The sequence below is a fragment of the Pseudomonas sp. B21-056 genome, from assembly GCF_026016325.1.
GTDB lineage: Bacteria > Pseudomonadota > Gammaproteobacteria > Pseudomonadales > Pseudomonadaceae > Aquipseudomonas.
The window spans coordinates 5775438-5889793 of sequence record NZ_CP087203.1 but is presented as its reverse complement, the minus strand read 5'-3'; the positions used below and the strand labels follow the sequence as shown (position 1 = coordinate 5889793).

Sequence of the window (114356 nt, the reverse complement as noted above, 5' to 3'; positions counted from 1 at the left end):
CGCTCGCGGTCTAAAAAAACCACCCACACAGGAAGCCCAATTGCATGAAATCCATTCTCGCCCTGCTTTCCCTGGTGGCCCTTCCCGTGCTGGCCGCCGAACCGACCCTTTATGGGCGCTACGAATACATCGCGCTGCCGGAGATCGGCGGTGAGGTGCTCAAGGCCAAGATGGACACCGGGGCCCTGACCGCCTCGCTGTCGGCCAAGGACATTGAAACCTTTACCCGTGACGGTGAAGACTGGGTGCGGTTCCGCCTGGCGACCAAGGACGCGAGCAACAAGGTCTATGAACACAAGATCGCCCGTATCAGCAAGATCAAGACCCGTTCCGAAGAAGATGAGGAAGACGACGAAAAGATCGCCCCCACCAAGCGCCCGGTTGTGGATCTGGAGCTGTGCCTGGGTAACGTCAAGCGTACCGTCGAGGTCAACCTGACCGACCGCAGCAGCTTCAATTACCCACTGTTGATCGGCGCCAAGGCCCTGCGCGAATTTGGTGCGGCGGTGAATCCGGCCCGACGTTTCACGGCGGACAAGCCCGACTGCTGATTTCCCCGATTGACGTGCCCCGAGGCTTGGGGCACCGTTCCGGCAACTTTACTGTCGGGCTCGCAAGACATGCCTCATATTCTGATTGTCGAAGACGAAGCCGCCATCGCCGATACGCTGGTGTTTGCCCTGCAAGGGGAGGGCTTCGAGACCACTTGGGTGAGCCTTGGGGTCGCCGCGCTCGAGCACCAGAAAAACACTCCCGCGGACCTGATCATCCTCGATGTGGGCCTGCCGGATATCACTGGTTTCGAGACTTGCAAGAATCTCAGACGTTTCAGCGACGTTCCGGTCATTTTTCTGACAGCCCGGGATGGTGAGATCGACAGGGTCGTGGGCCTGGAGATCGGTGCCGACGATTACGTGGTCAAACCCTTCAGCCCCCGAGAGGTGGCGGCCAGGGTCCGGGCCATCCTCAAACGGGTAGCGCCAGCGCCACGACCGGCGGCGGAGCTGGGGACGGCGTTGTTCCAGGTGGACAGCGACCGGGTGCAGATCAACTATCGCGGTAAACCGCTGAACCTTACCCGCCACGAATTTCGTCTGCTGAACTGCCTGCTGGAGCAACCCGAACGGGTATTCAGCCGCGAACAACTGCTCGACGCCCTGGGCGTGGCCAGTGATGCCGGCTATGAGCGCAGCATCGACAGCCACATCAAGAGTGTGCGCGCCAAGCTGCGCCTGGTCAGGGCCGAGGCCGAACCGATCCAGACCCACCGTGGCCTCGGCTACAGCTACAGCCCGGGGCACAGCTGATGCCGTTGGGGATCCGCATCTTCCTGGTCTACCTGCTGTTCATCGGCTTGACCGGGTATTTCGTGCTCGGCACGGTGATTGAGCAGATCCGCCCCGGCGTGCGCCAGTCCACCGAGGAAACCCTGGTGGACACGGCCAACCTGATGGCCGAGATCCTGCGGGATGATTTCAAGGCCGGAACCCTTAACCAGAATCGCTGGCCACAGTTGCTCAAGGCCTATGGCGAGCGGCAACCGGCGGCGACGATCTGGGGCTTGCCGAAGAATCAGGTCAGCCATCGCATCTACGTCACCGATGCCAAGGGTATCGTGGTGCTTGATTCCAGTGGTGTGGCGGTGGGTCGGGACTACTCGCGCTGGAACGATGTCTACCTGACCTTGCGCGGCCAGTACGGCGCCCGCTCGAGCCGCAGCGTCGCGGATGATCCGAGCTCTTCGGTGATGCACGTCGGCGCGCCGATCCGCGACAACGGCCGGATCATCGGCGTGGTCACCGTGGCCAAGCCCAACAGCTCGCTGCAGCCTTATATCGACCGCACCGAACGACGGCTGCTGCTCTATGGCATCGGGTTGATCGGCCTGGGCCTGGTGCTGGGGGCGTTGCTGTCGTGGTGGCTCAGCTCGGCGCTACGCCGTTTGACCACTTATGCACAGGCCGTCAGCCAGGGGCAGCGGGTGGAAGTGCCACATTATCGCGGAGGGGAATTCGAGCAACTGGCGCACGCCCTGGAGCACATGCGCACGCAGCTCGAAGGCAAGGCTTACGTCGAACGTTACGTGCACACCCTGACGCACGAACTCAAGAGCCCGCTGGCGGCGATTCGCGGCGCCGCCGAGCTGCTGCAAAGCGACATGCCCGCTGCCCAGCACCAGCGCTTTGTCAGCAACATCGACAGTGAAAGCGTGCGTATGCAGCAACTGATCGAGCGTTTGCTCAACCTGGCCCAGGTCGAACAGCGCCAGGGGCTGGAAGAACAGGTCGCGGTGCCGCTGGCGGCGTTGCTGGATGAACTGCTGGAGGCCCGCAGCGGCTGGATCGAACGTCGGCAGTTGCGGATCGAGCGGCACATCGCCGCCGACCTGGCCCTGACCGGCGAGGCGTTTCTGTTGCGCCAAGCCTTGGGCAATCTGCTGGACAATGCCCTGGATTTCACTCCCGCCAACGGGGTGTTGCGCATCAGTGCCGGGCGCAGTGGCAATCGTGTCGAGATCCGCCTGTTCAACCAGGCCGAGCCGATTCCCGACTACGCCCTACCGCGCCTGAGCGAACGCTTCTACTCCCTGCCGCGCCCGGACAGCGGCCGCAAGAGCACCGGCCTGGGGCTCAATTTCGTGGAGGAAGTGGTGCAGTTGCATGAAGGGGAGTTTGGGATCGGCAATGTCGAGGGCGGGGTCGAGGTGGTGCTGCGGTTGCCTTGACGATGAGTTCTTCTTGAAGAACACCGTTGTGGCGAGGGGATTTATCCCCGTTCGACTGCGCAGCAGTCGCTTTCCAGGGAGCGCTTCGCACTCCAGCGGGAGCAAGCTCCCTCGCCACGGGTTTCCAGCCTGTGACAGATCAAGTCTCCACACAATCTCCACATTGCCCACATAAACAGCCCACACAGCGTCGCCAGACTCTCCCCATTCGAACAGGGAGAGCCCCACATGAACCGCAGCCTCGCCATAAAACTGGGCATGATCGCCCTATTGATTCTCTTGCTGATGATTCCGCTGTTGATGATCAACGGCCTCATCGACGAGCGCCAGGGCCTGCGCGATGGCGTGTTGGAGGAGATCGCCAGCAGCTCCAGCCACAGCCAGCAGCTCATCGGGCCGATGATTGTGGTGCCGTTTCGCAAGAACGTGCGGGTGTGGAATACCAACGAGAAGACCGGTGTCCGTTTCCTCGAAACCGTCGAGCAGAGCGGTGAGTTGTATTTCCTGCCGGAACAGTTCGAGCTCGACGGTCAGGTCCGGACCGAAACCCGTGCCCGGGGGATCTACGAGGCGCGGTTGTTCCATGCCGACAACCGGATCGATGGTCACTTCAAGGTGCCTGAGCGCTATGGCCTGGCGGCCAAGGATATAGCCGATTACCGCTTCGACGAACCGTACCTGAGCGTGGGCATCAGCGACATCCGTGGTATCGAGAATGCACTGACCCTGAAGCTCAACCAGCAGACGGTCGACTTCCTGCCCGGCTCGCGGGTCGGTTGGCTGGGGCAGGGGGTGCATGTGCCGTTGCCGATGGTCAACGCCCAGAACAGCGCCGACCTGATCTTCGGTTTCGACCTGAGCCTGCAAGGCACTGGCGAGTTGCAGATTCTGCCGGTGGGTAAAACCAGCAAAGTGCACTTGACCGCCGACTGGCCGCACCCGAGTTTCATCGGCAACTACTTGCCCATCAACCGCGACATCAATGAGAAGGGCTTCAGCGCCGACTGGCAGACCTCGTTCTTCTCGACCAACCTTGAAGAAGCGTTGCAGGACTGCGTATCGAGTGAGGGCTGTGAAACGTTCCGCAGTCGTGCCTTCGGCGTGAGCTTCATCGACCCGGTGGACCAGTACCTCAAGAGTGACCGGGCGATCAAATATGCATTGCTGTTCATCGCCCTGACCTTCGCCGGCTTCTTTCTGTTCGAAGTGCTCAAGAGCCTGGCGGTGCACCCGGTCCAATACGCCCTGGTGGGCGTGGCGCTGGCATTCTTCTACCTGTTGCTGCTGTCGCTGTCCGAGCATATCGGCTTTGCCCAGGCGTACCTGCTATCGGCCAGCGCCTGTGTGCTGTTGATCGGGTTCTATGTCTGCCATGTGCTGCGCAGCGTGAACCATGGCCTGGGCTTCTCGGCGGGGCTGGCGGCGCTGTATGCGTTGCTCTACGGCCTGTTGAGCGCTGAAGACTACGCACTGCTGATGGGTTCGCTGTTGCTGTTCGGCCTGCTGGGTGTGTTCATGGTGCTGACCCGCAAACTGGACTGGTACGGGGTCGGATCGAAGCCGGCGCCTGCCATGACCTTCGACCTGGGAGAGGTGAAATGAGCCGCTCGCTGGGGCTGCGGGAGGATCGGCGGGAGGGGGCGAGGCTGGTGGCGCTGATTGTCGGGTTGTTTCCTTTGGAACCGTGTCGGCCCTTTCGCGAGCAGGCTCCCACAGGGGCCGCGCGATCAAATGTGGGAGCGAGCCTGCTCGCAAATAGGCCGGTACCGCTGGCGAAGATCTAGATCCTGGGCACGGTAGCGACCATCGAAGGCCGCAAGCTCACCTCGGCAAACCACGCCGCCAGTTGCGGATGGGCCTTGCGCCATTCCAGGTCAGGATGGCGCAGGTCCAGGTAACCCAGGGCACAGGCGACGCTGATGGATGCCACGTCAAAATGGCAGGCCAGTTCGGCAATCGCCTCGGCCTCGAGCATGTCCAGGGCGCGGCGGATCTTGTCCCGTTGGGCATCGAGCCATTCGTCCCAGTGCTTCTCCACCGGGCGCAGGGCCGTTTCATAGCGGATCATCACCGCCGCATCCATGACCCCGTCGGCCAGGGAGGCCAGGGTCAGGCGTCGCCAGCGGGCTGCGCCGTCACGGGGGATCAGTGGGTTGCCGACGTGCTGGTGGTCGAGGTAGTCGAGGATGACACGGCTGTCGTGGATCACGCTGCCGTTGGCCAGGCGCAAGGCGGGGATCTTGCTCAGGGGATTATCGTCGATGAGGACCTGGTCCGGCTTGACGGGCGTGAGCTGGCTGAGTTGCAACCCCACGCGGTCCTGCTGGCCGGTTTCGTGCAGCAGCACCATGACTTTGCGAACGAAGGGCGAGGCGGGGTTGTGGAACAGCGTCATGCTGGGAACGGACATGGCAACGTCTCGATCAGGGGAGGATGTCGCGCAGCATAGCGCGTTCATCCAGGCGCAAGGCAGGGGCGACCGGGCCGCAACAGCCCGGTCTGTAGCTTGAATCAAGCGGCCGGTTGGAAGGCCTGCGGCTCCAGCGGTGCTGGCGTTGCCGGTTGTTGCTTGAGTTCCCGGGCGACGGTCCAGACGATGAATGCGGCAATCACGTCAAAAATCGCCAGCATCACGAACAGCGGGCTATAGCCGATTTTTGTCACCATCACGCCAAACAGCAGGGTGAAAGCCGCAGCGCCCAGGTAACCGAACATGCCACCCATGCCGGTGGCGGTAGCGACTTCATTCTTGCCGAACGAGTCGGAGGTGATGGCATACAACGCCCCGGACAGGGTCTGGTGGGCGAAGCCGCCGACGCACAGCAGGGCGATTGCCGTGTACGGACTGTCCACCAGGCCGATGCAGGCCGGGCCAACCATGCAGGATGCGCCGAACAGCAAGACCATCTTGCGCGAGGTGAACAACGACACCTTGCAGTATTTGTGGAAGAACGGGCTCAGGTAGCCGCCCAGCACACAGCCAAGGTCGGCGGCCAGGAACGGCAGCCAGGCGAACATCGCGATCTCCTTGATGTTCATGTGCCGCTCGGTCATCAGGTACAGCGGGATCCAGGCGTTGAAGGTCTGCCAGGCCGGCTCGGAGAGGATCCGGGCGCTGGCGATGGCGTAGAAGTTGCGGCTGGCGATGATCTTTTTCCAGCTGCCTTTTTTCGGGTTCGGTTCCTGGAAATGGGCTTCCTGGCCGCTGATGATGTAATCGCGTTCGGTGTCGCTCAGGCGCTTCTGGTCACGCGGGTGCTTGTAGAGGACCAGCCAGAGAAACGTCCAGGCGATGCCCAGGCCACCGACGATCAGGAACGCCAGTTCCCAGCCACTGTTCAGGATTGCCCAGACCACCAGCGGCGGTGCCAGCACGGCACCGATCGACGAGCCGATGTTGAACCAGCCGATGGCGACCGAACGTTCCTTGGCGGGAAACCATTCGGTCGAAGCCTTGACGGCGGCGGGCAGCCCGGCCGCTTCCGTCAGGCCCAGCAGGCCGCGGAAAAACGCCAGGCCTTGCCAGCCCGAGGCCATGGCTGCGGCGGCGCAGGCGATGGACCAGGCGAAGGCGAAAATGGCAAAACCCATCTTGGTGCCGATGGCATCGATGATGTAGCCGGCCACCGGCTGCATCAGCGCATAGCAGATCTGCCAGGCGACGACGATGTGGGAGTACTGCTCGGTGGAGATGCTCATTTCGCTCATCAGGGTCGGAGCGGCCACCGAGAGGGTATTGCGAGCCAGGTAGTTGACCATCAGGCCGGCCGTGACCAGGCCGACCATCCACCAGCGGATGCCTTTGATTTTCATCACTTCACCATCGATTATTTTTGGAGTTGGTGTCGCTGTTGTAGGTTGTCGTACAACATTCGCCTTTATATGAGTGCAAGGAATAATTTGTCAACAAATATGTCAAAGGTTGGGCGCTTTCTGGCACCCGAGGTGAGGTGGTCATCGTATGACTGGCAGTCGGAGGCCTGGACACTCGAGCGAATCAGCGGCGCGTAATCAATCCCCGCAGCGCCACGATGGAGGGGATGCCCAATCCCAGCCAGCTCACGGCGTCCCACAGGCCATCGCCGAGCAACGCGCTGAACAGCCCTGCGGCGCAAAGAGCGCCGATGGCCACGGGCATTGCGAAGACTTTCCAGAAACTCGACTGTCGAGGCTTCACGAGACGGCCTCCACGTCGACAGCCCCACGCCGGGTCGCTCTGCGCCGCACGATCCAAAGGTAAACGCCGCTGCCGAGGACGATGAGGGTCAGCACGTCCAGGGTCGCCCAGAAGATCTGCATCGGCCTGCCGCCGTAGTCGCCGAAGTGCAGCGGCAGGGACAGGCTCATCAGGTCCATGTACCACGGCCGTTCGGCCACGGCGGTGACTTCCAGAGTGCTGGCGTCGATGAGTACCGGTGTCAGCAGATGGGAGGTCAGGTGGGTACTGCCCTTCATGAACACGCCATAGTGGTGTGCGCTGGAAAACAAGGTGCCAGGGAAGGCAATGAAACTCGGCTCCATGCCGGGCGCGACGTCCCTGGCGATGTCCAGCAGGCGGGTGGCCGGTGCCAGTTGTGCCAGTGGCGCCGCGTGGCGGTAGGGTTCGACCATGGCACTGAGGCTGTCGTTGCGCCATGTGGCGATGATCAGGTCGGCGCAGGCGGCAATCACGCCGGTGACTCCCACCGTCAGCGCCCAGACCAGCGTGACCACGCCGATCAGGTTATGCAGGTCGAGCCAGCGCAGGCGTGGGGATTTGTCCTGGCGCACCGTGGCGAATTTCAATCGCCGCATGAACGGCAGGTACAGGACCACGCCGGACACGATGGCAATCACGAACAGCAACCCCATGAATGCCAGGAGCAATTTGCCTGGCAGCCCGGCGAACAGGTCCACATGCAGGCGCCGCATGACCATCATGAAGCCGCCATTGGCCGCAGGCGTCTCCAGGGCCTCGCCGGTACGGGCGTCGAGCATGAAGGTGTGGGAGGCATTGGGTTCGGTGCCCGGTGTCGGCGCCATGATGGTGAGGACACCGTTGGGCTCGTCCTCGTCCCAGCCAAAATACTGCACCACGTCACCCGGGCGATGGGCCTTGGCCTTTGCCACCAGTTGCTGAAGATCCAGCTGCGGCGTATCGGCGGGCATGTCCCGAAATTCCGGCGCATCGCCCAGCAGGTGCTCGATCTCGTGATGGAAAATCAGCGGCAACCCGGTGACTGCCAGCATCAGCAGGAACACGGTGCAGATCAGGCTGGACCACGTGTGGACGAAGGACCAGCGGCGGATGGTTTTGCTTTTCATGATGGGTCCGGATGCGGAAGGTTCATGCTGATGTAGCTAGGCCCAAGTTCAAGAATTATTGTGGCGAGGGGATAAATCCCCTCGCCACAAGTGCCCCTCAAAGATCTGCAAAGGCAAACCTGTTACCACTTGTAATTCACACTCGCGACCACGTTGCGTTGGTCGCCGTAGTAGCAATAGAAACCGTCGCAGGTGGAGAGGTAGTCCTTGTTGAAAATGTTCTTCGCGTCCACCGCCACCGATACCCCTTTGAGGGAACTGCTCACGCGCCCCAGGTCGTAATGGGCCGAGGCGTCGTAGACGGTGTAGGAGCCGACATGGCCCCAATCGGTGTTGGTGGTATTGCCGTAGGTGTCGCCGACATAGCGCACACCCGCGCCGACCCCGAAGCCATCGAGCGGGCCGTTGTGCCAGGTGTAGTCGGCCCACGCGGTGGCCTGGTTACGCGGCACCTGGGCCATGCGCTGGCCTTTCTCGGCTGCGGTGCCCTGGGTGATTTCGCTGTCGTTGTAGGTGTAGGAGCCGATCAGTTTCAGGTTGTCGGTGACGTCGCCGGAGGCTTCCAGTTCCAGGCCGCGTACCCGCACCTCACCGACCTGGCGAGTGATGCTGTTTTCAGTGACGGAGTTGTTTTTCTGGGTCAGGTCGAACACCGCCGCCGTCAGCAGGGTTTTGGTGCCGGGTGGCTGGTACTTGATACCCACTTCGTACTGTTCGCCTTCGGTCGGCTTGAACGCATCGGTGCTGTTGACGTTGGTACCGGCCGCCGCCTGGAAGGATTGGGCGAAGGAAATGTACGGTGTTACGCCGTTGTCGAAGACGTAACTCAATGCCGCGTTGCCGCTGAATTTCTTGTCGCGCTGGGTATTGGTGGCATCGTTCTGGTTGTGGAAGACAGTGCCGGTGTGAATCCAGTCCTCACGACCGCCGAGGGTCAGGCGCCAGTTGTCCAGAGCTATCTGGTCCTGGACGTAGAGGCCGGTCTGCTGGGTCTTCTGGTTGTAGTCATACATGGTGAAGTACTGGACGTTGGAAAAATCCTGCCCATAGATTGGGTTGTTGATGTTGGTGGTCGGGACGCCCGTGGAACCCCATTTCCAGCGCGAATTGCTGTTGGAGCGCTGATGGTCCAGGCCAAGCAACAGCGTGTGGTCCAGGGCGCCGGTCTGGAAGTCCGCCTGGAAATTGTTGTCCACGGCGAACTGGCTGATGTCTTCGTCAACGATACCGGCGCTGCGCTTGACGGTGCCGTCGGCGCTCACGGCTTCGTCGGGCCCCGCCGGGAAGAACGATCCGCCCGCAGTGAGACCCTGGAATTCCAGGTCGCTCTTGGTGTAGCGCAGGTTCTGGCGGAACTGCCAGGTGTCGTTGAAGCGATGTTCAAAGGCATAGCCGAGGGCGTAGTAGGTGCGGTCGTAGAATTCCCAGTCCGGATCGCCGAGGTTCTTGTGGTGGGAAATCCTGCCGGCCGGCGACGCCAGTTTGGTGCCCTGCAATGGCAGGAATTGCCCGGTGATGCCGGTGTCGTCGCGGGTGTACTGGGACAGCAAGGTCAGGCGGGTGTCGTCATTGATGTTCCAGGTCAGGCTCGGGGCGATGTTGTAGCGCTTGTCCGGGATGTGATCGACCTGGGCATTGCTGTCGCGCACGGTGCCGCTGAGCCGATAGAGGAACTGACCTTCGTCATCGATGTTGCCGGTGCTGTCGAAGTTGATCTGTTTGTGTTCGTAGCTGCCGGCCTGCAACTCGACTTCGTGGCTGCTCTCGGCTTGCGGGCGCCGGCTGACCATGTCGAGCATGCCGCCGGGTGGCGTCTGGCCGTAGACCGACGATGCCGGGCCGCGCAGCACGGCGATGCGCTCCAGGTTCCAGGGCTCGATTTTCGGCGTGATGTAGTTGCCCTTGGGCAGCGGCAGGCCATCGAGGAACTGGGTCGGCACGAAACCGCGCACCAGCAGCCAGTCGTTACGCGAGTCCGAGCCGTAGCCGCTGCTCTGCACCCCGGCGGTGTAGCGCAGGGCGTCGTTGAGGTTGAGGACCGAGCGATCCTCCATTTGCTGGCGCGTCACCACCGAGACCGAGCGCGGCAGTTCGACGATCGGCGTATCGGTCTTGGTGCCCGCGGCGGTGCGGGTGGCCGCATAGCTCTCGCTCGGACCCCAGGCGCTTTCGCTCAGGCCGGCGCCGATCACGCTGGTTTCCGGCAGGGCCATGACACCTTCGGGTATCGCCACCAGGCTGTAGGTGCCAGTGCCGCTCTGTTGCAGTTGCAAACCGGTGCCGCGCAGGGCTTCACGCAATGCGCCCGTGGCATCGAACTGGCCCTGGACCGGGGCCGAGGTTTTGCCTGCGGCCAGCGCTGGATTCAGGCTCAGGGCGAGGCCGGCCTGGCTGGCGATCTGGTTCAGGGTGCTGGCCAGTGACGCGACGGGCAGGTTGTAAGTGCGCACGCTGGACGCCTGCTCGGCCGCCAGCAGCGGGCCGCTGACCAACGGGACGGTAAGGACGATGGCGATGGCCAACAGGCTGGGGCGCAACAAGGTGTCTAGCGGGCGGGACATACGCGGCTCCTGAATGAAAATATTTCTCAATTGCCTGGATGCCGGATGAAAATTGAAAAGTGATAGGGGGGGATGAAAATAATCTGGATTCAGGATTCAGGATTCAGGATTCAGGATTCAGGATTCAGGATTCAGGATTCAGGATTCAGGATTCAGATCGGAAGACCAGCTCCATTTTTTGCGGGGCTGATGGCCCCTTCGCGAGCAGGCTCGCTCCCACAATGGATCTGCGCACACCCATCAATGTGGGAGCGAGCCTGCTCGCGAAGGCGATCTCACGGGTATCCATCTATCGGGCCTTGGTTTCGGTCCGGGGTTGCACCACCACCCACCACCGCGTGCGATGCTCGATCTGCACCGGCAAGGTCGGCAGCAACGCGCTCAGGGCCAGGTCGGTGTCGTGCAGCGGGAAGCTGCCGGTGATGCGCAAGTCCGCCACGTTTGGCTCGACGCCCAGGTAGCCGCGCCGATAGCGCCCCAGCTCATGCACCAGATCTTCAAGGCGCGCGTTGTCTACCACCAGCATGCCCCGGGTCCAGGCATCGGCGCCGGGGCTCAGGGCCAGGGTGGGGCCGAGGCCGTCACGGCGCATCAGCACTTGCTGGCCTTCGCGCAAGATCTGTTCTTGTTCCGTCGCCTGCGGATGGGCGGCTACGGCGGATTTCAACACGCTCAGGCGAGTGCCGTCGTCCTCGCGCTTGACCAGGAACCGTGTGCCCAAGGCACGCAGGCTGCCTTCGCGGGTTTCAACGATGAACGGACGCGGGTCGTTGTGGCCGGTCTCCACCAGGATCTCGCCTTCCTGGAGCACAACGCGGCGTTGTTTTTCGTCGAAACGCACGTCGAGGGCACTGTGGGTGTTGAGGTTGATCAGCGTGCCGTCGGCCAGGCGCAGGGTGCGCTGCTCGCCGGTGGCGGTGCGTTGATCGGCCAGCCAGTAGTCCAGCGGCAGGTAACGTTCACCGGCAAACAATGCCAGGCCGATGACCGCGACAATACTGGCCAGGCCGCTGCCCACCTTGCGTAGCCGGCGTCGGATACTCACCCGCGATTGCAACAGCGCGGCCCGCGCCGGTCCGTTGGCGACGCTGAAGCGCTGGTCGAGCATGCCCAACTGTCGCCAGGCCCGGGCATGTTCTTCGTCGGCGGCGTGCCAGCGGGCGAACGCTTCGCGCTCCTGGGTGCTGGCGCTGCCGGCGTCCAGCGACAACTGCCAGGCAATGGCGGCATCCAGTACGCCGGCCGAGACCGGTCTGGAAGGGGCCGGGCTCATGTCGGCTCCCCATAGAGTGCGATGTAGCACTGTCGGATGCCCTGGGCCAGATACTGGCGCACCCGCGGCACCGAAACCCCCAGGCGCCTGGCGATTTCGGCGTGGCCGAGGCCGTCGAGCCGGTTGTACAGGAACGCGGCGCGGGCCTTGCTCGACAGCTTGCCGAGCAGGCGATCGATCTGCCTGAGGTCTTCGAGGATCAATTGCTGTTCTTCCAGCGACGGCTGTTCGCCTTCGGGAATCAGCATCAGTTCGGTGAGGTAAGCCTGCTCCAGGGCTGCCCGACGGAAATAGTCGAACAACAGGCCTTTGGCGATGGCCACCAGGAATGCCCGGGGCTCGCGGGGTGTCGTCAGTTCATCACGGCCGAGCAGGCGCACGAACGTGTCCTGGCTCAAATCCTCGGCCCGTTGTGGGCAGGCCACATTGCGCCGCAACCAGGCCAATAGCCAACCGCGATGGTCACGGTACAACGCACCAACCAGATCGTTGTGGGGGCTAGGAACTGACGACACGGAGCATCACCGATGTTTTAAGTAACGAGAATTGTTCGCGATTGTGGCAGAGGCGGGGGCGGGAATGCAATTGGTCTGGTCGGGATGATCGAGTTTGGAAACTGTGGGAGCGAGCCTGCTCGCGATAGCAGTCTGTCATTCAACCTTGATGTCGACTGATATACCGCTGTCGCGAGCAGGCTCCCACAGGGTAGGGTGTTCATCGCCAGGGGAATTCAGATCGAAGGCGCCTGCTGCCGCCGCTTCCACTGCCCCAGGCACTGTTGCAGGTTGAGTGGGCTGTGGATCTGTTGCTGGCGGGCGCGACTGAACAGGATCAATGCCAGCTCGGCCGTGGCCAGGGCGTCGGCGTTGGCGTTGTGACGATCGACGACTTGCAGCTTGAACGCGTCGATCCAGTCGTCCAGGCCCGCCTTGCGTAACCCTGCCTGGGGGCAGAGCATCGGCGCCAGGTCGGCGACGTCGAGGAACGGGTGCTGCAAGCGATAGCCCAGGTAGTCTTTCAGTGCGCGTCCGAGCATGTGGGCATCGAAGGGCGCATGGAAGGCCAGCAGCGGGCTGTCGCCGACGAATTCCATGAACCCCAACAGTGCTTCGGCCGGGTCGCTGCCGGCGGCGATTGCGCTCGGTGCCAGGCCATGAATCAACACACTCGGTCCGAGCTTCTGCTTTTCGCATTGCAAGGTGCGCTCGAACTGTTGGCTGAAATCGATAGCGCCGTCTTCGATCACCACCGCGCCGATGGACAGCACCTGATCCTTGTTCAGATTCAGGCCGGTGGTTTCCAGGTCCACCACGACCCAGCGCTGCTCCCGCAAACTGCGCTCATCCAGGGGCGAGGGCGGTGACAGCTTGTCCAGGCGTCGCTGCAACGCGTCCGGCAACGTCGGCTGAGCCGGGCGCAACCAGGAAAACAGGTTCATAGCTGATACCTCAACGTCAGGCTGCTTTGCAGGCGTTGGGCCTGGCGCAGGGATTCACGCAGGATCCGTCGATCCAGGTGATTGAGGCTGTCGGGGTCGACGCGGTTGGAATAGGGCAGGTTCTCCCGGGTCTGCAATTGGTGTTGCTGCATACGGGTCTGCTGGATGAAGTGGTAGGCCTCTTCATAGGCTGCGCCATCCAGGGGTTCGATCACTTCCCTGGCGACCAGTTGCCGTAGGCGTTCGAGGGTGTTGTTGGCCTCGATGCCGTTGGCCAGCGCCAGCAGGCGGGCGCCGTCGACAAAAGGCGTCAGGCCCTGCACTTTCAAATCCAGGGTGGCCTTCTCGCCGTTCTTGCGGCTCAGCACGAAATCCCGGAAACGCCCGACCGGCGGACGATGACGCAGTGCATTCTCGGCCATCATGCGCTGGAACAGACGGTTGTCGCCCACCTGATCGAGGATCTGCCGGCGCAACTGCTCGCAGCCTTGCTCATCGCCCCAGACCACCCGCAGGTCGAAGTAGATGCTCGAGCCCAGCAGGTTTTCCGGCGTCGCTTCGCGAATGAACGCGGCAAAGCGCCGGGACCATTCGGCGCGGGACAGGCACAGCTCCGGGTTGCCGGCCATGATGTTGCCCTTGCACAACGTGAAGCCGCACAGCGCCAGGCTCTGGTTGATCTGTTGGGCGATGGGTAGCAGCAGGCCGCGGATCTGCGCCGCATGGGCCGCATCCCGGGCCTCGAACAGGATGCCGTTGTCCTGGTCGGTGTGCAGCGTCTGCTCGCGCCGGCCTTCACTGCCGAAGCACAGCCAACTGAACGGCACCCCCGGATCGCCTTTCTCCGCCAGGGTCAACTCGATGACCCGGCTCACGGTGTGGTCGTTGAGCAGGGTGATGATGTGGGTGATCTGGGTCGACGACGCGCCATGGGCCAGCATGCGTTCCACCAGTTGGCCGATTTCGCCCCGCAGGACCACCAGATTTTCCACCCGGGGGGCGCTGCGAATGGTCCGGGCCAGGTGCACCAGGTCGACTCGCTGCAGGGAAAACAGATCGCGTTCCGACACCACGCCACACAGACGCTGTTCCTTGACCAGGCAGACATGGGCAATGTGGCGCTCGGTCATGGCGATGGCCGCGTCGAAGGCGCTGTGGTCCGGCGAAAGAAAAAACGGTGCCTGGGTCATGTGCGCCGCGATGGCCTGGGAAAAATCCCCGGAACCGTCGGCCACCACATGCCGGAGGTCGCGCAGGGTAAAAATCCCCAGGGGCGCCTTGTGGTCGTCCACCACCACGATGCTGCCGACCTGCTGTTCGTGCATCAGCTTCACGGCTTCGCGCAGGGGTGTGTCAGGGCCGCAACTCACCGGATGCCGCATCGCCAACTCACCCAGCCGCGTGTTCAGGGAATATTGAGTACCGAGGGTCTGCGCGGATTTTTGCTGGACCTGCTGGTTGACCTGGTCGAGCAGGCTGCTGACCCCGCGCAGGGCGAAATCGCGAAACGGGCCGGACAAAGCGAACAACTTGATGAAGGCCTGCTTGTTCAATTGCAGGCAGAACGTGTCCTCGCCGGCCCGGTGCTCGGTGCGCGTGGCCCTTTCCCCCAGCAAGGCGGCGAGGGGAAAGCATTCGCCGGTGGTGATTTCGAAAGTGGTCTCGGTGCCACCCTTGGCCGAATGCGGGCGTTCACCCACCACCCGGCCCTGCTTGACGACGTAGAAGTGTTCCACCGGACCGTCGGCCGGTTTGATGATGGTTTCGCCCGGAGCGTAGAAGCGCAGCAGGCATTGTTCGACCAGATAGGCCAGGTGAGCATTTTCCATCTGGTTGAACGGGGGAAAGCGCTGAAGAAACTGCAGCGTCCCCTGGATGTTCTGCAACACTGCGGTTTTCCCTGCCTGGATGAAGGCGTCCGCTTTTTTCATAACCATTGCGCAATCTTTTTTGAATTGTTGTGGTCGGATCTGTTCCCCATGGTCGACCTCTGAAGGGGGAGTGCCCATTGGACGTAAGTCTAGGTTCCTGCAAAGGGGCTGGACCTGCGGAAAAGTCCGGCGCGAGGCCTTGAAAAAATCTTCACTGAATTTTCTTGGAAAAAAATCCGACGAAGTGCACATTGAAGCGCTGCCGAACGATGTCTGACCACTGTGCCAGGGGATCGATTTAAGAACATAGAGAGCACCATGTCCGACCACGATATTTTGAGTGACGCCGAGCGCGAAGCGTTGAGTGCCGTCATGCTGGAGCCTGATCTGCCGCCGCAGCGGGTCTTGATCGTCGATGACGACAAGGACGCCCGCGAGCTGCTGTCGGAAATCCTGGCGTTGGACGGTATCCACTGCATGACCGCCGCCAGTGGCGAAACTGCGCTCAAGATGCTGGAAACCAAGCCGTCGATCGGCCTGCTGATCACTGACCTGCGCATGGGCAATGTCGATGGCCTGGAGCTGATCCGCCTGATCCGCGAGTCGGAGCGGGCCGCGCTGCCGATCATCATCGTGTCCGGCGACGCCGACGTGAAGGACGCCATCGAGGCGATGCACCTGAGCGTGGTGGACTTTTTGCTCAAACCCATCGATACGGAGAAGTTGCTGGGGCTGGTCAAGCGCGAGTTGGGGATGGATCTCTAGCCTGTAGCGATCGTTCCCACGCTCCGCGTGGGAATGCAGCCTGGGACGCTCCGCGTCCCGAAGAGCCGAACGCGGAGCGTCCGTTGCGGCATCCCCACGCGGAGCGTGGGGACGATCGGTCTGCACGGCAAACAAAAAAGGCCCTGATCGCAAGATCAGGGCCTTCCTCATTTATCGCTACCGCTCAATCACAACCCATTGGCTGCCTTGAACTCGCGACGACGACGGTGCAGCACCGGCTCGGTGTAGCCGTTGGGCTGCCGGGTGCCTTCGATCACCAGCTCGACCGCTGCCTGGAAGGCGATATTGCGGTCGAAGTCCGGTGCCAGCGGACGGTACAGCGGGTCGCTGGCGTTCTGGCGATCCACCACTGGCGCCATGCGCTTGAGGCTTTCCATCACCTGATCCTGCGTGACGATGCCGTGGCGCAGCCAGTTGGCGATATGCTGGCTGGAGATGCGCAGCGTCGCACGGTCTTCCATCAGGCCGATGTCGTTGATGTCCGGCACCTTGGAGCAACCGACGCCCTGGTCGATCCAGCGCACCACGTAGCCGAGGATGCCCTGGGCATTGTTGTCCAACTCGTTCTTGATCTGCTCCGGCGTCCAGCCCGGGTTGACCGCCAGCGGGATGGTCAGGATGTCATCCACCGAGGCGCGGGTCCGCTTGGCCAGTTCGGCCTGGCGGGCGAACACATCGACCTTGTGGTAATGCAGCGCATGCAACGCGGCAGCGGTCGGCGATGGAACCCATGCGGTGTTGGCGCCGGCCATCGGATGGGCGATTTTCTGCTCGAGCATCGCCGCCATCAGGTCCGGCATGGCCCACATACCCTTGCCGATCTGCGCACGGCCTTGCAGGCCGGTGCTCAGGCCGATGTCGACGTTCCAGTTTTCGTAGGCGGCGATCCACTTCTCGGCTTTCATGTCGGCCTTGCGCACCATCGGCCCGGCTTCCATCGAGGTGTGGATTTCGTCGCCGGTGCGGTCCAGGAATCCGGTGTTGATGAACACCACGCGCTCGCTGGCGGCCTTGATGCAGGCCTTGAGGTTGACCGTGGTCCGGCGCTCCTCGTCCATGATCCCGACCTTGAGGGTGTTGCGCGGCAGGTTCAGCACGTCTTCGACGCGACCGAACAGTTCGTTGGTGAACGCGGCTTCTTCCGGGCCGTGCATCTTCGGCTTGACGATGTACACCGAGCCGGTACGGCTGTTGCGGCGCGAGGTGTTGCCGTTGAGGCTATGGATCGCCGCCAGGCTGGTGACCAGGCCATCGAGGATGCCTTCCGGCACTTCGTTGCCGTCTTTGTCGAGGATCGCGTCGATGGTCATCAGGTGACCGACGTTGCGCACGAACAACAGCGAGCGACCGTGCAGCGTCAGGCTCGAACCGTCGACGGCGGTGTACGCGCGGTCGGGGTTCATGGTGCGGGTAAACGTCTGACCGCCCTTGGCGACCTGTTCCGACAGATCGCCTTTCATCAGGCCGAGCCAGTTGCGGTAGATCACCACCTTGTCATCGGCATCGACGGCGGCGACCGAGTCTTCGCAGTCCATGATGGTGGTCAGTGCGGCTTCCATCAGGATGTCTTTGACGCCGGCGGCGTCGGTCTGGCCGACCGGAGTGCTGGCATCGACCTGGATTTCGAAATGCAGGCCGTTGTGCTTCAGCAGAACCGCGGTGGGGGCCGAGGCGTCGCCCTGGAAGCCGATCAGTTGGGCATCGTCACGCAGGCCGCTGTTGCTGCCGCCCTTGAGTGCGACCACCAGTTTGCCGTCGACGATCTTGTAGGCGGTGGAATCGACGTGGGAACCGGCTGCCAGGGGCGCCGCTTCGTCGAGGAAGGCGCGGGCGAAGGCAATGACCTTGTCGCCACGAACCTTGTTGTAGCCTTTGCCCTTCTCCGCGCCATCGGCTTCGCTGATGGCGTCGGTGCCGTACAGTGCGTCGTACAACGAACCCCAGCGGGCGTTCGAGGCGTTGAGAGCGAAACGGGCATTCATCACCGGCACTACCAACTGCGGGCCGGCCATGCGGGCGATTTCGTCATCGACGTTTTGGGTCGTAGCCTGGAAATCCGCCGCTTCTGGCAGCAGGTATCCAATGTCTTGCAGGAAGGCTTTGTAAGCCACGGCATCAAAGGCCTGGCCGGCCTTCGACTGGTGCCAGGCATCGATCCGAGCCTGGAAATCATCGCGTTTGGCGAGTAGGGCTTTGTTCTTCGGCGCCAGGTCGTGGATGACCTTGTCGGCACCGGCCCAGAACTGGTCGGCGGTCAGACCGGTACCGGGAATGGCTTCGTTGTTCACGAAGTCGAACAGGACTTTGGCGACCCGAAGGCCACCGACTTGAACGTGTTCAGTCATTGCTTGCCTCACTCTGCTCAGCTATTTCGCTTTTCAGCTCTTCGATTTTGACAATGAAGCCTTTGGACATTTAAACCACAAACCCCGGTACCAGTACATGCCATCGCTGGCGGCTGGGTGGGACCTATCATGGGCGTTAAGCCTTGCTGACGGGGCTTTCAGGGATGCGACTGCGCCTTAAGCAGACATCGGTCCAACATTATGTAGTGCGCGCTGCGGCATACTACATGAACGGTTGCGGTTGTGAAAATTAGACTAATTGCGTCGTTCCGCGACCGACTAAAGCAGTACAGTCACGACGAGAGACAGGATGTTCTCAAAAAATATAGGGATTGTTCCAGATAAATATAATGACTTGTACACGATTGTTGGCTTGGGGATCGAGAAATGAACAGAAGCGACCGCCGGGCGTAGGAGCTGTCGAGTGCAACGAGGCTGCGATCTTTCCACTACCAATTGAGTCAAGAGCGGAAATCAAAATCAAAATATCGCAGCCTCGTTGCACTCGACAGCTCCTGCACAGCTCCTACACAGCACCTACACACAGCGCCTGCCACAGGATTTTTGTGCACTGCCTATACTCTTTCTTCCATCACAAGAGGGCTGCGCCATGGACCATCTCGTCATCACCGTTTTCGCCCCGGACAAACCCGGGCAGGTCGAGCGCATCGCCCAATGCATTGCCGAGCACGGCGGTAACTGGCTGGAAAGCCGCATGTCGCATCTGGCCGGGCAATTTGCCGGGATACTGCGCCTCGGTGTCCCGGCCGAATCCCATGAAGAGCTGATCGAAGCCTTGCAGGGGCTGTCGAGCCACGGCATTCGCGTGCTCATCGCGGAGAGCACGATCGAGGAGTCTTGCAGTTGGAAACCGATCGCCATGGAGCTTGTGGGTAACGACCGTCCCGGCATCGTGCGGGACATCACCCGGTTGTTGAGTGAGCAGGGGGTCAATGTCGAGCGTCTGGTGACCCATGTCGGGCCGGCGCCGATGAGCAGCGAATTGCTGTTTCACGCCGAAGCCATCCTGGGCGTGCCGCTGACCTTGTCGCTGGACACCTTGCAGGAACGCCTGGAAACCCTGGCCGACGAATTGATGGTAGAACTTAAGCTCAGCGATGAGGCGTGACGCGGTTATCCAAGGAAAAACTGCCCCTGCCTGTGGATAACCTGTAGAGACCCGACGCCAGCCCAGGCCCGGCGTGCCTTTGCCGGCGATGATCAAAAATCGCCAGTTTTCAAGGGCTTGTGCACAAACGGCGGGGATGACGCTGTGGATAACCTTGGGGCGGATCAACACAGGCCACGTCAGGCGTGGCCTGTAGAGGGTTGTACGATTTTTGATCAGTTACGCCAGCGCATACTGATCACAGCATCGACGCTGTACACCGCAAGCCCGGCCCAGATGAACAGGAACGCCACCAAGGTGCTGGACGACAGATGCTCGCCAAACAGCAGCACCGCCAGCAGCAGTACCAATGTTGGTGCGATGTACTGGAGAAATCCCAGTGTGGTGTAAGGCAAATGCCGGGCGGCGGCGTTGAAGCACACCAGCGGGACCAGCGTCACCGGGCCGGCCGCTATCAGCCACCAGGCTTCGGAGGTGGTCCAGAAGGCTGCCTGGGCACTGGTGGCCGTCGGGTTGAACAGCAACCAGGCTATGGCAATCGGCACCAGCATCCAGGTTTCCACCACCAGCCCCGGCAAGGCTTTGACCGGAGCCTGTTTGCGAATCAAGCCATAGAAGCCGAAGGTCAACGCCAACGCCAGCGACACCCACGGCAGGCTGCCGACCTGCCAGACCTGCTGCGCCACGCCAACCGCCGCCAACCCCACCGCCAGCCACTGCATGCGCCGCAGCCGTTCGCCCAGGATCAGCATTCCCAGCAGCACATTCACCAGCGGGTTGATGTAGTAACCCAGGCTGGCTTCGAGCATGCGGCCGTTGTTCACCGCCCAGACGTAGATCAGCCAATTGGCCGCGATCAATGTGCCGCTCAGGGCCAGGATCGCGAAACGACGCGGATTGTCCCGCAGCTCGCGCCACCAGCCCGGGTGTTTCCAGACCATCAGCAACGCCGCGCCGAACAGCGCCGACCACAGTGCCCGATGGATGATGATCTCCACGGCCGGCACGCTGGCGATGGCTTTGAAATAGATGGGGAACAAGCCCCAGATGATGTAGGCACTCAGGCCCAGGATGTACCCGCGACGCGGGTTGGCGGCTTGCATGCAGAATCCTTGCTTAGGCAGCTAACAAAGGGGTGATTGTAAGTAGATTTGTCAGGTTGGGGGTGAACCATGTAAGCGATAACGCAAATCCCCTTGTGGGAGCGAGCCTGCTCGCGATGGCGGTGTGTCAGTTGGCAGCTATTTGGACTGATGCTCCGTCATCGCGAGCAGGCTCGCTCCCACAGGGACTTGTGGTGATAGTTGGACTGCGGTCTTCAGAACAACTTCAACGGTTCTTCATCGAGCGCCGCCAGTTGCTCGCGCAACGCCAATACCTGATCACCCCAATAACGTTCGCTGCCGAACCACGGGAAGCTGCGGGGGAACGCCGGATCGTCCCAGCGCCGGGCCAGCCAGGCGCTGTAGTGCATCAGGCGCAGGGCGCGCAGGGGCTCGATCAGTGCCAATTCCCGTGGGTCGAAGTCATGAAACTCCTGGTAGCCGTCCATCAATTCCGATAACTGCCCCAGGCATGCCTGGCGATCGCCGGCGAGCATCATCCACAAATCCTGCACCGCCGGGCCCATGCGGCAGTCGTCGAGGTCGACGATGTGGAACACCTCGTCGCGGCACATCATGTTGCCCGGGTGGCAGTCACCGTGCATGCGGATGTTCTGGTGAGGCGTGGCAGCGTAGGCGTCTTCGACACGCTTGAGCAGATCCCTTGCCACCGACTCGTAGGCCGGCAGCAGGCTGCGGGGTACGAAACCGCTTTCCAGCACGGTGGCCAGCGAGTCATGGCCAAAGTTCTTCACGGCCAGGGCTTCGCGATGTTCGAACGGACGGCTGGCGCCTACCGCATGCAGGCGCCCGAGCAATTGTCCGAGGCGATAGAGCTGGTCGAGGTTGCCCGGCTCTGGTGCCCGACCACCGCGACGGGGAAACAGGGTGAAACGAAACCCGGCGTGCTCGTGCAGGCTGGCGCCATTGTGGATCAGCGGCGCCACCACCGGCACTTCGCAATCAGCCAGTTCGAAGGTGAAGCGGTGCTCTTCGAGGATCGCTTCGTTGGTCCAGCGCTGGGGGCGATAGAACTTGGCGATCAGCGGCTCGGCGTCTTCGATGCCGACCTGATAGACGCGGTTTTCGTAGCTGTTGAGGGCCAGCACCCGGGCGTCGCTGAGGAAACCGATGCTCTCTACGGCATCGAGCACCAGGTCGGGGGTGAGGGTTTCGAACGGATGAGACATGCTGACTCCTGCGCAGCGGCAGGGCTGCCGCGTCCGGCCCAGCATGGTAGCGCAGACGGAGGCAGATAGGTGGTGGCTGTGCTGAAGCCATCGCGAGCAGGCTCGCTCCCACAGTGGATCTTCAAGGTTGCTGATCCTTGTGGGAGCGAGCCTGCTGGCGATGGGGCCTTATCAGGCGCCGATGATGCCGCCATCCTCACGGGTAATCACCATCACCGAAGAGCGCGGCTTGCCGTTGGGCAGGTGCTCGGGGAAGGTCGAACCGCCGTTTTCACCCGGATGCTGGATCCCGACGAACAGGGCCTTCTGGTCCGGCGCGAAGCTGATGCCGGTCACTTCGCAACCCACCGGCCCGACCATGAATCGACGGATTTCGCCGCTGTTGGGGTCCGCACAGAGCATCTGGTTGTTGCCCATGCCGGCGAAGTCCCCGGTGTTGCTGACGTCACCATCGGTGAGGATCCACAGCCGGCCGGCCTTGTCGAAACCCAGGCCATCGGGGCTGTTGAACATGTTCTGCGGGTTGATGTTGGACGAACCGGCTTTCGGCGTGCCGGCATGTACCGTCGGGTTGCCGGCCACGACGAACAGGTCCCAGGCGAAGGTCATGGACGCGTGATCGTCGCGGTCGGTGCGCCAGCGCAGGATCTGCCCATAGACGTTCTTGGCCCGAGGGTTGGGACCGCCCACCGGTTGGCCGTCTTCGCCGCGCTTGGCGTTGTTGGTCAGGGTGCAATAGACCTGGCCGTCTTTCGGGCTGACCACGATCCACTCCGGACGATCCATCCGCGTGGCGCCCACGACACTGGCGGCCAGGCGCGCATGGATCAGCACCTCGGCCTGGTCGGCGAAGCCGCTGCTGGCGTCGAGGCCGTTCTTGCCATGGCTCAGTTCGATCCACTGGCCCGTGCCTTTCGGATGGTCCGGATTACCGTCGCCGGCATCGAAGCGTGCGACGTACAGCGTGCCATGGTCCAGCAGGTTGCGGTTGGCCTTGGCGTTCTTGTGATTGATGCGCTCGCGGCTGACGAATTTGTAGATGAATTCGCCACGCTCGTCGTCGCCCATGTAGACCACGGCATGACCATCCCTGGTTTGTGCCAGGGCGGCGTTTTCGTGTTTGAAACGGCCCAGGGCGGTACGTTTCACCGGTGTGGACTCTGGATCGAACGGATCGATTTCCACCACCCAACCATGGCGATTGAGTTCGTTGGGATTCTTCGCCAGGTCGAAGCGTGGATCGTACAGATGCCAGTTGATCTCGCGACTGGTGACGGTAGCGCCGTAGCGCTTTTGCGCTTCATCGAACTGCAGGTCGGCCTTGCTGCTGCCGAAGCAGTCGGTGAAGTTCTCTTCGCAGGTCAGGTAAGTGCCCCACGGCGTCATGCCGTTGGCGCAGTTCTGGAAGGTGCCGAGGACTTTCTTGCCGCTCTTGTCGGCGCTGGTTTTCAGCAACGCATGTCCGGCCGCTGGTCCGCTCAGTTCAATCGGTGTGTTGCCATGGATCCTGCGGTTGTAGCGCGAGGCCTGGACGAACTGCCATTGGCCGCCCTGGCGCTTCACTTCGATCACCGACACGCCTTCGCTGGCCTGGGCCTTGTGCACGTCTTCGGCCGATTGGGGCTGGCCGCCGTGGGCGAAGAGGTAGCGGTAGTTGGTGTATTCGTTGTTGATCGCCATCAGTGCCCGGTTCTCGTCGCCGGGGAACGGGAACAGGCTCATGCCGTCGTTGTTGTCGCCGAACTGCATTTCCTGGTCGCGCGCGGTGCCCTTGCCACTCGGGTCGAATGCCGGTGCGTTCTTCTGCAACGGCTGGCCCCAACTGATCAGCACCGAGGATTTGTAGCCTGATGGCAGGGTGAGGGTGTCGGTCGTGGCGGCAGCGATGCTGTCGAAGCCCAGCAACCGGCTGGTGCCTTCGCTCACGGCGGCGGCCAGGGCGCTGCGGCTCAGCAGGTTGCCGCCCAGGAACATCGCCGCGCCACACAGGGCGCCGGCGCCGATGAAACTACGGCGGCTCAGGCCGACGATTTTTTCCAGGTCGGTGGATTGGTTTTCTTCTAATAGGCTCATCTCAGGCTCCCTGCTGGTTTTGGCAGTCACCTTAAAGCGGGTCGATGAAACTTTTGTTTCAGTGCGTTTATAGCGGCGTGCCGAGCAACACATTCGTCGCCGAAAACACCACTTGCACCGGTGAGCCGGTGTCCAGCTTGCGCGCTTGCAGTTGGAGCGGATCGGCCAGGGCACACAGGGTCTGGCCGTTGGGCAAGCCGATACGCACTTCGCTGGGACCGTCGGAGGCCGTGGCGATGTGCTCGATGACGCCTTGTAGAACATTCATTCCCGATATTTCCAAGGGCCCGCTGGGGAACAATTCCAGCCAGCCGGCCTTGATCAGCGCAACCACCTCGGTGCCGATCGCCAGCTCCAGGCGCACCGTGCTGTCGTGGGTGATCTGCGTGTCGATGACCAGGCCCCGGGCCAATTCCAGGCGCACCCGGTCGTTATGACCCTGGGCCTCGATGCCGAGGACTTTGCCGTGCAATTGATTGCGGGCGCTGGTGCGCAGCATCAGGCGACTCAGCAGGCCGAGATCGCCTGCGTCTTCGCTCGCTTCCAGCAATTGCGCCTGCAAGGTTTGCAGGCGCAGATACAGGCGCAGCACACGCTGCCCTTCTTCCGACAGCCTGGCACCGCCGCCGCCCTTGCCGCCGACGCTGCGTTCCACCAACGGTTGGTTCGCCAGGTTGTTCAACTCATCGATGGCGTCCCACGCCGCCTTGTAGCTCAGGCCCGCGCTCTTGGCGGCGCGGGTGATGGAGCCTTGTTCGGCAATGTGCTGCAACAGGGCGATGCGTTGCGGACGCCGGACAAGGTGCTGGGTCAGAAGCGTAGGTAATGACATGACGGAAACTGCGCGCAAGGGTGAATGAGCGGACGTTGGCGCCTCGGCCCTCGCACGTCAAGCTGACTCACCGGGTTTCGGCGTGCGCGCCAGGCAATACACATCGACCCGGGCGGCTCCGCCGTCGAGCAGCAATTGGGCCAGTGTCTGGGCAGTGGCCCCGGTGGTGAGCACATCGTCCACCAAAGCCAGGTGGCGGTTGCGCAGCGGGGCATCGGGCGCGAGGGCGAAGGCCTGGCGCAGATTCCGACGCCGGGCCCTGGCGTCGAGAGCCTGCTGTGCCGGGGTGTCGTGGATGCGCAGCAGCAGATGTTCTTCGCAAGGAAGCTGCAACGCAGCGCTGAGCCAGCGCGCCAGCAGGGCCGCCTGATTGAACCCGCGCTGGCGCAAGCGTCGACCGGCCAGCGGAACCGGAACCAGCGCGTCGGGCCGTTCCAGGCCTTCGTCGAAATGATGCTGCAGCGACTGCGCCAACAGTTCGCCCATGAGGCGGCCGAGGGGCCATTTCGCCTGGTGCTTGAAACGGGTGATCAGGCTGTCCACCGGAAAATCATAAGCCCAGGGTGCCAGGACCCGCTCGAAGGCCGGTGGTTGCGCGGCGCATTGCCCACAACGCAGCCCGGCCATGGATAGCGGCAGGGCGCAGATGGCGCATTGATCGCCGAGCCAGGGCAGTTCGCTTTCGCACGGTGTGCAGAGCGGTTGCTGGGTATCGGTGGTGTCGCCGCACAGGAGACAGAGTTGTTTGTTTTTTAACCAGATGTAAACCGGTCCTTCGTATCGTGGTTGACAGCGCATGACTCTTCCTTAAATATGCCGAACATCCGTGTCGCGCCTGTGGGTATTGCGTGCCCCCAGTCGCCAGCCAAGCATAATCAAGGAAATATCCATGAGCGCCAGCACCACTGCCAATCTGCGTCATGACTGGTCTTTGGCCGAAGTCAAAGCACTCTTTGTCCAGCCATTCAATGACCTGTTGTTCCAGGCGCAGACGGTGCACCGCGCGCATTTCGACGCCAACCGCGTCCAGGTTTCCACGCTGCTGTCGATCAAGACCGGCGCCTGCCCGGAAGATTGCAAATATTGTCCGCAGTCCGGCCACTACAACACCGGGCTGGATAAGGAAAAACTGCTGGAAGTGCAGAAGGTCCTCGAAGAGGCCGCGCGCGCCAAGGCCATCGGTTCGACCCGTTTCTGCATGGGCGCGGCGTGGAAGCATCCGTCGGCCAAGGACATGCCTTATGTGCTGGAGATGGTCAAAGGCGTGAAGGCCATGGGCCTGGAAACCTGCATGACCCTGGGGCGCCTCGACCAGGAGCAGACCGAAGCCCTGGCCCAGGCCGGCCTGGATTACTACAACCACAACCTCGATACCTCGCCGGAGTTCTACGGCAGCATCATCACCACCCGTACCTACGGCGAACGCCTGCAAACCCTGGCCTACGTGCGTGACTCCGGGATGAAGATCTGCTCCGGCGGCATCCTCGGCATGGGCGAGTCCCTGGACGACCGCGCCAACCTGCTGATCCAACTGGCGAACCTGCCGGAGCACCCGGAGTCGGTGCCGATCAACATGCTGGTCAAGGTCGCCGGCACGCCGCTGGAAAATGCCGAGGACGTCGACCCGTTCGATTTCATCCGCATGCTCGCCGTGGCACGGATCCTGATGCCCAAGTCCCATGTGCGCCTGTCGGCCGGTCGTGAAGCGATGAATGAGCAGATGCAGGCCCTGGCATTTATGGCCGGTGCAAACTCGATTTTCTACGGCGACAAGCTGCTGACCACCGCCAACCCGCAGGCCGACAAGGACATGCAATTGTTCGCACGCCTGGGCATCCAGCCAGAAGCCCGCGAAGAACATGCCGACGAAGTACACCAGGCCGCGATTGAGCAGGCGCTGGTGGAGCACAAGAGCAGCGAGCAGTTCTATAACGCGGCTGTCTGATCAATCCCCGATTCTTCGGTTTGGAATGTGGGACCTGTGGGAGTGAGCCTGCTCGCGATGACGATGCGACATTCAGCATCTATGTCGACTGACACATCGCTATCGCGAGCAGGCTCGCTCCCACAAGGGATTTCATCCAGCTTCTAAATAGTGATTAGCCCGAGGCCAGCATGCCCTTCGATCTCGCCGCACGCCTGGCTGCCCGTCGTGCCGAAAACCTCTATCGCCAGCGTCCGCTGCTCGAAAGCCCTCAGGGGCCGGAGGTGGTGGTGGACGGGCAACCGTTGCTGGCGTTCTGCAACAACGACTACCTGGGCCTGGCCAATCACCCGCAGGTGATCGAAGCCTGGCGCGCCGGGGCGGCTCGTTGGGGTGTGGGTGGCGGTGCGTCCCATCTGGTGATCGGCCATAGCGGTCCGCATCACGCCCTGGAGGAAGCGCTTGCCGATCTCACCGGTCGTCCGCGGGCGCTGTTGTTCACCACCGGCTACATGGCCAACCTCGGCGCCGTGACCGCGCTGGTCGGGCAGGGCGATACGGTGCTGGAGGACCGGCTCAATCATGCTTCGTTGCTCGACGCCGGGTTGTTGTCCGGTGCGCGTTTCAGCCGTTACCTGCACAACGATGCCCAAAGCCTGGCCAGCCGTCTGGAGAAAGCCACCGGTAATACCCTGGTGGTCACCGACGGCGTGTTCAGCATGGATGGCGACGTTGCCGACCTGCCGGCCCTGGCCCGTGAAGCCAAGGCCAAGGGCGCCTGGCTGATGGTCGACGATGCTCACGGTTTCGGCCCGTTGGGCGTGAGCGGAGGCGGTATCGTCGAGCACTTCGGTCTCAGCCAGGACGACGTGCCGGTGCTGGTCGGTACTCTGGGCAAGGCTTTCGGCACCGCCGGGGCTTTTGTGGCCGGCAGTGAAGAACTGATCGAGAGCCTGATCCAGTTTGCCCGGCCCTACATCTACACCACCAGCCAACCGCCGGCCCTGGCCTGCGCCACGCTGAAAAGTCTTGAGTTGCTGCGCAGCGAGCATTGGCGGCGCGAGCATTTGCAGGTGTTGATTCGTCAATTTCGCCACGGCGCGGAGCAGATCGGCCTGCAACTGATGGACAGCTTCACGCCGATCCAGCCGATTCTGATCGGTGATGCCGGTCGGGCGATGCGCCTGTCGCAGATGCTGCGCGAACGGGGGCTGATGGTCACCGCGATCCGACCACCTACCGTGCCGGCCGGCAGCGCCCGTTTGCGCGTGACCCTGACGGCCGCCCACAGCGAAGCCCAGGTGCAACTATTGTTGAATGCACTGGCCGAGTGTTTTGCCCAACTGGGACCGGAGGCGAGCCATGCGTGATCGACTGATATTGCTGCCCGGTTGGGGCTTGGGCGTTTCCCCGCTGGAGCCGTTGGCTGCTGCACTGCATGGGCTCGACGAACATCTGCGGGTGGAAATCGAACCGCTGCCGGCCCTGACGACGAGTGATCCAGAGGAATGGCTCGACGAGTTGGATGCCTGCGTGCCTGAGGACGCCTGGCTGGGGGGCTGGTCCCTGGGCGGTATGTTGGCGTCGGCATTGGCTGCGCGTCGGGGCGAACGTTGCTGCGGGTTGTTGACCCTGGCGAGCAATGCTTCGTTTGTGGTCCATGAGCAATGGCCGAGCGCGATGGCCGGTGAAACCTTCGACGGCTTTCTCGCCGGGTGTGCCGCCGATCCACGGCAGACCCTCAAGCGCTTCAGCTTATTGTGTGCCCAGGGCTGCAGCGATCCGCGCGGGTTGTCGCGGCTGCTGCTGGCCGGTGCACCGAGCACCGCGCCGCAGGTGTTGATGGCCGGCCTGCAAGTGCTGGCGCAACTGGATACCCGCGCCGCGTTGCAGCACTTCCGTGGCCCGCAACTGCATCTGTTTGCCGGGCTCGACGCCCTGGTACCGGCCGAAGCAGCGGGTGAATTGCTGGCCTTGCTGCCGGATGTCGAAATCGGCCTGATCGAACAGGCCGGTCATGGATTTCTTCTGGAAGACCCGCACGGTGTAGCGGGGGCGATCCAGGCCTTTTTGCATGAGTCCGGTGATGACTGATCTATCCCATCCCCAATTGCCCGGCGCCTTGCCTGACAAGCGCCAGGTGGCGGCTTCTTTTTCCCGGGCGGCGGCCAGCTATGACAGCGTGGCCGAATTGCAGCGTGACGTGGGTCAGCAGTTGCTGGAGCAGTTACCTGCCTCGTTCGTGCCGGGACGCTGGATGGACGTGGGCTGCGGCACCGGTCACTTCACCCGGGCCCTGGGCGCGCGCTTCGGCGTGGCGGGCGGCGTTGCGCTGGATATCGCCGAAGGGATGCTCAATCATGCCCGGCCCCAGGGCGGTGCCGCACATTTCGTGGCCGGTGACGCAGAGCGCCTGCCCTTGCAGGCGTCGAGCTGCGACCTGGTGTTTTCCAGCCTTGCGGTGCAGTGGTGTGCGGATTTTGCCTCGGTGCTGAGTGAGGTGCATCGAGTGTTGAAGCCGGGCGGGGTGTTTGCCTTCAGCAGCCTTTGCGTCGGTACCCTGTACGAGTTGCGCGACAGTTGGCGTCAGGTGGACGGCCTGGTGCACGTCAACCGTTTCCGCGGGTTTGAAACGTATCAACAATTGTGTGCGGAAAGCGGGCTGAAGCTCGTCAGTCTCGAGAACCGCCCCCATGTGTTGCATTACCCGGACGTACGCAGCCTGACCCATGAATTGAAATCCCTTGGTGCCCATAATCTGAATCCCGGCCGTCCGGGTGGGTTGACCGGCAGGGCGAGGATCCTGGGGATGATTGAAGCCTACGAGCAATTTCGTCGGGAAGAAGGGTTACCCGCAACCTATCAGGTGGTCTACGCCGTGTTGGAGAAACCCCTATGAGCCAGGCTTACTTCATCACCGGCACCGACACCGACGTGGGCAAGACCACGGTTGCGGCCGGCCTGCTGCACGCCGCACGACAGGCCGGCAGAAGCACCGCCGCCGGCAAGCCTGTGGCCTCCGGTTGCGAGGTCACGCCCAAAGGCCTGCGCAATGCCGATGCCCTGGCCCTGCTCGCCGAATGCTCGGTGCCCCTGGCGTATGCCCAGGTCAACCCGGTGGCGTTCGAACCGGCCATCGCGCCCCATCTGGCGGCCCGGGAAGCCGGCGTGGCGTTGACGGTGCAGTCGTTGTTGGGGCCGATGCGTGATGTGCTGGCGCTGCAAGCCGATTTCACCTTGATTGAAGGCGCCGGCGGTTGGCGGGTTCCGTTGGCCGATCAGGATAATCTCTCGGACCTGGCAATGGCCCTGGGCCTGCCGGTGATCCTGGTGGTAGGGGTGCGGCTGGGCTGCATCAGCCACGCGCTGCTCACCGCTGAGGCTATTGCCAGGGATGGTCTGCAATTGGCCGGTTGGGTGGCGAACATCATCGACCCCAAGACGTCGCGCCTGGAGGAAAACCTGGCCACGCTCGCCGAACGCCTTCCGGCACCGTGCCTGGGTCGGGTGCCGCGGATCAAGGGCGTGACGGCGGAAGCGGTGGCCGGGTATCTGCATCTGGACCTGCTGGATTAGGGTTTTCCTATAGCAAGGCACTGTGCCATTAGTGTTTTTGTCGGGCCTTTTCCCACTGCTTCTGATTCAATGGCCCCATCGACCCTTCAAGAAACGAGCCTTGCCATGGAAATCTCAGGAAGTACCGCATTCTATGCCGGTCTGAGCACTATTCAGACAGGGCAGAACCGCGTCGATCAGGCCTCCTCCCAGATCGCCAACAACACCATCGAGCGGGCGGTTACCAGCCAGTCGTCCGAAGTCCAGGTCGATCGTCTGCGGTCGGTGGATCGCAGCCAGCAATCGGACCTGGCCAGCAATATGGTGGAAATGGCTCAGGGCAAGTTCCAGGTCCAAGCGGGCGTGAATGTGGCCAAGGCATCCGACGAAATGCTCGGTACGTTGATCGATACCTTCGCCTGACCTTGAACTCCCGATTGACGAAAGCGCCGCGATTATTCGCGGCGTTTTTGTCTCTGACTCTTTCACGCTCAACTAATCTTTTTCTTCGCACGCTGTGGATGTATAGCGCGCTGGACGCCCGCGCCTGGAATTTTTTGATGTCGCGATGACGAATGGCAAAAGATCGACGCTTGACAAGATTTAGGCGTAAACGTATGTTTCAAACAACTGTTTGACCATCACAACAAATCCACGCGGTCGTTCATTCCCGGTTACATCAGCAGAGGTTATCGCTATGCCTGACTACAAGGCCCCCTTGCGTGATATTCGCTTCGTTCGTGACGAACTGCTTGGCTATGAAGCGCATTATCAGAGCCTTCCGGCTTGCCAGGACGCCACTCCGGACATGGTTGACGCCATTCTCGAAGAAGGCGCCAAGTTTTGTGAGCAGGTGCTGGCTCCGCTGAACCGCGTGGGTGACACCGAAGGCTGCACCTGGAGCGAGTCCGGCGTGAAAACCCCGACCGGTTTCAAGGAAGCCTACAAGCAATTCGTCGAAGGCGGCTGGCCAAGCCTGGCCCACGACGTCGAGCACGGTGGTCAAGGCCTGCCGGAGTCCCTGGGCCTGGCGGTCAGCGAAATGGTCGGCGAAGCCAACTGGTCGTGGGGCATGTACCCGGGCCTGTCCCATGGCGCGATGAACACCATTTCCGAGCACGGTACGCCTGAGCAGCAAGAAGCCTACCTGACCAAGCTGGTGTCCGGTGAATGGACCGGCACCATGTGCCTGACCGAGCCGCACTGCGGTACCGACCTGGGCATGCTGCGCACCAAGGCCGAACCTCAGGCCGACGGTTCCTACAAAGTTTCCGGCACCAAGATCTTCATCTCGGCCGGCGAACACGACATGGCCGACAACATCGTCCACATTGTTCTGGCTCGCCTGCCGGATGCTCCGGCCGGCACCAAGGGTATTTCGCTGTTCATCGTGCCCAAGTTCCTGCCTAACGCCGACGGCACCGTCGGCCAGCGCAACGCAGTGAGCTGTGGTTCCCTGGAACACAAAATGGGCATCCACGGCAACGCCACCTGCGTGATGAACTTCGACGCGGCCACCGGTTACCTGATCGGCCCGGCGAACAAAGGTCTGAACTGCATGTTCACCTTCATGAACACCGCACGCCTGGGCACCGCATTGCAAGGCCTGGCCCACGCCGAGATCGGTTTCCAGGGCGGCTTGAAATATGCCCGTGACCGCCTGCAGATGCGCTCCCTGACTGGCCCGAAAGCGCCGGACAAGGCCGCCGACCCGATCATCGTGCACCCTGACGTGCGTCGCATGCTGTTGACCATGAAAGCCTTCGCCGAGGGTAACCGGGCGATGGTCTACTTCACTGCCAAGCAGGTCGACATCGTCAAGTACGGCGTCGATGAAGAAGAGAAGAAGAAAGCCGATGCGCTGTTGGCGTTCATGACGCCGATCGCCAAGGCATTCATGACCGAAGTCGGCTTCGAATCGGCCAACCACGGTGTGCAGATCTACGGCGGCCACGGCTTCATCGCCGAGTGGGGCATGGAGCAGAACGTTCGCGACAGCCGTATCTCGATGCTGTACGAAGGCACCACCGGCATCCAGGCCCTCGACCTGCTGGGCCGCAAAGTCTTGATGACCCAGGGCGAGGCGCTCAAGGGCTTCACCAAGATCGTCCACAAGTTCTGCCAGGGCAACGAAGGCAACGAAGCGGTCAAGGAGTTCGTCGGGCCGTTGGCCGCGCTGAACAAGGAATGGGGCGAGCTGACCATGAAAGTCGGCATGGCCGCCATGAAAGATCGCGAAGAAGTCGGCGCCGCCTCGGTGGACTACCTGATGTACTCCGGTTACGCCTGCCTGGCCTACTTCTGGGCTGACATGGCGCGCCTGGCGGCGGAAAAACTGGCTGCCGGCACCACCGAAGAAGCCTTCTACACCGCCAAGCTGCAGACCGCGCGCTTCTACTTCCAGCGCATCCTGCCGCGCACCCGCACTCACGTGGCAACCATGCTGTCGGGCGCCAACAACCTGATGGACATGAAAGAAGAAGACTTCGCACTGGGCTACTAAGCCTCAGGTGGTTCTTCCTGAAAGCCGCTGCCTCCTTCGGGACGCAGCGGCTTTTTCATGTCCGTCACACAAATTTGTGGGAGCGAGCCTGCTCGCGATGCGGTGTGTCAGTCGACAAAATATTATCGGATACACCGCTTTGCGAGCAGGCTCGCTCCCACAGGGTTACGCGGTGATTCTGAAACAATATTCATCCAGCCCAGCCCTAAGAAAATATTCCCTCCTGCCGTTACAGCGATGGCAGTGTGATATCTGTCACATCTCTCGTGCCTTACTGCACCAAAAGCAGGCACAATGCCACCTTTGATCAGCCGGGTCGGAGCTTTACCCTTGCCGCGTTCTTCCGCTGTACGCTTCAGTCATTTCCTACCTTCGCTGTTGCTGTTGCTGGCGGGGCTTGCGGCTGCCTACGTCAAGGATCTCAACGTCTTCTTCACCTCGCTGTTCAACGTTCTTCCTACGCTGGTGTTGCTGCTTGGCGGTGCGTACTGCGCTGTTTACCGACGTCAACGTGAGCTGTTTCTGATGGTCACGGTGTACATCGCCTACTTCCTGCTGGACACCCAGACCGATTTCTACCGTGACAACGGCAAGGTGCGCGAAGACGCCGCCGTGGTGTTCCACCTTGTCTGCCTGTTGCTGCCGCTATTGTTTGGCCTGTTCGCGGCGTGGCAGGAGCGTACTCACCTGTTCCAGGACATGGTGGCGCGTTTTGCGGTCTTGCTGGCCTTCGGCAGTGTGGCATTGGCCTTGGAGCAGAGCTTCCCCCAGGCCTTGTTGCTGTGGCTTTCAGAGATCCGCTGGCCGGCGTTGCATGGTGCCTGGATGAGCCTGATCCAGTTGTCCTACCCGGTGTTCATCGGCGTATTCCTGCTGCTGGCCTGGCAATACTGGCGCAATCCCCGACCTTTACATGCCGCACAACTGGTGGGCGTGCTGGGGCTGTTCTGGATGTTGCCGAAAACCTTCATCCTGCCCTTCACCCTGAACATCATGTGCAGCCAGGTGATGCTGATGATCGCCGCGGCGGTTGCCCATGAGGCCTATCAGATGGCGTTTCGTGATGAACTGACCGGCTTGCCGGGACGGCGGGCGCTGAATGAGCGGATGCAGCGCCTGGGCCGCAATTATGTATTGGCCATGAGCGACGTCGACCACTTCAAGAAATTCAACGACACCCACGGCCACGACGTGGGTGACCAGGTACTGCGCCTGGTGGCCAGCAAACTGTCGAAAATCGGTGGCGGCGGTCGGGCTTATCGCTATGGTGGCGAGGAGTTTGCGTTGGTGTTCGCAGGTAAAACCATCGATGAATGCATGCCTCATCTTGAAGTCATCCGCCAGTCCATCGAAACGTATGCCATTCAACTCCGCAATCCGGACAGCCGCCCCCAGGACGATCAGCAAGGCCGTCAGCGGCGCTCAGGGGCGGGTGCATCCAGCGTATCGGTAACGGTCAGCATCGGCGTGGCTGAGCGCCTCGAGCAACGCACCCCCGAGGACGTCCTCAAGTCCGCCGACCAGGCCCTCTATAACGCCAAGGGCGCCGGACGCAACTGTGTGGTCGCCTTTGGTCAGAACCGCCGTGGCGCGGTACGCATGGAAGCCGCCGCGGGTTGAGTGATGACGGCGCATTCAGCGTCTGGACTGTGATTGTGAGCCCCGGTGGCCGCCAGTAGGTTTGAACGATCTGCTACCGGAGAAAACCACCATGCCCGAGTACAAAGCTCCCCTGCGTGACATGCGCTTTTTGATCGACCACGTTTTCGATTTCCATGGCCGTTATGCCGAGCTGGGGGCCAGCGATGCCAGCCCGGACATGGTCAATGCGATCCTCGAGGAAGGCGCGCGATTCTGTGAGAACGTGCTGGCGCCGCTCAATCGCTCCGGCGACGAAGAGGGCTGCCATTTCGACAACGGTGTGGTGACCACGCCTACCGGTTTCAAAGAGGCTTTCGCACAGTACGTGGAGGGCGGCTGGCACGGGTTGGCCGCTGATCCGACATACGGTGGCCAGGGCCTGCCCGGTTCCCTGGGCCTGGTCATCAGCGAAATGATCGCGTCCAGCAACACGTCCTGGGGCATGTACCCGGGCCTGACCCACGGCGCCATGTCGGCCATTCACGCCCACGGCACCGAAGAGCAGAAACAGACCTACCTGAGCAAGCTCACCGCCGGTCAATGGACCGGCACCATGTGCCTGACCGAAGCCCATTGCGGTACGGACCTGGGCATCATCAAGACCCGCGCGGTGCCTCAGGCCGACGGCAGCTACGCGGTCACCGGCAGCAAGATCTTCATTTCCGCCGGCGAACACGACATGAGTGAAAACATCATTCATCTGGTGCTGGCCAAACTGCCGGATGCCCCCGCCGGCACCAAGGGCATCTCGCTGTTCATCGTGCCCAAGTTCCTGCCCGACGCTACGGGCGAAGCGGGGGGGCGCAACGGCGTTACCTGCGGTTCGATCGAACACAAGATGGGTATCAAGGCTTCTGCCACCTGTGTGTTGAATTTCGACGGTGCCAAGGGGTTCCTGATCGGTGAGCCGAACAAGGGCCTGAACTGCATGTTCACCATGATGAACCATGCCCGGCTCGGCACCGGCATGCAGGGCCTGTGCCTGGGAGAGACGAGCTTCCAGGGCGCGATCAAGTACGCCAACGACCGCTTGCAGATGCGCTCGCTGACCGGTCCCAAGGCGCCGGAAAAGGTCGCCGATCCGATCATTGTCCATCCCGATGTGCGCCGTATGTTGCTGACCATGAAAGCCTTCAACGAGGGCAATCGGGCATTGACGTACTTCACCGCGCAACTGCTGGATACCGCGCACCTGGGCGCCGACGAAAGCGCCCGTCAGGAAGCTGAGGACCTGCTGGCGTTCCTTACCCCGATCTGCAAGGCCTTCATGACCGAGACCGGACTGGAGGTGACGAACCATGGCATGCAGGTGTTTGGCGGCCATGGTTTCATCCGCGAGTGGGGGATGGAACAGTTGGTGCGGGACTGCCGCATCGCGCCGATCTATGAGGGCACCAACGGAATCCAGGCCCTGGATCTGTTGGGGCGCAAGGTGCTGGGTAGCCAGGGCAAGTTGCTACGCGGGTTCACCAAAATCGTTCACACATTCTGCGCCGCGAATGCTGGGCACCCGCAGCTCAAGGACTACGTCGCACAACTCGACGGACTCAACCGGCAGTGGGGCGAACTGACCACCCGGGTCGGCATGGCCGCCATGAAGAACCCGGACGAGGTGGGCGCCGCCTCTGTGGATTATCTGATGTACAGCGGCTACATCATCCTGGCCTACCTGTGGTTGCGCATGGCACTGGTGGCGCAGGCGCAACTCGACAGTGGTCGCGGCGATGCCGATTTCTGCCGGGGCAAACTGGCGACCTGCGAGTTCTACTTCAAGCGTCTGTTGCCGCGCACGGCTGCCCACCGGGAAGCCATCGAGGCGGGGAGTGATTGTCTGATGAAGCTGCCGGCCGAGCTGTTTGCCCTTTAAGGGTTGAAGCACAAGGGTGGCAAAAGGTGCTTGCTTGCGCTTGAGTGTGGGGTGTCCAAAGAAAAAGGGCTGCTGCGCAGCCCAGCGGAAGCAAGCTCCCTCGCCACGGGATTTATGAATACCCTTGGATGTGACTAAAAATAACAAAACAGTCATGGGTTGACCCTATGTGTCGCAAAAGTTGTTGAGGTACACTCCGACCACTGCGAAAACCGTTTCCTACGGACCCCACTGTTTAGATCCTGCGAGGTTTGCCATGGCTGACTACAAAGCGCCCCTGCGCGATATGCGCTTCGTCCTCAATGAAGTGTTCGAGGTCGCGAAACTCTGGGCCGAGCTGCCGGCGCTGGCCGAGACCGTTGACGCTGAAACCGTCGAGGCGATTCTCGAAGAGGCCGGTAAAGTCACCAGCAAGAGCATTGCGCCCCTCAGCCGTGCCGCTGACGAAGAAGGTTGCCATTGGGCGGACGGTGCCGTTACCACGCCGGCAGGTTTCCCACAGGCCTACCGGACTTACGCTGAAGGCGGTTGGGTCGGTGTCGGCGGCGATCCTGCCTACGGTGGCATGGGCATGCCCAAGGCTGTTTCGGCCCAGGTCGAAGAAATGGTCAACTCCGCCAGCCTGTCCTTCGGTCTGTATCCGATGCTGACCGCCGGGGCTTGCCTGTCGATCAACGCCCACGCCAGCGAAGAATTGAAAGCGGCGTACCTGCCGAACATGTACGCCGGCCTCTGGGCCGGCTCCATGTGCCTGACCGAGCCCCATGCGGGTACAGACCTGGGGATCATTCGCACCAAGGCCGAACCCCAGGCCGACGGTTCCTACAAGGTCAGCGGCACCAAGATCTTCATCACCGGCGGCGAGCACGACCTCACCGAGAACATCATCCACCTGGTGCTGGCAAAACTGCCGGATGCGCCGGCCGGCCCGAAAGGCATTTCGTTGTTCCTGGTGCCCAAGTTCATGGTCAATGCCGACGGCAGCCTGGGCGCACGCAATGCGGCCAACTGCGGCTCGATCGAACACAAGATGGGCATCCAGGCGTCCGCCACCTGCGTGATGAACTTCGATGAAGCCGTGGGTTATCTGGTCGGCGAGCCGAACAAAGGCCTGGCGGCGATGTTTACCATGATGAACTACGAACGCCTGGGCGTGGGTATCCAGGGCCTGGCGTCCGGTGAGCGTTCCTACCAGAACGCCGTCGAATACGCCCGTGATCGCTTGCAGAGCCGTTCGCCCACCGGCGCGCAGAACAAGGACAAGGTCGCCGACCCGATCATCGTCCACCCCGATGTGCGTCGGATGTTGCTGACCATGAAAGCCTCGAACGAAGGCGGACGGGCATTTTCCACCTATGTGGCGATGCAACTGGACACCGCCAAGTTCAGCGAAGACCCGGCCACCCGCAAGCGCGCCGAGGACCTGGTGGCGTTGCTGACGCCGGTAGCGAAGGCGTTCCTGACGGACCTGGGCCTGGAAACCACCGTGCATGGCCAGCAGGTTTTCGGCGGCCACGGTTATATTCGCGAGTGGGGCCAGGAGCAATTGGTGCGTGATGTTCGCATCACCCAGATCTACGAAGGCACCAACGGTATCCAGGCGTTGGACCTGGTAGGACGCAAGATCGTCGGCAGCGGCGGCGCGTTCTACAAACTGTTCGCCGATGAAATCCGCCACTTCACCGCCACCGCGAGCAGTGACCTGGCCGAGTTCACCAAGCCGTTGAACGATGCCGTCGGTACCCTGGATGAGCTGACCGACTGGCTGCTGGACCGGACGAAAAGCAACCCGAACGAAATCGGCGCGGCTTCGGTGGAGTATCTGCAAGCATTCGGTTACACCGCTTATGCCTATATGTGGGCGCTGATGGCCAAGGCGGCGCTGGGCAAAGAAAACCAGGATGACTTCTACGCGAGCAAGCTGGGTACCGCACGGTTCTACTTTGCCCGCCTGCTGCCACGGATTCACTCCTTGAGCGCTTCGGTGAAGGCGGGCAGTGAGTCGCTGTTCCTGCTGGAAGCGGAGCAATTCTGAACGTAGCGTTATGTAAGTAAATGCTTACATGACGTGACGCCGATTTCCCTCTATCGGCCGATTGGATCCAGGGCTAATCTACTTCACATGGACGTCGCGCAGGATGCGCAGAGAAACAACACGGACACGTAGGATTCCGCCAGGAAGGTGGAGTGAAAGGGATATCAGGGAAACAGTCTGCAAAGCCCCGCTTCGGCGGGGTTTTCTTTGCCTGCGTTTTTTGTTCTGGCCCAGCTGCGTCCTACTCATTGATGGTTTGAACCCAGACGAGCGGTCGTGGGTCAATGAGCTATATGGCAATGTAGCCATCGTCCATCAGGAGCCCACCATGGATTTCATTCGCATCATCATCGCCATTCTGTTGCCGCCGTTGGGCGTGTTCCTGCAAGTCGGCTTCGGCGGGGCTTTCTGGCTGAATATCCTGCTGACGCTGTTGGGTTACATCCCCGGGATCGTGCACGCGGTGTACATCATCGCCAAGCGCTGAGGGTTATATCTAATCCCTTGTGGGAGCGAGCCTGCTCGCGATAGCAGTCTGTCATTCAACATGGATGTCGATTGACCGCTATCGCGAGCAGGCTCGCTCCCACAGGTTCTTCATCTCCTTACATCTGCATCACCTTCCGATAGAACAACCACTCATGCTCCAGCGCATGGGCCTGGTTCGCCGCCTTGCGAAAGCCGTGACGTTCATCCGGGTAGTAGTGTGCTTCGACCATAACGCCGTTGTCCTCCAGCGCCTTGACCATATCGCGGGTCTGCTGCGGCACGATCACGGCGTCCAGTTCGCCCTGAAAGAAAATCATCGGTGCGCGGATCCGGTCGGCATGCAGCAGCGGGGTGCGGGCGCGGTAGCGTTCGATGTCCCGTTGCGGGTCGCCGATCAGCCAATCCAGGTAATCACTTTCGAATTTGTGTGTGGCCCGACCCAGGGCGACCGGGTCGCTGACACCATAGAGGCTGGCGCCGGCACGAAATACGTCGTGAAACGCCAGGGCGCAGAGCGTCGTGTAGCCTCCGGCGCTGCCGCCGCGAATGAACGCGCAACGGCCATCGACCAGGCCTTGTTCGTCCAGATGGCCGACCACTGCGCAGGCATCCTCGACGTCCACCACGCCCCAGTTCAAATGCAGCACTTGCCGGTAGGCCCGGCCATAGCCGCTGCTGCCCCGGTAATTGAGGTCGGCAACGGCAAAGCCGCGCTGGGTCCAGTACTGGATGCGCGGATCGAACAGGGGATAACAGGCCGAGGTGGGGCCGCCATGGATGAACACCACCAATGGTGGCTTGGTTCCGGCCCCGATGGCGGGGTAAAAGAACCCATGGGCCATGCCCGAGGTCGAGGGATAGTGCAGCGTCTGCGGACGGCTGATCTGTTCGACGGGAAGAGGTGCGACGCCGCCGGCCAGTACCCGTGTGGCATGGCTATGGCGCTCAATCGCGATGACAGCTGATGGACTGACGGGCGAAGCGACGATGGCGTAGATGTACCGCTCGTCCAGCGCCAGGCTGCGAAAACGGGTGTAGGCACCGGTAAAGTCTTCCAGCCCAGTGTCGTTGCGACACAGGCCAAGCCGGCCGAAACCCGCGTCGGTCCAGCTCGCCAGGTACGTCTTGTTGTCCACTGGCAGCCAGGTACAGCCGCCTGATTGCCAAGGCGCGGGAGCATGATCGGCTTCAGCGCAAGGCAGCGGTTGCAGGCCGTCGATCGATTCAACCCACGGCTGCCAGTAACCGCTGCGATCACTCAGGCAGTACAAGCGGCTGGTTTCATCGAAACGCGGCTGCTGGATGGATTCCTCTTCCGCGTTGCCGGCGACGCAACGCGGCTCCCCCCAACCGGAAGCGCTACGTTCGGCCAGCATCAGTCGCGTGGCCGTCCACGGCTGATGCGGACGACTCCACTCGATCCAGGCCAGTCGCTGACCGTTCGGGCTCAAGGTTGGCGCGGCATAGAAGTCAGCGCCTTCGGCCAGCAGATGCCGTTGCTGATCTTTGATGCCAATCGATACCAGGCGATGCCGATTGGCCTGTTCCTCCACCGCCAAGACCTGGCCGGCGGCGAAACTGAGACCCCCGTATCGACAGTCGCCGGACGTCAGCGCCATAGGCATCTCGCCGCCCAGCGATTGACGGTACAGCTGTTGGTCCGCGTCGTTGACGAACAGCACGCCATCGTCGCCCAGGCAGAACGATCCACCGCCGTATTCATAGACCCGGCTGCGTGCGCTGAAACCGTCCGGGGTCAGGCAGCGGGCCTGGGTGTCCTGCCATTGCCAGATCCGGCAAGCCCCGTCTTGCGGGCGATATTCATTCCAGAACAGGCCCAGTGGGCCGAGCTGCAGTTCAGCGAAGTCGATTCCCGCTGCAACGGCCTGGGCGGCGCTGAACGGGTCAGCTTTTGGCGATGAGGTGCGAGTTTCGTTCATTGCGAAAGGCCAGTTGTTCGATGGTCTGGGTGGCATGCTCGGCTTCTTCCCGAGCCTTGAGAATCACCCTGTGATGTTCGGACTTGCTGCACACCGGATCGGCATTGCTGGCGTCGCCGGTGAGCATGAAGGCCTGGCAACGGCAGCCGCCGAAGTCCTTTTCCTTTTCATCGCAGGAGCGGCACGGCTCGGGCATCCAGTCATAACCGCGGAATCGGTTGAAACCGAAGGAGTCGTACCAGATGTGCTGCATGCTGTGGTCGCGCACGTTGGGAAATTGCACCGGTAGCTGTCGGGCACCGTGACAAGGCAACGCGGTACCGTCCGGCGTCACCGTCAGAAAAAGGCTGCCCCAGCCGTTCATACAAGCCTTGGGGCGTTCTTCATAGTAGTCCGGCGTGACGAAGATCAACTTGCACGGATGCCCTTCGGCTTCCAGCCTGGCGCGGTATTCGTTGGTGATGCGCTCGGCGCGGACCAGTTGCTCCCGGGTGGGCAGCAGACCCACCCGGTTGAGCTGCGCCCAGCCGTAGAACTGGCAGGTGGCGAGTTCGACGAAGTCGGCTTCAAGGGCGATGCACAGCTCAATGATGCGGTCGATCTTGTCGATGTTGTGCCGATGGGTGACGAAGTTCAGCACCATCGGATAGCCGTGGGCCTTCACGGCCCGGGCCATTTCCAGTTTCTGCGCGAAGGCTTTCTTCGAGCCGGCCAGCAGGTTGTTCACCTGTTCGTCGCTGGCCTGGAAGCTGATCTGGATATGATCCAGGCCGGCCTTCTTGAAATCGCTGATCTTCTGTTCGGTCAAACCGATGCCGGAGGTGATCAGGTTGGTGTAGAAACCCAATTTGCGTGCCTCACCGATCAGCTCAGCCAAGTCCTGACGCACCAGCGGCTCGCCACCGGAAAAGCCCAACTGTGCGGCGCCCATTTCCCGGGCTTCGCGAAAGACCTTGAACCACTGCTCGGTGCCCAACTCCTTGCCCTGCTCGGCGAAGTCCAGCGGGTTGGAGCAATACGGGCATTGCAGCGGGCAACGATAGGTCAGCTCCGCCAGCAACCACAGCGGCAGGCCGATCGCCGGCTGGTCAGGCAAGTTCGATCCAGTGCTCTGCACGGGCGACCTCCATGAACTGCTCGATGTCATCACCGAGTTCGGGCACGTCGGGAAACTGCTTGGCCAGCTCGCCGATGATGGCCGTGACATCTCGTTCACCGTCGATCAGGCCGCCGATCAGCGCAGCGCTGTCGTTGAGCTTGATCATGCCTTCAGGGTAGAGCAGCACGTGACCTTTCTGGGCCGGTTCGTACTGGAAGCGATAGCCGGGGCGCCAGCGAGGGGTTTTGCTGCGGTCGAAACTCATAAAGGGATTCCTTTGTGCCACACCCGTTGCCCGGTCACGCTGTGATAGGGCGGGCGGTTCAATTCGTAGGCCATGCTCATGGCGTCGAGCATGCTCCAGAGGATGTCCAGTTTGAACTGGAGAATCTCCAGCATGCGCTCCTGGCCCGCGCGGGTGGTGTAATGCTGCAGGGTAATCGCCAGGCCATGCTCCACGTCACGGCGGGCCTGGCCCAGGCGGGTGCGGAAGTATTCATAACCGGTCGGGTCGATCCACGGGTAATGCTGCGGCCAACTGTCCAGGCGCGATTGGTGGATCTGCGGGGCGAACAGCTCGGTCAGCGAGCTGCTGGCGGCTTCCTGCCAACTGGCCCGGCGGGCGAAGTTGACGTAGGCATCCACGGCGAATCGCACCCCCGGCAGCACCAGCTCCTGGGAGCGCAGTTGATCGGGATCCAGCCCGACAGCCTGGCCCAGCCGCAGCCAGGCTTCAATGCCGCCGTCTTCGCCGGGCGCGCCGTCATGGTCGAGCAGGCGCTGGATCCACTCGCGGCGGATTTCCCGGTCCGGGCAGTTGGCCAGGATCGCGGCATCCTTGAGCGGGATGTTCACCTGATAGTAGAAGCGATTCGCGACCCAGCCCTGGATTTGCTCGCGAGTGGCGCGGCCTTCATACATCGCCACGTGATAGGGGTGATGGATGTGGTAATACGCGCCTTTTGCACGCAGGGCCGCTTCGAACTCGGCGGGGGACAGGGGGGTGTCAGTCATTGCGGTTCTCCGGGGGAGGCCTTCGGGTTCGGTGGCGTCAGGGCTGGCCTCATCGCGAGCAGGCTCGCTCCCACATGGGTTCTGTGGTGTATGAGACATCCGGTACTACCCGGACTCCTGTGGGAGCGAGCCTGCTCGCGATGGGGCCAGCCCAGCCAGCATCAAACCAACTGACACGCTGCAAGCCCACAATCGCCCAGCCCTTCCTACAACTCAATACTCATTCCGTCGTAGGCCACTTCAACCTTTCGGCGTACAAGTTCAGCCCGTTCCGGTGAGTCTTCATCAAGGATCGGGTTGGTATTGTTGATATGAATCAGAATTTTGCGTTGCTGGGGCAGTTGCTCCAGCACTTCCAGCATGCCGCCAGGGCCGTTCTGTGCCAGGTGGCCCATCTCCCGACCGGTGCGGGTGCCGACGCCGCGGCGCTGCATTTCATCGTCGTCCCACATCGTGCCGTCTACCAGCAGACAATCGCTGCCGGCCATGATCTCCAGCAGCGGCCCGTCCACTTTGCCCAGGCCCGGCGCATAGAACAGCTTGCCCCCGGTGCGCAGGTCTTCGACGATCAGGCCGATGTTGTCCCCCGGGTGCGGATCGAAGCGGTGCGGTGAGTAGGGCGGTGCGGCGCTACGCAGGGGCAACGGGGTGAAGCGCAGGTTCGGACAGGCCGGAACGGTGAAGCTCTGGTCGAGTTCGATGCGGTTCCAGCTCAACCCGCCGTTCCAGTGGGTCAGCATGTTGAACAGTGGGAACCCGGTGCTCAGGTCTTCATGGACCATGTCGGTGCACCAGACCTGATGAGGGCAGCCTTCGCGCAGGCTGAGCAGGCCGGTGGTGTGGTCGATCTGGCTGTCCATCAGGATGACGGCGCCAATGCCGGTATCCCGCAGGGCCCGGCCGGGTTGCATTGGGGCAAAGCCCTGGAGTTGGGCGCGAATGTCCGGAGAGGCGTTGCACAACACCCAGCTCACACCGTCATCGGAAATCGCGATGGACGACTGGGTGCGCGCCTGGGCCCGCAGGCTGCCGCTGCGAAAACCTGCGCAATTGGCGCAATTGCAGTTCCATTGAGGGAAACCGCCGCCGGCGGCGGAACCTAGAATCTGGACAAACATGGCCGCTCCATCTGCAAACCGAAATAGAAAACGCCCCGGGTGACCGAGGCGTTTGCTGCGCGTTCAATCGACTGCAGCAATCAACGGTTGGCGAAGTACATGGTGACTTCGAAACCGATACGCAGGTCGATATATGCGGGTTTGGACCAGGACATGGACATACTCCTTTGGTTGGGGTGGGACGGTTGAGATCTATACATATAGTCCACCTCCGTTCGGAGATGTTCAGATGCTTAGGCAGCTATGTTACTAAATTAAACAAATTCGTTCGCCGCGATTCTCCGAGAAAGCTCATTGCAGACGCTGTAACGATCATTCTGGCACCTGCCAGTGTTCGCCCGGGCAAGCGCCGTTGCTCAGGCAATAGCGGCCACCTTCGACGTCGTTCAGGCGCCGGGCGGCGTCCAGCAGTTGCTCGCGATTCAACCCCACGATCCCATCGCAAAGCTGCTGAAGGTAATCCGACGGGCGGCCGGCCAGTTTACCCTGCCAGAGCAGTTCGGCTGCTTGGGCGCAGGACAGGGTGTCGCTGTGGAACTGGGAAGCGAGTATCCGTTGCTGGTCGATCAAGGTCGAATCATCGATCTGTCGGATCAGTTCCGGTAACGCTTCCAGGAACTGTTCCATGTGAGTGATCAGCTCAGCCGCCGAAGCGCTGGGGGATTGAACGCCGAACAGCAGCCCGGTTTGCCCATCGATTTGCCTCAATCCGCTGAACACCGCGTAGCCCAGTTGCAACTCGACCCGCAGGCGCTGGTAAAACGGCGTCTGACACAGCTGGGCCAGTAACCGCCAGGCGGCTTCGTCGGACAACGCCTGGGTGGGCGTCGGACAAAACAGCAATACGGCCTCCTCGTCGCCCTGGGTTGGCAAGCTGCGCCAGAGGAGCTGCGCCAAACGCGGCGTCGGTTCGACAGGTTGGCCGGCAATGCCGGGTACCCGAGCCAGAGCGGGGCCCATGGCGCTTTGGGTCGTTTCAGAAAGGCCGATGGCCAAGCCGTCCCACTCGGCGGTGGCCCACAGGCTTTGGTCGCTGTGGGGCTGCGGCACAGTTTCTGATCGAGAGGACAGTCGGCACTGATCCGTCAACGCCCTCAACAAATGTCGAATCGGCATCAACGGCGCTTCGTCTACAGCATTGGGTAGCGGTTCTCCCAACTTTGTCAAAACGTGTTCAAGCACCAGCGGCATCGGTGCCTGCAAACCGACCAGCTTCAGCAGGATCTGGTTGCCGGAGGTTTCCACGGTGGCGTCCACACCGGCGTGCCGGGCCTCCTCTCGCAACGCCTGCAGGTGCCGTTCCAACCTGGATTGAAGAGCGTGTGGCGCTTGAGCCGCCAGCCGCCAGCGCAGGTACACCGCGCCTTCACGGGGGTTATCCGCCAGTGCCTGGCTGAACTGCATGGGCGAGCGTTCGCGCCGTCCCCGGGAGCGGTCCTGGGCGAAGGTCCGCAAACCGCGGTGGGCGCTGGTCTGGCCGCGTATCAGGCCGGCACGGGGTGGCTCGGCGGCTGTTTGCAGGAACGGATTGGGCGCGGGCAGTTGCCATGCTTCGGTGGTGTGAGCCGCCGGTTGCAACTGCCTGAGGATTTCCCTGAGCCTCAAGAGGTCGTTCTCCGACAGAGGGGCGTCCCGCCCTTCACTGTCCGAGCGGGCCAGTTGCAGCGCCGATCCGGTCTCTTGCCGGCAATGGAGCTGGGCGGTCAACTCCTTGCGCAAGGACGCCCAATCATCCTGGGCGGTAAAAAAACCCAACCAGTCATGCAGCAATGGCTGTATTTCATTGCGCCGTTGAGGCTCGTCGAGCTTGAGTTCGATGTGCAGCAACGCCTGCCCGGCAAATTCATACAACGGCGTGGCCTTGAGGCTGTCAGCCAGACCACGTTGGCGCAAGGTAGCAAGCAGGCCGCCCGGTTTGCCGGTGTTCAGCCAGGTGCAGAGAAAATCCAAGGCCTGGGGCGAAGCGCTGGGCAGGTCTTCGAAGGCGAACAGTAGATCGAAGCAACGGTCGTTGACCTGTTGATAACTTGTTTCGGACGACTCCATCAGGCTCGGTGGCGACTGCCGGGCAGCCATGTCGCCGGCGGGCAAGTCGTTGCCGAAGGATTCTGCCAGTGCGTTCAACTCACCGAGGCTTTGCGGGCCAGCCAGGCTCAGGGTCATTTGGCCGCTGTGATAGAACCGCCGATAAAAATCCTGCAGTGCCGTCTGGAACTCAGGCTGCGACACGGCCAGGCTGTCGCGGTTGCCCGCGTGAAAACCCCGTAGCGGATGGAGCGTCGAGAGGTCTTCGAGCAGGGCAACCTGGCGCTGGGCCGCCGCGTCCTGGGACCAGGCGATGAACTCCGCCTGCAACACTTCCCGTTCCCGCAACTGGTCGGCTTCGTCGAGGCTCGGATGGGCAAGCATGTCCTGTAACCGGTCCAGTCCGCCGGCGAAGGCGGCCGGCGGCAGCTCGATGAAAAAGTCCGTGGTGCGTTCGCTGGTACGCGCATTGACCTGGCCGCCATGCCGCTGCACGTAGGCCATCAAATGTTCTCCCGTGGGAAAACGCTCAGTACCGAGGAAGAAAAGGTGCTCGAGAAAGTGCGCCATGCCCGGCCAGGCCAGCGGCGCATCATGGCTGCCGGCGGCCACCCGCAGCACTGCCGCGCTGCGCTTGAGACCGGATGCATGACGCAATGTCACCCTCAGCCCGTTGGCCAGGGTTTCAGTAGAGGGGCGAAGGGAATCGGGGACCGGCATGAGCGCTTCCAAGGCAGAGATGCGCTCATGCTAGCGGATTGGAGCACGTTCTCAATCAGTGCTTGTGCAAGTCGTCGTAAAGCTTGGGGCGACGATCATGCAGGTAGTTGTAGGCGGCGCGGGAGTGGTCCATCAATTGACGGTCCAGTTCACCCACGATCAGTGCCTCATCCAGCCCCGCAAGGGCGGGACGGCTGCCATCCGGCGCGGCAATGCTGCTCTGGCCGCAATACTGCAATTCACCTTCATGACCGCAGTAATTGGCGTAGGCCACGAAACACTGGTTCTCGATCGCCCGGGCGCGCACCGTAACGTCGGCGATGAACCCGTAGGGCTGCATGTTGGCGGTCGGCACCAGGATCAGTTCGGCGCCGGCCAAGGCCAGGCGTCGGGCGTTTTCCGGGAACTCCAGGTCATAGCAGATCAGGAAACCGAGCTTCCAGCCGTTGAGGTTCACGATCGGCAGTGAATCATCGCCTGCGCTGAACATCGCATGATCCAGGTCACCGAACAGATGGCTCTTGCGGTAGTTGGCCAGGCGTTCGCCCTGGGCGTCGATCAGTTGTACCGAATTGTAGATCTGCCCGTCCTCGCTGCGCTCAGGGTAGCCATAAAGAATCGCCAGGCCGGACGCCTTGGCAATGCGGCCGATCTGCTGCGCCCATTCGCCGTTGTAGACCTCGGCCAATACATTCACCGCATCGACACCGATGTTGTAGCCGGTCATGAACATCTCCGGCAGGACCAGCACATCGGCGCCCCTGGCCTCCAGCGCCACCTGATGCAGGCGCTGCAGGTTGGCGACCGGATCCAGTGGCAGCGGTGGGCATTGATAAAGGGCTACACGCATCGACAACTCCTTTTATTCGGGCCGTTTCATTCAGGCAGTGCGATCGGACCGATCTCATTGAATACATCACCTGGACCCGGGTTCTCGGCGTGAGTTTCACCGCCGAAGTGCTTCATGATTCCCCACACGGCATTGAGTGAGGTCTGTACCGCGCCTTCAACCCAGGCGGGTGTCCATGAGACGTCGTCGCCGGCGATAAAGATCCCGCGTTGTTCATCCGGCATGTCGTCTTGCATGAAATGCGCGTACATGCGCTGGTTGTAGCGATAGTGACCCGGCAGGGCGCCCTTGAAAGCACCGAGGAAATGCGGATCGGCTTCCCAGGAAACGGTGATCGGATCGCCGATGATCCGAGCGGCGATATCCACTTTGGGGTAGATCTTCTTCAGGGCATCGAGGGCCAGCTTCACGCGCTTTTCCACCGGATGGGGCAGCATTTTCAGCGCATCGCTCATCCAGGAGTACGACAGGCAGATCACGCCCGGTTTGTCGTCGCCGTTGTCGAACAGGTAGGTGCCGCGGGTCAGGCGGTCGGTGAGGGTCATGCTCATCAGGTCGCGGCCGGTTTCCGGGTCCTTGTCCTTCCAGAACGGGCGGTCGACCATGACAAACGTCTTCGATGATTGCATGTAGCGGGTGCGGTCCAGGGCCATCCACATCTTTTGTGAGAACAGCGGCTCTTCACATTCGATCTGGGTGGTCAGCAGCCAGCTCTGGCAGGTGACCAGCACCGCGGCGTATTCACGGGTGTCGCCCCAGACGTCCGTCACGCTGAACCGGCCATCGTCGGCGCGAGCGATGCGTTTCACACCGCTGCGGGGCGCGCCCAGGTGCAGCGAACTCAGGCTGGTGCCCTTCGGCCAATGTGCGCAGCGCTCCGGCACGTGTTTCCAGATGCCGTGGGGCACCTGCTCCACGCCGCCGACCACCAGATGCTGATGATCGTCGCAGTTGGTCATCACCACACGGAAGATTTCCAGCATCGAGTTGGGGAAGTCCGAATCCCAGCCACCGGTACCGAAGCCGACCTGGCCGAAGACTTCACGGTGCTGGAACGAGAGCTTGGCGAATGCCTTGGAGGTGGCGACGAAGTCGTAGAAGGTGCGGTCGTCCCATAGTGGCACCAAAGTGTTCCACAGTTCCTTGAGGCGCGGCACGTCACGGTCGCGAATCGCCTGCTGGATCTCGCCGAAGCGCGAGCCGTCCTCCAGCGCATCGGCCCAGGCGTCGGCCACTTCCTGGAACAACGCAGGAAGATCCGCCAGCTTCTGTGCGTAGTAGGTCTGGCCTTCCAGATCGATGACGGTGCTGCCCGAGGCGGGGGTCAACGGGTTGGGAAACGGCTTGGTTTCCAACCCCAGCTTGTCGACGTAGTGATAGAACGCCGTGGACGATACCGGAAAGCGCATGCCGCCCAGTTCGGCGACCACCCCTTCGGCGCCATTGAACGCTTGCGAGCGCAGCCGCCCGCCCATTTTCGACGCCTCATAGACCACCGGCTTGAGGCCCAGCTTCATCAACTCGTACGCCGCCACCAGACCAGAGATCCCGGCTCCGACGATCGCCACTTCCGCGCCGAGGTTGTCAGCCGGAATACTGCCCAGGCCGGCCGGGTGCTCGATCCAGTCGTCAAAGGCGAAAGGAAAATCCGGCCCGAAAATGGTGATGGGCTTCTTGCCGTCTGCTGGATGGCGATTGTGCTTGTTCATGGCTGACCTTGATGGGCGACCCGACGCTGGCTCGCGTCTGAGTATAGGAAAGATGCCAGCCATTCTAGAGAGCGTGAAACACGTTAATAAGACGCAATGTGTCGTCGTTTTGGTTTGTAAGGGGTCATTATGATGTGTGCGAAAAACATAATGACGAAATGCAACCCTTGTGGGAGCGAGCCTGCTCGCGATAGCGGTTTGTCTGTCGACGAAGTGCTCGACCCGGCCGAAGCTATCGCGAGCAGGCTCGCTCCCACATCAGTTCGGGGTAAACAGCCCTAGACCGGCTGCCCCCGATCAATCTTGCTGCTGAGAATGATCGAGGTGGTGGTCTTCTCCACGCCATCCACGCTGCCGATCTGGTCCAGCAACTGATCAAGCTGTTCCGGCGAATCCGTGCGCAGCCAGGCCACATAATCGAACTCGCCACTGACCGCGCACAATTGCTGGACCTGGGCCATGGCGCTCAGGCGTCGCAGCACGTCCTTGCCAGAGCGCGGCTGGACCTTGATGCCGACGTAGGCCTGCAGGCCGCCATCGACCACCCGCTGTCCAAGGCGCACACCATAGCCGGTAATCACTTTGGTTTTTTCCAGCCGGGCCAGCCGTGAGGTCACGGTTGTCCGGGCAATGCCCAGTTGCCGAGCCAGCATGGCGACGCTTTCCCGGGCATTGATTTGCAGGGCGGCGATCAGTTGACGGTCGATTTCGTCGAGAACGGGAGGGCGGGTGTCAGGCACGGTGGGCTCCGGCGCGGGCATCGGTGGTGGGCATGTTACAGGCTCTTGGGCTCGAAATAGCTGATGGCAGGTAACGCCAATGCTCGCCAGTGGGGCGCCAGATGCGTTTGCGAAGCACTGAGCCAGAAACCGTCCTGGCAGATCAGTTGTTCAGTGGGTAATTGCAGCAGAAGGGCCAGTGGCAATGAGTGTATTGAACCTGGGTCCTCATCGTCCTCCGCTTCCCAATCCCGTTCAAAACAACGGATGTGTACCTGCTGGTCGTCAAAACCTTCAAATAGCGGACGGTTGCCCAGCCATTGCGAATGCACCCGTAGCGTGTGCGCTTGAACGTCGAGTAGCAGCAACTGCCAGCCGCGATAACTCCCACAAAGCTCTGTCACATCGGTAGCCATGCGGGTCAGCGCGAGATAGCGGCCGTCCGGCGACCAGATCATCGAGGGCGCAAGGTCAGTCAACGCACAGCCGGAGGCGGTCAACAAGTAGCCCCCGAGCCGCGGCGTATTCGCACGGACCCAGCTATCGGCATATTCCGTGTCGCTGCCGAACAACCAGGCGGCATCTCGTTGCTCGGGTGAGGGCTGGATGAAGTCGCCCTCGGCAATGGCCGCTTGCGGACAATCCACCCGGCGCCAAGGGGTAACGCTGCATAACTGTGAGTCGCTCACCCGTAGCTCCACGGTGTTGTAGAACAGCCGGGAGTGTTCGTCGGCATGAAAGAATGACGGATCGCTACCGACCTTCGGTGCAGGGACATTGAAGCGTTGCAGCGCGCTGCCGTTCAGGTCTTGATCCAGACGGCCGCCGATCGTCGCCAGACTCAGCAAGCCATTGCGGAAATCGAGCAGGCGGGCCACCCACATCGGAGGGCCCTCCAACAGGCACTTCTCCTGCACATCGACAACCGCTGCGTGGGTTGCGACTGTCATTGCGTCTGCAAATGGCAGCAACGCCAGATAACGTCCGCAGTCGGAGACCCGATGATCCAGTAACCAACGTCCTGGCAGTTGCCACTCACCGATCTGGCAGCGATAAGCGCCCAGCCCTTCGCTGTTGTCGCAAAGCCAGATCAGCTGAGCGCAGACGCCGCCCGACATCGGCTGCGTCTCTATGAACGACTCACCGCGCCGGCCCTGGCTGCCCAACGGCATCGCAATGCTCATCCGGGTCAACTGAAACTCGGCAACCTGCACCCGACCCTGGGCGTCATGGCCTGCCTGGATTTCGGTATCGCTGTGGATGCTGTCGAGGCGATAGCCATACCGGCCGAGAGACGGACGCGGGTAGTCGAGGTACGACCCGATATGTACGTGGTGCTTGTTGAGGCCCACCACGTCATACCAATAAAAAGAGGGTTCGGCATCGCTATTCACCCAAGGCGAAGGCAGTGCGCGCCAGCCCTGGTCAACCTGCCATAACCAGTAGCGGTCGCCGCTTGGATGCCCGGTTTGTTCCTGAGCCCGACACACCAACGCGCGGTGATCGGTACCCCACACCAATGCGGTATCAGCGGCCATCAACAAGCCAGACGGCTGCCCATTGACGCTGATGGCATAGCGTGGTGAACGCAGCGGTTCCAAGGGCTGAGGCAGATCGCGAAAAGTGGGGGGCAATACAACGTTGCCCACCAGGCATTGTTGCCCGTCAGCGGAGCGCCGCTCGAAGGTGTGCGCAATATCATCCGGATACCAGCCCGGTTCCAGCCAAAGATCGGCAACGGGTACCAGATCGGCGGCGCTGGCGGTTTGCAACAGCTCATCGATCCGGGTCGTACGAACGCTGTTGTCGACCAATGGGCTATAACGACCGTTCAAGCTATCAAGGTCCAGCGTGTCCAGTTCCCAGGATTCACTGTTGTCGCAGCGGTAGATCCGGCGCTGCTGACGGTCCAGAACGACCAGCCCCCAGCTCTGCCGGGACGGCACCGGCGCGGCGAAATAACGTCCGTCGCTGGAGAACACCGCCGAAGCGCCAAGGCCTTGCAGGAGTACGCCATCGGGAAACAGGTAGTCGCAATAGGTCGGGCCGCCCATTGCGATTTCGCCATGGTTGAACGTCCGTATCGGCTCACCCTCCGGAGTCAGTTGCGGCTCGGATCCGCCCCAGGCACTTGGCCCTTTGACAGGGTCCGATACCAGGCCAAGACGTCGCTCCCATTTGCTGACACAGGCGAGCCCGCCGATGATGGCGACGATTGCCACCAGGATACCCCACCACTCGGGCAGCGCCCTGCCCAGGCTGAAACCCAGGCCAAACACGGCGCCGATCATCAACCGGGCACAGCCCCGACCCACGGATAGAAAGCCCAGCCGCGCCGCGATGCCCATCAACAGGCCGAAGAACAGCACCGTCAGTAGTGCCAGCGGGGGTGGCATGACCGTGACGAAAAAGGCCGGCACCAGCAGGATGGCGAGTTGCCAGAAAAGCTCAAGGAACAGTCGGGGGAGGGTGGGGGTGGCGATGATGAGCGTCTCGGTGAGGGGGGCTGGGTAACAGGCATGGACAAAGTGAGGCGGCCACCCTCTCAAAAACAGGAAAGCCGTGCAATGCGTGCTTATACGCGCATGTGCTTTCTAATCTTGAAGAAAATTGTTTTGCCTTACTTGAAAAGTTCTGTATACGTTACATCGACATCACATTGTTATGTATACGGAACATGGATTATTCTCTCATCACGGTTCGGCTTGGCGAGCAGCTTAAGCAACGTCGTCTCAATCGTGGGCTGACACAAGCCAGGCTGGCGGGGTTAGCTGGTATTACCCGGCAGAAAGTCATCACAATCGAGAAGGGTGACCTCTCGGTGGGCATGGCTGCTTATGCACGGGTTGTGGCAGCCCTGGACTGCGAACTTTCGGTAATTCCTGCATCCATGCCCACGCTGGATGAAATCCAAGGAGTGTTTGACTGATGGTTGCCTCATTGCAGGTCACGACGCCAGAAGGCGACAGCGGAAAGATCCTCAGCAGTGCTGGGCACTATCTTTTTCGCTACCGTGAGGATGCGGCAGCACAGGCGGCGATCAGCTTGTTGATGCCAGTACGTCTGGATGAGTACCGTCATCGGGACCTGCACCCAATCTTCCAGATGAATTTGCCGGAGGGTTACGTCCTGGAGCAGTTGCGTAATCGCTTGGCTAAAGTGGCAAACGTCGATCCCATGTTGCTGCTGGCCTTGTCTGGCAGCAGCTCGCCTATCGGGCGTGTAGCAATCACCTCTGCGAACGTTGATGCACTCCTGCGACGTCAAGAGTTTCCCGGAGAAAAGCTGGAGGAAATCCTGGCTTGGGATGGTGCGGAGGACATCTTCGTCGATTTGGTCGATCGCTACATCTTGCGTGCTGGGATATCGGGTGTGCAGCCAAAAGTCCTGGTTCCAGAGCGTCAGACTAGCGCCACACAGCGTTTCACCTCGAAGACCTCTGATCTGATCATCAAAAGCGGTCGTGATGAATTTCCCGGATTGGCCATCAACGAATTCCTGTGCATGTCCGTGGCCAGAGAAGCGGGAATTCCTGTTCCAGAGTTTTACCTTTCCGATAATGCCAAACTGTTTGTCATGCGCCGCTTTGACCGGGACGAACAGCTCAATCCCGTGGGTTTTGAGGATATGGCAGTACTGATGGGGCTTCCTGCCGAGCAAAAATATAGCAAGAGCTATTCGGCTATCGCCAAGGCTATACGCCTGTTCTGCCCTTCGAAGCATATAGAGGATTCACTGGCGCAACTATTTGCCATCGTAACCTTGAGCTGTATCGTTGGTAATGGTGACGCCCATCTGAAAAACTTCGGGCTGTTGTACTCCGAGCCAACCCAGCGCGACGCACGCTTGGCTCCGGCCTACGATATCGTTAATACGACGGCGTACATTCCTGCGGACGTTTTGGCACTTGATCTGGTTGGAAACAAGTCCTTATTTGCTTCCCGACAAGGCGTGCTGGACTTCGCTCAGGTATGTGGCATCGCCGAGCCGGAAACGATAATCCGCAATCAATTACAGGCATTGGAGCGTGTGCTGGCTCGCTCGACTGAGCTTTGTGAGCAGGCGCCTGATGTGGTGGCTGCGATCCGCCGTTGTGCTGAGCCTTTTATGAAAACCTTTGGCTGATTTCTGTGTATGGGCTGAATCCGCTGTTTTTGCAGGCATGAAAAAACCGCGCAATGCGCGGCTTTCAAGTTGGTGGGCCCACACGGACTCGAACCATTATGTGGTATATAAAGTTTCCGTTTGTGTACTGTCCGTCCGGTCATGTCCCTGGTCAACTGCCCGTGAATTATAGTGATTGCTTCCGGTTGACGATCATGTAGCTACGGTTGATTAAATACAACCCTGGTGTTGTATTTGGATGGCTCGTCACAATGCGCTCACCTCTCGTGTGCTAGGGAACATCTAAATCACCGTGCAGCGCTCACCTCAGACGAGCTCATTGCGGAAAATCCCTGAAGCCTCATCGGAGCTCGTGGTCGCCGGTCTGCTCAGCGGCAATTTCGGGCGGAAGCGGCGATGAGCGACATGCACCATCGCTTCATTGACGGCTGCAGGACTTTCCGAATTGCACCGTAATTTCACTGAAATTGTCATTATCCAGGCGCACCTTTCTGCTCCTATCCTTTTAATCTCAATGCTAAATGTTACCAATTTGGAGGAGAAAAGCGGTGTACACCGCTCCTGCGTTGCCGACCAGCTACGAAGGGCTGATAGACCAAGAAACGGCGACCCTCCTATGTCCGCGCTTTGTATTATCATTGCGCCAGCACCGAATCGCCGAATGGATAATTTATGAAAATTGACGCAATGATGCGGGATATACGCGTTATCTCCCTGGATCAAATTAAGCTCGACCAGGAGAACGTGCGATTCGGCAACGATGTCGCCCAGAATCAGCGGGAAGCGATCAAGCTGATGCTCTCCAATCCGGAGGAGGCTAAGAAAATTCTTCGCCTAGCCGAACATATTGTTGAGAACGGTCTCGACCCTACAGAGCTGCAGCTTGTAACACCGGACGAAGACGGCAACTTTATAGTCCTTGAAGGGAATCGCCGGCTGACAGCCCTTAAGCTCCTTCAGCGTCCCGACCTTTGTCCCGCAGATCGCGGCTATAAAGGCTTTCTAAAAGCCCATCATAGTTTGACGGATGGGGTGCCTGAAAGCCTGCAATGCAGCGTAGTGCCTACCCGCGCTGACGGGGATGTATGGATTGAGCTGAAGCATACGGGCGAGAATCGGGGGGCAGGACGGGTTGGCTGGGACAGTGACATTCGAGACGAACGCCGGGCACGCCAGACTGGCATTGAATCTATTGGTCGCCAGATCAGAAACCTGATCGTCGACAACCAGCACATCTTCACGAACAAGGCGGCTCTGGACGTCTTCGAGATCGACGTAACGACCCTTACGCGGATCTTCTCGTCTACGCTCGGGCAGAACACCTTCCGGTTAAAAGTCGAAAATAAGACCCTGACACCACAGCTGCCACTCGATCAGATTGCGCCCGCGCTGGAGTTCATGCTCGATATGTTTGTATCCCATGGATACAACGTGAACGACGTGCGTAAGTATGAGAACCAGGTAGTTACCCTTGGGCATATTCCACCTGAAATACTTCCCGACAGTTTGGCTGAAGCCGCAAAGGTAAAGGTCAGACCGGCTCAGCCGGACACGACGAATGGTGGGGGCACAGGGGGCGGTCACAGCGCTGGCGGCAACGGTGACTCTGACGATGAAAAAGGTACTAACGCGCAGCCAGGTGGTGGCAACGGCACTCGACCAGGTGTAGCTAGTGGCCCTCAATCGGGCGGGACTAAGCCGGGCAAGCCGGACGGCACCGAAAATATAAAACCTGAACCTCCAGCTTCTCCGGGAATTCGCGCAAAACCACAAGCACGAGCGAGGAAATATTTGACCCCTTGGTCGCTGAAGATTTCCAACTCGCGTATCAACGCAATATATAACGAGCTGAGAGCAGTCCTGCGAGTTGATGAGTGCCCTAACGCAGTTGCAATAACTTTTCGCGTGTTTATTGAAACAACTTGCGATGAATACGCGAGAATGCAGAAGGACGCAGGTAAAACAGTTTTGCGTTGGGACACTAACAATGAACTTCGCGGTGGAGGAAGCGGTGACAAGTTGGTCATGAAGGTTCAGTCGGTGGTTAAACATCTGGAAGCCGAAAAGAAAATAGCGGCCCCAGCGGCAAAGGCCATTTTCAAGCGTGCCAGCTCCTATGACCAGCCAGGATCGGTTGATCACTTCAACCTGTTCGTGCACGGGACTCATAGCGCCCCCCTACCATCCGAGCTGAAGGACATTGCGGAAGAATACCAGCCTATGCTTGAAGCCATCTGGCGCTAAGCATTGGAAAATGCCCTAGCATGTGTTCTCATGGACAGCTTGACGAGCTGGGATAAGATTCATGGGCGCTTCTAGGGTATTTTCTACACCGCTACGCTACCCTGGTGGCAAGGGAAAATTTGCTCACTTCATAAAGCAAGTGTTTGAAGTGAATGGCTTACATGACGGTCATTATGCAGAACCCTATGCAGGCGGAGCTGGTGTTGCTCTGGAACTCATGTTCCACGAGTATGCCTCAGTTATACATATCAATGATCTAGATCCGGCTATCTACGCGTTCTGGCATTCGGTAGTCCATCATACAGATGATATCAGCAAGGCTATCGTTGACACGCCTGTCACCATGGAAAACTGGCATAGATTTAAGGCCATACTTGATAATCCAGAAGATTGTTCAGTTGTGGATCTTGCCATGGCTACCTTCTTCCTCAATCGCACTAATCGCTCGGGCATCTTGAAAGCCGGCGTTATTGGTGGGAAAGAGCAAGCAGGAAAGTGGAAGTTGGATGTTCGCTTCAATAAGCCTGAACTTATTAAGCGTATAGAATTAATTGGAAAGTATAAGAATCGAATCAAAATCTACAATGAAGATGCTCTTGGCTTCATCAATAATATAACCCCAGCTCTTCCAAAGAAATCCCTCACCTATCTCGATCCTCCCTATTACATCAAGGGCTCTGGTCTCTATCGCAACTTCTACGTGCACGACGATCACGTACAGATCGCTAACGCGCTGGGCAGTATCGACAAGCCTTGGATCGTTTCATACGATAACGTGAGCGAGATAAAAAATATCTACACCAATTATCGCCAGGACGAATATTTCTTGAGCTATACCGCTCAACAAAAAAAGAAAGGTTCTGAAGTTATGATCTATGGGCCAACTATTTTAGCGCCTGAGAGTGGCTTGAACCGGAAGGTATCGTAGACCAAGTCGCCTATACCTTCGAGATGCCTTTTAGCGCTGATGCCACATCAGTTTTCCACGCGGACGACGACCGACCTTTAAATACTTGGGTCATAGGAAAGTCAGCACGGGACATGCGACCCACTACTCTGATCCTTAAGATGCCAGGCACGGTTTCACCTCATCCCCAATCGCCCTCACAAGACCAACTCCTAGCAGCAATCTGAAGTGTGCTGGCAAGAAGCCACTAATCCCGTGACACTACGCAAAAGCTGGGGCACGATTAGCTCGCCCAAGCACCATCATGCTCGCCTACCAGGCGGGGCCTTTGGATGCACGGAGCGCTCAATTCCACATCAGCTGTATCACGCAAATGGAGTTCACATGGCTGTAATACTGAAACGCTCAAACCTTCAAACCGATGTCTATACCTACACTTGGACTCGAGATGAAGGCGACTCGCCTTATGCAGGTATTAAAGATCGTCAGCAGGTAGACAAGGACGAAGGCTACGAAGTCCTTTATTTCTTGGAGCAGCTTATGAACAAGCACGGCAAAGAGAAGCTTGTACATGTCCATGCTGCCGAAAATGCACTTCATAGCGATGATCTGAGCAAGGTTACCGACCGGGCAGAACTCACCGAACAGGTCGAAGAAATTCTGGGCTGGTAAACAGAAGCTGCCTCGCCATCAGCGGGGCATCCTGCCCACGACCGGCAGAAGCACCACCACTAAGGCGTTGGCGCAAAACCGGACTCAAGAGTAACCCTCCATCTCAGGGCTCCGAGCAGTAAACAATGGGCACAAAAAAACCGCCTTTGAGGGGCGGTTTCTTTGAACATTTTACTTTCACAGGAGACGGTATTAGCCGTGTCGCCGAGGTGGAGTCCTGCACTCTTAGCTCGACCATGTGGGTAAATTATATAGAAAAGGTGCCACGCGTGTCAACCAGATTGACAGGACTTCAATTTAACGTTGCTCGACTCAGGCGCGATCCAACTCTCGCTGAACCTCAAGGCCTTCATCATAGTCCAGCTCCCACTCTGATGCCCAACGTTTTGCGAGGTTGCCCGCTGTGGTGACCGCGTCCAGGGCAGCTATGGACGCCTCCAGCTCCCGATTGAGGCGGTCAACATCCTGCTGGAGCTGATCAGCTTTGATCTGCTCCTGAAGGAACTGGTGGTAGGGGACATAGTTGGTAGCACCCACAGCGTGCAGCAGAGCCTCTTTGAAAAGCTTCTCTTCGCTCCGCGCCAGCTTAACCGTGTAGCGCACGTTGCGAATGGGGATGCTCGTTCCGTAGCTCAATGGAGGCAAAAGACGCTGAATAGAAACGGATTCTGTTCTGCCGCACAGGACATAGCTGGACTTGCCACTAAATTTATAGCGCGGCATTTTATCCAGCGTGGCCTGAGATATCTGGAAGATCGATTTGTCATCCGGCGATGGAGTGACGGATGTCACAGGAGCAACCTGAACAAGGTTTGGCGACACAACCTTCACCACTACAGCCAATCGACGCTTGTACATCTCACCAGCAAGAAGCGTGTCGCAGTAACGCTTATTAGTCTTTGTGCTCGCGTCAGTCCGCCCTGTGTGCTGGACAAAGCCATAATCGACCTCAACCAATGTTCCAGGCCATAGCAGTCTCTTCAGCGTCTGGTTTTTGTCCTTCTTGAGCGTCTGGTAAAGGAAAACCTCGCTGGAAACGTCTACCGGCCTGATAAAAATCGTAAAAATAGCCGGTGCTACCCCGTTCGCGGGCGTACTGGTTACCGATACCAATTCCCAACGATGGTGCTGGGAGGTAGAAAAGCACTTAGTGACGAAGATCGGGGGGGCCTTCTTACCTGGGCGCGGGGTGGGTAGGCCGGGGATGAGTGCTTCGCGAATATCTTCGTAGGATTCAGTTCCCAGCAGGTTAGGCACTTCACGGCCTGATGCTGGGTCGATCACAGTTTCAAAATAGCGAACGATGATCGTCTGCATTGAACATCCTGTAGGCACGTCAAAATCGTATTTTGACGTGTTGGATGGGCAAGTGGAAGCCTGACAAAGGTTCCTGGCTCAGTAGTTCGATGGCGACTTACATTGAATCCGCTAGGGGCTTGACCCAGTTGGGGTACGGCTGTCGTGAACCAAACCCCGACTGCGCTGGGTTTTGGCCCTGCGGGCTTCCATCCTCAAGCCTTCGGCCCATCCTAGGGCCTGCGCGCTCCGCTTGCGCTGGAGGTACATTTCAAACGATGAATAAGTCACTCCTTCAGTCTCGTAAAACGTAAGGCGCAACAGTCATCGCACCTTTCGAAGTTAAGACCTTGTACATGTAGCAAGCCGAGCCAGGGCAAAGCCCCCTGAACTGCTCCGTTTGAGAAATCAGAGGTGGCGCTGAGCCTCGTTGATTTACTGCATAGCCCTGTTGTTCAAAAAAGCCTGGTGCAGTTGTTGTCAGCAAATGAAATCGAGCGATTCCCTGCTCGGCAGCTATTGCTTCAATGACTCGAAGCACTTCAGCCCCAACCCCTTTCGATCTGTACGCCGGTTCTACGACCATGGAGCGCAGCAATCCATCTGTCCCATGCGTTTCAAACCCTCCCCATCCAACAGTCTCACCATCCCGTGTGAACTCAAAAAAGGTTCGGCCTGGAAGATCAATATCGTCTGCTGGAAGGTCAGCAAATTTCAGCGCATCGCGAAATCGCTGCGACTGCCCTCCAGCTATTTCCGTTGCCTGGATCATCATATCCCCCTCCATCCTCTCATCTCCGTTATGCCGACACGCATGGAACGTTAGGGCACATGCCGAAACAGCAGACATCATATTCGCTTTACCGAATATTCGCCAAAGCGTATATTCGATTTTCCATATACATCGAGTTCCACCATGAGCCCTGCTATCAAAGTGCTTTTCGTGTGCGTTGCCAACTCAGCCCGCTCCCTGCTTGCAGAGGCTTTGCTGCGGCACACCGACCCGCGCTTCGGCCTTCAGCGCAGGATCTGAACCGTCAGAGGTTGATCCGCGCACGACTCAAGCATTGGAGGCAGTTGGAGTCGATGCTACGGGCCTGCACAGCAAGTCCATCAGCGAGTTTCAAGCTGATCGATTCGATTACGTAATCACTCTTTGTGATAAATCCGCAAGCGAGTGCCTACCAATGCCCAGTGCAGGTGAAGTCATTGCCTGGGATTTTCCTGACCCAGTAGCTAGCGATGATCCTGGCGCATTTCGCCACACGCTCCACGACATCCACGAGCGCATCAAGCTCTTCGTTTTGGTCAAGACCAAACACCTGGAGGATCTATGACAGAACCCATGAACCCCACCACCTTATTCAAGTGCCTAGCGGATGACACCCGAGCAAAAATTTCGCTGCTTGTCGTGAGTGAAGGTGAGCTGTGTGTATGCGAGCTGACGGCAGCACTTGACCTGAGTCAGCCGAAGATTTCTCGTCATTTGGCGCTGCTGCGCTCCGCCGGTTTGCTGTTGGATCGTCGCCAAGGCCAATGGGTGTATTACCGACTGAATCCTGATTTGCCCGAGTGGGTGACGGCAGTTTTGAAGGAAGTGGTAGACGCCAATCAGCAATGGCTGGAAACCGAGGCTAAGCGCCTCTGCGGCATGAACGACCGTCCGATCAACCAAGCCGTGTGTAGCTGATTCACGCCCAACCGGATTAATGAAATGCTGATTGCCGTATTGATCTTTATTGCCACCATCGTCCTTGTCATCTGGCAACCCAAGGGGCTTGGGGTTGGCTGGAGTGCGATATTCGGTGCCATCGTGGCGTTGCTGGCAGGTGTCGTTACGCTCGCAGACATACCGGAGGTATGGCGCATAGTCTGGAACGCTACCGGAACGTTCATCGCGGTCATTATCATTAGTCTGTTGCTTGATGAGGCAGGCCTTTTCAAATGGGCTGCGCTGCATGTGGCCCGATGGGGAGGCGGGAGCACCCGCAAGCTGTTCGCATTTATCGTCCTGCTGGGCGCAGCGGTGTCTGCCCTGTTCGCTAATGACGGAGCAGCATTGATCCTCACACCCATTGTGATCGCGATGTTGCTGGCGCTGCGTTTTTCTCCTGCTGCTACGTTGGCATTCGTTATGGCAGCCGGTTTTATCGCCGATACGGCGAGCTTACCGCTGGTGGTTTCCAACCTGGTCAACATCGTTTCTGCCGACTACTTCGATATCGGCTTCAACGAATATGCTTCGATCATGGTGCCGGTAAACATCGTCAGCGTGGCGGCGACATTAGTCATGTTGCTGTGGTTTTTCCGCAAAGATTTACCAAAGACCTATGACCTCAACCAACTGGACAATCCGGACGAGGCAATCCACGACCGGGCGACTTTTGTAGCCGGTTGGTGGGTGCTGGCACTACTGCTGATCGGCTTCTTTGTCATTGAGCCATTGGGGGTGCCAATCAGCGCCATTGCAGCGGTCTGTGCATTCATTCTTTACGTCATCGCGGCTCGTGGTCACGCCATCAACACAAGCAAGGTGCTCAAAGAGGCGCCATGGCAGGTGGTGATTTTTTCTTTGGGTATGTATCTGGTTGTTTATGGCCTGAAGAACGCCGGCCTGACCGACCACATCGCGCAGATCCTGAACGTGTTCGCCGGTTATGGCGTTTGGGGCGCGTCCCTTGGTACAGGGCTGCTAACAGCGTTGCTGTCTTCGATCATGAACAACATGCCCACCGTTCTGGTAGGCGCCTTATCCATTCATGCCGCCGAAGTCGATGGTGTAGTCCAGCAAGCGATGATTTACGCCAACATCATCGGCTGCGACTTGGGCCCGAAGATCACCCCAATTGGGAGCTTGGCAACTCTGTTGTGGCTGCACGTGCTCGCACGGAAAAACATAACGATCAGCTGGGGTTACTACTTCAAGACCGGGATCGTGCTGACCGTGCCGATCCTCGTCGCCACATTGTCCGCCCTGGCACTGCGCCTCAGTTTCTGAATCAAGGAATCGCCTGATGAAAGTCTTGTTCATGTGCACCCACAACAGCTGCCGCAGCATTCTGTCCGAGGCGCTTTTCAACCACTTGGCGCCCGAGGGTGTAGAAGCGATCAGCTCAGGAAGCTTTCCCAGTGGCCGGGTGAATCAACGGGCATTGCAAACGCTGGAGGCGGCGGGTATCTCCACGGCGGGCTTGAGCAGCAAGGCTTCGGATGCTTTTGAAGGCTCACCTCCAGACATCGTGATCACTGTCTGTGACCGGGCAGCGGGTGAGGCATGCCCTATCTTCTTCGGCCCAGCCTTAAAGGCGCATTGGGGGCTGGCTGATCCGTCCGTCGCGACCGGGTCGGAAGCAGACATTAGCGCAGCGTTCGAAACCACACTGGCCAAAATTCACGAGCGCGTGAGCGCATTTCTTGCGCTGCCACTGAAGACCATCAGCGCTGAACAGTTGAAAGCTGAACTGAATCGCATCGGTTCGCTTTAAAGATCAACCGAGGCGGTGCCCAACCTGGCGCCGCCGTAGGAGTTTTTATGCAAGATACATTGCCGAACGTACACGCCGACCTGATCGACATTCCGTCGTTGGAGCAACTGGAGCCGCGTACACCGTCACTCCATAAGCCTCGAATCTTGCTTCTGTATGGATCGACGCGAGAGCGCTCTTTCAGCCGATTGGTGACTCAGGAAGCAGCACGCTTGTTGGAGGAGTTTGGCGCCGATACCAAAATCTTCGATCCCTCGGGTTTGCCGCTGCCGGACGATGCTCCGGATACACATCCTAAGGTCGCGGAGTTGCGCGAACTCATGCAATGGTCTGAAGGACAGGTGTGGTGTTCGCCTGAAAGGCACGGCTCCATGAGCGCAGTATTCAAGGCCCAGATCGACTGGGTTCCGCTTGCGATTGGTGCTGTTCGACCTACGCAAGGAAAGACCCTTGCAGTAATGCAGGTTTGTGGCGGCTCGCAATCTTTCAACGTGGTCAACCAACTACGGGTATTGGGGCGGTGGATGCGCATGTTCACCACCCCAAATCAATCTTCGGTGGCCAAGGCGTTCACCGAGTTCGACGAGGCAGGCCGTATGAAACCGTCCTCGTACTACGACCGACTGGTGGACGTGATGGAAGAGCTGATGAAGTTCACGCTGCTGTTGCGGGGTCGCCAGGACTACTTGGTTGATCGCTACTCCGAGCGTAAAGAGTCAGCTGAAGAGCTGTCCAAGCGCGTCAACCAGCGCTCCATTTAACTCACCGCGAGGAAACGGTATGAGTCAGATCACGATCTATCACAACCCGCAATGTGGCACCTCTCGCAATACCTTGGAGCTGATCCGCAACAGCGGAGAAGAGCCGACGGTTATCGAGTACCTACAGACCCCACCTGACCGCACCACGCTTGTCAGGCTGATCAAAGATATGGGTATCGAGGTGCGGGCCCTGCTTCGTATTAAAGGCACTCCCTACGAGGAGCTAGGACTCGGCGATACGTCACTTACTGATGACCAGCTCATCGGTGCCATGATGGCTCATCCCATCCTGATCAATCGCCCCATCGTCGTGACGCCCTTGGGTACACGCTTGTGTCGTCCGTTAGAGGCAGTCCTCGACCTTCTGCCGCAAGAGCAGCGCGGCAGCTTCGTCAAAGAAGACGGACAAGTCGTCATTGATGAGAATGGCCGCAGGGTTTAAACCGATGTAAAGCAGATGGGCCTGGAGGGATGCTGGTGAATCAAAACTCGAAATTTGATGTAGTGGTCATTGGCGGTGGCCAATCCGCACTCACCGTAGCCTATTTTTTGAGGCGTACAGGCCTTTCCTACGTATTACTCGACGCCGAGTCTGCACCGGGAGGGGCCTGGCGGCATGGGTGGGATTCTCTGAGACTATTCTCGCCGTCTGCTTGGAGCTCAATTGCCGGCTGGCCCATGCCAGCAGTACCCGAGGGGACTCCTGGGCGGGGCGATGTTGTCGAGTATCTAACTCAGTACGAACGCCGATATGACTTCCCCATCATCCGTTCCACGCGGGTGACCCACGTCGAGAACATCGAAGGCGGGTTACGCGTTTTTTCCGGGGATACTTTCTGGGATGCCAAAGCGGTCATCAGTGCAACAGGCACGTGGAGCAGTCCGATTATTCCAACCTATCCACGACAGGAGCTTTTCGAGGGGCAGCAGATCCATTCCGCTCATTACGTTGGGCCGAGTGAGTTCGAGGGAAAAACAGTGCTGGTCGTCGGCGGTGGTAACTCGGGTGCCCAGATTTACGCCGAAGTTTCGAAAGTAGCTCACGCAACTTGGGTGACTCAGCAAGCGCCAAAGTATCTTCCAGATGAGGTCGATGGCCGCGTCCTGTTCGAGCGGGCAACTGCTAAATTGAAGGCGCAACAAGAAGGGATGGAGCCTCAACAGCCCGTTGGAGGGCTGGGAGACATTGTGATGGTGCCACCGGTAAAGGAAGCTCGCGAACGCGGCGTGTTGAACGCGGTACGGCCATTCACGCATTTCACCTCAACAGGTGTTGTGTGGCCATCGGGAGCCGAGACGAAAATTGATGCTGTCATCTGGTGCACTGGATTTTCTCCAGCGCTCAACCACCTGGGCAACCTGGGTATCGTTGACGATGACGGTAAAGTCGCCGTGAATGAAAACCGGAGTGTTGCTTCACCTAATCTGTGGCTGGTGGGCTACGGCGATTGGACGGGGCTTGCTTCCGCCACATTGATCGGAGTAACCCGTACCGCTCGAGATGTAGTCAACCAAGTCCAAAGCTATCTTACAAGCGAAGCCTGATCGCTCGCGACGCAAATCGAGTGCGCCTACTGTGATGTGACTTCAAGCTCAGGGAAGAGAATTGGCTCCTGTGGAGGTGTTGTCTGGCACAGCCCGAGCCGCCAGTAGCCGACGTCGTGCCATCTCCCAAGTTTGAAGCCTACCTCCGGATATGTGCCGATATGGACGAATCCCAGCGACTCGTGCAGACCCACACTGCCTTCATTGGGCTGAGCAATTCCGGCGTAAGCTGCGCGAAAGCATTGTTTTTCAAGGATCGGAAGCAAAGTCTCATAGAGCTCACGGCCAACGCCCTGTCGGCGAGCCGATTCAGCTATGTAAACCGTCACGTCCACCGCCCAGCGGTAGGCCGGACGTGCGCGATGCTGGCTGGCATAGGCGTAGCCCTTGATCTCCCCACCTTCTTCGGCCACCAGGTAGGGATATATCTGAAGCGTTGTCTCTATTCGCTGAGCGATTTCCTCAGCGCTTGGCGGAGTCTCTTCGAACGAGATCGCTGTTTTAGAAACGATGGGGGCGTAAATGCGCTGGATGGCAACAGCATCTGCCACCACTGCCGTACGGATTTTCAAAGCCATGTATGTCGTCCCTGATTCGAAAGTTGAACATTACCCTTTTTAGTTTAGCTTTGAACATGTTCGAAATATGAAGTCGTGGGCATTCTTGAAATCGTCGCAATCTCCATTTGGATCGGTGCTGATTAAGACCGCCAATGTTTTAGCGACATCGCTGAGCATTCACTTTTCATCCATGTCAGGGCTTCTTGGCTATGACCAGCAGCCCCGCCACGATCAGGCCCGCGCCTGCAATCATGCGCAACGTAATGACCTCTCTAAGCACAAGACCGGCGAGCAGCATGGCAACGACCACGCTACCTTTATCGATCAGTGCAACCGTGGCGACATCCCCTACTTTCAGTGCCTTGTAGTAGAAGATCCATGACAAGGCAGTGGTAACGCCAGACAGTCCCAGCCAATACAGATTTCGGCTTGTGATGTTGGCCACTTCCTGTGTCGGAACAGCCCAGGTCGCGAATACGAGTACAAAGGCACACACGAACAGGGTGCGAACTGTTAGACCAAGCTCAGCTGAAATGCCTGCGAGTCCCATCTTGGCGATCACAGAAGTAAACCCGGCAAAAAACATTGAGATGAAGGCATAAGCCACCCATTTTTCCATGCGTGTATTTCCCTGAACATTGATGTTGCAAGCGACTGAGAGGCCAATCACAGATCACTTTCCCCTCAGCACCTACTCCTGGCTGACGCAGTCAATCTTGCGGATGACTTATTTCGGAATGTACGCCGCTACCGACTTGCGAATCTCTTCCCGCGCTTCATCCGCGCTCCCCCAGCGGCCCATCTTCACCCACTTACCCGGCTCTAATGCCTTGTAGTTTTCGAAGAAGTGCTGGATCTGTGCGAGGAGTAACGCAGGGAGGTCAGAGCATTCCTTTACGTTGCTGTACATAGAGCTGAGTTTTTCATGAGGCACCGCGATCACCTTGGCATCCGCTCCAGCTTCGTCCGTCATGTACATCACACCAACCGGGCGACTACGAATGACAACGCCAGGCGATACCGGGTAAGGGCAAATCACCAAGACGTCCAACGGGTCTCCGTCATCGCTCAACGTATTTGGAATGAACCCGTAGTTGGCCGGATAGAACATGGGCGTGCTGAGGAAGCGGTCTACGAAAATTTGTCCACTCGGCTTGTCCACCTCGTACTTGATCGGCGAGTGGTTTGCAGGAATCTCGATAACGGTGAAGAAGTCATCGGGGATGGCGTTACCAGCAGGGATGTCTGCGTAGCTCATGCTCATATCTCCAAGCGTCTAGGAAAGGCCAATGCCGCTGACGTTTTTGCCAACAGCTACACGTGGTTCGGTTTTGTTACGGTAACCAGTCCAACAGGTTTACCGGCTATAGGATGTCAGCGCACGAATGCATCATCTCCTGCATAAAACGCACGGCTGCCAAGATGCTCTTCTATTCGCAGAAACTGATTGTATTTCTCGACCCGCTCCCCCCGGCATGGAGCTCCTGTCTTGAGATGGCCAGTCCCCATCGCGACAGTCAGATCAGCGATGAAGCTGTCCACCGTCTCCCCGCTGCGATGAGAAACCATCGCCCCCCAATTTGCCCCATAGGCCATTTCGATGGCGGCCTTGGTCTCAGCCAGGGTTCCGATTTGATTGGGTTTGATCAGTACGGCATTGGCGACGTTTTCTGTGATGCCTCGCTGAATCCGTTCGACATTGGTGACAAATAGGTCATCTCCAACCAACTCGATCCGGTCACCCAGAGCAGCATTCAATAGCTTCCAGCCTGACCAATCGTCTTCCGCAAGGCCATCTTCCAGTACCGCAATCGGGTACTTGTCGACCCAGGAGGAATAGAGACTAATCAGCTCTTGAGCATCGACCTTACGACCCTCAGAGCGCAGATGGTAAAGACCGTTTTCATAGAATCCGCTGGATGCCGGATCGATAGCGATCTCGATCTGAGATCCAGGGGTATAACCGGCCCTTTCAATTGCCTTAATAATCAGCTCAATGGCATCTGAGTTTTTCTTGAGAGCCGGTGCGAAACCACCCTCATCTCCGACCGCCGTTGAGTAACCGGCATCCTTAAGCACCGCTTTCAGCTCGTGATAAACCTCAGCGCCCCAGCGCAAGGCTTCCTTGAAACTGCCAGCCCCTGCAGGTGCAATCATGAACTCCTGAAAGTCAGGGCCTTGCCAGTTGGCGTGCACACCGCCATTGAGAATATTGAACATTGGAACGGGCATTCTTGCCGCTTGCTCGCCGCCCAAATATTGGAACAAGGGCACGTTCAACGCAGAAGCCGCCGCTCTGGCAACGGCGAGGCTTACGCCCAAGATAGCGTTTGCTCCAAGCCTGGATTTGTCAGATGTTCCATCCAGCTTAATCATCAGATGATCAATCTGTTCCTGGTCAACCGCATCCTGGCCTCTGAGAGACGCAAATATCTCGGTATTCACATTGCTAACGGCCCTTAGCACACCTTTGCCGGAGTACCGCTTGGAATCATGGTCGCGCAACTCAACTGCTTCGTGAGCGCCTGTAGACGCACCGGATGGAACCGATGCCCGGCCCAGGGCTCCGCCCTCCAAGGTGACGTCGACTTCAACGGTAGGGTTACCGCGCGAATCGAGAATTTCACGTGCATGAATGGCCTGGATTTTCGTTTTCATAGATCTTCTCCAAGTAACGATTCGGGAACGTCATTAACCATGTGAATCCGTTGAGAGGCCTCTATGTCGGATGTCAGCTCTCCATGAGTATCCTGAACAGCTGCACTGCCGACACCGCAATTGCGGGAACCAAGAAGCCTCCAATAATTAGCTCAGGAATCTCTCCCACCAAGGGCATGAACTGCCCTCCCTTGGCCATCTTGAAAAGCTCCAGCATTTGGTTTGACGCAACCATCACAGAGCAGCAGTACGCAGTCTGGGCTTGCAGCCTAGCCCGCCTTTGATCTAGCAGATGAAAAGTCAGCAACGACACTCCAATGCTTACGATGAAAAGCACGGCGAATTCATACACGGATCCTGTAAGAAACCTGCCCATCACAAGCCCGAATACGATGCTCAGCATCACTGCGCTCATGTGGTCTCCCAATTTTCTAAAGTGGTTTTAATGAGCCGGCGTCGCTGAGCCCCATTTCGCAGTCTCATCTTTGGGTTACACATGGACATCGCGCTCATGACGCTCAATTTTGCTGTGCTCTCAGCTCGTAGCCCGGCAGGCAGGTGTGGGTCACGTCGGCCTTGCAGGACTTCTCACTGGGCATGCGCATCGTTACTAAGGCACCTTCGAGCGAGATGACGATGTACCAACCATCGCTCGATACTTTTTGGCTGCCTGCAATGCCCGCCAGGAAAAGCGACCAAAAAACCAGTCCTACGAGAAGCGGCTTGTTGTCACGAGCCCAGTTAGCAGGGGCTGGCTGTGGACGTAGGTTATAAACTCGGTACATGGCGTTTATCCTTTTTATTGGTTGTCCAACAAGGTGCGTTTTTTAGTTTTTCGCCTTGCCCACTCGACCGTATTCGATGGGCAATTTGATATAGCTCAGTGAAAACGACTCCTTGGCCAATGCCTCCAGCAACCTGTCGCACCCAATTTCATCAGTGGATATCGTCACTGTGACCGGATGATCAGCACCGCTGAGGAAATGCGCGGTATGCAAATGTCCCAAATGATCCAGCCCCTCCGTACCGCTCACTAACGTCGCACCCAGCACTCCCTCTCGCTTGGCGAACTCGACCAACCACTCTCCCAGTGTAAGGTGCTGGTAGTTGGTACTCTGCTCAGTGAAAAACGTCAGTTGAAAGCCATTCATGGCAACATCCTCTAATGTGGCGAGAGCGACTGAATTACAGGGCGTCACCGAGCGGTAACTCGCATAAGAGGAGAACTGCTCGCACCTTGCGCAACTCGTCAGCGTGGTCGCGCAGGAAGGTGCGCAGCTTGCCCTCTGTATCCAGTAATTCCAGACACTGGGGATGACGCATATCGCCAAGCTCCGGGTGATGATGGGAGATGCGATGGCCTGGCAAATAACCTGCAGAAATCGTCTTGAGCATGACCTGCTCAATTTTTGCTTTTTGAGCAACTTTAAGGAGGTGCTGGGCTAGTGCAGGTGCGCTTAGGTGGTGCCAGAAGCTGGTAACCCGAGCCCGGCTAGCGCCAGGAAAATAGAGTTGCAAAGCTGTCAGGCGATCTTGGTGATGTTCGGTCATTTCTCTTCCCCCACAAGAGTCACTTTCCGCTCGCTGGCGGATTCACTTTCAGCATGAAATTGCTTGATATCAGAGAGCCGGATTTCCTCCGGAAGAGGACGGTGATGCTTGCTGTGGCCGACGCGCTGGGCGTGATAGATCCCGGTGTGTCCGGATACGAGGTAACTGGCGATACAGGCAATGGCTGCAAGCGGAGCAATTTCGGGCCCGAAGAGCTCCATGGCCATGACGATGGTTGCCAGTGGCGTATTAGCTGCACCGGCAAAGACGGCGACAAAGCCGATACCAGCCAGCATGCCGAAGGGAAGGTGCAAGAGGGGAGCCAGCGAATTCCCCAAGGTGGCACCGATGTAAAACAGCGGTGTCACTTCACCGCCTTTGAATCCAGTGCCCAAGGAGACAACGGTGAACACCATCTTTCCAAGCCAATCCCAAGGGGCCATTGGCATTTGAAAGGATTGGACGATGCTCGGAATACCCAGTCCGATGTACTTATCGACGTCGATGTAATGGTTACTACCGAGCGCCCACACGGCGACTGCGATCAGCAGGCCGCCGGCGAAGGGTCTTAATGGTGAATAGGTGATAAGCCGCTTAACCAAAGCACCGAGCTTGTGGGTCGCTGTCGCGAATAGCAGACCGGTAAGGCCAAAGACAATCCCAGCGGCTACGACAGCCATGACGCTCCAGAGCTGTACTGGAACCACTTCGCCAATGACGTAATGCGTGTGAACCACCCCCCAGGCTTGCCCCACCTGGTCAGCAACGATTGCCGCAACTACGCATGGAAAAAGCGCGTCGTAACGCATACGTCCAATGGCCAACACTTCAAGTCCGAACAAAGCTCCAGCGAGGGGTGTGCCGAAGACGGACGCAAAGCCAGCGCTAATGCCGGCCATGAGAATCACCCGACGGTCTTCGCGGCGCAGACGGAAGACATGCGTCAGTTGATCGGCAAGGGCACCGCCCATTTGCACCGCCGTCCCCTCACGTCCCACAGATGCACCAAAAAGGTGGGAAACCACGGTTCCGATCAGCACCATCGGCACCATGCGCAAAGGCACGATCTTCTTAGGATCATGGATCTCATCGATGATCAGGTTGTTTCCGGCATCAACGGGTTTGCCTATCAAGTGATATGCAAGTCCCACAGCAAAGCCGGCCACTGGCAGGAGCCAGATTACCCAGGGATGGGTTTCTCGCCACTGGGTGGCATGATCCAAAGAAAGGAGGAATAACGCAGAAGCAGAGCCTGCCAAAAGAGCTACAAGACCAGCAAGCGCAAGCCATTTCGCTATATAGGGCAGTAAGTCGAGTTGTTCAGGTCGTCGAAATTTAGACATTTGGCCAGCCACAAAAAAGTAAGTGGGCCTGACCAAAAAGGGAATCTGAGCGCGAACGCCTACAGACCTGATTGATCAGGTTTCTGTAGGCATCATCAGCTGCTACGGGCGCAACGGTTGGTTAATGGAGGAATGCCATCTCCAATCCGTCGATCTTAGCTAGCTCCGCTCAAAATGTAAAATCATGTTACGGAGGCAGTAAGCACAGGAAGATCTCCTGAAGCCTTGCTTGGTAAAAGGATGCCGGACTAGGTGGTTTTTTTGCCGACGAAGCCCATTTCAATTGGAGTCTTTATGTAAAACACCGAGATTTCCTCAAGCTCCAATCGTACGAACAACCGTTCAGATTCGTCCTCGGTGATAGCCATGCGAATCTCGGTAGGCTGATCCGCCAGTTCAAAAAAATGGGAGGAGTGTAGCCGACCGGTATGCCCAAAACCCTCGATACCCGTAGATAGGGTCGCACCACGTAGTCCCATTTCTTTCGCCAAATCTACGATCCAGTCGCCGAGCATCTTTCCCTGATAACGACGGTTCTGTTGGGTAAAGAAAATCACCAGAAAACCTTTCATTTTCATCTCCTCAACGCGTACCGATCATTTGATAGGACAGAAGCCCGGCAGCCGTCATCGCCAGCGAGCCCACGACGTGCAATGAAACCGAACCGAGCGCCCACAGCAGCCTGTCTTCCTGGATCAGGGCAACTGTTTCTGCCGAAAACGTGGAAAAGGTTGTAAGCCCGCCACAGAAACCCGTGATGATCAGCAGACGCCACTCAGGACTCAGGGTGGGAGATGCGGCCAAAAACGCGATGGCTAGGCCAATGATGTAGCCCCCAACCATGTTTGCAACCACTGTGCCTGGGGGAATCGTCGGAAACAGAGCGTTTAGCTTCATGCCCAAGAGCCAGCGCAACCAGGCACCAAGTGACGCGCCAACGGCGATAACTACAAGTGATTTCAGCATGGCGGGCTCACCTCGTCAGACCTAGGCCAAGTAGATACCAGGTAAGCACAACGCGGGAGTGACGACTGGGGTAGTAGGATCATAATCCTGTCCTAGATTGGGGACAGGAAGCGGATACACCTACGCACCCTGTCCAGGGTTCACGTAGGCATCATCAGCACGAAGGCGGTTAAAGGAGGAATGCCATCTCCTGATCTGATCCTATAGCATCTGCGTCAATAGCATCAAGAGCCATACATGCGGGCGATCTTAAGGCGCCTTTGGCGAGGCAAGATGCTTGATCAATTATCAAGGTACGGGCCGACCCTTTGCGCAACTAGGTCAGTTGGCGCGTCTACATCGATTTAACCGATACCACCTCAACATACTTGTATTTCTTCCTAGCCGCCTTCACAGCCTCTTGCTCAGCAAGCAACGAGCTCAACGTATCAGCCTCGTGAATCAACTCGACCATTTTCCCTTCAAACTCGTTACCAACCCGAAGCGTGACCCGCAGCCTAGGCGTAAGTGCTTTTGCCACTTTCTTCTTCGCTGCTGGAGCGACCACCGGTTTGGTGAGCACAACTTCTTCCACAGGCTCCGGCACTAGCGGGGTAGAAACTTGCTCCTCTGGCTGAGGTGTGCCGAAAAGGGCACGACGCATTTCTTCTTCAGTTAAATCAGAGTTCATAGAACATCTCAAAGGGACGCATTTCGCTGGGAAAGCTCTAATAGGATTGTTGCTGACCTGTGTTCGTGGAGCCTGCGGGGACGTCAAATCCCCAATTCGATTTCAATACAAGAGCCTCGCAAGGCTCGCGAAAGCTGTGCCTTTGGCAGCAGTGTAATGAGCCCATCAACTAAGTTGCTAGCGTGACGAGCGTATAGCGTGACTGTGCCTGCATCATGCGTTCGACCTGGCACGATGGCACCTACCCGCTGCTGGGCAATTTTCAGTATGCTCAAGACGTCCTGACTCACCTGATTGATGGACAGGTGCTCTACCAACGGTCTGGGCGGAGGCGCGGCGCGGCTCCACATTTCGATGACCGCTTGGAGGAGTCCGTCTGAGCCAAGATGCTCGAGGGCCATTTCCCATAGCTGACCTTCCTGCGCCATATCCAGGCGAGCCCTAGCCATTGCGGAGTTCTAACATGAGGCTCTTTCTTGATTGCGAGTTTACCCGGCTATCAGCAGAAGCGAAGCTGATATCACTCGCATTGGTGGCTGAGGATGGGCGCGAATTCTACGTGGAATTGCTCGACTCATGGCGAGAAGAAGACTGTAGCGATTTCGTCGTACAAGTCGTCCTTCCGCAGCTGTGGGGAGGGAGCTACTCGCTACCCACAGCTGAAGCCAGGTTGTCTCTGCTCAAGTTTCTGACGTTGTTCAAAAATGAGGTCGAGATCGTCACGGATGCCCCTCAGTACGATTGGGAGCTTTTTTGCGACCTGGCATATGAGGACGGACGATGGCCCAGAATCGTTCGCAATTTTCCTACCGATGCGACGACGCTTTCTCCGACTAGCGAGGGTGAAGAGCTGCCTCACCACGCCTTGCTCGACGCCAGGATTATCGCCGGCATGTTCTCGTGAGTGAGCCGAGGGAGGGGGTATCCTGACCAGCGCAGAGGACATCATTGATCTATTTGTAGTGTCGTCTTTGACCGTCCCGCCGGTGTCTAGAAAGGCGTAGATCCAGTTTGACGACCAATTCCGTTTTAGCTAATTCGGTGGCAGGGTTGGTTGTGAGAGAACGCATCCCTATTGCAGACCTGCAGCAGCCTGTCTTAGATTCACTGCCTTTTAAGCATGGCAGCAGGCTGCCAATTCCAGGATTCTGAGGTTACGACCCTAAATGAGCTCCACAATTGAATGGGAAGTCGAACTTACCAGCGGCATTCCGATGTACTTGCATCAGCTTTCTCGCGAGAACGATAACAACGGGCATTTTTGGGTGTGGGGAGGAGTCGACGACTACCTCGACTGCACAAATGACCACTTCAGCTTCAGTTCCTCACATTTCGGCGATATCGAAGATGACCCTGATGTGGCCTGGCAGGTAGCGCACGAGCTTCTGTCGCTGTTCAACGGAGCAATGGCTTTGCTGTGGAACCAGCGACACCCCTTCCGGATTGCGCGCCTCTTGCGTGAGGGCCGGAGCGTAAACTACGTCGAAAAGCGTAATTTGCATGGCCTTCTCGGTGCTCTCCCAGCCTCAGCGACGCGAGGCAGGGAACGCGAAGATAGCGCGTTAGTTTTTCACCTTGTATCGCTTGCTTGCGAGTACCAAGACGCTTACCACTTGGTCAAGCTGTTTGAGCAAAAGGGCGGTTGGACTACCTATTACAAGATTCTCGAAACAATTGAGTCCTATACGGCGAAGTACGGTTTAACTGTGCCTGTAGACAAAAAGATTCAGAAAAGCTTTGAGCTGACTGCTAACAATTTTTCGATCAGTGGCTTTGAGTCGCGGCATGGATTCAAGCAGCAGGCGAAGGAAATCAAGACAGCATCTCTGACTATCGATGAAGGTTATAAATTCATCAGCGGGTACGCCAAGCGGTATCTGTCCACGCGGTTCGGCCCTACACTCCGGCAGAGACCGACTCTGAGATAGTTCCGTGTACTGGCTGATCGCCTTAAAGCCTTTTGCCGCAGCAGAACATCGCAAAGGGCTACCGTACAACAACGATGCAGGATTTATTGCAGTCGATCAGGCGTTGGCAGATACCTGGCGCCTGCTATACGTAAGAACTCACGCAAGCTGCGGCGCCCGACATCACGCCTAAACGTCGCAATCACGTACTTGGAGTTGACCGTGTTGATAACCCAAAACTTTCCCTCCTTCGTAACGGACTGAATGTCCGATGTCCGAATCAGCCTACCATCTGCAAATCGTTGGTACGGCCCAGGGCAAATGTGACTGAAAACTACGCCAACGGCACTGCATGCATGAATATGGACATTCACTAGGTAGGCCGTGACCAGCCCGTCGTAGTCTTGATTCACTGCTTTGGCGATGCGAAGAAGGTCGAAGTCCGAGTAGCGCTTTTCGTGTAAATCGACTGCGACGGTATTGATGTCGTCCATAGCTACAGAGCCTCCGACGCTGAGGCCACGCCGGCGGTTGGAGCACTGCGCCGATATAGCTCCCTGACCCCAACCAAGGCATCGACATCCAGGTCGCGTTGATGGGTATTGACGTACACATCACCACTCTCGACCTGCAGAACACAGATTGGCACTTCTGCCTGGTTGAACCCCATGGAAAGTGATTTCAGCATTTCCATCTTCCAGCCTGACCCTTTGTTCATCCATGCCGGGGTAACGACCTGGACATCTTGAATGACCATGCTCTCGTCTTGGGAGACCAGCAGCTCTACCAAGCGAGGCTCATCGTTCAGCATCTCTTCATAAGCTACGAATCGCCCCTCATGCCGGCGCTTGAGGCTCACGTGATACCAATGGGTAACCAAGGATCGCGACATGGCGTGAAAGTGAGCGAGACCATCCCCGAACATTCCCACCGGGCCGGCCTGGTCTTGCATGCTAATCCTGAACATCGTGTATCTCGTGTTGAGCAGGCCCGCGAAGTGCGCCTGCGATTAACATAAGCCAAATATTGTCTTCAGCGAGGCAGTCATCTCGCGCCCTTTTCCCACGAGCACGTACACCGTGTTTCGCGTCTCGAACAGGCAAATACCGTCGAACGATTTACACAGGGTCGAGCGCACCCAGCCCCCTGGCGGAAACCGGCCATGACCGTCATGGATGACGCAATGGGCATACATGAACAGCGGTTCCAGACCGGTAGCTCGTACTTTCGCGAGCGACTCTGGGGACTCGTCGACGTGGAAGATGACCCAGTCCTCGACGGTGCAAAAAGGCTTACGACCGAAGCGCCCCGCGACCAATACTTCCACTTCTGCATGAGACAGCGACGTGCCAGCAGAGGAGATTTCCCCTTCCCGCAGCAGCTCGTGCTCAGAAGAATTAGTCATAAATTGATGATCCTCTTGGCGACAAAGAAAATAGGGCTCTGCGCACGTACAGATCGCAAAGGTGGCGCACCTGTCGTCCCATCGCAATGACTATATACATTTGTGTGGAACTCATCAAACGGGGCATACCGTCTCCTTTTGTGGAGAGGTGCGCTGGATGTCTTTGCGGAAGGCATATGCGGCAACGCTACAGTGGCTGAGGGTTCGACATGGGTTGTCGCAAGCAGACCTCCAGCATCATACTGACCAAGCACACATAAGCCGCTTGGAAGCATCGACGACATCGGCTACCGTCGATCTCAGTGCCGACTTAGCTAAAGCGCTAGGCCTAATGCCACTCTCCTTTCTCACACTGGTGGCCGCAGCCGATGAAGGCAAGACCGCGCGCTCAGTTCTGAATGACACAATGAAAGAACTCATGCAGCTTGGTGTTCTTGATGAGCAGCTACCTGCCGAACCCCAAAAGCTCACTACGCCCCAGAGAATCGCTGCCGCAGAAAGACTCAAAGCGGTGCGCGATCTCAAGGCGGAAGGCCTTTCTCAAGCGGAGGTTTGCCGGCAATTAGAACTGCCCAAGAGCACAGTTAACCGGCTGTGGTACGTTGGCGGTTGACCCTGTTCAGGTCTCAAACTCAAGAATATCAGCGGCCTGCCCTGCAACGAGAACAACGTTCCGATCAATAGGTTCTGATCCCTGATCGGGTCGCTCAAGATATGGAGACTCAGGAATCTCCTGTCGGTAATGCTTTAGGACGTACATCGCCCGCTTTCGCTTGTCACGAAGGGAAATGAAACCTTGATCCTTGGAAACCGTCTCCGCGACCTTTTTCATCTCACTATTCAGTCTTGCCTGGTCTAGAGATGACGCCATTTCCTCAGCCTCATCCGCAGCCTGCTCAAATCTGTCGAGTGCCTTTGTGAAGTCCTGGTAGTCACCTACCTCAATGACTACCTGGCTACCGCGATAACGTACCCTCTGAGGCTCAATTAGGCACCAAACCGTGCCCAGCATGGATCAGAGCCATTTTTCGATGTCAGTATCCAGCAAAAAGGACAATGTGACCTCAGCCTTGGATCACGCTTTCTCGCACAGTAGTCCACGCTAGAAAACCACTTACAGGTTGCCAGTAGTCCACCCAGATTCGTAAAGTTCTACACCCTGGACTGGCCAGTGTGAGGAGACGATATGGATGAGGAATCGCTACCGATGCTCGAACCGGAGCTTGAGGCCATCCAGTGGCCGGCAGACTTCTCCGGCCAGCAGCTGTTTATCCAGGGTGAGGATTGGCAGTACAACGCGATGCTGAACTGGTCTCACTTTCGTGCCGACCTCTATGCTTTTGCATACAAAGATGCCGCCGACGGTCTTGTGGAGGCGATGGCGAATCGTCAGGTGCCATTGGACAGCGGCATTTATCCTTTGCTTTTTCTGTACCGCCATTCCTTGGAGCTGCAGTTCAAGCTGATGCTAAAGAGTGCTCGCGCTCTGACAGGCAAAGAGCCCAAGAACTACGATAAGCATCCGTTGATGCCTCTGTGGTCGGAGTTGCGGCATCTGCTCAAGGACTTGGGGCTAGAGCGCTCTGACGTCAACGCTACTGCTGTTCACGAATTCATTCGCCAGTTGGACAACGTCGACCCAGACTCGATGGCGTTTCGGTATGCGACGACCAACAGTGGTAAAGACCATCTCCCAGACGTTACGCATATCAACATCCGGCACTTGCGCGAGGTGCTCAACAGCGTCTTCGTTTGGCTAAACGGCACATACAGCTGGATTGGGGAGATGGAGCAGGGCCAGTCTTTCGACTGATCACGCTAGGTGTCATGCCCAGCGGTTCCCCTTCATACTGAGCATACTTTCTGGACAAGGTCTTACGCCAGACATCACCACCCATGGCTACGACCTAGTCCGTTTTAAATGGTTTGAAAAGTTTTTCGGGCGCTAGGTACAGCCTTCCGCGAGTCCGTGAGAACGCAACATAAAGCTTGTTTTTTGTCTGTGGGGGGAGCGCGGCGAGCGAGGACGTCTGATAGATCTTCCAGTGAGTAGTACCTAGCACAACGCACACATCGTTGTAGTGATCCAAACCCTTACTGGCGCCCCAGTTGTTAGACAGGCACCCGTACTTGTAATGCTCCTGATAGAACAGCTTCACCACGTTGCTATCGGCGTGTACGGCGTTAGCATCCACTTGATTGGCCAGAGGAATGATTTCGGTTTCGTAGGTATGCTGTGACTGCATATCAATCTGCAGATGTGTTCGAATAAAATCACATACGGTGACACCACACCTCCAGCTTCGGCTCAGTGTTTCCTTGTCGATAGTCACACCCGCCTTTTGAAAAAGCTTTTCGTATTTCCCAATGTCGGCGTGTAGCGAGCTGTTCACGTTTCCATCACGACTGGTGTCGAACGTATGCTGGTAGAAGTCACCTACAAATAGCATTTCAACCTTGGCTTTCGCTAATGCCATTAGCAGGTTGAAATCATGACCTGCTAGGTCTTGAACTTCGTCGACATAAAACTCATCGTAAAAGCGCTCCATTCGCGCCATCACGTCAGGAATTGCATTAACGGTCTCTAGGAGCTTTGCGAGGCGATTGTGGTAAACGCTGCCGCTTGTAGTGGCGTAATACGCCATATTGTCCCGTTTGAGCTTTAACGTACGGGCGTGCGGAGCTCGAAAGCTGATTCCCCGCGTCTGCATATGCACTTGCAGCAGAGGGCGATAGCAGAAGCTATAAAGGAACGTGAAATAACTCAGCAGGTTGATGTTTTTTGGGACATGGCCAAACCGTTTGATGATGCTATCGCGCAAATGGCGATAGTTGTTCTCCGTGTAGGTGATTATCAGTGCGCGCTTTTCTAGGCTCAGACGCTTCACTAGCAGGGTGGTCTTCCCTGACCCTGCCACGGCGAACATCACTCGTTTATCCATTGGATTGCCTCCGCGATGTAGGCAGGAACGGTGAGCTCGCCTGGCTTTCCCTTGAGCAGCTCAAACGCGGCTTCTGCCTTGTTTGCCAGCATGTATTCCAAGGGGGAGAGAGTTTTTCGTCCTGGGCCGAAGACGGCCTTGCAGGTTTCCTCGTTGTCGTTGTGCAACCCTATTTCGAAGGTTGAACGGTCATTGTCTTTGTCGGCAAAGACTTTGGCATTATCCGAAGCGAAGTCGACGTAGTTTTCTACGCAGTTTTTCTGATAATCCTTGTCATTGTCTCGTATGGCTGCGACTCGAATTCCGAGCAGGTTAGCGAGCTCCATGTACCTTTTGAAGCTGGTGCCCCCAATAGAGATTATGTGAACGTCATCGACATGCGGTAGACGCCCATTTGTACATTGCTTATAGAACTCTTCCACCAGGATGAATTCGGCATCACCTTCAACCAATATCACCTTCTTCGAGAGCGCGAACTCCAGGACGTTGTTGTCCGGGGCCTTCATGAAGAATTCTGCGGTGTCAGGTGATAGGGCTTTAAGTGAGCCAGCAGCTGCATTCGGGCCGATCAAAAGGGCATGCCTAAGATCAAGCCTTGAGCAGATATGGCTGCTGTGGGTTGCAATGAAAAGCTGGGTGCTCTCGTTCTCCGCTAGCTTGGCGACAAGTGCTTTCATGGAGGAATGGCTGAGGTGGTTCTCAGGCTCCTCCAAGAGCATTACATCCAAGCCGCCTTGCTTGTGCTTGCTCAGCGCAAATTCAGTCTTGATGAAGCACTGCCTTCCTTTGCCGTGGTTCTCAAGCGGAATATTGTCTTCCGTGATGATTAGGTCAGTTTCCAGGTTCGACCGGACGCTACTCCGTACGTCAAACTGATACGCGGGTAGGTCAGCGTTGAGCGCTGCGAGATGTTGTCCTGTAAAAGCCTGCTTGCCTTGGCGGTACAGGTTTTCAAGTTTATAGCGGTCTTCAACGGGGGCGTTGAAAGCGTAAACGGCTCGGGTGTATTCACGAGACGCGTGATCGCCATCAATACGTGAACCGTCTAGCATCATGTGCTTAATGGGGCGGTTGAATGCTGCGTAGGGCCTGCCGGCGAACGTTTCAAACCGCACCGCATAATATTCGAATGGGAAGTTCGGTTGATCATCAGCCAAGATGGCTTGCACCGCTTCGCCATACTCGGCCATCACCGCAAGGATCATGCGCACGCCGTCAGTCTGGCGCTGGTGGGAGTTGTTGGTTCCATACAGGCCTTCGTCGTCACCTTCCTCTAGGAAAACGTCGACTATCAGCTCAGGTAGTTTCTCCAGGCTCTTCTCCCCAGCAAGGAAAGTGTCAACCGAATCCTTGTTGAGCAGAGCTTCTGCACCCAGAGCTTCAATGCGGTTGCGACTCCCGCCGAGCGCGAGGTCTAGGGCAAGCAAAATACTGCTTTTTCCTGCCTCGTTGTTGCCGATCAACACATTCTTCCCAGCTTCGAAATCGAGCGTGAGAGATTTGAATTTCTTGAAATTCTGAATTACCACTTTCCTTATGGTGTGCATGTCTAGCCCTGAGCTGAGAAAGTCAAAATGAGAGAAAACTGCCTAACTTATAGGGTCAGGTTCGTCACGGCTCCACAAAACAGAACCGGACTATTTGCAACAAACCTATAGCCACCAGATGACCTCGTATAGCAGTTTCTCTTGCTCGTAGATACAGCTGGGACGGATGGCGACGTTTGAGACTGTCGCCTGCTTCCAACGACCCAGAGCCTTGCTGCGAAGCTGTGGAGGAGAGTGATTTTGGAGGTCTAGTCAGGAAGGGCGTCCTGCGTATCAGTTGTGATGACTAATCACCTCTGCCTCTTTTAACCGACGTGGGGCTAAAGAGAGTCCTTGTAGTCCTCAAGCTCTTGGAGGAAGTGATCCGCAAGATCGTCGTCTGAGGCTGAACCACTGTGTTTAAGAATGGTGCTCGCGTTTTTGATCGGGTATGGGCCAGGCTTGCTTATTGTTGTAGGGATCGAAGTGGTTGTCACAGCGAATTCGCGTACGAGGTCGCTCTCAATGGCAGCGGGCGTGGCACTCGATGTGGCGACGGAAAAGATATGGATGTTATGACGACTCAGGAAAGCCGCAGCCCTGTTCAACGATATGAACAGGCGCACGTGCTGACGCTGGGCGTGCAGTATGTGAGTGACACCACTGTGATAGACCTTCATGACAAATCCATCAGATTGCTCGACTAGCTGAACCCTGGCACCAGGGATGGCCAGATGAAAAGGCAGCTGCAACGCCGTAACTGGGATCATTCGTTCACCCTCCGGAAAAATGAGTTAATCATTTTTAATACTTTGAACATCAGAATGTCAATTCTGATTGAAATAGTTAGATATCAGATGAACTGATGGATTTGAGCGTAGAAGCCCAATGAACCAATAAAAATAGGCATTCGCTCAGTTGAGTAGTCAATCCGCCTATATCTAGATACATTGTTTGGAAGATCGTACTTTCGAACCACTAATTCTCGAAGGAGTGGTTTCCAGATGAACGACATGATCTTGATGATTCAGCAGGCACTGACGGCAGACCCGCTGAACCTTGCCTTGTGCATTGCCCTTGTACTCAGCTTCGCTTTGTTGAGGAGGTCGAAATGAAGATGAGCTGGGCCAAGATGCCAAATCGCTGGGCAATGGCCGGGGGGTTACGAGAGTTCAAGCACAGGGACGCTCGAAATATGGTTAGCGCGCTGCATACGAATGCTTCGATTGCTTCGCTCAAAACCTACATAGCTATTTGCACCCGCGCAGACTTTCGTTCAGGTCTCGTGAAGACCACTTATGAAGAGCTTGGAATTTTGCTGGGGCATTCCCGGCTGGTGATCGCCAGGTCTTTGCGAATTCTTCTGGCCAATGGGCTCATCCGGAGCGACAGCTCAAAGGCTCGTGACGGCTCGCTGCTTTACGTCTGCCGTTGGCTTGAGGATGAAGGCTACGCAAAGATTCCGAAGAGCTGGCTCTACCGCGTAAGAGGAAAAGAGGGTGATGCTCCTGCGGTTAGCAGAAAACACCTTTTCAAGCTCCGAGCTTTCAAGCTCAACAGCTTGCTGTCCCTAATGGCACTGAAAATCTACATCCTGCTTCTCGCTCTTCGGAACAAAGATCGTCGTTCTGAAGCAGATTTAACAGGGCGCGATGGGCTTACAATCGTCAGCTACGACAGGATTATGGATCTGACAGGTGTGCCTCGGTCGGCCATCAGCCCGGCCATTACTCTTTTGTTGGAGATGAATCTCATATCCTTCCGCTCAGGCAGCTTCACCGTCTCGGACGATCAGGACTTTGACCGGACTAATCGCTATTTGATCAAGGGGCTGGGGTTGCGCTGGGTGCCACTGACAGAACCTCAATCGAATAGCCAACTAACTGTAAGTCCTGCAAGTCAGGGCGGGTGATTGTCCTTGCCACACCCCCTCCTTCACTCACCATCGGCGACCGGAAATCAGCTTGAAGCAATGTGTAAGAGGGCTGCTGGCGATGCCTGGTTTACCTGCAAATAGAACGGCTCGTTTGCGAGTTTAACCAGATTTCAGCTTTCTCCGATTTTGCACGATGGCAGATCTTCGGCATCCCATTAGTAATAAGGTCTACCAACCGCTTTTTATCATTTGACGCCGGAAACCACTCGTCAATTTCAACGCTGCAATGTTTCGTTTCGCTGAGTGCCCATTTCGCAATCATGTCGGCTACGGCTCGGTAGTGATCAGCCATAAAGAGTTTTCGCCCCCCTTCCGACCAACCACGCTGAAACAGTTGGTCAGTTACGTCAGTTACGCCCGCATCGCCAAAAAAGTCGGTGGTATCTGGATAGTGAATGCCCGCCAACGATACCTTGACGACCCCAGCCTCCCGGTCGAAATACGACAGAAAATGCCACCCGCCCGTCGTGCTTTCAGGATGTGGAAAATTGATCGCAGCTTTGCCGGTAATGTAGTGCTCACGTGACACACGCTTGAGATCAAAATCAAAGAGCGGCTGCCTCATGGGAGCTTTTTGAGCCGGGCCAAGCCCTGTTTTATGTGCCCCGCGTTCTCACCAATTGTGTAAAGCGCACCACGGACGTTCTCGCCGACTTCCGCATGTCCCTGGGCTTCCACCTGGAGGGTCAGCTCCATGAGCGCAGCCTCAAGGGCCAGCTGGTTTTGGTACATCCTTTCCAGAACGTCTGAGAGCGAGTATTCACTGGGCATTTATGTTGCCTCCTTAAAAAATGCATCATCGCAAGTCATGGGTATCGAGTAGACGCTTTCCTGACAGTCCCTACAGCTCATCATCATTGAACTAATCATCAGGCGCACGCCCCTAAAGTCGTGCTGGTAGCCACTCGACCAGGGCTGTATGGAACTCCCCACTCACACGCGAAGGTCTGATGAATCATGAAGAGCGAACAGGTAGAAGGTGTAGCAGAAAAGCTGGCCGGCAAGGCGCAGAGCGCGGTCGGAAAACTGATTGGTGATTCGAAGATGGAAGCTGAAGGTGCGGGACATCAAGCATCTGGTCAGCTGAATAAAACCTATGGCGATACACTGAATAGCGTATCCACGTTCGTTAAAGAAAAACCAGTCGCCGCCCTCGCGATTGGTGCTGCAGCGTTGATCTTGATGAATCGTATTTTTCGTCGTTGAACGGGGAGGAGGTGTCTCCAGCCAGGTGACACCTCTCGCTAACGTCCTTCCCTCTTCGCACTCCCGCTACAGTTTTCTGCCAGGAGAGTGCGAGGGTAATAAACCTGCAGCCTCTCTTGCCTCGAGCAGCCTTTGCTCAGCGTACATAGCCGGATCATCGTCTGGCAGCGGGTAGCCTGCAGCCGATAGGGCCTGGGCCCGCTCCTCAATCACCAGGCGCTCGGGATCGCGAACCGCTTGGTAGGATCTGCCTGGTACGCGTTGAGTTACGCCAATTCGCAACTCCCCAGGACTTACTCTCCAGCCGGCATCGTCTGGGTGCTTGGTAAGCTTGTAACCAGAGCAGTTAGGCACGTGATTAGTGATCTCGTACTCTCGCCATTCGGCCATAGCTTGACCGTCAATCTTCTGTGGCCTGCACTCAATCAGCCAAGCCACCGCATTGATGAGTTGCCCGTGTGAAAACACGGCGACGTCCTGGGCAGGATGCTTTGCAATTCTATCTAAGAAAGACTGAGCTCTAGATATAAAGTCCAGGAATGACTCGGCGCCTTCACCATCCGTGAACGCTGGGTCTGACTTGGCCCAGTATTCCTCCACCCAAGCTCGTCTCTGGGCAACGGTCGTGTTGATACACCGTGCAGGTTCAAGGTAGGTGAACTCGTGAATGGGCCATATTTCAAACGGCACTGAAGGGAAAGCAGCCACTGTCTGCATTGCAGTTGCTTGCGCTCGGGAGAACGGCGAGGCAACGATCAGATCTGGGGCCTGGGCGAATGCCCTGGCCACCAAGTGCGCTTGTTCCACACCCTTTGGCGTTAGCGGGATGCTCGCATGATCCGAACTGGCTTCTCCAGCGTTCGCGGCGCTTTCCCCGTGGCGAATCAGTCTGACGTGCTTCACCGACCAAATACCCCCACTATTTCAGCCATCCGAACCTGCTCTCTACGTTATGGGCAACACCACAAGCGCCTACCTTGCCCAAGGATACACCGCAGCCATGAGCACGAAAGACATCACGTAGAGAAAGAGGGATCGCGATAACCTAGAGGTTTATGTATTCCAATACTTCTGAACGGTAGTCCGTGCAATTCCGAGTTTTTCAGCGATTGTTTTCCGGTCAAGACCTTGCGCTTTCAAGGCTCGAATGTATTCCGCATTAACGGGCCGCTTTGGCTTGCCTTGGGAGCGCTTAATGAGCTTTCCGTCACTGAATTGCTCCTCGACCAACTGCCACCCTCCAGACATCTCGAATTCCCTGATTCGCATGGCAGTACGTTGCAAAGCCTCGGATGGAAGTTCGTCACCCTGCGCAGCAATGACGAGAGTGACCATAGTCAAAAGGTCGAGGCCTAGATAGTCAGCGATCTCGTCCAGTTTCTCCAACGTCGCGTTCGCTCGGGCCTGCTCAAGCTTCCCCACGTACGTTCTGTGCGTTGCCCCCGCCAACTCTTCGTAACTCAACCCCTGATGAGCACGAGCTCCACGCAATGCTCCTGCCAGCGCTTCTTTCAGATGCATGGGTCGGATCCTCAAAACTGAGGATAGAGCCACGGCAAGCGTGTTTCGATAAACAGACCATAGTGATATTATCGTGACATATGGCTTGCCAGGCAGTCGTTTTATCCTAGCGGCGCTATGTCTGGATTGGTGATGGATTGGTCATGAGAGCAGCACCTTAGACACGCCCGGGGACGTCTCGATTGGAGACGCGCTCATCAAGTCCGACGTTTATGGCCCGCGTGAGCCCGCCTGCAATAGTCACTGAGCGACGTCTTGGCAAGAACCAGATCCACATTTTTGAGCGAAGGCAGGGATAGTGAGTGATGAAGTTCGATTGCGTGAAAGTTTCAGGAAAAGTTGACTACGTTCGATCTGTTGATCGAATGAACGGTGGACATAAAGCTAAAGTCAGCATTGATGGTGCAGTTATCCCAAATCTGCAAGTGTCGAACAAGCTTTACGAAGAGTTAGAAGTCGGCGAGAGTGTAACTTTGTACGGACTTTTTAAAAAAAGTAATAATAAGGAAAAAAACACAGGCATCTTGTACGGCGTAGCGAAGCAAAACGGCGAGAAATCATTTGCAACCCAGTATAGATATCAAGTCCCGCTTTTCCTGACGGTCACTGCGGCCATCGCATTCTGCTTAACTTTCGTCGCCGGCTGGATAGCTTCGATATTTCCAGTGCTTTTCTTATTTGGAGAAAATTCAGATTATATGTATACCACTACGGTATTTGCAGTAATTGAGTCGAGCTTGGTTGCCGCCTTTTTCCTGTGGAGGGCATTGTTGATGTTCAACGCTACGTCTGATCCTGAAGCTTGGGAAACTACCGAAGCCGCAGCGCTATCGAGTCGCTTCAGTAAGCTCCACAAGTAATAGTCCTGTACGTAGGGTACGCTTACACCCGCCCCGGCTTCCGGATCGCTGCGCCAGACTTTCCTTTCCTTGCGAGTATCGGGCAAGCGGAGCGCGCAGGCGTGCTGGATGAAAGCCCGTAGGGCCGAGCCGTGGCTCGCCACGGCTCGGTTCACGCCAGCCACCCGCCTAAGGCGGCACGCCAGAACCACCGCCCAGCCTTGTCAAAAGGAGGCTTAAATGACCTGCGATTTACTCCGCGAGCGTGAGAGAACTAGGCGAAGGGTTCTGTGGGCGCTTGCCACCCTCCAGCCCGGTGATTCAAATGCACCCGACCTCCTTGCCATCCTCAATGATCTCGACGACCAAGAGCGAAGTGACACCTCCTGTAGCGATAAGCCACTCGAACTCATAGATGTTCGTAACTCTGTCTCGGTGATTCGTCATAACTCCGGAACCGACATCATCTTGGAGCAGACTATTCCGCAACCCTGGAGAGAGCGTTTCCACCAAGCAAGCATCGGATCAACCAGAATTCCTGAAGGGCCCTACGCCGCAGACTGGGATAAATTTCTTACTGAATGGCAGCATGAGATGCAGCATCTGCAAAATCACCGAGTTGCACAGGCTGCTACCACCTAAAACGGCTGGTTCGAGCGATGGCGGCGCAAACACAAGCAGTCGGTGTAGCGTGGTGAAGTCGCACCCTCAAAACAGGAGCTACAGAGTGGAACGGCCTTCTTTTTTTATCGATTTCGAAGCCTCAGGTATAGCCCCGGATAGCTATCCTATCGAAGTCGCCGTCGTGTCGAATGAGAGCGTCTACAGCTCGCTGATTAAGCCCGCCCGCTATTGGACGCACTGGTCGTTCGATGCGCAAGACATGCATGGTCTCACTCAGGATCATTTGCTTCAGGAAGGTGATACCCCCAAGACCGTGGCGGAACGAATGAATCAGCTGTTTTCAGGGCAGGTGCTTTGCAGCGACTCAACTCAAGACGTGTTTTGGTTCGACGTCCTTTATGAGGCAGCAGATCTGATACCTACCTTCGAGTTGAAGCCTTTGGAGGTGTTGGTGGGTAGGGAGGCGGCAAGTGACATTTATCGCCTACTGCCGACAACCAGGCACCACCGAGCTTTGAATGACGCAACTGCTTTGATGAACGCCTACCGTGCTTTCTTTGAAGCTTGAACTTTCAAAGGGGTAGAACCCAGTGAGCTTTGGATCTAGCTCAGCCTGGTTGTCCGCTCGAACTGAAGGAAGGTGATCACACGGCTGGATAAGCATGGCAAGCGGAGCGCGCAGTCGTGTGGGATGGAAGCCCGAAGGGCCGAGATGCTGGCGCTCGCGCCAAGGCTCGGTTTACGACAGCCCCTCCCCGCAGGGGCACGCCCCAACTGAACGCTCAGGGTCATTAAAGCTCCGCATCCCAAGCATTCATCGCCTCACTCAAAGTCGCGTACCAATGGAGTCCACCGCTCTGAAGTGTATTTGCAACTTGCCTGTTGGTATTACCATCGACCCAAGTCGGGAGACTCTCTATGGCCTCTGTGAACAGACTGGCTGTAGCGACAGCGAATCGCTCCGAACTTGTACACTGGAGGCACACGTAGCGCACAGCAGCGCCGGTCTGCAACCGACGCCATGCCACCACCTCAATACAGTCCATGGCGCTCGCCGGAGCCTCTACGGTGGAACTCACTAACGGTTCCACCTGGACATCTTCCGCTGCTCTGAATGATCGGTTAGGCGCTTCTGGCCTGCGGACAAGATGCTTCAACTGCTCACGCGACGCGACTATCTGGTCGCGCAGCTCTTCGGGGTCGATAGACATGCCGCCCCGGTCGGTGACCGAAAGGGTTTTTAGGCTGTTCGCTGCCAAGATGAACTCGCGTTCTCGCGCTTTCTCCCAGTCAGGGCGACTGTCGGGGTTGATGAGATTCCAAAGGCTTGTGAACAGCTTCAATGACATTCTCCTACCTTGAGGCATTGGGCGCGGATCCCGCGATCATACAAGCAAGGTAAGCCGCCTGAAGCGAAGGCCCTGCCCACAATATTGTAGGGCTAACGACCTGTTTGATATTCAAACCGAGAAGCCCACACAGAGGGTGTCACTTCGGTTCGGGCGAGCTACCCCCTGCTGCATGATGTCATGCGTGCTTAGGATCAAGGCCAGCCGCTTAGATCGTGAGACGGCTGTGTAAAGCATGCTTCGTTCCACAAATTCGCTTTGACTCAGAGTGCAAAGGATCGACGTCTCGTACTCGCTGCCTTGCGCCTTATGAATGGATATGGCGTAGGCAAGCTTCATTCCCAGCCCGAACAAGTCCATCCTAGAGAGGGTCACTTCGAGCCCATTGAAGAAAAACACACCTGAAGTCTGGCCATCGATTGACGTAACGCCAGTCATGATCCCGGTGTTGCCGTTGAACAGATTATGCTCGTAGCTATTCTGAGTGACGATGACGGGGTCGTTAACTCGCAGCCAGTATTTGCCCATCCAGATACCCTGCGTCTCGTCTGTATGTTGGAGGGCGCTTTGCAGATGTTTGTTTATCTTGTGCCCGGAATCCGGCATGCGATCAGACATGTGTGGCGTCAGGATCTGAGCGTCAGGGATGATCTGCTTGATCTTCGCGAGGTGTGTCAGCATGTCCTGCGTGTTTGTGCAGGGGATCAGATAAACCCCATCGCGCTCGCCATTCCAGAATGGCAAGGTGTCCAGGTGACCAGATCTAATCTTCATGGCGATGTTCTGAAGATGACTGTTGCCGGTAGACCTGTGAACCTTGATCAGGTGGGTTGACGGTATCGCCTTCGATTTGGCCAGTGCATGGAAGAAGATTCCATAACCAACCGGAGATAGCTGACCGGTATCGCCTACTAGCAAGAGAGACAGTTCTTTCTTCGCAAAGGCATTCAGCAGTTTCAGCATCAAGGCGATGTCTACCATGCTGGATTCATCGATAATTACCAGAGGGTCGCCTCCAGTGCTGAGCCCTGAGCTTGCAGTGCTGATTTTGATCAAGAAACTGTGGATCGTGTAGGTGTCTCGGCCAACAGACTCCTTGGCGCGCTCCTTGGCTTTTCCGCTCAGTGCTAAGACATGCACAGGGCGGTGCTGGGAGGCTATATCAACGATGGCTTTCAGCACCGTTGTCTTGCCCGTACCGCCAAATCCAGTCAGCGTGCTGATGCGATTAGTAAGCGCCATCAGCACTGCGCTTTTCTGGTCTCGGGTGAGTGAGTGTCCAGGCACGCTCTCACCGTGTGCGCAGTAATCTTCAATCGCTTGCTCCAGTTCCTGCGGAGAACCGTGAAGCAATGAGGCCTGAGCGGACAGTAGACTCGCGACTCGCTGCTCGAGTTTACTTTCGACAAGGGCCGCTCCCAGTGGCTGGATAAGCGTCGTCCCTTGATCCTTCTTAACGCATACAGCACGCCTTTGTAGGGCGCATTCGATAGCTTGGTCTACCAGTCTGGCGGATGGAAGCTTCGGCATCAGGGCGGCTTTTAGCTCTTCTATTTCGTATGCGGTATGGCCCTGATCCAAGCGCACATAGAGCAAATTCTCCACAAGGCCGGCCAGCCTGCGTGGGTCATCACGAGGTATGCCTAGCTTGGCTGCTGCGGCGTCTACGATTTTCCACATGTTTGGGTGGATGCCTTGAAACGCAATGAGGCTGTACGGATTAAGCTTCAGGCGCTCTACCGTATCCGTCTGGCAAACCTTGAGAACGCTTTTGGCGAGCCCAGGATCGAAGTCGTGCTCCATGAGAAATTCAATTGTTGAAATCTCATCCTGCAGTGTCCTCCAGGCATCCACGACCTTTTGGGCGAGATCAGGATTAATCAGTTCCGCCAGGTGGCTGACTCTGCCTGCAGTCAATGCCTGAGCAAGGTTTTCTGCGCCAAATGCCCTGACCAGTTTCGAGACTTTCGCTTTGCCGAATGACAGCCCGCGAAATGCAGGATGCTTTATCAGCAATCGTTCCACATATGCCGCTATGGGCAGGTTTACGATGTGACAGCTTTCGATCAGAACGAAATCCCTGTACTGATCATGCCCTGTGATCGAGCCTTTGAACTGCCAGCATTCACCGGGTTGAGGAATGCGGGTGATGACTTTATAGCTTGCTCTGCATGTGTAAATTTTGTTTTGGCCAATGATGCGCCCGGAAAAGACTGCACCGCCAAAACTGCCTGGCTTCACCGAGCTCACCTGGATCACGCTCGACAGATTGCTCATAGGATGAATGACCGCCCGGAGTCGATCATCAAGTCCTGCTGGCTACTGATTTCCTGTGCAGATGTGCGAAGCAACCGCAACTCGGCAGAGAGTTGCTCAACTTGCTCGCGGAGCAGTTCGTTTTCCTTCGACTTTTGCTCAAGCATTACTCGCAACCGATTCGCTTCGCGACTTTTCGAATCCGCCATATCAATCGCCAGAGACTCAGGATCTTTGGCCGCAACAAACTCACTGCCTATGCGGCGAATGTCCTTCGCGATGACCTGCTCAAGGGTTTTGCCCTGTGAGCAAAAGATCTTCTTGGCGCTTTCAGAAAACCACTGCCTACGATTACCACATTCATCAGCGATTTTGCTGAAGTTGACGGCGCCAAACTGATTCACAGGAAACTTTTTTCCAGCCTGTTCAAGCTGCAGCACATAGTCCCTGTAGCGGTCGTACGGAGAGCGCTTTTGATCACCGGTCGCCATTAGTGCTTTCCTTGGCTTTCATCCAAAGGACGAAGGGTTCGGCAATATCTTTTGGAACAAGCCCTTCAGCAGGTTCGAGATCATCAAATGTGCAGGTGATTTTTCCGGCCTTCATGTCAACAACGAACATGCCGTCGCTCGCTTTGAGCACCAGCATAAGGGCACGGCAGGTCTTATCAAACTTCGTCATGAAGGCTTGATCGCTGTGCTTTGAATCCGAAATGGGAGCCAGGGTGGCCCCGTGAGTACGAAGTGCTGATTTGAGAGCCTCTATTTCTTTCTTCAGCCTTTCTGTCTCTGCTTGGAGCCCATCTGCCCGATGCGCTGATAGCTTCTCGACTAGCTTGTTCTTCGTGGATTCCATGTTGCCGGCGGAGTCCCAATATCTATGGAACAGTGGGCCGATCAATGCCCAATAATCGGTGCTTTGAACCAGTGTGCGATAGCCTATCTTCTTCTCGTTTACGGGCAGATCGGCGTTGTAAAGCTCTGCACAAAACCTGGAAAAAGGGGTAATGCCGTCAAAAGATGTCTTCCCCACAAACGTCTTCAGTCTCGGGACAACGTCATCCTTTATCCGGCTGATCCTGAACTCGCGATTTCTCTTCTGGGAGCCTGCAAAGCGATTTTGGCCAGGTTTTGCACCCTTGCTCATGCTGGGACACTCCCAGGGCTCGAAATTAGCTTCAGAATCGAATCAGGGCGATTCAAAGCCATGGGCTTGGTCATTGCATCGCTCAGTTCGTGTAGCGAAATGCCGAGGACTTCACAGGCAGATCGAATCAGTCCCCTGAATTCATCGATTAACGTGAAACCAGTCGGGGCTTCTTCCAGCATGCGGTTGAAGTCTCCTGTGAACGCCAGCAGCTTGTTCCTGGCTACCTTGAGCTGCTGGTTCAGTTGTGGAGTGAAATACTCTGCATGTGACTTGGCTTCAGCAGTGCGGGCGATGAGATTGGAGAGCGAGTGCTCTTTCAGCTCCAGACGTTCCAGATGTTCTGACACGATTTCAGGCTTCTCTACCAAGAAACTTTCACGCGTTTTAATCTCGCTATACATTTGTTCGAGACAGTGTGCTGTGACGCTCCAGGAGATGATCTCCGTAGCCAGGGATTTGCGACGGTTGGCTTTCTGTACAAGGCTTTCTAGCGATGCACCATTCCTTTTGGCCTCTGCGATGTACGCCTCTAGCTCGCTGCATTCATCAGTTAAAGCTCGGATATGGCCGTGAATCCTAGGCAGATGGTCGACAGTTTTGACTGAGTAGTAGCAACCACCGCATGGCGTACTCAGTCCAGGGATGGCACCCAGGTCTTTCACCACGTCCGCTGGACAGTGATTGCCGTACGGGCAGATGTGTGTGGGCATGAAAGCCAGCGAATCAATTGGGCGCTGTTTTGCGGCCCTGACGCCTGACACGACATCGTCCTTCATCTCGCGGTCAAAGGAGATGGCGCCGAAATCAATCAGAGACTTTTCCTTGTCTCGACGGAAAGCCTGCTGGAGCTTTGAGGAGACATCTTCGGCTTTAATATTGGACATTGCTGGACGATCAATGAGCCAGCCCTGCTCGACACTCATCTTCTGAAACTGGGCTACCGACTTCAGGTATGCAGGGTCGACTTTCGCGTAATACATGACGTGTTCTTCAGTGGCTTGCCCCGTGATGAACGCGCCTATGATATGTGGCGGCAATACCCTGATGTATTCGGATACTACTGAAACTCGACAAGAGTGCGGAGTATGCTCGATGAGCTTACAGGCTTGTGCTTCGAGTTTCAGTGCCGCCAAGTAATCGAGAGGCGCATCAATTGACTCTAGGTCACCCACAGCTTCTGGCATCGCGTTCGTAGTATTAATTCCCAGCTGGAATCGGCAGAACAAATCAAAAGAATAGACAAGCCTCTTGAAGTATTTGCCATAGGCTTCTCCTGTCAGTACACCAGGAGTTTCGCCCTTAGGGAACAGGGAGGTGATTTTTCCAAATGGGCTTTCTTCATGGTAGTCGTACCAAACAGGGACATCCATTGACGGATCGTTGAACCATTTAATCATGGCCTTTTGGCGGTCTAAAACATAAATTACGTTTCTGGAAACAGTGGAATCCCAAGCGCCATTTGCCTTGTCTGTGTTGATTCGCAACTTACAAAGAGGCGGTAGCGGTCTAGATCGATCAATGTGCATATCATAGGTTAGCTTTTCCAGCCACCGAATGTGAATGCTTCGAACGCCGGTTTCCAGCGCTACGATGTTGTGTCGAATGTAGTTCAGTTGGGGATAGAAAACCCATTGCCCATTCCTTTCGACACTGTGTTCGATAATGGGCACTACGAACCTAGGGAGAAGGTGTAGAGCTTCATATTTCATCGGGCGGTTGATATCTGACTTTGGCTGACTGGCGTCAAAGTCTGGGTTGCGATAGAAAACAACCGGTACGTACCCGAGTTTTTCAGTTTGAATAACTTTCTGGGCTTCGTTCCAGTTCTTTGTGGGTATATCTGCCCTGAATTTTTTGTCATACAGATTGATCTGCTCTTCATGAACCCTGTCGGCAAGGTGCGTTGAGAAAGATTCAATTGCGTAACAGTATTGCAGCAGAATGGGAAAGTGCTCGGATTCGAAAGCTGGCTTGTTGGTGCCAAAGCTTCTGCTTACAATTGGATAATCGATGTGGGAAATCGGATTAACGAAGCCAGATAATTCCTCATCGGCGCTAGAGTTGACTATCAGGTAGTCAAACAAAGCTTCCAAGTGATACAGGGACTTTTGAACGGCTGTGCCCGACCGACCCTTGCGAAGATAACTTAGAAAACCAACCTGGCCGTCTCCTTCGATGTGTGTACGATTGAGATCTCGAGGCCCTGGTGGAAGTAGACCAGTTCTTCCAGGATATTCACTAAATAGGAACGTGTTGAGCACCGTGAAGCTGCTTTCATAGTGCCTAAAAGTCTTCATTCCTTTGGTTTTTAGCAGTTGAATAAACTTGCCTTGATATTTCAACCAGAGATCGACGCTTTTTTGGTGTTCAGCAGGGATGTTGAATTCACCAGAGATTAATGCCTTTTTACTGGCTGTCTTATCATTTTTTGGAGGGGTAGTGGCTTGCTGGCACCTTTCAGGGTATAGCTTCTGGACGTAGCTCAGAAAAGCCGCAGGGGCAATTGGATACATGAACCAGTCGATTTCGCCACGGCGTGTTTTAATTAGATGTTCAATAAGATCAGAGATGTCAACCGGCCTGATGTCTTCAATTTGGTGCCAGTCGGTGGCGCGAATCATCCGCCACGCATACCACTCGAAATTCTTGATGGCACTCGGCTTCATAACAGTAGTTATATCAAGAATGTTCTTGTATGTGACATGAGGAACGAAAGGCTTGCTGACCAAGGCGAGAACTTCAGTGTAGTCAGCTGCAGCAAACTCGAAATGCTTCTTCTTAGTTTCGTTGCTGCCAGTGGGCTTCTTGGTATCTAACGGAAGAAGTACGGCTTTTTCCTGCCAGAGAAAATGCAAAATCAATATTGAATCTTTAGCAAGCCTTTCCAGTGAAGACTTGTTAATCCAGTCGTGTGCGGTCTTCGGAACCACCTGCTTGGCAATTTTCGCGTCCGGAGTTTTCTTCGTGCAGGTATGGAGATTGTGTACCCAATCTTCATCGTATACCGGGGCGTTAACCGGATCCAAGTGGTCGTTAAAGAAACGTAGGACGGAGGCCTGGTAATACTCATTAACGGAGCCGCTTGAGATTTTGCTAGGAGCGATGTGCTTGGACTCAAAAAGTACCTTTGAAACACATGCCTTAGCTTTGGCAATAGCCTCCTTGATCGATCTCTCCAAGTCCTCTCCTGACTTGATAATGAGAATATCTTTGGTGAGATTAATCATTTTTTTCTCCTTCAATACGCTTGGCTTCTTCCTCGAGTAACTCTAACTGCCGGTAGTGGAAGTCTGCTCGAATCGTCTTGAAAGATGCTTCGCCACGTTGTGATACGTACTGATTGGCGTGTTGGATATAGGCTTCAATTATGTCAGTGTCGTGCTTGGCGTACTTCATGGTAGAAGAGGCACTCGCGTGACCCATTAGGATTTTTACATACGCTAGAGGCAGTCCTGGAATGCTCTGTCCGGGAACTGGCAAGTAATTAAGAGTGTAGGTTCCGTACATATGTCGCAGCGAGTGAGCGCTAATGCCTGTGACGTCCTCTACCCCTGCTTTTTGGGCGTAGCTCTTGAAGGTTTTGTCTCGACTGCTTCGGTCGCTAGCGAAGAATGGCCTGCCATCGAGGTTTTGAAAGAGGAAGTCATGGTCGACGCTCGAGTTGTACTCACGGGTCAAATACTTCTCAAGGTTTTCCCAGAACATCCCGGCAAAGGGTTCGATCATGAACGTCATTTCGGTCACCCGTCCCTTCCAGGCAAGGAACTGGTACTCATCCTCTGTAATTCCAGGCGTTTTGCGTGCAAAAGGGTCGCGGAGGAAAACTGCGAACTCATCATCGTCGATATCGGGCATCCTCACCTGCAGGGCCTCGCTCGAACGAGCGCCTGTTGCCGCGAGTAGGGAATAGAGGGTCATATCTCTATAGAAAGTTTTGGACTTCGCTGGCTTTGACTGCCTGATGAGATCCACGGATCGTTCGATGGGAAATGCTACCGTCTTGAACGGTTTTTGGTCGTTCTTCCTGTCCCTGCGTGCTGCCTGGGGAAATAGTTTGTCTCCCTTGCGCTTAGGCATCACCGACTTAATCGAGTCACGAATGACTGCGGCCAACCAAGAATTGGCCTTGTGCGCCGAAATCTCATACTGGCTGCGGTACTCAGCTCGCTTTGTGTAGAACGCGCTGAATAACTGGTCTGGCGCTATTCTGTTCTTAGTTTCCGATACATCAAGAAACCATTTAATCGACGATTCGATGGTCTGCGCTAGGGAGTTTTGGCCTGTGAGCTTCTCCTTCCCTAGGCTGTCAGCCAATTTCAATGCTATCGGGTTCGCAGCGCCCTTACCGAACAGCAGATACGCCTGGTAGCTGTTGATGACGGTCTCAATTGTGACGTCGACATCCGCCGCGAACTGGGTTTTTGATGCTTCATACACGTAATCCACAAACCGTCCCACGTGCTCGGCATAAAGCTTCGCTGTGTTGGGGGCATAACCCCTACGTGCCAGCCAGATGGTGTAGTGGGTAAAAGGCTTGAATTCCCGCAGCTCGTCGGGCATATCCGGGTCAAGGTGAAGCAATAGGTGTTTAGCTTCGCTTGTGAGCGGTGCCTCGACCAAAATGAAATTTTTCACGAGCGCATTTCCAAATACAACACCCATCTAGCTTTCGGTGTTGCACTTGCCATGTCAAGCAAAAGTCTTGAAATGAGGATTTTTTAGCACACGAAAAACTCCGACAGCGTTGTCAGAGAAGTTGTGCAGAATTCATGAAGTGCTTGATATACAAGGAGATGGGGCCACCGGCGGGAATCGAACCCGCGACCCACCGATTATGAGTCGGTTGCTCTAACCAATTGAGCTACAGTGGCGCTGAGATGATGCAAAACTACCAGAAATGAGGTTCAAATGCCACACCGACATGCATACCACATAAGAACCGTGGACCAAAGGATTATGAGTCCTCTGCTCTAACCGACTGAGCTATAGGCCCTCAGTAGGCCGCGGATTATAGCGACGGTTTCTCGGCTGTGCTATCCGAAAAATCCGATACGGTCATACGCAGAAACGTCGCGGCGAATTCGTCGGCGCACAGGGGCAGGCTGACGATGTAGCCCTGGATCTGTTCGCAGCCTTCTTCAGCCAGGAATTGCTGTTGGGCCAGGGTTTCGACGCCCTCGGCGATGATGGTGAATTGCATGCTGCGGCCCAGGGCAATGATTGCTCGCACGATGGCCACGTCGTGGGGGTCGTCGGGCAAGCCGCGGACGAAGGACTGGTCGATCTTGAGGATGTCCAGCGGCAGGCGCTTGAGGTAGCTCAGGGAGGAGTAGCCCGTGCCGAAGTCATCGATGGCCAGTTGCACGCCGAGTTTCTTGAGTTGGTGCAGCACTGCCAGGGCTTCTTCGGCCTGGCTCATGATGAAGTTTTCGGTAATTTCCAGTTGCAGTAAACCGGGCTTGAGATGGTTTTCCCGCAGGAGTTGCTCGATACGTCCAAGCAGGTTGGGTTGGCGCAGTTGTGCTCCGGCCAGGTTGACCGACAGCGGGCCGAGGCTTTCGTAGGCGCTGTTCCATTCGTACAGCTGTCGGCAGGCGCGTTCCAGGACCCAATCGCCGATCTGCAGGATCATGCCGTTTTCTTCCGCCAGGGGAATGAAGTGTTCCGGTGGCACGTCGCCAAACGTCGGATGGGTCCAACGAATCAGGGCTTCGGCGCCCACCAGCCGGTTATCGGCGAGGCTGAATTTCGGTTGGAAGGACAAGGACAATTCGTTGCGTTCAATCGCTCGGCGCAGTTCGTACTCCATGGCCACGCGCTCACTGGCCTGGGCGGTAAGGTCGCGGGTGTAGCTTTCCACTCGGTTGCGGCCCTTGGCCTTGGAGCGATACATCGCTGCGTCGGCGTTCTTGACCAGCGTGGCGACGTCGCAGCCGTCTTGCGGGTAGAGGCTGGTGCCGATGCTGGCGCTGATGAAGAACTCGTGCTCGCCGGCCTGGAACGGGGCGGCGAAACAGTTCAGCAGCTTCAGGGCAATGTGCTCGGCATCGCTGGGTTGCTGCAGGCCCGGTAGCAGGATGATGAACTCGTCACCGCCCAGGCGTGCCACGGTGTCGATATCGCGCAGTTGCTCCCGCAGACGCACGGCGATTCCCTTGAGCAGCAGGTCGCCGACCGGGTGTCCGAGGCTGTCATTGATGTGCTTGAAGCGATCCAGGTCCAGGAACAGCACCGCGCCCTGGCCGCCATTCTCCTGCTGGTTGTTGAGGGCCGTCAGCAAGCGGCTTTCGAACAGGGTGCGATTGGGCAGGCCGGTGAGCGGGTCGTGGTGAGCCTGGTAATCGAGTTTGGCCTGGGCGTGCTTGAGGCTGGAGATGTCGGCGAATACAGCGACGAAATGGGTAATCTGGCGGTCACGATTGCGTACGGCGCTGATGGTCAGCCAACTGGGGTACAACTCGCCGTTCTTGCGGCGATTGGAGATCTCGCCCTGCCAATGTCCCTCTGCTGTCAATTGGTGCCACATTGCGGCATAGAACGCGCTGTCGTGCAGACCGGACGCCAGCAACCGTGGCGTATGGCCCAGGGCTTCGGTTTCGCTATAGCCGGTGATTTCGCTGAAGGCGCGGTTCACGGCGCTGATGTGCTGTTGCGTATCGGTGATCAGCACGCCTTCGGCCGTGCTTTCGAACACGGTGGCGGCCTGTTGCAGTTTTTCCTGCATCAGATGGCGTTCGGTGATGTCCCGGGCGATGGTCAGCATGCAGTCTTCATTACCGATGGGCAGTGGGCGGCTGGAGACTTCGCAGAGCCGTATCTGCCCGTCGTTGCGTCGGATATGGCAGCTGAAATCCCTGACGTAGCCGTCACGCTGCAACAAGTCGAGCATCTGCTTGCGTTCGTTGAGGTTGACCCAGATCCCCAGGTCCAGGGTGGAGCGGTCCACCGACAGGGCGCTGTTGAAGCCGGTGATGCGGCTGAAGCCTTCATTGACTTCAATCAGCAGGCCGTCGCTTTGCCGGGACAGCAGCAGGCCGTCGGGTGAGGCATGGAACGCCTTGGCGAACTTCTCTTCGGAGGTTTGCAGTTGTTGTTGGGTTTCCTTGAGTTGACTGATATCGCGTACCACCACGACCAGGGCGGGCGTGGTATCGAGGTCGAAGGGTTCGGCGGAGATCAGCCCGGTGAACACCTGGCCGTTGCTGCGGCGAAAAGGCATCTCCAGGTTGCGGATGCTCCCGGCCTGCAAGCGTTGCAGCAGGCTCGGGCCAACGCCCTGGATGCCCCAGATGTTCAGCTCGGTCGCGGTCTTGCCCAACACCTCGTCGGCGCTCAAGCCGATCTGTTCTTCGAAAGCCTTGTTGACTTCCAACAAGCAGCCGTCCCACAGGCGAGCGATCACGAGGATGTCCGGGCACTGGCGGAATACCGAGGCGAACTTCTGCTCCGAGAGACGCAACGCCTCCTCGGTGCGCTTGGCTTCGCTGATGTCGATCATCAGTCCGCGCATCACCGGTTCGTGACCGTGTTCGATCAGGCTGACAATGTCGCGTACCCACAGGCAGCGGCCGTCGGCGGTGATGACTCGGTAATCGATGCAATGGTCGCGTCCGGCGAGTACTTCATGATCGCAATAGGTCTGGGCGCGGATCAGGTCGGCCGGATGAATGATGTTGCGCCAGAAGCCCGGGATCAGCCAATGGGCGAGGGGATAGCCGAGTAGATCTTCGGCGTGGGGTGACACATAGGTGTAAGTGAAGTCGCTGACCTTGGCTTCCCAGGCAATCGCCGAGAGGCTCTCCACCAGTCCGCGATAGTGGTATTCGCTGCTGCGCAGTTCCTGCTCCAGGTCGACTCGGCGGGCGATCTCCGAGCTGAGACGGCGGTTGATGCGGATCACTACCGCCAGGATGCCCATCAACAGCAACATCCCGGGAAGGCCATACAGCAGCAGGTCGGACCAGAGTTGTCGGTAGTCGCGGACGTTGCCGACCCATTTTTCCTGGATTTCATTGATCTCGGCCGGGCTCATGTCGGCGATGACCTTGTCCAGGATGCTCACCAGTATCTTGTTCTCGCGAGGAACGGCCATTGCCAACTGATAGCGATATGGCGTTTCGCCGCTAACGTAGAGACCTTCGAGCTTGAGCTGGCGCAGGCTCCAGACGCTGGAAGCCAGGTCACCTACCACGGCATCCACTTCATCGGCCGCCAGGGCCTGCAGGGCTGAACTGACGCTGGGTAACGCCACCAGGTTCAGGTCGGGGTGATGATTGCGTAGCAGCTCATGGGGCGCATAGTTTTCCACCACGGCAATTTTCAACCCGTACAGGTCCTTGAGATTGTGAGGCTGGGCCCCGCCTTGATGGGCCAGGATGACAATCGGGAAATCCAGGTAGGGGCGTGTAAATGCCAGGTAATTCTGCCGCTCAGGGGTCGACATGATGCCCGGCAACAGGTCGATCTTGCCTTGTGCGACCAATTCCAGCACAGCGGTCCAGCTGGCGGGCTCGATGGGCGTGAGCGTGACGGCCAGTCGCTCACGGATGACCTCCACGTAATCGGCGGCCAGGCCTTGATAGCGGCCTTGAGCGTCGCGAAATTCGAACGGAGGCCATGAGGCATCGACTCCCAAGCGAAGGTCGGAGTGGTCCTTGAGCCAGCTGCGCTCTTCGTCAGTGAGCATCAATGCGCCAGCCGTTGCGGACCAGGTCATCAGTGACAGCAGGAGCAGGGCCGTCAGTCTGGGCATCACGGTCTCGTCATGGCATAGGGAGGATGTTTCGAGTGTAGACGGGCAATGGGGCGGGGGGGCATAGCGAAGGGTATTTTATCTGCACATGACAAAACCCCCGGCAGGGCCGGGGGTTTTGAAGGTCACTCGTCGAGGAAGGAGCGCAGATGCTCGCTTCGTGTCGGGTGGCGCAGTTTGCGCAACGCCTTGGCTTCGATCTGACGAATCCGCTCGCGCGTCACGTCAAACTGTTTGCCGACTTCCTCGAGGGTGTGGTCGGTATTCATATCGATGCCGAAACGCATGCGCAGTACCTTGGCTTCACGGGCAGTGAGGCCGGAGAGTACTTCACGAGTCGCTTCCTTGAGGCTCTCGACGGTGGCGACATCGATCGGCGACTGCATGGTGGAGTCTTCGATGAAGTCACCCAGATGGGAGTCTTCATCATCACCGATCGGCGTTTCCATGGAGATCGGCTCTTTGGCGATCTTCAATACCTTGCGGATCTTGTCCTCAGGCATTTCCATACGTTCGCCCAGCTCTTCCGGGGTCGGTTCGCGACCCATTTCCTGCAACATCTGCCGGGAAATACGGTTGAGCTTGTTGATGGTCTCGATCATGTGCACCGGAATACGGATGGTGCGGGCCTGGTCGGCGATCGAACGGGTGATCGCCTGGCGAATCCACCAGGTGGCATAGGTCGAGAACTTGTAGCCGCGACGGTATTCGAACTTGTCCACCGCTTTCATCAGGCCGATGTTGCCTTCCTGGATCAGGTCGAGGAATTGCAGGCCGCGGTTGGTGTACTTCTTGGCAATGGAGATCACCAGGCGCAAGTTCGCTTCGACCATCTCTTTCTTCGCGCGGCGGGCCTTGGCCTCACCGATCGACATGCGACGGTTGATGTCCTTGATCTCGGCGATGCTCAGACCGGTTTCGGTCTCCAGCACGCTCAGCTTCTGCTGGCAACGAACGATGTCCGGTTGCAGGCGGGCAATGGCTTCGGCGTATTTGGTCTTGCCTTTGGCCAGTGCATCGGTCCAGCTTTCGTCGACTTCGTTGCCGGGGAACTGACGCAGGAAGTCGGCACGCGGCATGCGGGCATCACGAACACACAGTTGCATGATCGCGCGCTCTTGCTGACGCAGACGATCCAGGGCGCTGCGAACACGCTCGACCAGGCCTTCGAACTGCTTGGGCACCAGCTTGATCGGCATGAACAGCTCGGCCAGGGCCAACAGCTCGGCAATGGCCTGCTTGTTGTCGCGACCGTGCTTTTTCAGCGCCTTGCGGGTGATCTCCATCTGGTCGGCCACGGCGCCGAAACGCTGGGCGGCGACGATCGGATCAGGACCGCTTTCGGCTTCTTCCTCGTCATCGCTGGCTTCGGCGTCGTCGTCATCGCTGTCGTCGTCGGCCTTCTCGGCTTTCGCGTCGATCGGCGGCGGCACTTCGGCGGCAGGCGGCGTGGTGCCGTCGTCCGGATCGATGTAGCCACTCAGGACGTCGGACAGGCGGCCACCTTCGGTGGTGACGCGGGTGTACTCGGAGAGAATATGGTCGACCGTGCCAGGGAAGTGCGCGATAGCGCCCATCACTTCACGGATGCCTTCTTCAATACGCTTGGCGATTTCGATTTCGCCTTCACGCGTGAGAAGCTCTACCGTACCCATTTCACGCATGTACATGCGCACGGGGTCGGTGGTGCGACCAATGTCGGTCTCGACCGCCGCCAGCGCTGCGGCCGCTTCTTCAGCGGCCGCCTCGTCGGTATCGGCGTCGGCCAGCATAAGGGCATCCTTATCTGGCGCAACCTCGAATACGTTGATCCCCATGTCGTTGATCATGCGGATGATGTCTTCCACCTGTTCCGGATCTGAAATATCCTCCGGCAGGTGGTCGTTGACCTCCGCGTAAGTCAGGTAGCCCTGCTCACGACCCAATAGGATCAACTCTTTGATACGAGACTGCTGTTGCGCTTTTCCGGACATAACACCCTATCCACTGAAGGTCTTGGCGGGCAAAAAACAAGCCGAGGATTATACCTGAGCTGTGACCTCACGCGCCAGTTGAGGTCGGGTTTGATGCGCAAACATTGCGGTTGAGTAAGTCGCGCAATTGGTTTTTCTCTTCGCTGGTCAGCTCGCTCTGGCGAGCTTTTCGCAGAAGTTGTTCCAGGTTTCGCTCGCGTTGGCGGGCGGACAAGCTAGTAATGGTGTCGAAAAACTGTTGTTCAAGGTTGTCTCCTTCAATCAGCCATTCCTTCTCGGCCAAGGCCTTCAACAGGCGCCCCTGCTCGGTGCCATGCCAGCGTGCGATCAGCTGGAAAGAGTTTAGCCGGGGGTTCTTCTGCACGGCTTCGAGAAGTGCGATCAGCAATTGCGTATTGCTGTGGTCCTCGGCGGCGAAGTGCCCCGCGTCCTCGACTTTTTCAGCCAGTTGCGGGTGATGCAGCAAGGTACGCAGCGCGGCCAGTGTTGGTGGTTCGACGGCGGCCGGCACGCGTGGGGCACGTGGCTGGTCGCGATCGCCGCGCTTGCCGTTCTTGTCCCAGGGTTTCTTGTCCCATTTCTTGCCGCCGCTGCCGGTTTTTTTCGGTGTCCACTCTTGCTGCGGCGCATAGTCCTGCTGAGGATGATGATAGTCGGCGAAATCCGGCACCGCGTCGTAGTCGATGCCCGGGTCGTACGCCGGCGGTGCCTCCGCCGGGGCGCTATGGGCCAGTTGGTTGAGCGCTTCGCTGTTGAGGCCGGTGATTTCGGTCAGGCGCTGGCGCATCAGTGTGCGCAGGTTGGCGCCGGGTACCTTGTCGATCAGCGGTGCCGCGAGGGTGACCATGTGGGCCTTGCCTTCGAGGGAGCGTGGATCGGCTTCTTCGGTCAACTGCTGGAAAAAATAATCGGCCAATGGTTGCGCGTGTTGGTTGATCCGCGCACGGAACGCGTCGGTGCCTTCGGAGCGCACCAGGGTGTCCGGGTCCTCGCCTTCGGGCAGGAACAGAAAGCGCGCCCGACGGCCATCCTGCAGGCATGGCAGCGTGGCTTCCAGTGCGCGCCAGGCAGCATTGCGGCCGGCCTGGTCGCCGTCGAAGCAGAACAGCACGCTGGGCACGACGCGAAAAAGGCGCTTCATGTGCTCTTCGCTGGTGGCCGTGCCCAGCGTCGCAACGGCATTGCGCAGGCCTTGCTGGGCCAGGGCGATGACGTCCATGTAGCCTTCGACGACGATGATCTCGTCAAGGTTGCGGTTGTTCTTGCGGGCCTCATACAGGCCGTACAGCTCCTGGCCCTTATGGAATACCGGGGTTTCCGGGGAGTTCAGGTACTTGGGCTTGTCGTCGCCCAGGACGCGGCCGCCGAAGGCGATGATTCGCCCGCGCGTGTCTCGGATCGGGAACATGACCCGGTCCCGGAAACGGTCGTAGCGCTTGCCGGTTTCGGCGTTCTCGATCAGCAGGCCGGCGTCGATCATGGCGCGCTGCTGCAGCGTGTCGCTGCTCAAGTGCTTGTACAGATTGTCCCAGCCGGGCGGTGCGAAGCCGAGGCCGAAGTCCCGGGCGATCTCGCCGGTCAGGCCGCGACCCTTGAGATAATCCACTGCGGCCTTGCGGGCCGGATGGCTTTTCAGGGCCTGGCGATAAAAATCAGCCGCCGCGGTCAGTAGCGGATAGAGCGGCGAGTCAGTGGGTTGGCGTGGCTTGTGCGCCCGACCGCTTTCCTCGCGAGGGATTTCCATGCCGGCGGCTTTGGCCAGTTCTTCGACAGCCTGGGGGAAATCCAGGTTGTCGTGGTCCATGATGAAGCCGAGGGCATTGCCGCCAGCGCCGCAGCCAAAGCAATAATAGAACTGCTTGTCGGGGCTGACGCTGAAGGACGGGGTCTTTTCCTTGTGGAACGGACAGCAGGCGGTGTAGTTCTTGCCGGCCTTTTTCATTTGCAGGCGAGAGCTGACCACGTCGACGATGTCGGTGCGGTTCAGGAGGTCGTCAATAAAGCTCTGGGGAATCAGCCCGGCCATGGCGTTCTCATCATCACTGCGCGAAATAGGGGCCCGGAATCAGCAGGCGTAACCGGGTCCTGGTCTTGAGACACTGTAAACGGTGGCTCGACCGGGTTGTCTGCATCATTGCTGTCGGGAAGTGTATCTGCCGATAATCCACTGACGTTAATTACCATCAGTATTCGACTGTTTGAATATGTTGCGCTGAATCCGGTAACGGCCGGTCAGGCCTCGGATAGCTCATCGAGCGGGCACGCAAGCAGGTGCCATGGGCTGATCGTCGTTAGAGGAATCAGGGTGTGCTCGTCAGTAGCCTTGGAAGGCTCGTCAGAAGAGACGTGCACCGCTGGCAAAAGAGCCAGGTCTGACGTGATGAAGCGGTTGTCTCGGTCGCGTCTGCGGCTTTGACAGTGAAGCATCAAGCGTTATTCCGCAAATGCCATAAGCCCGGCTTGAAGGCCGGGCTTGGCAGAAGCTTGCTACGAACGTCTGTGTATTAGTACAGACGTACGGCGCGGCGCTGTTCGCGCTGAACTTTCTTGGCGTGACGCTTAACAGCGGCTGCTGCTTTGCGCTTACGCTCGGAAGTCGGCTTCTCGTAGAATTCGCGGCTACGAACTTCAGCCAGAACACCGGCTTTTTCGCAGGAGCGCTTGAAACGACGCAGAGCTACGTCGAAGGGTTCGTTCTCTTTTACTTTGACGGCTGGCATCCAGAGCTACCTTCATTCATTACCGGGGTCAACATCCTCGCGGCAAAAGAGCACTTGAAGACGTCGGTTTTTAAGGGTTGCGGATGTTAACCCCTCAACGCCAGGAATGCAAAGCCTCTGATCGAAAACCGCTGGTCGGGGCACCACGTGGCGACTATTATGCGCGCCTTCGAATTCAGCCTCCACAAGGCGCAAACCCATGCTAGTACTGGGATTAGAAACGTCCTGCGACGAAACCGGCGTCGCGCTCTACGACAGTGAACGCGGCCTGCTTGCCGATGCGCTGTTCAGTCAGATCGACCTGCACCGCGCCTACGGCGGCGTGGTGCCCGAGCTTGCCTCTCGCGATCACGTCAAGCGCATGCTGCCGCTGATCCGGCAGGTACTGGCCGAAGCCGGCTGTGTGCCGACCGAGATCGATGCTGTCGCCTATACCGCCGGCCCGGGCCTGGTGGGTGCGTTGCTGGTAGGGGCTTCCTGTGCCCAGGCGCTGGCCTTTGCCTGGGGCATCCCGGCCCTGGGCGTGCATCACATGGAAGGCCACCTGCTGGCGCCCATGCTGGAGCCGCAGCCACCGGCGTTTCCGTTCGTCGCTTTGTTGGTTTCCGGCGGCCATACGCAACTGGTCCGGGTCGACGGTATCGGTCAGTACGAGCTGATGGGTGAAAGCCTGGACGATGCTGCCGGCGAAGCTTTCGACAAAACCGCCAAGATGATGGGCCTCAATTATCCGGGAGGGCCGGAAATCGCACGGCTTGCGACCCAAGGGGTTGAAGGGCGTTTCGTGTTTCCTCGGCCGATGTGCGACCGGCCGGGTCTGGATTTCAGTTTCAGCGGCCTGAAGACCTTCGCCCTGAACACCTGGCAGCAGTGCGTTGGCGCCGGGGGCGACCATGAGCAAGCCCGTTGCGACATCTCGCTGGCGTTCCAGCAGGCCGTGGTGGAGACTTTGACCATCAAATGCAAGCGCGCCCTCAAACAGGCCGGGCTCAAGCGCCTGGTCATCGCCGGTGGTGTGAGTGCGAACAAGGCCCTGCGGGTGTCACTGGAAAAAATGCTTGGCGACATGAAGGGCGACGTTTACTACGCTCGGCCGCAATTCTGCACCGATAACGGCGCGATGATCGCCTATGCGGGCTGTCAGCGCCTGCAGGCCGGCCAGCACGAAAGCCTGGCGATCAGCGTGCAGGCGCGCTGGCCGATGGAGCAGTTGTCGCCGTTGTGAAGTATTTAGAAATGTCGTTCGCGCCCGGCGAACAGGTCGCGTAGATTGCCCCGGTGGCGCCAGACGATCAGCGCCACCAGTGCGGTCATCGGCACCAGGGCCTCGGGCTCCTGCCAGGCCAGCAACGGCAGGGTCAGCGGGGTGGCGATCAGTGCGGCCAGTGAGCTGGTGCGGGTCAGGTAGAACATCAGCAGCCAGGCGGCGACGGCCAGCAGCGCGGCGGGCGGATACAGGCCCAGCAGCATCCCGGCGGCGGTGGCGACACCCTTGCCGCCACGAAAGCGGAAGTACAGCGGGAACAGATGACCGATGACAGCGCAGACGCCGATCCAGGCCTGTTGCTGCAACGAAAGCCCTGCAAGGCTGGCGATCAATACCGGCACAAGGCCTTTGCAGAGGTCGCCGAGCAGGGTCAGGACGGCAAGTTTGCGTCCGGCCAGGCGCAGCATGTTGGTGGCGCCGGCATTGCCTGAGCCACTCATTCGCGGATCGGGATGCCCCGTCAGGCGGCTGAGCACAATGGCGAAGGACAGCGAGCCGAGCAGGTAGGCGAGGACCGCCAGTAACCAAAACATGCTAACTATTCCGGGCGAGGACGCCCTGATTCTAACGGCGCATTGCGCCCTTGTCGTGCTGCGGAGAAGAGTGCTTGGACAGAGTGTTTATCGAGGGCCTGGAAGTCGACACGGTAATCGGTGCCTACGACTGGGAGCGAGACATCCGACAGTGCCTGCGGCTCGATCTGAGTTTCGCCTGGGATAACCGCCCGGCCGCCGCGGGTGATGACCTGAATCTGGCGCTCGATTACGCCAGTGTCTCGTCGCGCATCCAGGCATTTGCCGAGCAGGCCCGGTTCCAGTTGGTCGAGACCTTCGCCGAGCGGCTGGCCCAGGAGTTGATGGACGAGTTCAAGATTACCTGGCTGCGTCTGAAAGTGACCAAGCCTGGTGCGGTTCCGGCGGCCAGCGGGGTGGGTGTGGAGATCGAGCGCGGATGTCGCTGACACAGGTTTTTCTCGGGCTCGGCAGCAATATCGAGCGCGAAACCCATTTATGCGCGGGGCTTGAAGCCCTGGCGGGCTTTCTGGTGGATATCCGCTGTTCGGCGGTGTTCGAGAGCCAGCCGGTGGGCATCAAGAGTGGTCCTTTCTTCAATTTCGTCGTGTCGGCCTTCACGGATCTGCCACTGATGGAGCTGGACCGTCGTCTCAAGTGCATCGAGGCGGACAATGGTCGTTATGCACCGGGCCGCAAGGGCCTGCCGCTGGATATCGACGTGTTGTTGTATGGAGAGCAGGTCGGCAACTTCGATGGCTTGACTCTGCCGCGGGCGGAAATCCTGAAAAATGCTTTTGTCCTGTGGCCATTGTCGTTGATTGCACCCGATCGTATTCATCCGGGCGTAGGCAAGAGTTTCGCCACGTTGTGGGATGAGGCGCAGATTGATCAGGTGCTGGCGCCAGTGGCGTTTGAGTGGCGGGGCGAGCAGCTTACGTCTTCAGAATTGCTGCGGTCTTCCTGACGCCATCGCGAGCAGGCTCGCTCCCACAGTGTTCGTGGTTGAACCGGATATCAGGGTCCGCCTTAATTCTGGGGGCGCGAGCCTGACTGAACAGGCAAATGACTACTGTCAGTTCGCCGCCTCCTTGTACGCTTTCAACGCCCTGAGCCGCTCGCGCTTGATTGCCTCCCCCAGCTCCGGCCCTTTGAAGCCTTTCTCCAGCAATGGCTGTACCGCCACCCCGCGCGCTGCCGCTGCTGCGCCTCGCAGATAGTCCGCCTGTGGATAACTTCGGTTTTCCAAGCCTTTGCGGCCTCGGGCATCCATTTCGCAGGCCGCGATAAACTCTTCGAAGCGCTGGGGGCGGCGGTATACATCAAAGCTCTGTAGCAATTCGAGCAAGGTGGACGCTTTCAATTCAAGCGCACGATGACCATGGGTGTGATATTGGCCAACCAATAACGCCAACTCCTGACAGTCGCGTGGCGCTTTGAAGCGCTCGTTGACCGCCTTGATCGGTTTCAATCCCTTGTGCTCATGGGCGATGTGTCGCGGCCATTCGTGCTCGGGAGTCAGGCCTTTTCCCAGATCATGCAGCAGGCAGGCCCAGCGGACCGTCAGCGGTTGTTGATTCAGGGCGGCCTGTTCCAGCACACGCAGGGTGTGGGCGCCGGTATCGATTTCCGGGTGATGGGCTTCGGGTTGCGGCACGCCGAATAGCGCATCGACCTCGGGCATCAGGACCTTGAGGGCATCGCAGTCGCGCAGGACCTGGATAAACACCTGTGGCTGGCTTTCCATGAGGGCGCGGGAAATTTCCTTCCAGCTGCGCTCGGCGGTCAATGCTTCCAGTTCGCCGGAATCGCTGAGCTGGCGCATCAACGCCAGGGTCTCGTCCGCCACCTTGAAACCCAGTGGTGCATACCGGGCGGCAAAGCGGGCAACCCGTAGGACTCGGAGGGGATCTTCGGCAAACGCCGGAGAAACGTGGCGCAGCAAGCGGGCTTCAAGATCGCGTTGGCCATGGTAGGGATCGGTGAGCTTGCCATGATCATCTTCCGCCATGGCGTTGATCGTCAGGTCCCTGCGAACCAGGTCTTCCTCGAGGGTCACTTCAGGGCTGGCATGGAACACGAAACCGCCATAGCCGCGGCCGCTTTTGCGTTCCGTGCGGGCGAGGGCGTACTCCTCGCCCGTGTTCGGGTCCAGAAATACAGGAAAGTCAGCGCCCACAGGACGAAAGCCCTTGGCGAGCATTTCCTCGGCGGTGGCACCCACCACGACCCGGTCGATGTCGGCGACGGGGATGCCCAGCAGGCGATCGCGAACGGCGCCGCCGACTTTATAGATCTGCATAAAAAACCTCCGTTGATCCGACAGGATAACCTTTGCGTCGGGTCAACGGAGGCGAAAACGGGATCAAAGATGGATGACGGCCAGGTCCAGGCGGCCGTAATCGCCTTCGGTCTGTTCGTTTCGGGGGGGGACATGGTGGGTTTTCATGACCTGGTCGCCTTGCAGGGTTTCCAGGTGAATGTCGAAACCCCACAGGCGATGCAGGTGCTTGAGTACTTCATCGGTGGAGTCGCCCAGCGGTTTGCGATTGTGCGCCTGGTGACGCAAGGTCAGCGAGCGATCTCCCCGGCGGTCGATGCTGTAGATCTGCACGTTAGGCTCGCGGTTGCCTAGGTTGTACTGTGCTGCCAGGGTCTCGCGGATGATGCGATAACCGCCTTCATCATGAATGGCGGGCACCAGCAGGTCGTCCTTCTGGTCGTCATCGAGGATGCTGAACAGTTTCAGGTCGCGGATCACCTTGGGCGAGAGGTACTGCAGGATAAAACTCTCATCCTTGAAGCTGCTCATGGCGAATTTGATGGTGGATAACCAGTCCGAGCCGGCAATTTCCGGAAACCAGCGACGGTCCTCTTCGGTGGGGTCTTCGCACATGCGTCGTATGTCGCGGTACATGGCAAAACCCAGCGCATAGGGGTTGATGCCGCTGTAATAGGGGCTGTCGAATCCGGGTTGGAACACCACGCTGGTGTGGGACGTCAGGAACTCCATCATGAAACCGTCGGTGACCAGGCCTTCGTCATACAGGTCATTCATCAGCGTGTAGTGCCAGAATGTGGCCCACCCCTCGTTCATGACCTGGGTCTGACGTTGTGGGTAGAAGTACTGGGCAATCTTGCGCACGATGCGCACGATTTCGCGCTGCCACGGTTCCAGCAGCGGTGCGTGTTTTTCGATGAAGTAGAGAATGTTTTCCTGGGGTTCGGCGGGAAAACGCGCGTTGTCCTTCTCGCTGTACTTGTCGGCACCCTTGGGAATGGTGCGCCACAGGTCATTGATCTGCTTTTGCAGGTGTTCTTCACGGTCCTTCTGGCGTCGGCGTTCTTCTTCGGCGGAAATCGGATACGGCCTCTTGTAGCGATCCACCCCGTAGTTCATCAGGGCATGGCAGGAGTCCAGGAGGTCTTCCACGGCATCAATGCCGTGGCGCTCCTCACACTGCATGATGTACTGCTTGGCGAACACCAGGTAATCGATGATCGAACTGGCATCGGTCCAGGTGCGGAACAGGTAGTTGCCCTTGAAAAAACTGTTGTGGCCGTAGCACGCATGCGCCACAACGAGTGCCTGCATGCAGATGGTGTTTTCTTCCATCAGATAGGCGATGCAGGGGTCGGAATTGATCACGATCTCATAGGCCAGTCCCATCTGGCCGCGGCTGTAGGATTTTTCGGTACTGAGGAAGTGCTTGCCATAGGACCAGTGGTGATAACCCAGCGGCATGCCGACCGACGCATAGGCGTCCATCATCTGTTCGGCGGTGATCACCTCGATCTGGTTGGGGTAGGTGTCGAGGGCATAACGGTCCGCGATACGGCTGATTTCGCGGTCGTAGGCCTGGATCAGCTCGAACGTCCATTCGGAGCCGGTGGAGATGGGCTGGCGCTTCTGCTCTTTTTTGGCGGTCATGTCACTAACCTGCGCTGGAAGAGTTCACGGAAGACCGGGTAGATGTCCCCGGCCGAGACCAGTTGCTGTTGCGCAAACGTGTCGGAAAAGGCTTCGGCGATGCGTTCGTATTCATACCACAGGGCCTGGTGTTCCCGTGGCGTAATTTCCACATAGGTGTAGTACTGGACGAACGGCATGATCTGGTTGATCAGAATGTCACGGCAGATGGGGGAGTCGTCGTTCCAGTTGTCTCCGTCGGACGCCTGGGCTGCGTAGATGTTCCATTCGTTGGCCGGATAACGTTCGGCCATGATTTCCTGCATCAGTTTCAAGGCGCTGGAGACGATGGTGCCGCCGGTTTCCCTGGAGTAGAAGAACTCTTCTTCGTCCACCTCCCGGGCGCTGGTGTGGTGGCGGATGAACACCACGTCGATCTTGTCGTAGTTCCGCTTGAGGAACAGGTACAGCAGGATGAAGAATCGCTTGGCGATATCCTTGGTGGCTTGGGTCATGGAGCCGGACACGTCCATCAGGCAGAACATCACGGCCTTGGAGCTAGGGTTTGGCTGCTTGACCAACAGGTTGTACTTGAGGTCGAAGGTGTCGAGAAACGGTACCCGGTGGATTCTGGCGCTGAGTTTCTCGATTTCCGCTTCCAGGTCCTGAATGTCTCCGAAATTGTCCGGTTCTTCGCGTCTGAGACGGGCAAGCTCCTCCTTGACCTCGCGCAGTTTCGCCCGGCTGCTGCCGGACAGGGCGATGCGCCGGGCATGGGCCGAGCGAAGCGTGCGGATAATGTTGATGCGTGACGGGTTGCCTTCGTTGCTGATACCGGCGCGTACGGTCTTGAAGGTGTCGGTGCCGGTCAGGTTGCGTTTGACCAGGTTTGGCAGTTCCAGGTCCTCGAACATGAACTCCAGGAACTCCTCCTGGGTGATCTGGAACACGAACTCGTCCATGCCCTCGCCGGAGTTACCGGCCTTGCCGGGCCCCTTGCCACCGCCTCCACCCGGTGGGCGGGGGATGTGCTCGCCGCTGGTGAATTCCTTGTTGCCGGGGTGCACGACGGTCTGTTTGCCACCGCGGCCGTGGTGAAGCACCGGCTCGTCGATGTCGCGGCCGGGGATGCTGATCTGTTCGCCATGTTCCATGTCGGTAATGGAACGGCGGCTGACCGCCTCTTCGACGGCTTTCTTGATGTGGTCACGATAGCGCCGCAGGAATCGCTGACGGTTCACCGTGCTCTTGTTCTTGCCATTGAGGCGTCGGTCGATCACATAGCTCATGGGGAGCCCTCCGGGGCAGCTTCAAGTTCCCAGCTTCAAGCTGCAAGCCGTGGGCACAAGGACGGTGAGCGCCCTTGCAGCCCATGGCTTGAAGCTTGCCGCTTCACTGCCTCACTGCGATTTCCGGACCCGCAGATACCATTCGGAAAGCAGCCGTACCTGTTTGTCGGTGTAGCCACGTTCGACCATGCGTGTGACGAAGTCGTTGTGTTTTTGCTGGTCCTCCTTGCTGGCCTTGGCATTGAAGCTGATGACCGGCAACAGGTCCTCGGTGTTGGAGAACATTTTCTTCTCGATGACCACCCGCAGCTTTTCGTAGCTGAGCCAGGTGGGGTTCTTGCCGTTGTTGTTGGCCCGCGCCCGCAGCACGAAGTTGACGATTTCGTTGCGGAAATCCTTCGGATTGCTGATGCCTGCCGGCTTCTCGATTTTTTCCAGTTCCTCGTTAAGCGCTACACGGTTGAGGATTTCTCCGGTTTCCGGGTCGCGGTATTCCTGGTCCTGGATCCAGAAGTCTGCGTACAGCACGTAGCGGTCGAAGATGTTCTGGCCATACTCGCTGTAGGACTCCAGGTACGCAGTCTGGATCTCCTTGCCAATGAACTCGATATAACGCGGGGCCAGGTATTCCTTGAGGAAACGCAGGTAGCGCTCACGGGTTTCGGCCTGGAACTGCTCCTGCTCGATCTGCTGCTCCAGCACGTACAACAGGTGAACCGGGTTGGCGGCGATTTCGTGGGGGTCGAAGTTGAAGACCTTGGACAGGATCTTGAACGCGAAACGCGTGGACAGGCCGTTCATGCCTTCGTCGACCCCCGCGTTGTCGCGGTATTCCTGGATCGACTTGGCCTTCGGATCGGTGTCCTTGAGGTTTTCACCGTCATACACCCGCATCTTCGAATAGATGTTGGAGTTTTCCGGCTCCTTGAGACGCGACAGCACGGTGAACTGGGCCAGCATCTTCAGAGTGTCAGGGGCGCAGTGGGCCTTGGCCAGTGAGCTGTTGAACAGCAGTTTGTCGTAGATCTTCACCTCGTCGGTGACCCGCAGGCAGTACGGTACCTTGACGATGTAGATCCGGTCGATGAACGCTTCGTTGTTCTTGTTGTTGCGGAAGGTGTGCCATTCCGACTCGTTGGAGTGGGCCAACAGGATGCCGCTGAACGGAATCGCCCCCAGGCCCTCGGTACTGTTGTAGTTGCCTTCCTGGGTGGCAGTCAGCAAAGGGTGTAGCACCTTGATGGGCGCCTTGAACATCTCGACGAATTCCATCAGGCCCTGGTTGGCCCGGCACAGCGCGCCCGAGTAGCTGTAGGCATCGGCATCGTTCTGTGGGAATTCTTCCAGCTTGCGGATATCGACCTTGCCCACCAGGGCCGAAATGTCCTGGTTGTTCTCGTCACCCGGTTCGGTCTTGGCTACCCCGATCTGGTTGAGAATCGATGGGTAGAGCTTGACCACCTTGAACTGGCTGATGTCGCCGCCGAACTCGGCCAGACGCTTGGTGGCCCATGGCGACATGATGGTGTTGAGGTAGCGGCGTGGAATGCCGAAGTCCTCCTCGAGGATCGCGCCGTCCTCGGTGGCGTTGAACAGCCCCAGGGGCGATTCGAACACCGGTGAGCCCTTGATTGCGTAGAAGGGTACTTTCTCGATCAACTGCTTGAGTTTTTCGGCCAGGGACGATTTACCGCCACCCACCGGACCAAGTAGATAGAGGATTTGCTTCTTCTCCTCCAGGCCTTGGGCTGCATGGCGGAAATAGGACACGATCTGGTCGATGCATTCTTCCATGCCGTGGAAGTCTTCAAAGGCCGGATAGCGGCGTATCACCTTGTTGGAGAAGATCCGCGACAGCCTCGAGTTGGTCGAGGTATCCAGCAGTTCGGGTTCTCCGATTGCCAGCAACAGACGCTCCGCAGCCGATGCGTAGGCACTGCGGTCCTGCTTGCAGAGTTCGAGGTATTCCTGCAGCGAGTACTCCTCCTGCCGCGTGGACTCGAAACGTTGCTGGAAGTGGCTAAAAATACTCATGACGTCACCTCGCTCGATACGTGGAGCCGGTGTCGGATCAATCAGTCGTTGCTGGTCAGCCGCTGGGAACCCAGTTGCCGTTTATCCCCCCAGAATGCTTCCAGGATGAAGGTCCCTGAAAACTGACTCCCGATGATCCGCGCGCCGGTGTACCGGCTCTCCCCTGTTTTGGATGGCCTGAGGCTAAGAATAGTTCGGAATCGGAGAGGCACAGGTGGAATGCGTAATAAGTTATGGCAGACCGTTCGTCTGCTGTCGCTCAAGCCCGCGGTTCACGCGGGTTTGAGACGGTGTAAAAAATTATTCGTGGGAGCCTTGCGCCGTTTCTGACGGATAAGTCGTGCGCCAGAGTTCAAAACCACCATCCAGGCTATAGACGTCGGTGAAGCCCTGGCCGACCAGGTAGGCGGCTGCGCTCTGGCTGGAGTTGCCGTGATAACAAACGACAACGACCGGCGCATCGAGGTCGGCGTTGGTAATGAAATCATGCAGGGAGTGGTTGTCCAGATGCTTGGACCCACTGATGTGCAGGGCGGAAAAAGTGGCGGTGTCGCGGACGTCGACGACAACCGCGCCGTGCTCCCGCAGGGCCTGGGCTTGTTCCGGGGGAATGCGTTT

At 57.9% G+C, this 114356-nt stretch carries 106 protein-coding genes, 1 tRNA gene, 2 pseudogenes and 2 riboswitches (1 of these 111 only partly in view); of the genes and pseudogenes, 41 read left to right on the top strand and 68 right to left on the bottom strand.

Annotated features, from left to right (window positions below):
- The first annotated feature begins 44 nt into the window (after nt 1–44).
- The 4 genes from LOY67_RS25805 to creD all read left to right on the top strand — a co-directional run bounded on the left by LOY67_RS25805 (nt 45) and on the right by creD (nt 4327).
- The gene (locus LOY67_RS25805) at nt 45–551 is read left to right on the top strand and encodes an ATP-dependent zinc protease (RefSeq protein WP_265064985.1); all 507 of its coding nucleotides are present in this window, start codon (nt 45–47) and stop codon (nt 549–551) included.
- A gap of 69 nt (nt 552–620) precedes the next feature.
- Nucleotides 621–1307, top strand: a complete 687-nt coding sequence (gene creB, locus LOY67_RS25800) for a two-component system response regulator CreB (protein WP_265064984.1) — start codon at nt 621–623, stop codon at nt 1305–1307.
- Complete coding sequence (gene creC / locus LOY67_RS25795) at nt 1307–2725, top strand: two-component system sensor histidine kinase CreC (protein WP_265064983.1); 1419 nt, start codon at nt 1307–1309, stop codon at nt 2723–2725. The genes creB and creC overlap by 1 nt, the downstream gene beginning before the upstream one ends.
- A gap of 228 nt (nt 2726–2953) precedes the next feature.
- Nucleotides 2954–4327, top strand: coding sequence for a cell envelope integrity protein CreD (creD, locus tag LOY67_RS25790; RefSeq protein ID WP_265064982.1), 1374 nt, complete (start codon nt 2954–2956; stop codon nt 4325–4327).
- Nucleotides 4328–4505: 178 nt separating this feature from the next.
- Here creD and LOY67_RS25785 read toward each other — a convergent pair whose 3' ends face one another.
- From LOY67_RS25785 to LOY67_RS25745, 9 genes are all read right to left on the bottom strand, one after another.
- The gene (locus LOY67_RS25785) at nt 4506–5135 is read right to left on the bottom strand and encodes a glutathione S-transferase (protein ID WP_265064981.1); all 630 of its coding nucleotides are present in this window, start codon (nt 5133–5135) and stop codon (nt 4506–4508) included.
- 101 nt (nt 5136–5236) lie between these two features.
- Nucleotides 5237–6538, bottom strand: a complete 1302-nt coding sequence (locus LOY67_RS25780) for an MFS transporter (RefSeq protein ID WP_265064980.1) — start codon at nt 6536–6538, stop codon at nt 5237–5239.
- A 184-nt stretch (nt 6539–6722) separates the two neighbouring features.
- Nucleotides 6723–6902, bottom strand: coding sequence for a hypothetical protein (locus tag LOY67_RS25775; RefSeq protein WP_265064979.1), 180 nt, complete (start codon nt 6900–6902; stop codon nt 6723–6725).
- Nucleotides 6899–8029, bottom strand: coding sequence for a PepSY-associated TM helix domain-containing protein (locus LOY67_RS25770; RefSeq protein WP_265064978.1), 1131 nt, complete (start codon nt 8027–8029; stop codon nt 6899–6901). The genes LOY67_RS25775 and LOY67_RS25770 overlap by 4 nt, the downstream gene beginning before the upstream one ends.
- Nucleotides 8030–8151: 122 nt before the next feature.
- A complete protein-coding gene (locus LOY67_RS25765; RefSeq protein ID WP_265064977.1) occupies nt 8152–10590 on the bottom strand; it encodes a TonB-dependent siderophore receptor in 2439 nt (812 codons plus the stop codon).
- 289 nt (nt 10591–10879) lie between these two features.
- Nucleotides 10880–11863, bottom strand: coding sequence for a FecR domain-containing protein (locus LOY67_RS25760; protein WP_265064976.1), 984 nt, complete (start codon nt 11861–11863; stop codon nt 10880–10882).
- Nucleotides 11860–12378 (bottom strand): RNA polymerase sigma factor, encoded by a 519-nt coding sequence (locus tag LOY67_RS25755; RefSeq protein ID WP_265064975.1) that lies wholly within the window; start codon nt 12376–12378, stop codon nt 11860–11862. Before LOY67_RS25755 ends, LOY67_RS25760 begins: the two co-directional genes overlap by 4 nt.
- A 215-nt stretch (nt 12379–12593) precedes the next feature.
- Entirely contained in the window at nt 12594–13301 is a 708-nt protein-coding gene (locus tag LOY67_RS25750; protein WP_265064974.1) for a PolC-type DNA polymerase III, read from the bottom strand.
- Nucleotides 13298–15238, bottom strand: coding sequence for a putative nucleotidyltransferase substrate binding domain-containing protein (locus LOY67_RS25745; RefSeq protein ID WP_265064973.1), 1941 nt, complete (start codon nt 15236–15238; stop codon nt 13298–13300). Before LOY67_RS25745 ends, LOY67_RS25750 begins: the two co-directional genes overlap by 4 nt.
- 252 nt (nt 15239–15490) lie before the next feature.
- On the opposite strand from LOY67_RS25745, the gene LOY67_RS25740 reads away from it, so the two are divergent.
- Nucleotides 15491–15937 carry a response regulator gene (locus LOY67_RS25740; RefSeq protein WP_265064972.1) on the top strand — a complete coding sequence of 149 codons (447 nt, stop codon included), beginning with the start codon at nt 15491–15493 and terminating at the stop codon, nt 15935–15937.
- 188 nt (nt 15938–16125) lie between these two features.
- Here the strand turns inward: LOY67_RS25740 and LOY67_RS25735 are convergent, their stop codons facing one another.
- Nucleotides 16126–18303 (bottom strand): malate synthase G, encoded by a 2178-nt coding sequence (locus tag LOY67_RS25735; protein WP_265064971.1) that lies wholly within the window; start codon nt 18301–18303, stop codon nt 16126–16128.
- Nucleotides 18304–18913: 610 nt separating this feature from the next.
- Here LOY67_RS25735 and LOY67_RS25730 point away from each other — a divergent pair.
- Nucleotides 18914–19432, top strand: coding sequence for a glycine cleavage system protein R (locus LOY67_RS25730; RefSeq protein ID WP_265064970.1), 519 nt, complete (start codon nt 18914–18916; stop codon nt 19430–19432).
- Between the two features lie 215 nt (nt 19433–19647).
- Here the strand turns inward: LOY67_RS25730 and rarD are convergent, their stop codons facing one another.
- The 5 genes from rarD to LOY67_RS25705 form a co-directional block, all read right to left on the bottom strand.
- Nucleotides 19648–20535 carry an EamA family transporter RarD gene (gene rarD, locus LOY67_RS25725; RefSeq protein ID WP_265064969.1) on the bottom strand — a complete coding sequence of 296 codons (888 nt, stop codon included), beginning with the start codon at nt 20533–20535 and terminating at the stop codon, nt 19648–19650.
- A 215-nt stretch (nt 20536–20750) separates the two neighbouring features.
- Nucleotides 20751–21725 carry a serine/threonine protein kinase gene (locus LOY67_RS25720; RefSeq protein WP_265064968.1) on the bottom strand — a complete coding sequence of 325 codons (975 nt, stop codon included), beginning with the start codon at nt 21723–21725 and terminating at the stop codon, nt 20751–20753.
- 171 nt (nt 21726–21896) lie between these two features.
- Nucleotides 21897–23798: a PhoX family protein gene (locus LOY67_RS25715; protein ID WP_265064967.1), complete on the bottom strand. Its 1902-nt coding sequence runs from the start codon at nt 23796–23798 to the stop codon at nt 21897–21899.
- Nucleotides 23799–23865: 67 nt separating this feature from the next.
- Nucleotides 23866–24630 carry a TOBE domain-containing protein gene (locus LOY67_RS25710; protein ID WP_265064966.1) on the bottom strand — a complete coding sequence of 255 codons (765 nt, stop codon included), beginning with the start codon at nt 24628–24630 and terminating at the stop codon, nt 23866–23868.
- Nucleotides 24631–24687: 57 nt separating this feature from the next.
- Nucleotides 24688–25428 (bottom strand): ComF family protein, encoded by a 741-nt coding sequence (locus LOY67_RS25705; protein WP_265064965.1) that lies wholly within the window; start codon nt 25426–25428, stop codon nt 24688–24690.
- A gap of 91 nt (nt 25429–25519) precedes the next feature.
- Here LOY67_RS25705 and bioB point away from each other — a divergent pair, with 91 nt between their 5' ends.
- The 11 genes from bioB (at nt 25520) to LOY67_RS25650 (ending at nt 38642) form a co-directional block, all read left to right on the top strand.
- The gene (gene bioB / locus LOY67_RS25700) at nt 25520–26575 is read left to right on the top strand and encodes a biotin synthase BioB (protein WP_265064964.1); all 1056 of its coding nucleotides are present in this window, start codon (nt 25520–25522) and stop codon (nt 26573–26575) included.
- Between the two features lie 170 nt (nt 26576–26745).
- Complete coding sequence (gene bioF, locus LOY67_RS25695) at nt 26746–27924, top strand: 8-amino-7-oxononanoate synthase (protein WP_265064963.1); 1179 nt, start codon at nt 26746–26748, stop codon at nt 27922–27924.
- Nucleotides 27917–28648: an alpha/beta fold hydrolase gene (locus LOY67_RS25690; protein ID WP_265064962.1), complete on the top strand. Its 732-nt coding sequence runs from the start codon at nt 27917–27919 to the stop codon at nt 28646–28648. The genes bioF and LOY67_RS25690 overlap by 8 nt, the downstream gene beginning before the upstream one ends.
- Complete coding sequence (bioC, locus tag LOY67_RS25685; protein WP_265064961.1) at nt 28641–29453, top strand: malonyl-ACP O-methyltransferase BioC; 813 nt, start codon at nt 28641–28643, stop codon at nt 29451–29453. The genes LOY67_RS25690 and bioC overlap by 8 nt, the downstream gene beginning before the upstream one ends.
- On the top strand, nt 29450–30130 hold the full coding sequence (bioD, locus tag LOY67_RS25680) for a dethiobiotin synthase (RefSeq protein WP_265064960.1): 681 nt from the start codon (nt 29450–29452) through the stop codon (nt 30128–30130). Before bioC ends, bioD begins: the two co-directional genes overlap by 4 nt.
- A 105-nt stretch (nt 30131–30235) precedes the next feature.
- Nucleotides 30236–30532: a hypothetical protein gene (locus LOY67_RS25675; RefSeq protein ID WP_041022289.1), complete on the top strand. Its 297-nt coding sequence runs from the start codon at nt 30236–30238 to the stop codon at nt 30530–30532.
- A 274-nt stretch (nt 30533–30806) separates the two neighbouring features.
- Nucleotides 30807–32612 carry a phenylacyl-CoA dehydrogenase gene (locus LOY67_RS25670; protein ID WP_265064959.1) on the top strand — a complete coding sequence of 602 codons (1806 nt, stop codon included), beginning with the start codon at nt 30807–30809 and terminating at the stop codon, nt 32610–32612.
- A gap of 330 nt (nt 32613–32942) precedes the next feature.
- Nucleotides 32943–34232: a GGDEF domain-containing protein gene (locus LOY67_RS25665; RefSeq protein ID WP_265064958.1), complete on the top strand. Its 1290-nt coding sequence runs from the start codon at nt 32943–32945 to the stop codon at nt 34230–34232.
- Nucleotides 34233–34323: 91 nt separating this feature from the next.
- Nucleotides 34324–36120: an acyl-CoA dehydrogenase C-terminal domain-containing protein gene (locus tag LOY67_RS25660; RefSeq protein WP_265064957.1), complete on the top strand. Its 1797-nt coding sequence runs from the start codon at nt 34324–34326 to the stop codon at nt 36118–36120.
- A gap of 256 nt (nt 36121–36376) precedes the next feature.
- Nucleotides 36377–38155: an acyl-CoA dehydrogenase C-terminal domain-containing protein gene (locus LOY67_RS25655; protein ID WP_265064956.1), complete on the top strand. Its 1779-nt coding sequence runs from the start codon at nt 36377–36379 to the stop codon at nt 38153–38155.
- 328 nt (nt 38156–38483) lie between these two features.
- Nucleotides 38484–38642 (top strand): YqaE/Pmp3 family membrane protein, encoded by a 159-nt coding sequence (locus tag LOY67_RS25650; protein WP_003177654.1) that lies wholly within the window; start codon nt 38484–38486, stop codon nt 38640–38642.
- 118 nt (nt 38643–38760) lie between these two features.
- Here the strand turns inward: LOY67_RS25650 and LOY67_RS25645 are convergent, their stop codons facing one another.
- The 11 genes from LOY67_RS25645 to LOY67_RS25595 form a co-directional block, all read right to left on the bottom strand.
- Entirely contained in the window at nt 38761–40584 is a 1824-nt protein-coding gene (locus LOY67_RS25645; RefSeq protein ID WP_265064955.1) for an alpha/beta hydrolase family protein, read from the bottom strand.
- Nucleotides 40550–41701, bottom strand: coding sequence for a pyrroloquinoline quinone biosynthesis protein PqqE (gene pqqE, locus LOY67_RS25640; RefSeq protein ID WP_265064954.1), 1152 nt, complete (start codon nt 41699–41701; stop codon nt 40550–40552). Before pqqE ends, LOY67_RS25645 begins: the two co-directional genes overlap by 35 nt.
- On the bottom strand, nt 41673–41948 hold the full coding sequence (gene pqqD, locus LOY67_RS25635; RefSeq protein WP_265064953.1) for a pyrroloquinoline quinone biosynthesis peptide chaperone PqqD: 276 nt from the start codon (nt 41946–41948) through the stop codon (nt 41673–41675). The genes pqqE and pqqD overlap by 29 nt, the downstream gene beginning before the upstream one ends.
- Entirely contained in the window at nt 41945–42697 is a 753-nt protein-coding gene (pqqC, locus tag LOY67_RS25630) for a pyrroloquinoline-quinone synthase PqqC (RefSeq protein WP_265064952.1), read from the bottom strand. Before pqqC ends, pqqD begins: the two co-directional genes overlap by 4 nt.
- A 206-nt stretch (nt 42698–42903) precedes the next feature.
- On the bottom strand, nt 42904–43815 hold the full coding sequence (pqqB, locus tag LOY67_RS25625) for a pyrroloquinoline quinone biosynthesis protein PqqB (RefSeq protein WP_265064951.1): 912 nt from the start codon (nt 43813–43815) through the stop codon (nt 42904–42906).
- Between the two features lie 80 nt (nt 43816–43895).
- Nucleotides 43896–43970: a pyrroloquinoline quinone precursor peptide PqqA gene (gene pqqA / locus LOY67_RS25620; RefSeq protein ID WP_053156473.1), complete on the bottom strand. Its 75-nt coding sequence runs from the start codon at nt 43968–43970 to the stop codon at nt 43896–43898.
- 157 nt (nt 43971–44127) lie between these two features.
- Nucleotides 44128–46560 (bottom strand): pyrroloquinoline quinone biosynthesis protein PqqF, encoded by a 2433-nt coding sequence (gene pqqF / locus LOY67_RS25615; protein WP_265064950.1) that lies wholly within the window; start codon nt 46558–46560, stop codon nt 44128–44130.
- A gap of 55 nt (nt 46561–46615) precedes the next feature.
- Nucleotides 46616–47410, bottom strand: coding sequence for a carbon-nitrogen hydrolase family protein (locus LOY67_RS25610; protein ID WP_265064949.1), 795 nt, complete (start codon nt 47408–47410; stop codon nt 46616–46618).
- Nucleotides 47411–47436: 26 nt separating this feature from the next.
- A complete protein-coding gene (locus LOY67_RS25605; RefSeq protein WP_265064948.1) occupies nt 47437–49119 on the bottom strand; it encodes a flavin monoamine oxidase family protein in 1683 nt (560 codons plus the stop codon).
- Between the two features lie 278 nt (nt 49120–49397).
- Nucleotides 49398–49859 (bottom strand): Lrp/AsnC family transcriptional regulator, encoded by a 462-nt coding sequence (locus tag LOY67_RS25600; protein ID WP_041023959.1) that lies wholly within the window; start codon nt 49857–49859, stop codon nt 49398–49400.
- Nucleotides 49860–49894: 35 nt separating this feature from the next.
- Nucleotides 49895–52234, bottom strand: coding sequence for a hypothetical protein (locus tag LOY67_RS25595; protein WP_265064947.1), 2340 nt, complete (start codon nt 52232–52234; stop codon nt 49895–49897).
- A 281-nt stretch (nt 52235–52515) separates the two neighbouring features.
- Between LOY67_RS25595 and LOY67_RS25590 the strand changes: the two genes are divergently transcribed.
- The 5 genes from LOY67_RS25590 (at nt 52516) to LOY67_RS25570 (ending at nt 57786) form a co-directional block, all read left to right on the top strand.
- Nucleotides 52516–52767: a helix-turn-helix transcriptional regulator gene (locus tag LOY67_RS25590; RefSeq protein ID WP_265064946.1), complete on the top strand. Its 252-nt coding sequence runs from the start codon at nt 52516–52518 to the stop codon at nt 52765–52767.
- Entirely contained in the window at nt 52767–53963 is a 1197-nt protein-coding gene (locus LOY67_RS25585) for a type II toxin-antitoxin system HipA family toxin (RefSeq protein WP_265064945.1), read from the top strand. Before LOY67_RS25590 ends, LOY67_RS25585 begins: the two co-directional genes overlap by 1 nt.
- 672 nt (nt 53964–54635) lie before the next feature.
- Nucleotides 54636–56207 carry a hypothetical protein gene (locus LOY67_RS25580; protein ID WP_197986527.1) on the top strand — a complete coding sequence of 524 codons (1572 nt, stop codon included), beginning with the start codon at nt 54636–54638 and terminating at the stop codon, nt 56205–56207.
- A gap of 61 nt (nt 56208–56268) precedes the next feature.
- Entirely contained in the window at nt 56269–57135 is an 867-nt protein-coding gene (locus LOY67_RS25575; RefSeq protein ID WP_265064944.1) for a DNA adenine methylase, read from the top strand.
- Nucleotides 57136–57498: 363 nt separating this feature from the next.
- The gene (locus LOY67_RS25570) at nt 57499–57786 is read left to right on the top strand and encodes a hypothetical protein (RefSeq protein ID WP_192062253.1); all 288 of its coding nucleotides are present in this window, start codon (nt 57499–57501) and stop codon (nt 57784–57786) included.
- A gap of 312 nt (nt 57787–58098) precedes the next feature.
- Here the strand turns inward: LOY67_RS25570 and LOY67_RS25565 are convergent, their stop codons facing one another.
- Nucleotides 58099–59103, bottom strand: coding sequence for a hypothetical protein (locus LOY67_RS25565; RefSeq protein WP_265064943.1), 1005 nt, complete (start codon nt 59101–59103; stop codon nt 58099–58101).
- A 274-nt stretch (nt 59104–59377) separates the two neighbouring features.
- Nucleotides 59378–59857, bottom strand: coding sequence for an arsenic resistance N-acetyltransferase ArsN2 (gene arsN2, locus LOY67_RS25560; RefSeq protein ID WP_265064942.1), 480 nt, complete (start codon nt 59855–59857; stop codon nt 59378–59380).
- A 141-nt stretch (nt 59858–59998) separates the two neighbouring features.
- On the opposite strand from arsN2, the pseudogene LOY67_RS25555 reads away from it, so the two are divergent.
- The 7 genes and pseudogenes from LOY67_RS25555 (at nt 59999) to LOY67_RS25525 (ending at nt 64873) form a co-directional block, all read left to right on the top strand.
- A pseudogene (locus LOY67_RS25555) lies at nt 59999–60419 on the top strand (arsenate reductase ArsC).
- Nucleotides 60416–60772, top strand: coding sequence for a metalloregulator ArsR/SmtB family transcription factor (locus tag LOY67_RS25550; protein ID WP_074848706.1), 357 nt, complete (start codon nt 60416–60418; stop codon nt 60770–60772). Before LOY67_RS25555 ends, LOY67_RS25550 begins: the two are co-directional and overlap by 4 nt.
- Before the next feature lie 24 nt (nt 60773–60796).
- Nucleotides 60797–62080 (top strand): arsenic transporter, encoded by a 1284-nt coding sequence (locus tag LOY67_RS25545; RefSeq protein ID WP_265064941.1) that lies wholly within the window; start codon nt 60797–60799, stop codon nt 62078–62080.
- 16 nt (nt 62081–62096) lie between these two features.
- Nucleotides 62097–62567, top strand: coding sequence for an arsenate reductase ArsC (locus tag LOY67_RS25540; protein ID WP_265064940.1), 471 nt, complete (start codon nt 62097–62099; stop codon nt 62565–62567).
- Nucleotides 62568–62614: 47 nt separating this feature from the next.
- A complete protein-coding gene (gene arsH / locus LOY67_RS25535; protein ID WP_265064939.1) occupies nt 62615–63328 on the top strand; it encodes an arsenical resistance protein ArsH in 714 nt (237 codons plus the stop codon).
- A gap of 19 nt (nt 63329–63347) precedes the next feature.
- Nucleotides 63348–63770 carry an arsenate reductase (glutaredoxin) gene (gene arsC / locus LOY67_RS25530; protein ID WP_265064938.1) on the top strand — a complete coding sequence of 141 codons (423 nt, stop codon included), beginning with the start codon at nt 63348–63350 and terminating at the stop codon, nt 63768–63770.
- A gap of 29 nt (nt 63771–63799) precedes the next feature.
- Nucleotides 63800–64873, top strand: a complete 1074-nt coding sequence (locus LOY67_RS25525) for an ArsO family NAD(P)H-dependent flavin-containing monooxygenase (RefSeq protein ID WP_265064937.1) — start codon at nt 63800–63802, stop codon at nt 64871–64873.
- Nucleotides 64874–64899: 26 nt separating this feature from the next.
- Here the strand turns inward: LOY67_RS25525 and LOY67_RS25520 are convergent, their stop codons facing one another.
- From LOY67_RS25520 to LOY67_RS25465, 12 genes are all read right to left on the bottom strand, one after another.
- A complete protein-coding gene (locus tag LOY67_RS25520; protein WP_265064936.1) occupies nt 64900–65451 on the bottom strand; it encodes an arsinothricin resistance N-acetyltransferase ArsN1 family B in 552 nt (183 codons plus the stop codon).
- 175 nt (nt 65452–65626) lie between these two features.
- On the bottom strand, nt 65627–66052 hold the full coding sequence (locus LOY67_RS25515; protein WP_265064935.1) for an EamA family transporter: 426 nt from the start codon (nt 66050–66052) through the stop codon (nt 65627–65629).
- 108 nt (nt 66053–66160) lie between these two features.
- The gene (gene ppa, locus LOY67_RS25510; protein ID WP_265064934.1) at nt 66161–66691 is read right to left on the bottom strand and encodes an inorganic diphosphatase; all 531 of its coding nucleotides are present in this window, start codon (nt 66689–66691) and stop codon (nt 66161–66163) included.
- Nucleotides 66692–66807: 116 nt separating this feature from the next.
- Nucleotides 66808–68091, bottom strand: a complete 1284-nt coding sequence (gene eno / locus LOY67_RS25505; protein ID WP_265064933.1) for a phosphopyruvate hydratase — start codon at nt 68089–68091, stop codon at nt 66808–66810.
- Between the two features lie 73 nt (nt 68092–68164).
- Complete coding sequence (locus LOY67_RS25500) at nt 68165–68506, bottom strand: hypothetical protein (RefSeq protein ID WP_265064932.1); 342 nt, start codon at nt 68504–68506, stop codon at nt 68165–68167.
- A gap of 103 nt (nt 68507–68609) precedes the next feature.
- Nucleotides 68610–68876 carry a hypothetical protein gene (locus tag LOY67_RS25495; protein WP_265064931.1) on the bottom strand — a complete coding sequence of 89 codons (267 nt, stop codon included), beginning with the start codon at nt 68874–68876 and terminating at the stop codon, nt 68610–68612.
- Between the two features lie 42 nt (nt 68877–68918).
- Nucleotides 68919–69242 (bottom strand): DUF190 domain-containing protein, encoded by a 324-nt coding sequence (locus LOY67_RS25490; protein ID WP_265064930.1) that lies wholly within the window; start codon nt 69240–69242, stop codon nt 68919–68921.
- Nucleotides 69243–69276: 34 nt separating this feature from the next.
- Nucleotides 69277–69642 (bottom strand): hypothetical protein, encoded by a 366-nt coding sequence (locus tag LOY67_RS25485; protein WP_265064929.1) that lies wholly within the window; start codon nt 69640–69642, stop codon nt 69277–69279.
- A complete protein-coding gene (locus LOY67_RS25480; RefSeq protein ID WP_177106100.1) occupies nt 69639–70985 on the bottom strand; it encodes a voltage-gated chloride channel family protein in 1347 nt (448 codons plus the stop codon). The genes LOY67_RS25485 and LOY67_RS25480 overlap by 4 nt, the downstream gene beginning before the upstream one ends.
- A gap of 79 nt (nt 70986–71064) precedes the next feature.
- Nucleotides 71065–71137: riboswitch (Fluoride riboswitch) on the bottom strand.
- A gap of 96 nt (nt 71138–71233) precedes the next feature.
- A complete protein-coding gene (locus tag LOY67_RS25475) occupies nt 71234–71557 on the bottom strand; it encodes a DUF190 domain-containing protein (protein WP_047338306.1) in 324 nt (107 codons plus the stop codon).
- 10 nt (nt 71558–71567) lie between these two features.
- Entirely contained in the window at nt 71568–71951 is a 384-nt protein-coding gene (crcB, locus tag LOY67_RS25470) for a fluoride efflux transporter CrcB (protein ID WP_265064928.1), read from the bottom strand.
- Between the two features lie 138 nt (nt 71952–72089).
- Nucleotides 72090–72151, bottom strand: a riboswitch (Fluoride riboswitch).
- A 134-nt stretch (nt 72152–72285) separates the two neighbouring features.
- On the bottom strand, nt 72286–72621 hold the full coding sequence (locus tag LOY67_RS25465) for a hypothetical protein (protein WP_265064927.1): 336 nt from the start codon (nt 72619–72621) through the stop codon (nt 72286–72288).
- Between the two features lie 463 nt (nt 72622–73084).
- On the opposite strand from LOY67_RS25465, the gene LOY67_RS25460 reads away from it, so the two are divergent.
- Both LOY67_RS25460 and LOY67_RS25455 read left to right on the top strand, forming a co-directional pair.
- Nucleotides 73085–73525, top strand: a complete 441-nt coding sequence (locus LOY67_RS25460; protein WP_265064926.1) for a 3'-5' exoribonuclease — start codon at nt 73085–73087, stop codon at nt 73523–73525.
- A gap of 262 nt (nt 73526–73787) precedes the next feature.
- Nucleotides 73788–74549 (top strand): hypothetical protein, encoded by a 762-nt coding sequence (locus LOY67_RS25455; protein WP_177045809.1) that lies wholly within the window; start codon nt 73788–73790, stop codon nt 74547–74549.
- A gap of 83 nt (nt 74550–74632) precedes the next feature.
- Here LOY67_RS25455 and LOY67_RS25450 read toward each other — a convergent pair whose 3' ends face one another.
- From LOY67_RS25450 to LOY67_RS25440, 3 genes are read right to left on the bottom strand one after another with little or no spacing between them, the layout of a single operon-like run.
- Complete coding sequence (locus tag LOY67_RS25450; RefSeq protein ID WP_265064925.1) at nt 74633–75022, bottom strand: hypothetical protein; 390 nt, start codon at nt 75020–75022, stop codon at nt 74633–74635.
- A 2-nt stretch (nt 75023–75024) separates the two neighbouring features.
- A complete protein-coding gene (locus LOY67_RS25445) occupies nt 75025–75495 on the bottom strand; it encodes a hypothetical protein (RefSeq protein WP_177045807.1) in 471 nt (156 codons plus the stop codon).
- A 42-nt stretch (nt 75496–75537) separates the two neighbouring features.
- Nucleotides 75538–75933, bottom strand: a complete 396-nt coding sequence (locus LOY67_RS25440) for a DUF6957 family protein (RefSeq protein WP_265064924.1) — start codon at nt 75931–75933, stop codon at nt 75538–75540.
- A 157-nt stretch (nt 75934–76090) separates the two neighbouring features.
- Here LOY67_RS25440 and LOY67_RS28370 point away from each other — a divergent pair, with 157 nt between their 5' ends.
- Nucleotides 76091–76546, top strand: coding sequence for a helix-turn-helix transcriptional regulator (locus LOY67_RS28370; protein WP_320109996.1), 456 nt, complete (start codon nt 76091–76093; stop codon nt 76544–76546).
- A gap of 6 nt (nt 76547–76552) precedes the next feature.
- On the opposite strand, the gene LOY67_RS25425 is transcribed toward LOY67_RS28370, so the two are convergent.
- Nucleotides 76553–76945, bottom strand: a complete 393-nt coding sequence (locus LOY67_RS25425) for a hypothetical protein (RefSeq protein WP_265064923.1) — start codon at nt 76943–76945, stop codon at nt 76553–76555.
- A gap of 174 nt (nt 76946–77119) precedes the next feature.
- Between LOY67_RS25425 and LOY67_RS25420 the strand changes: the two genes are divergently transcribed.
- Nucleotides 77120–77746 (top strand): hypothetical protein, encoded by a 627-nt coding sequence (locus tag LOY67_RS25420; protein WP_265064922.1) that lies wholly within the window; start codon nt 77120–77122, stop codon nt 77744–77746.
- A 94-nt stretch (nt 77747–77840) separates the two neighbouring features.
- On the opposite strand, the gene LOY67_RS25415 is transcribed toward LOY67_RS25420, so the two are convergent.
- From LOY67_RS25415 to LOY67_RS25405, 3 genes are all read right to left on the bottom strand, one after another.
- The gene (locus LOY67_RS25415) at nt 77841–78875 is read right to left on the bottom strand and encodes an AAA family ATPase (protein ID WP_265064921.1); all 1035 of its coding nucleotides are present in this window, start codon (nt 78873–78875) and stop codon (nt 77841–77843) included.
- On the bottom strand, nt 78860–80422 hold the full coding sequence (locus LOY67_RS25410; protein WP_265064920.1) for an ATP-dependent nuclease: 1563 nt from the start codon (nt 80420–80422) through the stop codon (nt 78860–78862). The genes LOY67_RS25415 and LOY67_RS25410 overlap by 16 nt, the downstream gene beginning before the upstream one ends.
- Nucleotides 80423–80742: 320 nt before the next feature.
- Entirely contained in the window at nt 80743–81171 is a 429-nt protein-coding gene (locus LOY67_RS25405) for a hypothetical protein (RefSeq protein WP_070994346.1), read from the bottom strand.
- A 341-nt stretch (nt 81172–81512) separates the two neighbouring features.
- Between LOY67_RS25405 and LOY67_RS25400 the strand changes: the two genes are divergently transcribed.
- Nucleotides 81513–82313, top strand: coding sequence for a hypothetical protein (locus LOY67_RS25400; protein WP_003395009.1), 801 nt, complete (start codon nt 81513–81515; stop codon nt 82311–82313).
- A gap of 91 nt (nt 82314–82404) precedes the next feature.
- Here LOY67_RS25400 and LOY67_RS25395 read toward each other — a convergent pair whose 3' ends face one another.
- Both LOY67_RS25395 and LOY67_RS25390 read right to left on the bottom strand, forming a co-directional pair.
- The gene (locus tag LOY67_RS25395; protein ID WP_265064919.1) at nt 82405–82902 is read right to left on the bottom strand and encodes a hypothetical protein; all 498 of its coding nucleotides are present in this window, start codon (nt 82900–82902) and stop codon (nt 82405–82407) included.
- Nucleotides 82899–83108, bottom strand: a complete 210-nt coding sequence (locus tag LOY67_RS25390) for a hypothetical protein (protein ID WP_265064918.1) — start codon at nt 83106–83108, stop codon at nt 82899–82901. The genes LOY67_RS25395 and LOY67_RS25390 overlap by 4 nt, the downstream gene beginning before the upstream one ends.
- 186 nt (nt 83109–83294) lie before the next feature.
- Here LOY67_RS25390 and LOY67_RS25385 point away from each other — a divergent pair, with 186 nt between their 5' ends.
- Nucleotides 83295–83543: a CsbD family protein gene (locus tag LOY67_RS25385; RefSeq protein WP_265064917.1), complete on the top strand. Its 249-nt coding sequence runs from the start codon at nt 83295–83297 to the stop codon at nt 83541–83543.
- Between the two features lie 294 nt (nt 83544–83837).
- Here LOY67_RS25385 and LOY67_RS25380 read toward each other — a convergent pair.
- Nucleotides 83838–84446, bottom strand: a pseudogene (locus LOY67_RS25380) (histidine phosphatase family protein); the annotation flags it as partial.
- 150 nt (nt 84447–84596) lie between these two features.
- Nucleotides 84597–85064, bottom strand: a complete 468-nt coding sequence (locus tag LOY67_RS25375) for a helix-turn-helix domain-containing protein (protein ID WP_265064916.1) — start codon at nt 85062–85064, stop codon at nt 84597–84599.
- 305 nt (nt 85065–85369) lie between these two features.
- Here LOY67_RS25375 and LOY67_RS25370 point away from each other — a divergent pair, with 305 nt between their 5' ends.
- From LOY67_RS25370 to LOY67_RS25360, 3 genes are all read left to right on the top strand, one after another.
- The gene (locus LOY67_RS25370) at nt 85370–85924 is read left to right on the top strand and encodes a hypothetical protein (RefSeq protein WP_265067828.1); all 555 of its coding nucleotides are present in this window, start codon (nt 85370–85372) and stop codon (nt 85922–85924) included.
- A gap of 219 nt (nt 85925–86143) precedes the next feature.
- Nucleotides 86144–86545, top strand: a complete 402-nt coding sequence (locus LOY67_RS25365) for a hypothetical protein (RefSeq protein ID WP_265064915.1) — start codon at nt 86144–86146, stop codon at nt 86543–86545.
- A gap of 85 nt (nt 86546–86630) precedes the next feature.
- A complete protein-coding gene (locus LOY67_RS25360; protein ID WP_265064914.1) occupies nt 86631–87095 on the top strand; it encodes an exonuclease domain-containing protein in 465 nt (154 codons plus the stop codon).
- 223 nt (nt 87096–87318) lie between these two features.
- Here LOY67_RS25360 and LOY67_RS25355 read toward each other — a convergent pair whose 3' ends face one another.
- The 11 genes from LOY67_RS25355 to rpsU form a co-directional block, all read right to left on the bottom strand.
- Nucleotides 87319–87876 (bottom strand): hypothetical protein, encoded by a 558-nt coding sequence (locus LOY67_RS25355; RefSeq protein WP_265064913.1) that lies wholly within the window; start codon nt 87874–87876, stop codon nt 87319–87321.
- A gap of 111 nt (nt 87877–87987) precedes the next feature.
- Nucleotides 87988–90153 (bottom strand): ATP-dependent RecD-like DNA helicase, encoded by a 2166-nt coding sequence (locus LOY67_RS25350; protein WP_265064912.1) that lies wholly within the window; start codon nt 90151–90153, stop codon nt 87988–87990.
- Nucleotides 90150–90623, bottom strand: coding sequence for a hypothetical protein (locus LOY67_RS25345; protein ID WP_020308644.1), 474 nt, complete (start codon nt 90621–90623; stop codon nt 90150–90152). Before LOY67_RS25345 ends, LOY67_RS25350 begins: the two co-directional genes overlap by 4 nt.
- Nucleotides 90610–91278 carry a hypothetical protein gene (locus LOY67_RS25340; protein WP_265064911.1) on the bottom strand — a complete coding sequence of 223 codons (669 nt, stop codon included), beginning with the start codon at nt 91276–91278 and terminating at the stop codon, nt 90610–90612. The genes LOY67_RS25345 and LOY67_RS25340 overlap by 14 nt, the downstream gene beginning before the upstream one ends.
- Nucleotides 91275–94508 (bottom strand): hypothetical protein, encoded by a 3234-nt coding sequence (locus LOY67_RS25335; protein ID WP_265064910.1) that lies wholly within the window; start codon nt 94506–94508, stop codon nt 91275–91277. Before LOY67_RS25335 ends, LOY67_RS25340 begins: the two co-directional genes overlap by 4 nt.
- Entirely contained in the window at nt 94501–95916 is a 1416-nt protein-coding gene (locus LOY67_RS25330) for a tyrosine-type recombinase/integrase (RefSeq protein WP_232013046.1), read from the bottom strand. The genes LOY67_RS25335 and LOY67_RS25330 overlap by 8 nt, the downstream gene beginning before the upstream one ends.
- Nucleotides 95917–96075: 159 nt before the next feature.
- A tRNA-Ile gene (locus LOY67_RS25325) sits at nt 96076–96152 on the bottom strand.
- A gap of 137 nt (nt 96153–96289) precedes the next feature.
- On the bottom strand, nt 96290–100033 hold the full coding sequence (locus LOY67_RS25320; protein WP_265064909.1) for a bifunctional diguanylate cyclase/phosphodiesterase: 3744 nt from the start codon (nt 100031–100033) through the stop codon (nt 96290–96292).
- 125 nt (nt 100034–100158) lie between these two features.
- Nucleotides 100159–102006 (bottom strand): RNA polymerase sigma factor RpoD, encoded by a 1848-nt coding sequence (gene rpoD / locus LOY67_RS25315; RefSeq protein ID WP_265064908.1) that lies wholly within the window; start codon nt 102004–102006, stop codon nt 100159–100161.
- A 67-nt stretch (nt 102007–102073) separates the two neighbouring features.
- Nucleotides 102074–104032 (bottom strand): DNA primase, encoded by a 1959-nt coding sequence (gene dnaG / locus LOY67_RS25310; protein ID WP_265064907.1) that lies wholly within the window; start codon nt 104030–104032, stop codon nt 102074–102076.
- Between the two features lie 478 nt (nt 104033–104510).
- Complete coding sequence (gene rpsU / locus LOY67_RS25305; protein ID WP_002551877.1) at nt 104511–104726, bottom strand: 30S ribosomal protein S21; 216 nt, start codon at nt 104724–104726, stop codon at nt 104511–104513.
- Between the two features lie 199 nt (nt 104727–104925).
- On the opposite strand from rpsU, the gene tsaD reads away from it, so the two are divergent.
- Nucleotides 104926–105951 carry a tRNA (adenosine(37)-N6)-threonylcarbamoyltransferase complex transferase subunit TsaD gene (gene tsaD, locus LOY67_RS25300; RefSeq protein ID WP_265064906.1) on the top strand — a complete coding sequence of 342 codons (1026 nt, stop codon included), beginning with the start codon at nt 104926–104928 and terminating at the stop codon, nt 105949–105951.
- A gap of 5 nt (nt 105952–105956) precedes the next feature.
- Here the strand turns inward: tsaD and plsY are convergent, their stop codons facing one another.
- Nucleotides 105957–106526 carry a glycerol-3-phosphate 1-O-acyltransferase PlsY gene (plsY, locus tag LOY67_RS25295; protein ID WP_265064905.1) on the bottom strand — a complete coding sequence of 190 codons (570 nt, stop codon included), beginning with the start codon at nt 106524–106526 and terminating at the stop codon, nt 105957–105959.
- Nucleotides 106527–106600: 74 nt separating this feature from the next.
- Here plsY and folB point away from each other — a divergent pair, with 74 nt between their 5' ends.
- Complete coding sequence (gene folB / locus LOY67_RS25290) at nt 106601–106954, top strand: dihydroneopterin aldolase (protein WP_258628587.1); 354 nt, start codon at nt 106601–106603, stop codon at nt 106952–106954.
- Nucleotides 106945–107472: a 2-amino-4-hydroxy-6-hydroxymethyldihydropteridine diphosphokinase gene (gene folK / locus LOY67_RS25285; RefSeq protein WP_265064904.1), complete on the top strand. Its 528-nt coding sequence runs from the start codon at nt 106945–106947 to the stop codon at nt 107470–107472. The genes folB and folK overlap by 10 nt, the downstream gene beginning before the upstream one ends.
- A 108-nt stretch (nt 107473–107580) precedes the next feature.
- On the opposite strand, the gene LOY67_RS25280 is transcribed toward folK, so the two are convergent.
- From LOY67_RS25280 to glpE, 5 genes are all read right to left on the bottom strand, one after another.
- Nucleotides 107581–108807: a multifunctional CCA addition/repair protein gene (locus LOY67_RS25280; protein ID WP_265064903.1), complete on the bottom strand. Its 1227-nt coding sequence runs from the start codon at nt 108805–108807 to the stop codon at nt 107581–107583.
- A gap of 63 nt (nt 108808–108870) precedes the next feature.
- Complete coding sequence (locus tag LOY67_RS25275) at nt 108871–110436, bottom strand: SpoVR family protein (protein ID WP_265064902.1); 1566 nt, start codon at nt 110434–110436, stop codon at nt 108871–108873.
- Entirely contained in the window at nt 110433–111704 is a 1272-nt protein-coding gene (locus LOY67_RS25270; RefSeq protein WP_265064901.1) for a YeaH/YhbH family protein, read from the bottom strand. The genes LOY67_RS25275 and LOY67_RS25270 overlap by 4 nt, the downstream gene beginning before the upstream one ends.
- Nucleotides 111705–111815: 111 nt before the next feature.
- Nucleotides 111816–113738 carry a PrkA family serine protein kinase gene (locus LOY67_RS25265; protein WP_041023943.1) on the bottom strand — a complete coding sequence of 641 codons (1923 nt, stop codon included), beginning with the start codon at nt 113736–113738 and terminating at the stop codon, nt 111816–111818.
- Nucleotides 113739–114038: 300 nt separating this feature from the next.
- On the bottom strand, nt 114039–114356 hold the 3' portion of the coding sequence (glpE, locus tag LOY67_RS25260; RefSeq protein ID WP_265064900.1) for a thiosulfate sulfurtransferase GlpE. 12 nt of this gene lie beyond the right edge of the window; the window shows 318 of its 330 coding nt (coding positions 13–330); the start codon falls outside the window, past its right edge; it ends in the stop codon at nt 114039–114041.

Excerpts from the sequence above, each read along its gene's own strand:
- LOY67_RS25805 (WP_265064985.1), top strand. The coding sequence starts at position 45 with ATGAAATCCATTCTCGCCCTGCTTTCCCTGGTGGCCCTTCCCGTGCTG.
- creB (WP_265064984.1), top strand. The coding sequence starts at position 621 with ATGCCTCATATTCTGATTGTCGAAGACGAAGCCGCCATCGCCGATACG.
- creC (WP_265064983.1), top strand. The coding sequence starts at position 1,307 with ATGCCGTTGGGGATCCGCATCTTCCTGGTCTACCTGCTGTTCATCGGC.
- creD (WP_265064982.1), top strand. The coding sequence starts at position 2,954 with ATGAACCGCAGCCTCGCCATAAAACTGGGCATGATCGCCCTATTGATT.
- LOY67_RS25785 (WP_265064981.1), bottom strand. The coding sequence starts at position 5,135 with ATGTCCGTTCCCAGCATGACGCTGTTCCACAACCCCGCCTCGCCCTTC.
- LOY67_RS25780 (WP_265064980.1), bottom strand. The coding sequence starts at position 6,538 with ATGAAAATCAAAGGCATCCGCTGGTGGATGGTCGGCCTGGTCACGGCC.
- LOY67_RS25770 (WP_265064978.1), bottom strand. The coding sequence starts at position 8,029 with ATGAAAAGCAAAACCATCCGCCGCTGGTCCTTCGTCCACACGTGGTCC.
- LOY67_RS25765 (WP_265064977.1), bottom strand. The coding sequence starts at position 10,590 with ATGTCCCGCCCGCTAGACACCTTGTTGCGCCCCAGCCTGTTGGCCATC.
- LOY67_RS25760 (WP_265064976.1), bottom strand. The coding sequence starts at position 11,863 with ATGAGCCCGGCCCCTTCCAGACCGGTCTCGGCCGGCGTACTGGATGCC.
- LOY67_RS25750 (WP_265064974.1), bottom strand. The coding sequence starts at position 13,301 with ATGAACCTGTTTTCCTGGTTGCGCCCGGCTCAGCCGACGTTGCCGGAC.
- LOY67_RS25745 (WP_265064973.1), bottom strand. The coding sequence starts at position 15,238 with ATGGTTATGAAAAAAGCGGACGCCTTCATCCAGGCAGGGAAAACCGCA.
- LOY67_RS25740 (WP_265064972.1), top strand. The coding sequence starts at position 15,491 with ATGTCCGACCACGATATTTTGAGTGACGCCGAGCGCGAAGCGTTGAGT.
- LOY67_RS25735 (WP_265064971.1), bottom strand. The coding sequence starts at position 18,303 with ATGACTGAACACGTTCAAGTCGGTGGCCTTCGGGTCGCCAAAGTCCTG.
- LOY67_RS25730 (WP_265064970.1), top strand. The coding sequence starts at position 18,914 with ATGGACCATCTCGTCATCACCGTTTTCGCCCCGGACAAACCCGGGCAG.
- rarD (WP_265064969.1), bottom strand. The coding sequence starts at position 20,535 with ATGCAAGCCGCCAACCCGCGTCGCGGGTACATCCTGGGCCTGAGTGCC.
- LOY67_RS25720 (WP_265064968.1), bottom strand. The coding sequence starts at position 21,725 with ATGTCTCATCCGTTCGAAACCCTCACCCCCGACCTGGTGCTCGATGCC.
- LOY67_RS25715 (WP_265064967.1), bottom strand. The coding sequence starts at position 23,798 with ATGAGCCTATTAGAAGAAAACCAATCCACCGACCTGGAAAAAATCGTC.
- LOY67_RS25710 (WP_265064966.1), bottom strand. The coding sequence starts at position 24,630 with ATGTCATTACCTACGCTTCTGACCCAGCACCTTGTCCGGCGTCCGCAA.
- LOY67_RS25705 (WP_265064965.1), bottom strand. The coding sequence starts at position 25,428 with ATGCGCTGTCAACCACGATACGAAGGACCGGTTTACATCTGGTTAAAA.
- bioB (WP_265064964.1), top strand. The coding sequence starts at position 25,520 with ATGAGCGCCAGCACCACTGCCAATCTGCGTCATGACTGGTCTTTGGCC.
- bioF (WP_265064963.1), top strand. The coding sequence starts at position 26,746 with ATGCCCTTCGATCTCGCCGCACGCCTGGCTGCCCGTCGTGCCGAAAAC.
- LOY67_RS25690 (WP_265064962.1), top strand. The coding sequence starts at position 27,917 with ATGCGTGATCGACTGATATTGCTGCCCGGTTGGGGCTTGGGCGTTTCC.
- bioC (WP_265064961.1), top strand. The coding sequence starts at position 28,641 with ATGACTGATCTATCCCATCCCCAATTGCCCGGCGCCTTGCCTGACAAG.
- bioD (WP_265064960.1), top strand. The coding sequence starts at position 29,450 with ATGAGCCAGGCTTACTTCATCACCGGCACCGACACCGACGTGGGCAAG.
- LOY67_RS25675 (WP_041022289.1), top strand. The coding sequence starts at position 30,236 with ATGGAAATCTCAGGAAGTACCGCATTCTATGCCGGTCTGAGCACTATT.
- LOY67_RS25670 (WP_265064959.1), top strand. The coding sequence starts at position 30,807 with ATGCCTGACTACAAGGCCCCCTTGCGTGATATTCGCTTCGTTCGTGAC.
- LOY67_RS25660 (WP_265064957.1), top strand. The coding sequence starts at position 34,324 with ATGCCCGAGTACAAAGCTCCCCTGCGTGACATGCGCTTTTTGATCGAC.
- LOY67_RS25655 (WP_265064956.1), top strand. The coding sequence starts at position 36,377 with ATGGCTGACTACAAAGCGCCCCTGCGCGATATGCGCTTCGTCCTCAAT.
- LOY67_RS25650 (WP_003177654.1), top strand. The coding sequence starts at position 38,484 with ATGGATTTCATTCGCATCATCATCGCCATTCTGTTGCCGCCGTTGGGC.
- LOY67_RS25645 (WP_265064955.1), bottom strand. The coding sequence starts at position 40,584 with ATGAACGAAACTCGCACCTCATCGCCAAAAGCTGACCCGTTCAGCGCC.
- pqqD (WP_265064953.1), bottom strand. The coding sequence starts at position 41,948 with ATGAGTTTCGACCGCAGCAAAACCCCTCGCTGGCGCCCCGGCTATCGC.
- pqqC (WP_265064952.1), bottom strand. The coding sequence starts at position 42,697 with ATGACTGACACCCCCCTGTCCCCCGCCGAGTTCGAAGCGGCCCTGCGT.
- pqqB (WP_265064951.1), bottom strand. The coding sequence starts at position 43,815 with ATGTTTGTCCAGATTCTAGGTTCCGCCGCCGGCGGCGGTTTCCCTCAA.
- pqqF (WP_265064950.1), bottom strand. The coding sequence starts at position 46,560 with ATGCCGGTCCCCGATTCCCTTCGCCCCTCTACTGAAACCCTGGCCAAC.
- LOY67_RS25610 (WP_265064949.1), bottom strand. The coding sequence starts at position 47,410 with ATGCGTGTAGCCCTTTATCAATGCCCACCGCTGCCACTGGATCCGGTC.
- LOY67_RS25605 (WP_265064948.1), bottom strand. The coding sequence starts at position 49,119 with ATGAACAAGCACAATCGCCATCCAGCAGACGGCAAGAAGCCCATCACC.
- LOY67_RS25595 (WP_265064947.1), bottom strand. The coding sequence starts at position 52,234 with ATGCCACCCCCGCTGGCACTACTGACGGTGCTGTTCTTCGGCCTGTTG.
- LOY67_RS25590 (WP_265064946.1), top strand. The coding sequence starts at position 52,516 with ATGGATTATTCTCTCATCACGGTTCGGCTTGGCGAGCAGCTTAAGCAA.
- LOY67_RS25585 (WP_265064945.1), top strand. The coding sequence starts at position 52,767 with ATGGTTGCCTCATTGCAGGTCACGACGCCAGAAGGCGACAGCGGAAAG.
- LOY67_RS25580 (WP_197986527.1), top strand. The coding sequence starts at position 54,636 with ATGAAAATTGACGCAATGATGCGGGATATACGCGTTATCTCCCTGGAT.
- LOY67_RS25575 (WP_265064944.1), top strand. The coding sequence starts at position 56,269 with ATGGGCGCTTCTAGGGTATTTTCTACACCGCTACGCTACCCTGGTGGC.
- LOY67_RS25570 (WP_192062253.1), top strand. The coding sequence starts at position 57,499 with ATGGCTGTAATACTGAAACGCTCAAACCTTCAAACCGATGTCTATACC.
- LOY67_RS25565 (WP_265064943.1), bottom strand. The coding sequence starts at position 59,103 with ATGCAGACGATCATCGTTCGCTATTTTGAAACTGTGATCGACCCAGCA.
- arsN2 (WP_265064942.1), bottom strand. The coding sequence starts at position 59,857 with ATGATGATCCAGGCAACGGAAATAGCTGGAGGGCAGTCGCAGCGATTT.
- LOY67_RS25550 (WP_074848706.1), top strand. The coding sequence starts at position 60,416 with ATGACAGAACCCATGAACCCCACCACCTTATTCAAGTGCCTAGCGGAT.
- LOY67_RS25545 (WP_265064941.1), top strand. The coding sequence starts at position 60,797 with ATGCTGATTGCCGTATTGATCTTTATTGCCACCATCGTCCTTGTCATC.
- LOY67_RS25540 (WP_265064940.1), top strand. The coding sequence starts at position 62,097 with ATGAAAGTCTTGTTCATGTGCACCCACAACAGCTGCCGCAGCATTCTG.
- arsH (WP_265064939.1), top strand. The coding sequence starts at position 62,615 with ATGCAAGATACATTGCCGAACGTACACGCCGACCTGATCGACATTCCG.
- arsC (WP_265064938.1), top strand. The coding sequence starts at position 63,348 with ATGAGTCAGATCACGATCTATCACAACCCGCAATGTGGCACCTCTCGC.
- LOY67_RS25525 (WP_265064937.1), top strand. The coding sequence starts at position 63,800 with ATGCTGGTGAATCAAAACTCGAAATTTGATGTAGTGGTCATTGGCGGT.
- LOY67_RS25520 (WP_265064936.1), bottom strand. The coding sequence starts at position 65,451 with ATGGCTTTGAAAATCCGTACGGCAGTGGTGGCAGATGCTGTTGCCATC.
- LOY67_RS25515 (WP_265064935.1), bottom strand. The coding sequence starts at position 66,052 with ATGGAAAAATGGGTGGCTTATGCCTTCATCTCAATGTTTTTTGCCGGG.
- ppa (WP_265064934.1), bottom strand. The coding sequence starts at position 66,691 with ATGAGCTACGCAGACATCCCTGCTGGTAACGCCATCCCCGATGACTTC.
- eno (WP_265064933.1), bottom strand. The coding sequence starts at position 68,091 with ATGAAAACGAAAATCCAGGCCATTCATGCACGTGAAATTCTCGATTCG.
- LOY67_RS25500 (WP_265064932.1), bottom strand. The coding sequence starts at position 68,506 with ATGAGCGCAGTGATGCTGAGCATCGTATTCGGGCTTGTGATGGGCAGG.
- LOY67_RS25495 (WP_265064931.1), bottom strand. The coding sequence starts at position 68,876 with ATGTACCGAGTTTATAACCTACGTCCACAGCCAGCCCCTGCTAACTGG.
- LOY67_RS25490 (WP_265064930.1), bottom strand. The coding sequence starts at position 69,242 with ATGAATGGCTTTCAACTGACGTTTTTCACTGAGCAGAGTACCAACTAC.
- LOY67_RS25485 (WP_265064929.1), bottom strand. The coding sequence starts at position 69,642 with ATGACCGAACATCACCAAGATCGCCTGACAGCTTTGCAACTCTATTTT.
- LOY67_RS25480 (WP_177106100.1), bottom strand. The coding sequence starts at position 70,985 with ATGTCTAAATTTCGACGACCTGAACAACTCGACTTACTGCCCTATATA.
- LOY67_RS25475 (WP_047338306.1), bottom strand. The coding sequence starts at position 71,557 with ATGAAAGGTTTTCTGGTGATTTTCTTTACCCAACAGAACCGTCGTTAT.
- crcB (WP_265064928.1), bottom strand. The coding sequence starts at position 71,951 with ATGCTGAAATCACTTGTAGTTATCGCCGTTGGCGCGTCACTTGGTGCC.
- LOY67_RS25465 (WP_265064927.1), bottom strand. The coding sequence starts at position 72,621 with ATGAACTCTGATTTAACTGAAGAAGAAATGCGTCGTGCCCTTTTCGGC.
- LOY67_RS25460 (WP_265064926.1), top strand. The coding sequence starts at position 73,085 with ATGAGGCTCTTTCTTGATTGCGAGTTTACCCGGCTATCAGCAGAAGCG.
- LOY67_RS25455 (WP_177045809.1), top strand. The coding sequence starts at position 73,788 with ATGAGCTCCACAATTGAATGGGAAGTCGAACTTACCAGCGGCATTCCG.
- LOY67_RS25450 (WP_265064925.1), bottom strand. The coding sequence starts at position 75,022 with ATGGACGACATCAATACCGTCGCAGTCGATTTACACGAAAAGCGCTAC.
- LOY67_RS25445 (WP_177045807.1), bottom strand. The coding sequence starts at position 75,495 with ATGTTCAGGATTAGCATGCAAGACCAGGCCGGCCCGGTGGGAATGTTC.
- LOY67_RS25440 (WP_265064924.1), bottom strand. The coding sequence starts at position 75,933 with ATGACTAATTCTTCTGAGCACGAGCTGCTGCGGGAAGGGGAAATCTCC.
- LOY67_RS28370 (WP_320109996.1), top strand. The coding sequence starts at position 76,091 with ATGTCTTTGCGGAAGGCATATGCGGCAACGCTACAGTGGCTGAGGGTT.
- LOY67_RS25425 (WP_265064923.1), bottom strand. The coding sequence starts at position 76,945 with ATGCTGGGCACGGTTTGGTGCCTAATTGAGCCTCAGAGGGTACGTTAT.
- LOY67_RS25420 (WP_265064922.1), top strand. The coding sequence starts at position 77,120 with ATGGATGAGGAATCGCTACCGATGCTCGAACCGGAGCTTGAGGCCATC.
- LOY67_RS25415 (WP_265064921.1), bottom strand. The coding sequence starts at position 78,875 with ATGGATAAACGAGTGATGTTCGCCGTGGCAGGGTCAGGGAAGACCACC.
- LOY67_RS25410 (WP_265064920.1), bottom strand. The coding sequence starts at position 80,422 with ATGCACACCATAAGGAAAGTGGTAATTCAGAATTTCAAGAAATTCAAA.
- LOY67_RS25405 (WP_070994346.1), bottom strand. The coding sequence starts at position 81,171 with ATGATCCCAGTTACGGCGTTGCAGCTGCCTTTTCATCTGGCCATCCCT.
- LOY67_RS25400 (WP_003395009.1), top strand. The coding sequence starts at position 81,513 with ATGAAGATGAGCTGGGCCAAGATGCCAAATCGCTGGGCAATGGCCGGG.
- LOY67_RS25395 (WP_265064919.1), bottom strand. The coding sequence starts at position 82,902 with ATGAGGCAGCCGCTCTTTGATTTTGATCTCAAGCGTGTGTCACGTGAG.
- LOY67_RS25390 (WP_265064918.1), bottom strand. The coding sequence starts at position 83,108 with ATGCCCAGTGAATACTCGCTCTCAGACGTTCTGGAAAGGATGTACCAA.
- LOY67_RS25385 (WP_265064917.1), top strand. The coding sequence starts at position 83,295 with ATGAAGAGCGAACAGGTAGAAGGTGTAGCAGAAAAGCTGGCCGGCAAG.
- LOY67_RS25375 (WP_265064916.1), bottom strand. The coding sequence starts at position 85,064 with ATGCATCTGAAAGAAGCGCTGGCAGGAGCATTGCGTGGAGCTCGTGCT.
- LOY67_RS25370 (WP_265067828.1), top strand. The coding sequence starts at position 85,370 with ATGAAGTTCGATTGCGTGAAAGTTTCAGGAAAAGTTGACTACGTTCGA.
- LOY67_RS25365 (WP_265064915.1), top strand. The coding sequence starts at position 86,144 with ATGACCTGCGATTTACTCCGCGAGCGTGAGAGAACTAGGCGAAGGGTT.
- LOY67_RS25355 (WP_265064913.1), bottom strand. The coding sequence starts at position 87,876 with ATGTCATTGAAGCTGTTCACAAGCCTTTGGAATCTCATCAACCCCGAC.
- LOY67_RS25350 (WP_265064912.1), bottom strand. The coding sequence starts at position 90,153 with ATGAGCAATCTGTCGAGCGTGATCCAGGTGAGCTCGGTGAAGCCAGGC.
- LOY67_RS25345 (WP_020308644.1), bottom strand. The coding sequence starts at position 90,623 with ATGGCGACCGGTGATCAAAAGCGCTCTCCGTACGACCGCTACAGGGAC.
- LOY67_RS25340 (WP_265064911.1), bottom strand. The coding sequence starts at position 91,278 with ATGAGCAAGGGTGCAAAACCTGGCCAAAATCGCTTTGCAGGCTCCCAG.
- LOY67_RS25335 (WP_265064910.1), bottom strand. The coding sequence starts at position 94,508 with ATGATTAATCTCACCAAAGATATTCTCATTATCAAGTCAGGAGAGGAC.
- LOY67_RS25320 (WP_265064909.1), bottom strand. The coding sequence starts at position 100,033 with ATGCCCAGACTGACGGCCCTGCTCCTGCTGTCACTGATGACCTGGTCC.
- rpoD (WP_265064908.1), bottom strand. The coding sequence starts at position 102,006 with ATGTCCGGAAAAGCGCAACAGCAGTCTCGTATCAAAGAGTTGATCCTA.
- dnaG (WP_265064907.1), bottom strand. The coding sequence starts at position 104,032 with ATGGCCGGGCTGATTCCCCAGAGCTTTATTGACGACCTCCTGAACCGC.
- rpsU (WP_002551877.1), bottom strand. The coding sequence starts at position 104,726 with ATGCCAGCCGTCAAAGTAAAAGAGAACGAACCCTTCGACGTAGCTCTG.
- tsaD (WP_265064906.1), top strand. The coding sequence starts at position 104,926 with ATGCTAGTACTGGGATTAGAAACGTCCTGCGACGAAACCGGCGTCGCG.
- plsY (WP_265064905.1), bottom strand. The coding sequence starts at position 106,526 with ATGTTTTGGTTACTGGCGGTCCTCGCCTACCTGCTCGGCTCGCTGTCC.
- folK (WP_265064904.1), top strand. The coding sequence starts at position 106,945 with ATGTCGCTGACACAGGTTTTTCTCGGGCTCGGCAGCAATATCGAGCGC.
- LOY67_RS25280 (WP_265064903.1), bottom strand. The coding sequence starts at position 108,807 with ATGCAGATCTATAAAGTCGGCGGCGCCGTTCGCGATCGCCTGCTGGGC.
- LOY67_RS25275 (WP_265064902.1), bottom strand. The coding sequence starts at position 110,436 with ATGACCGCCAAAAAAGAGCAGAAGCGCCAGCCCATCTCCACCGGCTCC.
- LOY67_RS25270 (WP_265064901.1), bottom strand. The coding sequence starts at position 111,704 with ATGAGCTATGTGATCGACCGACGCCTCAATGGCAAGAACAAGAGCACG.
- LOY67_RS25265 (WP_041023943.1), bottom strand. The coding sequence starts at position 113,738 with ATGAGTATTTTTAGCCACTTCCAGCAACGTTTCGAGTCCACGCGGCAG.